The 88,164-nt window shown below is 73.5% G+C and carries 80 protein-coding genes, 3 pseudogenes and 1 riboswitch (1 of these 84 cut by a window edge); of the genes and pseudogenes, 48 read left to right on the top strand and 35 right to left on the bottom strand.

The annotated features are described in order from the left end of the window. Window positions 1-126: 126 nt before the first annotated feature. On the bottom strand, window positions 127-1,575 hold the full coding sequence (locus ACIQE0_RS27755; protein WP_402337193.1) for a glutamate decarboxylase: 1,449 nt from the start codon (window positions 1,573-1,575) through the stop codon (window positions 127-129). Window positions 1,576-1,765: 190 nt separating this feature from the next. Between ACIQE0_RS27755 and ACIQE0_RS27750 the strand changes: the two are divergent. Together ACIQE0_RS27750 and ACIQE0_RS27745 are read left to right on the top strand one after the other, a co-directional pair. Next, window positions 1,766-2,401: pseudogene (locus tag ACIQE0_RS27750) on the top strand (lanthionine synthetase LanC family protein); the annotation flags it as partial. A gap of 418 nt (window positions 2,402-2,819) precedes the next feature. Beyond that, window positions 2,820-3,860, top strand: a complete 1,041-nt coding sequence (locus ACIQE0_RS27745; RefSeq protein WP_402337190.1) for an alcohol dehydrogenase — start codon at window positions 2,820-2,822, stop codon at window positions 3,858-3,860. 12 nt (window positions 3,861-3,872) lie between these two features. Here the strand turns inward: ACIQE0_RS27745 and ACIQE0_RS27740 are convergent, their stop codons facing one another. Continuing rightward, window positions 3,873-4,829, bottom strand: a complete 957-nt coding sequence (locus ACIQE0_RS27740) for a helix-turn-helix domain-containing protein (protein ID WP_402337186.1) — start codon at window positions 4,827-4,829, stop codon at window positions 3,873-3,875. A 239-nt stretch (window positions 4,830-5,068) separates the two neighbouring features. Here ACIQE0_RS27740 and ACIQE0_RS27735 point away from each other — a divergent pair, with 239 nt between their 5' ends. The 6 genes from ACIQE0_RS27735 (at window position 5,069) to ACIQE0_RS27710 (ending at window position 10,897) form a co-directional block, all read left to right on the top strand. Continuing rightward, entirely contained in the window at window positions 5,069-5,383 is a 315-nt protein-coding gene (locus tag ACIQE0_RS27735) for a cupin domain-containing protein (protein WP_384091798.1), read from the top strand. A 530-nt stretch (window positions 5,384-5,913) separates the two neighbouring features. After that, window positions 5,914-6,432: a hypothetical protein gene (locus tag ACIQE0_RS27730; RefSeq protein WP_366330607.1), complete on the top strand. Its 519-nt coding sequence runs from the start codon at window positions 5,914-5,916 to the stop codon at window positions 6,430-6,432. Between the two features lie 96 nt (window positions 6,433-6,528). Next, window positions 6,529-7,374, top strand: coding sequence for a DUF4097 family beta strand repeat-containing protein (locus ACIQE0_RS27725; RefSeq protein WP_402337182.1), 846 nt, complete (start codon window positions 6,529-6,531; stop codon window positions 7,372-7,374). Between the two features lie 116 nt (window positions 7,375-7,490). Continuing rightward, window positions 7,491-8,582 carry an ATP-binding cassette domain-containing protein gene (locus ACIQE0_RS27720; protein ID WP_402337226.1) on the top strand — a complete coding sequence of 364 codons (1,092 nt, stop codon included), beginning with the start codon at window positions 7,491-7,493 and terminating at the stop codon, window positions 8,580-8,582. Beyond that, window positions 8,579-9,376: an ABC transporter permease gene (locus ACIQE0_RS27715; RefSeq protein ID WP_366330544.1), complete on the top strand. Its 798-nt coding sequence runs from the start codon at window positions 8,579-8,581 to the stop codon at window positions 9,374-9,376. The genes ACIQE0_RS27720 and ACIQE0_RS27715 overlap by 4 nt, the downstream gene beginning before the upstream one ends. Before the next feature lie 240 nt (window positions 9,377-9,616). Further along, window positions 9,617-10,897, top strand: coding sequence for a cytochrome P450 (locus ACIQE0_RS27710; protein WP_402337178.1), 1,281 nt, complete (start codon window positions 9,617-9,619; stop codon window positions 10,895-10,897). A gap of 215 nt (window positions 10,898-11,112) precedes the next feature. Here ACIQE0_RS27710 and ACIQE0_RS27705 read toward each other — a convergent pair whose 3' ends face one another. After that, entirely contained in the window at window positions 11,113-11,460 is a 348-nt protein-coding gene (locus ACIQE0_RS27705) for a VOC family protein (RefSeq protein ID WP_366330546.1), read from the bottom strand. Between the two features lie 162 nt (window positions 11,461-11,622). Next, window positions 11,623-13,035 (bottom strand): DUF5685 family protein, encoded by a 1,413-nt coding sequence (locus ACIQE0_RS27700; protein ID WP_402337174.1) that lies wholly within the window; start codon window positions 13,033-13,035, stop codon window positions 11,623-11,625. Between the two features lie 427 nt (window positions 13,036-13,462). Between ACIQE0_RS27700 and ACIQE0_RS27695 the strand changes: the two genes are divergently transcribed. Beyond that, a complete protein-coding gene (locus ACIQE0_RS27695) occupies window positions 13,463-13,885 on the top strand; it encodes a hypothetical protein (RefSeq protein ID WP_402337171.1) in 423 nt (140 codons plus the stop codon). 7 nt (window positions 13,886-13,892) lie between these two features. On the opposite strand, the gene ACIQE0_RS27690 is transcribed toward ACIQE0_RS27695, so the two are convergent. Both ACIQE0_RS27690 and ACIQE0_RS27685 read right to left on the bottom strand, forming a co-directional pair. Next, on the bottom strand, window positions 13,893-14,759 hold the full coding sequence (locus ACIQE0_RS27690; protein WP_402337168.1) for a bifunctional 5,10-methylenetetrahydrofolate dehydrogenase/5,10-methenyltetrahydrofolate cyclohydrolase: 867 nt from the start codon (window positions 14,757-14,759) through the stop codon (window positions 13,893-13,895). Between the two features lie 27 nt (window positions 14,760-14,786). Then, a riboswitch (ZMP/ZTP riboswitch) is annotated at window positions 14,787-14,874 on the bottom strand. A gap of 65 nt (window positions 14,875-14,939) precedes the next feature. Next, a complete protein-coding gene (locus tag ACIQE0_RS27685) occupies window positions 14,940-15,917 on the bottom strand; it encodes a hypothetical protein (RefSeq protein WP_402337165.1) in 978 nt (325 codons plus the stop codon). Between the two features lie 175 nt (window positions 15,918-16,092). On the opposite strand from ACIQE0_RS27685, the gene ACIQE0_RS27680 reads away from it, so the two are divergent. After that, window positions 16,093-16,491, top strand: a complete 399-nt coding sequence (locus tag ACIQE0_RS27680; RefSeq protein ID WP_402337162.1) for a hypothetical protein — start codon at window positions 16,093-16,095, stop codon at window positions 16,489-16,491. 88 nt (window positions 16,492-16,579) lie between these two features. On the opposite strand, the gene ACIQE0_RS27675 is transcribed toward ACIQE0_RS27680, so the two are convergent. Continuing rightward, window positions 16,580-17,089, bottom strand: a complete 510-nt coding sequence (locus tag ACIQE0_RS27675; RefSeq protein WP_402337160.1) for a hypothetical protein — start codon at window positions 17,087-17,089, stop codon at window positions 16,580-16,582. Between the two features lie 154 nt (window positions 17,090-17,243). Continuing rightward, window positions 17,244-17,858 (bottom strand): TetR family transcriptional regulator, encoded by a 615-nt coding sequence (locus ACIQE0_RS27670; protein ID WP_366330553.1) that lies wholly within the window; start codon window positions 17,856-17,858, stop codon window positions 17,244-17,246. A gap of 144 nt (window positions 17,859-18,002) precedes the next feature. On the opposite strand from ACIQE0_RS27670, the gene ACIQE0_RS27665 reads away from it, so the two are divergent. From ACIQE0_RS27665 to ACIQE0_RS27630, 8 genes are all read left to right on the top strand, one after another. Further along, window positions 18,003-19,193: a cytochrome P450 gene (locus ACIQE0_RS27665; protein WP_366330554.1), complete on the top strand. Its 1,191-nt coding sequence runs from the start codon at window positions 18,003-18,005 to the stop codon at window positions 19,191-19,193. Window positions 19,194-19,198: 5 nt separating this feature from the next. Further along, entirely contained in the window at window positions 19,199-19,417 is a 219-nt protein-coding gene (locus tag ACIQE0_RS27660) for a ferredoxin (protein WP_402337155.1), read from the top strand. A 582-nt stretch (window positions 19,418-19,999) separates the two neighbouring features. Then, a complete protein-coding gene (locus ACIQE0_RS27655; protein WP_402337152.1) occupies window positions 20,000-20,875 on the top strand; it encodes an FAD binding domain-containing protein in 876 nt (291 codons plus the stop codon). Further along, the gene (locus tag ACIQE0_RS27650) at window positions 20,872-23,277 is read left to right on the top strand and encodes a xanthine dehydrogenase family protein molybdopterin-binding subunit (protein WP_402337149.1); all 2,406 of its coding nucleotides are present in this window, start codon (window positions 20,872-20,874) and stop codon (window positions 23,275-23,277) included. The genes ACIQE0_RS27655 and ACIQE0_RS27650 overlap by 4 nt, the downstream gene beginning before the upstream one ends. After that, window positions 23,274-23,948, top strand: coding sequence for a (2Fe-2S)-binding protein (locus ACIQE0_RS27645; protein WP_402337146.1), 675 nt, complete (start codon window positions 23,274-23,276; stop codon window positions 23,946-23,948). The genes ACIQE0_RS27650 and ACIQE0_RS27645 overlap by 4 nt, the downstream gene beginning before the upstream one ends. Continuing rightward, window positions 23,948-24,670 carry an SRPBCC family protein gene (locus tag ACIQE0_RS27640; RefSeq protein ID WP_402337144.1) on the top strand — a complete coding sequence of 241 codons (723 nt, stop codon included), beginning with the start codon at window positions 23,948-23,950 and terminating at the stop codon, window positions 24,668-24,670. Before ACIQE0_RS27645 ends, ACIQE0_RS27640 begins: the two co-directional genes overlap by 1 nt. A gap of 350 nt (window positions 24,671-25,020) precedes the next feature. Then, window positions 25,021-25,527: a MarR family transcriptional regulator gene (locus ACIQE0_RS27635; RefSeq protein ID WP_366330559.1), complete on the top strand. Its 507-nt coding sequence runs from the start codon at window positions 25,021-25,023 to the stop codon at window positions 25,525-25,527. A 186-nt stretch (window positions 25,528-25,713) separates the two neighbouring features. Then, window positions 25,714-26,490, top strand: a complete 777-nt coding sequence (locus ACIQE0_RS27630) for a PE-PGRS family protein (RefSeq protein WP_402337141.1) — start codon at window positions 25,714-25,716, stop codon at window positions 26,488-26,490. A 243-nt stretch (window positions 26,491-26,733) separates the two neighbouring features. On the opposite strand, the gene ACIQE0_RS27625 is transcribed toward ACIQE0_RS27630, so the two are convergent. After that, on the bottom strand, window positions 26,734-27,000 hold the full coding sequence (locus tag ACIQE0_RS27625; protein ID WP_402337138.1) for a zf-HC2 domain-containing protein: 267 nt from the start codon (window positions 26,998-27,000) through the stop codon (window positions 26,734-26,736). Window positions 27,001-27,049: 49 nt separating this feature from the next. Between ACIQE0_RS27625 and ACIQE0_RS27620 the strand changes: the two genes are divergently transcribed. Continuing rightward, window positions 27,050-27,757, top strand: a complete 708-nt coding sequence (locus ACIQE0_RS27620; RefSeq protein ID WP_402337135.1) for a sigma-70 family RNA polymerase sigma factor — start codon at window positions 27,050-27,052, stop codon at window positions 27,755-27,757. 100 nt (window positions 27,758-27,857) lie between these two features. Here ACIQE0_RS27620 and ACIQE0_RS27615 read toward each other — a convergent pair whose 3' ends face one another. Genes ACIQE0_RS27615 through ACIQE0_RS27605 form a run of 3 tightly spaced genes read right to left on the bottom strand, consistent with a single transcriptional unit; the run spans window position 27,858 to window position 31,488 of the window. Then, the gene (locus tag ACIQE0_RS27615; RefSeq protein WP_402337132.1) at window positions 27,858-28,358 is read right to left on the bottom strand and encodes a copper chaperone PCu(A)C; all 501 of its coding nucleotides are present in this window, start codon (window positions 28,356-28,358) and stop codon (window positions 27,858-27,860) included. Then, a complete protein-coding gene (locus tag ACIQE0_RS27610; RefSeq protein WP_402337130.1) occupies window positions 28,355-31,078 on the bottom strand; it encodes a heavy metal translocating P-type ATPase in 2,724 nt (907 codons plus the stop codon). Before ACIQE0_RS27610 ends, ACIQE0_RS27615 begins: the two co-directional genes overlap by 4 nt. Beyond that, window positions 31,075-31,488, bottom strand: a complete 414-nt coding sequence (locus ACIQE0_RS27605) for a hypothetical protein (RefSeq protein WP_402337127.1) — start codon at window positions 31,486-31,488, stop codon at window positions 31,075-31,077. The genes ACIQE0_RS27610 and ACIQE0_RS27605 overlap by 4 nt, the downstream gene beginning before the upstream one ends. Before the next feature lie 268 nt (window positions 31,489-31,756). Between ACIQE0_RS27605 and ACIQE0_RS27600 the strand changes: the two genes are divergently transcribed. The 4 genes from ACIQE0_RS27600 to ACIQE0_RS27585 all read left to right on the top strand — a co-directional run bounded on the left by ACIQE0_RS27600 (window position 31,757) and on the right by ACIQE0_RS27585 (window position 38,129). Next, window positions 31,757-33,148 (top strand): MFS transporter, encoded by a 1,392-nt coding sequence (locus ACIQE0_RS27600; protein WP_402337124.1) that lies wholly within the window; start codon window positions 31,757-31,759, stop codon window positions 33,146-33,148. A gap of 271 nt (window positions 33,149-33,419) precedes the next feature. Further along, entirely contained in the window at window positions 33,420-35,318 is a 1,899-nt protein-coding gene (asnB, locus tag ACIQE0_RS27595; protein ID WP_402337121.1) for an asparagine synthase (glutamine-hydrolyzing), read from the top strand. A gap of 172 nt (window positions 35,319-35,490) precedes the next feature. Further along, entirely contained in the window at window positions 35,491-36,996 is a 1,506-nt protein-coding gene (locus ACIQE0_RS27590) for a cytochrome P450 (protein ID WP_402337118.1), read from the top strand. Beyond that, a complete protein-coding gene (locus ACIQE0_RS27585; protein ID WP_402337115.1) occupies window positions 36,990-38,129 on the top strand; it encodes an L-tyrosine/L-tryptophan isonitrile synthase family protein in 1,140 nt (379 codons plus the stop codon). The genes ACIQE0_RS27590 and ACIQE0_RS27585 overlap by 7 nt, the downstream gene beginning before the upstream one ends. Before the next feature lie 150 nt (window positions 38,130-38,279). On the opposite strand, the gene ACIQE0_RS27580 is transcribed toward ACIQE0_RS27585, so the two are convergent. The 8 genes from ACIQE0_RS27580 to ACIQE0_RS27545 form a co-directional block, all read right to left on the bottom strand. Further along, on the bottom strand, window positions 38,280-39,056 hold the full coding sequence (locus tag ACIQE0_RS27580; protein ID WP_402337113.1) for an ABC transporter ATP-binding protein: 777 nt from the start codon (window positions 39,054-39,056) through the stop codon (window positions 38,280-38,282). After that, the gene (locus ACIQE0_RS27575) at window positions 39,053-40,099 is read right to left on the bottom strand and encodes an iron ABC transporter permease (RefSeq protein WP_366330571.1); all 1,047 of its coding nucleotides are present in this window, start codon (window positions 40,097-40,099) and stop codon (window positions 39,053-39,055) included. The genes ACIQE0_RS27580 and ACIQE0_RS27575 overlap by 4 nt, the downstream gene beginning before the upstream one ends. A 77-nt stretch (window positions 40,100-40,176) precedes the next feature. Next, a complete protein-coding gene (locus tag ACIQE0_RS27570) occupies window positions 40,177-41,256 on the bottom strand; it encodes an ABC transporter substrate-binding protein (RefSeq protein ID WP_402337110.1) in 1,080 nt (359 codons plus the stop codon). A 166-nt stretch (window positions 41,257-41,422) separates the two neighbouring features. Then, window positions 41,423-41,884, bottom strand: a complete 462-nt coding sequence (locus tag ACIQE0_RS27565) for a cyclic nucleotide-binding domain-containing protein (RefSeq protein ID WP_366330573.1) — start codon at window positions 41,882-41,884, stop codon at window positions 41,423-41,425. Between the two features lie 100 nt (window positions 41,885-41,984). Beyond that, window positions 41,985-44,855, bottom strand: coding sequence for an NHLP bacteriocin export ABC transporter permease/ATPase subunit (locus ACIQE0_RS27560; protein ID WP_402337223.1), 2,871 nt, complete (start codon window positions 44,853-44,855; stop codon window positions 41,985-41,987). Window positions 44,856-44,865: 10 nt separating this feature from the next. After that, window positions 44,866-47,145, bottom strand: a complete 2,280-nt coding sequence (locus ACIQE0_RS27555) for an NHLP family bacteriocin export ABC transporter peptidase/permease/ATPase subunit (protein ID WP_402337106.1) — start codon at window positions 47,143-47,145, stop codon at window positions 44,866-44,868. Beyond that, entirely contained in the window at window positions 47,142-47,948 is an 807-nt protein-coding gene (locus ACIQE0_RS27550; protein WP_402337103.1) for an HlyD family efflux transporter periplasmic adaptor subunit, read from the bottom strand. Before ACIQE0_RS27550 ends, ACIQE0_RS27555 begins: the two co-directional genes overlap by 4 nt. Before the next feature lie 314 nt (window positions 47,949-48,262). Continuing rightward, a complete protein-coding gene (locus tag ACIQE0_RS27545) occupies window positions 48,263-48,478 on the bottom strand; it encodes a type A2 lantipeptide (protein WP_402337100.1) in 216 nt (71 codons plus the stop codon). A gap of 674 nt (window positions 48,479-49,152) precedes the next feature. Between ACIQE0_RS27545 and ACIQE0_RS27540 the strand changes: the two genes are divergently transcribed. Further along, the gene (locus tag ACIQE0_RS27540; protein WP_402337097.1) at window positions 49,153-50,193 is read left to right on the top strand and encodes a PHP domain-containing protein; all 1,041 of its coding nucleotides are present in this window, start codon (window positions 49,153-49,155) and stop codon (window positions 50,191-50,193) included. A gap of 129 nt (window positions 50,194-50,322) precedes the next feature. On the opposite strand, the gene ACIQE0_RS27535 is transcribed toward ACIQE0_RS27540, so the two are convergent. Then, the gene (locus ACIQE0_RS27535; RefSeq protein ID WP_402337095.1) at window positions 50,323-51,114 is read right to left on the bottom strand and encodes a VOC family protein; all 792 of its coding nucleotides are present in this window, start codon (window positions 51,112-51,114) and stop codon (window positions 50,323-50,325) included. Between the two features lie 225 nt (window positions 51,115-51,339). On the opposite strand from ACIQE0_RS27535, the gene ACIQE0_RS27530 reads away from it, so the two are divergent. The 4 genes and pseudogenes from ACIQE0_RS27530 to murJ all read left to right on the top strand — a co-directional run bounded on the left by ACIQE0_RS27530 (window position 51,340) and on the right by murJ (window position 56,885). Further along, the gene (locus ACIQE0_RS27530) at window positions 51,340-53,754 is read left to right on the top strand and encodes a SpoIIE family protein phosphatase (protein ID WP_402337092.1); all 2,415 of its coding nucleotides are present in this window, start codon (window positions 51,340-51,342) and stop codon (window positions 53,752-53,754) included. Between the two features lie 100 nt (window positions 53,755-53,854). Next, window positions 53,855-54,046 carry a hypothetical protein gene (locus ACIQE0_RS27525; protein WP_366330580.1) on the top strand — a complete coding sequence of 64 codons (192 nt, stop codon included), beginning with the start codon at window positions 53,855-53,857 and terminating at the stop codon, window positions 54,044-54,046. A gap of 142 nt (window positions 54,047-54,188) precedes the next feature. Beyond that, window positions 54,189-54,647: pseudogene (locus tag ACIQE0_RS27520) on the top strand (DinB family protein). A 432-nt stretch (window positions 54,648-55,079) separates the two neighbouring features. Further along, the gene (murJ, locus tag ACIQE0_RS27515) at window positions 55,080-56,885 is read left to right on the top strand and encodes a murein biosynthesis integral membrane protein MurJ (RefSeq protein WP_402337088.1); all 1,806 of its coding nucleotides are present in this window, start codon (window positions 55,080-55,082) and stop codon (window positions 56,883-56,885) included. Between the two features lie 136 nt (window positions 56,886-57,021). Here the strand turns inward: murJ and ACIQE0_RS27510 are convergent, their stop codons facing one another. Further along, window positions 57,022-57,480, bottom strand: a complete 459-nt coding sequence (locus tag ACIQE0_RS27510; protein ID WP_402337085.1) for an Lrp/AsnC family transcriptional regulator — start codon at window positions 57,478-57,480, stop codon at window positions 57,022-57,024. Window positions 57,481-57,659: 179 nt separating this feature from the next. On the opposite strand from ACIQE0_RS27510, the gene ACIQE0_RS27505 reads away from it, so the two are divergent. Together ACIQE0_RS27505 and ACIQE0_RS27500 are read left to right on the top strand one after the other, a co-directional pair. After that, a complete protein-coding gene (locus ACIQE0_RS27505; RefSeq protein ID WP_402337220.1) occupies window positions 57,660-58,304 on the top strand; it encodes an AzlC family ABC transporter permease in 645 nt (214 codons plus the stop codon). Beyond that, a complete protein-coding gene (locus tag ACIQE0_RS27500) occupies window positions 58,297-58,626 on the top strand; it encodes a branched-chain amino acid transporter permease (protein ID WP_402337082.1) in 330 nt (109 codons plus the stop codon). The genes ACIQE0_RS27505 and ACIQE0_RS27500 overlap by 8 nt, the downstream gene beginning before the upstream one ends. A 246-nt stretch (window positions 58,627-58,872) precedes the next feature. On the opposite strand, the gene ACIQE0_RS27495 is transcribed toward ACIQE0_RS27500, so the two are convergent. After that, entirely contained in the window at window positions 58,873-59,556 is a 684-nt protein-coding gene (locus ACIQE0_RS27495) for a nitroreductase (protein WP_402337217.1), read from the bottom strand. Between the two features lie 300 nt (window positions 59,557-59,856). Between ACIQE0_RS27495 and ACIQE0_RS27490 the strand changes: the two genes are divergently transcribed. The 3 genes from ACIQE0_RS27490 to ACIQE0_RS27480 all read left to right on the top strand — a co-directional run bounded on the left by ACIQE0_RS27490 (window position 59,857) and on the right by ACIQE0_RS27480 (window position 61,244). Beyond that, window positions 59,857-60,486, top strand: a complete 630-nt coding sequence (locus tag ACIQE0_RS27490) for a TetR family transcriptional regulator (protein WP_384091403.1) — start codon at window positions 59,857-59,859, stop codon at window positions 60,484-60,486. A gap of 150 nt (window positions 60,487-60,636) precedes the next feature. Next, entirely contained in the window at window positions 60,637-60,999 is a 363-nt protein-coding gene (locus ACIQE0_RS27485; RefSeq protein ID WP_402337079.1) for a hypothetical protein, read from the top strand. Window positions 61,000-61,076: 77 nt separating this feature from the next. Next, window positions 61,077-61,244: a hypothetical protein gene (locus ACIQE0_RS27480; protein WP_366330586.1), complete on the top strand. Its 168-nt coding sequence runs from the start codon at window positions 61,077-61,079 to the stop codon at window positions 61,242-61,244. 169 nt (window positions 61,245-61,413) lie between these two features. Here ACIQE0_RS27480 and ACIQE0_RS27475 read toward each other — a convergent pair whose 3' ends face one another. From ACIQE0_RS27475 to ACIQE0_RS27455, 5 genes and pseudogenes are all read right to left on the bottom strand, one after another. Next, window positions 61,414-62,301: a GNAT family N-acetyltransferase gene (locus ACIQE0_RS27475; protein ID WP_402337076.1), complete on the bottom strand. Its 888-nt coding sequence runs from the start codon at window positions 62,299-62,301 to the stop codon at window positions 61,414-61,416. Between the two features lie 33 nt (window positions 62,302-62,334). Further along, the gene (locus ACIQE0_RS27470; RefSeq protein WP_366330588.1) at window positions 62,335-63,786 is read right to left on the bottom strand and encodes an amino acid permease; all 1,452 of its coding nucleotides are present in this window, start codon (window positions 63,784-63,786) and stop codon (window positions 62,335-62,337) included. Window positions 63,787-63,943: 157 nt separating this feature from the next. Next, complete coding sequence (locus ACIQE0_RS27465; RefSeq protein ID WP_402337073.1) at window positions 63,944-64,900, bottom strand: hypothetical protein; 957 nt, start codon at window positions 64,898-64,900, stop codon at window positions 63,944-63,946. Between the two features lie 219 nt (window positions 64,901-65,119). Then, window positions 65,120-66,031, bottom strand: a complete 912-nt coding sequence (locus ACIQE0_RS27460; RefSeq protein ID WP_402337070.1) for an MFS transporter — start codon at window positions 66,029-66,031, stop codon at window positions 65,120-65,122. Window positions 66,032-66,125: 94 nt separating this feature from the next. Further along, window positions 66,126-66,392 (bottom strand): annotated as a pseudogene (locus ACIQE0_RS27455) (MFS transporter); the annotation flags it as partial. A gap of 181 nt (window positions 66,393-66,573) precedes the next feature. Here ACIQE0_RS27455 and ACIQE0_RS27450 point away from each other — a divergent pair. Further along, complete coding sequence (locus ACIQE0_RS27450) at window positions 66,574-67,119, top strand: CGNR zinc finger domain-containing protein (protein WP_402337067.1); 546 nt, start codon at window positions 66,574-66,576, stop codon at window positions 67,117-67,119. A gap of 405 nt (window positions 67,120-67,524) precedes the next feature. Then, complete coding sequence (locus tag ACIQE0_RS27445) at window positions 67,525-68,073, top strand: winged helix-turn-helix domain-containing protein (protein WP_402337064.1); 549 nt, start codon at window positions 67,525-67,527, stop codon at window positions 68,071-68,073. A 58-nt stretch (window positions 68,074-68,131) separates the two neighbouring features. Here the strand turns inward: ACIQE0_RS27445 and ACIQE0_RS27440 are convergent, their stop codons facing one another. Continuing rightward, a complete protein-coding gene (locus ACIQE0_RS27440; RefSeq protein WP_402337061.1) occupies window positions 68,132-69,865 on the bottom strand; it encodes an enoyl-CoA hydratase-related protein in 1,734 nt (577 codons plus the stop codon). Between the two features lie 362 nt (window positions 69,866-70,227). Between ACIQE0_RS27440 and ACIQE0_RS27435 the strand changes: the two genes are divergently transcribed. The 7 genes from ACIQE0_RS27435 to ACIQE0_RS27405 all read left to right on the top strand — a co-directional run bounded on the left by ACIQE0_RS27435 (window position 70,228) and on the right by ACIQE0_RS27405 (window position 76,374). Further along, window positions 70,228-70,392, top strand: coding sequence for a hypothetical protein (locus tag ACIQE0_RS27435; protein WP_366330593.1), 165 nt, complete (start codon window positions 70,228-70,230; stop codon window positions 70,390-70,392). A 121-nt stretch (window positions 70,393-70,513) separates the two neighbouring features. Next, the gene (locus ACIQE0_RS27430; protein ID WP_402337058.1) at window positions 70,514-71,755 is read left to right on the top strand and encodes a hypothetical protein; all 1,242 of its coding nucleotides are present in this window, start codon (window positions 70,514-70,516) and stop codon (window positions 71,753-71,755) included. Beyond that, on the top strand, window positions 71,752-72,300 hold the full coding sequence (locus tag ACIQE0_RS27425) for a hypothetical protein (RefSeq protein WP_402337055.1): 549 nt from the start codon (window positions 71,752-71,754) through the stop codon (window positions 72,298-72,300). Before ACIQE0_RS27430 ends, ACIQE0_RS27425 begins: the two co-directional genes overlap by 4 nt. Beyond that, on the top strand, window positions 72,297-73,523 hold the full coding sequence (locus tag ACIQE0_RS27420) for an MFS transporter (RefSeq protein WP_402337052.1): 1,227 nt from the start codon (window positions 72,297-72,299) through the stop codon (window positions 73,521-73,523). Before ACIQE0_RS27425 ends, ACIQE0_RS27420 begins: the two co-directional genes overlap by 4 nt. Window positions 73,524-73,793: 270 nt before the next feature. Beyond that, entirely contained in the window at window positions 73,794-74,207 is a 414-nt protein-coding gene (locus ACIQE0_RS27415) for a hypothetical protein (RefSeq protein ID WP_366335501.1), read from the top strand. A gap of 93 nt (window positions 74,208-74,300) precedes the next feature. After that, entirely contained in the window at window positions 74,301-74,903 is a 603-nt protein-coding gene (locus ACIQE0_RS27410; RefSeq protein ID WP_366335499.1) for a carbonic anhydrase, read from the top strand. 16 nt (window positions 74,904-74,919) lie between these two features. Continuing rightward, complete coding sequence (locus ACIQE0_RS27405) at window positions 74,920-76,374, top strand: SulP family inorganic anion transporter (RefSeq protein WP_402337048.1); 1,455 nt, start codon at window positions 74,920-74,922, stop codon at window positions 76,372-76,374. A gap of 145 nt (window positions 76,375-76,519) precedes the next feature. On the opposite strand, the gene ACIQE0_RS27400 is transcribed toward ACIQE0_RS27405, so the two are convergent. From ACIQE0_RS27400 to ACIQE0_RS27380, 5 genes are all read right to left on the bottom strand, one after another. Next, window positions 76,520-78,553 (bottom strand): ABC transporter permease, encoded by a 2,034-nt coding sequence (locus ACIQE0_RS27400; RefSeq protein WP_402337045.1) that lies wholly within the window; start codon window positions 78,551-78,553, stop codon window positions 76,520-76,522. Between the two features lie 103 nt (window positions 78,554-78,656). Further along, window positions 78,657-79,445 (bottom strand): molybdate ABC transporter substrate-binding protein, encoded by a 789-nt coding sequence (gene modA, locus ACIQE0_RS27395; RefSeq protein WP_366335491.1) that lies wholly within the window; start codon window positions 79,443-79,445, stop codon window positions 78,657-78,659. 138 nt (window positions 79,446-79,583) lie between these two features. Continuing rightward, window positions 79,584-79,979, bottom strand: a complete 396-nt coding sequence (locus ACIQE0_RS27390) for a molybdopterin-binding protein (protein WP_384091447.1) — start codon at window positions 79,977-79,979, stop codon at window positions 79,584-79,586. A gap of 108 nt (window positions 79,980-80,087) precedes the next feature. Next, entirely contained in the window at window positions 80,088-80,600 is a 513-nt protein-coding gene (locus ACIQE0_RS27385; protein ID WP_402337041.1) for a molybdopterin-dependent oxidoreductase, read from the bottom strand. Between the two features lie 170 nt (window positions 80,601-80,770). Next, window positions 80,771-81,178 (bottom strand): TOBE domain-containing protein, encoded by a 408-nt coding sequence (locus tag ACIQE0_RS27380; protein WP_366335485.1) that lies wholly within the window; start codon window positions 81,176-81,178, stop codon window positions 80,771-80,773. A 338-nt stretch (window positions 81,179-81,516) separates the two neighbouring features. On the opposite strand from ACIQE0_RS27380, the gene ACIQE0_RS27375 reads away from it, so the two are divergent. From ACIQE0_RS27375 to ACIQE0_RS27350, 6 genes are all read left to right on the top strand, one after another. Next, window positions 81,517-82,290, top strand: coding sequence for a GNAT family N-acetyltransferase (locus ACIQE0_RS27375; RefSeq protein WP_402337213.1), 774 nt, complete (start codon window positions 81,517-81,519; stop codon window positions 82,288-82,290). Window positions 82,291-82,468: 178 nt separating this feature from the next. Further along, entirely contained in the window at window positions 82,469-82,654 is a 186-nt protein-coding gene (locus ACIQE0_RS27370; RefSeq protein ID WP_366335483.1) for a hypothetical protein, read from the top strand. An 11-nt stretch (window positions 82,655-82,665) separates the two neighbouring features. Further along, window positions 82,666-83,367, top strand: coding sequence for a hypothetical protein (locus tag ACIQE0_RS27365; protein WP_366335482.1), 702 nt, complete (start codon window positions 82,666-82,668; stop codon window positions 83,365-83,367). Beyond that, window positions 83,364-84,347: a DUF6895 family protein gene (locus ACIQE0_RS27360; RefSeq protein WP_366335480.1), complete on the top strand. Its 984-nt coding sequence runs from the start codon at window positions 83,364-83,366 to the stop codon at window positions 84,345-84,347. Before ACIQE0_RS27365 ends, ACIQE0_RS27360 begins: the two co-directional genes overlap by 4 nt. After that, window positions 84,344-85,288: a DUF6895 family protein gene (locus tag ACIQE0_RS27355; protein WP_402337036.1), complete on the top strand. Its 945-nt coding sequence runs from the start codon at window positions 84,344-84,346 to the stop codon at window positions 85,286-85,288. Before ACIQE0_RS27360 ends, ACIQE0_RS27355 begins: the two co-directional genes overlap by 4 nt. After that, complete coding sequence (locus ACIQE0_RS27350) at window positions 85,288-86,325, top strand: serine hydrolase domain-containing protein (protein WP_402337033.1); 1,038 nt, start codon at window positions 85,288-85,290, stop codon at window positions 86,323-86,325. The genes ACIQE0_RS27355 and ACIQE0_RS27350 overlap by 1 nt, the downstream gene beginning before the upstream one ends. 22 nt (window positions 86,326-86,347) lie before the next feature. Here ACIQE0_RS27350 and ACIQE0_RS27345 read toward each other — a convergent pair whose 3' ends face one another. Beyond that, a protein-coding gene (locus tag ACIQE0_RS27345) for an NB-ARC domain-containing protein (RefSeq protein WP_366335474.1) crosses the window boundary here: on the bottom strand, window positions 86,348-88,164 show its 3' portion. It continues 214 nt past the right edge of the window; 1,817 of the gene's 2,031 nt are visible here — the last part of the coding sequence; its start codon lies off the right edge, out of view; the stop codon is at window positions 86,348-86,350.

Here is an 88,164-nt window from a genome sequence, read left to right as displayed (position 1 = left end):
CCCACCCCCTACATATACACTCCGCCAACCACTCTTCCCATCCCCGCCGGACTCCCTTTTTGGCCCCGGCCGGCCGGCGGGGGGCGCCGGGGGCGGGGCGGGGCCCGCCGGCGGGACCGGAGGGGATCAGCCGCGGGCCGTCTGCTCCGGGATGGCCGGGCGGGCGGACCGCTTCGGCTCCGCGCCGTGCGCGAAGCCGCCGGCGTCGTCGGCGGAGCGGTGCGGTCCCTGCTGGGCCTGGAGGCGCGGCAGGACCCGGCGGAGGTCTTCGAGGAACAGGTCGCCGAGGTCGTGGCCGAAGCCGTTGCGCACCACGACGCGCAGGGCGGCGAGGTCGGTGCGGTTGGCCGGGAAGGTGTAGGCGGGCACCTGCCAGCCGCGTTCGCGGAGCGCTGCGGAGACGTCGAAAACGGTGAAGTTGGTGACGTCGTCACTGATCCGGAAGGCGAAGACCGGGAGTTGGCTGCCGTCGGTGAGGAGGGTGAACGGACCCATCTCGGCGATCTCGGCGGACATCCGGGTGGCGACGTCCCGGCTGGTCTGCTGGACGGTGCGGTAGCCCTCGAAGCCCAGGCGCAGGAAGTTGTAGTACTGCGCGATGACCTGGGCGCCGGGCCGGGAGAAGTTCAGCGCGAAGGTCGGCATGTCGCCGCCGAGGTAGTTGACGTGGAAGATCAGGTCCTCGGGGAGGGCCTCCGCGTCCCGCCACAGGGCCCAGCCGACGCCGGGCATGACCAGGCCGTACTTGTGGCCGGAGGTGTTGATGGAGGCGACCCGCGGGAGCCGGAAGTCCCAGAGCAGGTCGGGGTCGAGGAACGGCGCGATCATCGCGCCGGAGGCGCCGTCGACATGCACCGGTACGTCGATGCCGGTGCGCTCCTGGAGGGCGTCGAGGGCCGCGGCGATCTCGGCGACCGGCTCGTAGGCGCCGTCGAAGGTGGAGCCGAGGACGGCGACGACACCGATGGTGTTCTCGTCGCAGAGTTCGACGGCCTCCTCCGGGGAGAGGATGAAGCGGTCGCCCTCCATGGGGACGTAGCGCGGCTCGACCTCGAAGTAGTTGGCGAACTTCTCCCAGCAGATCTGGACGTTGATGCCCATCACCATGTTGGGACGCTCGGTGGACTTGCCCTCGGCGCGCCGGCGCTGCTGCCAGCGGCGCTTGAGGGCCAGCCCGGCGAGCATCGCCGCCTCACTGGAGCCGGTGGTCGAACAGCCCACCGCCGCATGGGAGTCGGGGGCGTGCCACAGGTCGGCGAGCATGTGCACACAGCGCGCCTCGATCTCGGCGGTCTGCGGGTACTCGTCCTTGTCGATCATGTTCTTCTCGGCACACTCGGCCATCAGCCGCTGGGCCTGCGGCTCCGCCCACGTGCTGACGAACGTGGCGAGGTTCAGCCGGGCGTTGCCGTCCAGCATCAGTTCGTCGTGGACGATCTGGTACGCGGTGTCCGGCTCCATCCCGTCGGCCGGCAGCTCGTACCGGGGGACGTGGAGCGGTTCCCGGCTGAAGACCGGGTTGACGGTGAGCTTGGGGCTGGTGTAGCGGTGTTGGTGCGGGCGCTTGAGTGGCATGGAGCATGTCCTTCTCTGGTACGTACCGGACCTTTCGGCGGACGGTCCGGTCGGCCCTCCCGCCCGGCCGGGCCGCTCCGCGCGGCGGCCAGGGTAACGGCTGCGTCTGTGCGGGGAGCGGCGGTTGCGTCATCGCGCCGCGCCGGGCGGCTGCTTCCGGACGGGCCAGCGGGACGCCATCGCCTCCCTGGCCGGGCTGTTGACGCACTGGGCAGTACGGGACGCACACGGGGTGTACTGGCCGGGCCACCTCGGCCTCGCCCAGTGGCTGGCCGGCCCCGCGTCCTACGACGAGCCGGCCGGCTGGCCCTCCTGGTGCTACGGCGCACCGGGCGTCTCCCGCGCCCTCCAGCTGGCGGGACGCGCGCTGGACCGGCCGGACTGGACCGTCCTGGCCGCGGAGTCGGTCGAGCGCCTGCTGACGCTCCCCTTGGAACGCTGGGGCATCACGGACCACGCCCTCTGCCACGGCTGGGCCGGTGCCCTGCACCAACTCGGCCGCCTGGCCGAGGACTTCGCGACGGAGCACCCACCGCACACCCCGTCCGCCGCTGGAGCCACCGAACGCGCGAGACTCACCGACCGCACCGAACTCACCGAACTCACCGACCGCATCGGGCACCGGCGGGACGCGGTGGCCGCCCGCCTCCTGGACGCCTTCGATCCGGACGCGCCGTTCGGCTACCGCTTCACCATGACCCGCGTACCGTTCGCCAGCGACGTCTCCGGCTACCTGGACGGCGCCTCGGGCGTCGCCCTGGCCCTGGACGCCTATGCCACCGGGGGTGCCACCACGGACTGGGACATGCCACTGCTGCTGGCCTGAGCCCCCAGGGCACCCGGCCCACTCCCGCACCCACCGTAACGGGCGCGCCACGCACCCGACATGAACGCGAGCGTGGGCCGGCCCCGCACCCCCGGTGACGGGCGCACCACCGATCGGCGCCGCCCGCCCCTCCCCGTCCGCACACCGCCCGCTCGACGCGCGTGATCGGCCCGGAGCTGGTGTGCTGGGAAGAGGAGGCCGTTGCACCAGCAGAGTCGGCAGGCGGCCCAGCCGACGCACGCGGCAGGCACGAAGAAGGCCGGGGCGCCGGGGCGTGGACCCGGCGCGAGGAAGAGCCGGAGCGCGGCGCGACAGGACGCGACGGCGCGGGTCCGGCGTATGCGGACCGCCACGCGACGCGACCGCACCGCACAGGGCGCGACCGCACCGGCACCGGGGCATGTGGGAGAGCGATCTGATGAACACCTACCAAGTCGCGCAGGTCGGCGCCGCCGACGCGCCCTTCGAGATCGTCGAGCGGGAGGTCCCGCGGCCGGGTCCGGGACATGTCCGGATCGACGTGGACGCCTGCGGGATCTGTCACAGCGATGCGATGTTCGTCGGCGGCGCGCTGCCGGGCGTGCGGTTCCCGCTGGTCACCGGCCATGAGATCGCCGGGCGGATCGCGGAGGTCGGCGAGTACACGGACAGCCGCTGGCGGATCGGCGACCGGGTCGCGGTGGGCTGGTTCGGCGGCAGCTGCCATAACTGCACGCCCTGCCGGGAGGGCGACTTCGTCGTCTGCGATCAGCTGAAGGTGCCCGGCTGGGCCTACGACGGGGGGTTCGGCGAGACGGTGGTCGCGCCGGCCGACGCGCTGGCGCGGATCCCCGACCGGCTCGCCGCGGCGGACGCCGGCCCGATGGCCTGCGCGGGGGTGACCACGTACAACGGGCTGCGGCGCAGCGTGGCCCGGCCGGGCGATCTGGTCGCCGTACTGGGCCTCGGCGGCCTGGGGCACCTGGGCGTGCAGTTCGCCGCCGCGATGGGCTTCGAGACGGTGGCGATCGCCCGCGGCGCCGACAAGGCCGACTTCGCCAAGCAGCTCGGGGCGCACCACTACATCGACAGCACCGCGGGCACTCCCGTCGCGGAGGCACTCCAGTCCCTCGGCGGCGCCCGGGCGGTGCTGGCCACGGCCGCCAACTCCGCCGCCATCTCCGCGACCGTGGACGGTCTGACGCACCGCGGCGAACTGGTGGTCATCGGTGCGGACACCGAACCGCTGGACATCAACCCGACCCAGCTGCTGATGCGGGCCCGGGTCGTGCGCGGCCACGCCTCGGGCACCGCCCAGGACATCCAGGACACCATGGCGTTCAGCGTCCTCCAGGGCATCCGCCCGATGATCGAGACGATGCCGCTGGAACACGTCAACGAGGCCTACGGCAGGATGCTCTCCGGGACGGCGCGGTTCCGGATGGTGCTCACGCACACCGAGGCCGGCCGCACCCGCTGACCCGCACCGCCCTCACGCCCCCGCGCGAAACGCCCGGCGGTACGCCCCCGGTGTCGTGCCCAGCGCGCGGAGGAACCGTCGGCGGAGGTTGGTGGCCGAGGAGAGGCCGACGCGGCGGGCGAGGGCGTCCAAGGGGAGGTCGGTGGACTCCAGCAGTTCCCGGGCGGCGGCGATCCGTTGGGCGAGCAGCCACTGCCCGGGGCTCACGCCGAGCTGGTCGGCGAACCGGCGGGCGAGCGTACGGGCCGACAGGCCCTGCTGCGCGGCCAGTTCGTCGACGGTGAGGGGTTCGTCGAGGCGTGCGGTCGCCCATTCCAGGAGGAGCGCCAACGAGCCGTCCATCTGGACGGGGTGCGGTGGCGCCGCGAACTGGAGCTGGCCGCCCTCCCGATGCGGCGGCATGACCATGCTCCGGGCGACCTGTGCGGCGTAGCCGGCCCCGTGGTCGGTGCGGACGAGGTGCAGGCACAGGTCGATGCCGGCCCCGGCGCCCGCGCTGGTGGCGAGGTCGCCGTGGTCCACGTAGAGCACGTCCGGGTCCACCTCGACCGTCGGGAAAAGATCGGCCAGTTGGCCCGCACGCGCCCAGTGGGTGGTTGCCCGCCGCCCGTCCAGCAACCCGGCGTGCGCCAGCGCGAAGGCGCCGGAGCAGATGCTGACCAACCGCGCACCGCGCTCGTGCGCCCGGCGCAGTGCGCGCACGACGGCCGGTGAGGGCGCCACCTCGGGCGGCAGCCACCCGGGGATGACGACGGTGTCCGCCCGATCGAGCGCGGTCAGTCCGTCCGTCACGAGCATGTCGTATCCGGCGAGCGTGGCCACCGGGCCCGGCTGCTCCGTGCACACCCCGAAGGCGTACCGGACCGCGACCTCCGCCCGCTCGATCCCGAAGACCTCGGCCGCACAGCCCAGTTCGAAGGTCGACTGGGGCGGGCGGACGAGCGCCACGACGCGGTGCACGGCAGCCATGACAGAAAAGTACCGCAGGATGTCATTCCTGACACTCGGCTGGTCAACACCCCTGCGCGAGGCTGTCCCCGATGACGACGCGAGGGGCGTCCCCGCAGGAGACGTCCGCGCAAGAGACGTCCTTACGAGAGACGAGAACAGCCGAGATGGCGACGACCGATATGGCGGCAGCCGGGAAGACGAGGCCCGAAGTGACGACCACCAGCGAGACCGCACCCGCCGGAAACGCCGGGAACCAGATGGCCGGCTACGTATGGGCCGCCGTGGCGGACGCACCGGTGCGCGAGGTGTTCCCCGGGATCCGGCAGCGCCCACTGTGGAGCGGCGAGAACGGCGCCAGCGCCCAGGTCCTGGAGATGGACCCGGGGTCGCACTGGGAGGGCATAGACGTGCACGAGCCGGGCCCGGAGGAGGTGTTCGTCGTCTCCGGAGTCTTCAACGACGGCGAACGGGACTATCCGGCCGGCTCGTTCATCCACGCCCCCGCCGGTTCCTCGCACGTCCCGCAGTCGACGACCGGCTGCACACTGTTCGTCTTCTACCCGGAGGGGTAGGGGCCGGCGCCGGCACCGCCCCATCCCGCTCCTCCAGGAGACCTGCCCCCGCAACGCCTCCGGGCGGGCCACCCACGACGCCCACGCCCACAGCCGACCAACCGCACAGCGTCCGCGCCGCCGCCCGAGCCACCGCTCAGGCGGCGGCGTCGCGCTGGCGGCGCCTTCCGGGGGCGCCCCGGCACACCAGAAGGCCGCCGCTGACCGACGTCGAGCAGCGGCAGGGCACGAGGCGGCGGCCGGGCACGAGACGGCGGCCGGACGCCCCCCGGCGGCACCATGTGGCACCACATGGCATCACGTGGCACCAGACGGCACAGCTTGGCACCATCCGGCACCACCCGACGCCACGCGGCGCCATCCGACACCGCCCCGCACCCCCAAGGCTCGCCAGGCACACCCGAGACCGCGCCAACAAAGGCCGCCCTCTTCGCTTTTCACCAGCCCAGAGCGCCCACACCCACCCCCCGCGCCACCCATGGCACCACTAGGGCTTGCACATGGCACCACAATGGTGCCACTATGTGGTCATGGACCTCACGCCGTATGTCGACACCCTCCGCCGCGAACTTGCGGTGGCCGCCGAAGCCGGCGGGGAAGATGCCCGCGAGCTGGCCGAGCGGCTCACCGCCCCTCTGGAGTCGGCAACCCGTCTGACCATGCTCAATGTGCTCTCCGCCGCGATGGACGAGATCACCCGCGAGCTCGCCCCCGGCTCGGTCGACGTACGGCTGCGCGGACTCGACCCCGACTTCGTGGTGACACCACCGCCCGCCGGCGGCGGCCCCGCGGAACCGGCCGTCGCGCCCGCCGAACCGCTCACGACCCCGGCGCCGGCCGAGGGCGACGAGGGCGGCACTGCCCGCGTCAATCTGCGCCTGCCGGCCCACCTCAAGGCCCGCGCCGAAGAGGCCGCGAGCCGCGAGGGCCTGTCGGTCAACGCCTGGCTGGTGCGGGCCGTGTCGGCCGCGGTCGGCGGCGGTACGCAGCCGCGCCCCGCGGAGAAGACCCGCACCTTCGGACAGGGCTACACGGGCTGGGTGCGCTGACCGCACCCGCGCCCGCCCCACCTCACTCACACCACTTCACCCACACCACGTCCCACCAGCAGGGACGCCCACGAGACCCAGAAGGACGGCACAGCCATGCCTACTTTCCCCACCACCGAACCGATCTCGACCACCGCTCGGGTGGAGGCCGGCTCCATCCAGTTCATCGCGAGCGACCGCCCCGACACCGTCGTCGAGGTCCGGCCCCGCAACCCGAAGAAGGACCAGGACGTGCGGGACGCCGAGCAGACCGAGGTCACCTACACCGGCGGCACCCTGACCATCCGGACGCCCAAGCAGCGCTACCTCCTCGGGCGCACCGGCACCGTCGACGTCACGGTCGAACTGCCCACCGGCTCAACGGTCGACATGACCGGCGCCTGGGCCCAGGTGTTCGGCGAGGGCCGGCTCGGCGAGGTCCGGGCGAAGGTCTCGGCCGGCGACGTCCGCCTCGACGCCACCGGACCGCTGCAACTGACCGCCTCCCACGGCTCGATCACCGTGGACCGGGTCGAGGGCATCGCCGAGATCACCACCAGCTCCGGCAGCGTGCGCGTGGGCCTCGTCGACGGCCCCGCCGTCCTGAAGAACTCGCACGGCACCACGACCGTCGGCGCCGTGACCGGGGAGCTGCGGGTGAGCGGCGCCCATGGCGACATCGACATCACGCGCGCCGAGAGCTCGGTCACCGCGACCACCGCCCACGGCACCCTGCGCGTCGCCGAAGTCGCCAACGGAGAGGTCCAGTTGGAGACCTCCTACGGCGCCATCGAGGTCGGCGTCCGCGAGGGCACCGCCGCCTGGCTCGACATCAACTCCGACGGCGGGCAGATCCGCAACGCGCTCGCCGCCTCCGAGGCCCCGGAGCGGAGCGAGGACACCGTCAAGATCCGCGCCCGGACCCGCCACGGCAACATCGACGTGCGCCGCGCCCGCGCCTGAGCGCCGCCCCCGCCGACTCACCTGCTCGCCAACTACCGCAGAAGAAGCATGCACTTCACCAGCACCACACTCATCCGCAGCAACATCCCACGAACGGACACGCCGTTATGGCCCGTATGACCGCGGCGCCCGCCGCCGCGCCCGCACCCCCGGCCACCCGTCCCCGCCCCGCGGCGATCTCGGCCACCGGACTGACCAAGTCCTACGGCGACAAGGTGGTCCTCGACGGAATCGACCTGGACATCCCCGAGGGCACGATCTTCGCCCTGCTCGGGCCCAACGGTGCCGGCAAGACCACCACCGTCCACATCCTCTCCACCCTCCTGACCGCGTCCGCCGGCCACGTACACGTGGCAGGCCACGACGTGGCCCGCGACCCTGACGCCGTGCGCACCGCGATCGGCGTGACCGGCCAGTTCGCGGCGCTGGACAACCTCCTCAACGCCCGGGAGAACCTCCTCCTGATGGCGGATCTGCACCACCTCGACCGCCGGGAGGGCCGCCGGCGGGCCGCCGAACTGCTGCGCCGCTTCGACCTCGCCGACGCGGCCACCGCCCCCGTCGCCACCTTCTCCGGCGGCATGCGCCGCAAGCTCGACCTCGCGATGACCCTGGTCGGCAATCCGCGCATCATCTTCCTCGACGAACCGACCACCGGTCTCGATCCGCGCAGCCGACGGACGATGTGGGAGATCATCCGCCGCCTGGTCGCCGATGACGGCGTCACCATCTTCCTGACCACGCAGTATCTGGAAGAGGCCGACCAACTCGCCGACCGCATCGCCGTCCTGGACCAGGGACGACTGGTCGCGGAGGGCACGGCGGACGCGCTCAAGCGCCGCATACCCGGCGGGCATCTCCGCCTCCAGTTCGCGGACCCGCAGGCGCTGGAATCGGCGGCCGCCCTCTTCGACGCCGGCGCGGCGGACCGCGACGCGCTCACCCTCCAGATCCCCGGCGACGGCAGCATCCCCACCGTGCGCAGCGTCCTCGACACCCTGGACGCCGCCTCACTCACGGCGGAGGCCCTCACCGTGCACACCCCCGACCTCGACGACGTCTTCCTCGCCCTCACCGGCCGGCAGCAACAGCACGGACAGCAGTCACCGCAGACGTCCCAGCCACCACCGACGCCCCAGTCGTCTCAGTCGTCTCAGTCTTCTCATTCGTCCCAATCGACCAACGCCCGTACGGAGAAGCCCCGATGAGCGCCCCTTCGTACGCGCTGCGCGACTCGATGACGATGCTGCGGCGCAACCTCAAGCACGCACAGCGCTATCCGTCCATGACGATCTCGGTCGTCGCCATGCCGATCCTGATGCTGCTGCTGTTCGTCTACGTCTTCGGCGGCGCGCTCGGCCACGGCATCAACCTGCCCGGGGCGGCCAACGGCCGTGACGGCTACGTCAATTACGTCGCCCCGGGAATCATCCTGATGGCGGCGACATCCGGCGCCATCGCCACCGCGGTCTCGGTCTGCACCGATATGACCGAGGGCATCATCAACCGCTTCCGCACCATGGCGATCTCCCGCGGCTCGGTGCTCACGGGGCATGTGGTCGGGAGCGTCCTCCAGACCATGGCCAGCCTCGCCCTGGTCATCGGGGTCGCACTGGCGGTGGGCTTCCGCCCGCACGCCACCGTGCTCGGCTGGGTCGCCGCGACCGCCCTGCTCGCCCTCCTCGCCTTCGCCCTCACCTGGCTGGCGGCCGCGATGGGACTGGTCGCCAAGACCGTCGAATCGGCGAGCAACGCACCGATGCCGTTCACCCTCCTGCCCTTCCTGGGCAGCGCGTTCGTCCCGCCGGAGTCCATGCCGGCCGGAATCCGCTGGTTCGCCGAGTACCAGCCCTTCACCCCGATCAACGAGACCCTGCGGGGCCTGCTGATGGGCACCCCCGTCGGCGACAGCGCCATGGCGGCCCTCGCCTGGTGCGTCGGCCTCGCCCTGGTCGGCTACCTCTGGGCGCGCACGGCCTTCCGCCGCAACGTCAAGCGCTAGCGCTGACCCCGGCGGCACCACCGCCCCCACCGCGGCCACGGCCCGACCGACACCGGCCCTCACGTCCCGCCGCGACCCCATCCGGTACGGCGCAACACCTGCCGCACCAGCCCCACTTCGCTCCACCAATACACACGGACAACCCCACCGCTGCCCTCACCGCAGCGCACACCACCACACACCCCACCATCATCACCATACGCAACTACACCGCCACCTAACGCAACGGAGGGCACCATCATGTCGACCGACCCCACGACACCATCAACCCCACCCACCCCGTCAACGCCCTCAACGCCCCCGCCCCTCCAACCCGTTCGCCCCGAGCCCGAGCCGCTCACCGAGCTCCCGCTCACCCGCCCCACGGGATGCCCCTTCGACCCGCCCGCCGAACTGGCGGAACTGCGCGAGGAGCAGCCGCTCCGCCGGATGCGCTACCCCGACGGCCACCTCGGCTGGCTGGCCACCGGCCACTCCGTGGCCCGCGCGGTGGCCGCCGACCCCCGCTTCAGCTCACGCTACGAGCTGATGCACCTCCCGTTCCCCGGCACGGAGAACGTCACCCTGCCGCCGGCCCCGATCGGCGACCTCACCGGCATCGACCCGCCCGAGCACACCCGCTACCGGCGGCTCCTCATGGGGAAGTTCACCGTCCGCCGGATGCGCCAACTGACCGCACGCGCAGAGCAGATCACCGCCGAACACCTCGACGCGATGGAGCGCCACGGCCCGCCGGTGGACCTGGTGACGGCGTTCGCCCACCCCCTCCCCGCGCTGATGATCTGTGAGCTGCTCGGAGTGCCCTATGCCGAACGCGCGCTCTTCCAGCACCACGTCACGGCGGCGACCAGCACGGAGGGGACGGTGGAGGAGCAGTACGCCGCCCTGGCCGCACTCCAGGAGTTCATCCGGGGACTGGTACTCGCCAAGCGCGCGCACCCCACCGACGACCTGCTCGGCGATCTGACCGGCAGCGACCTCACCGACGAGGAACTGGCCGGCGTGGGCAGCTTCCTCCTGGCCGCGGGCCTGGACACCACCTCGAACATGATCGCGCTCGGCACCTTCGCCCTGCTGACCCACCCGGAGCAGGCCGCCGCCCTGCTCGCCGATCCCGGCCTCGCCGACCAGGCGGTGGAGGAGCTGTTGCGCTATCTCACCATCGCCCACACCGGGATGCGCGCGGCATTGGAAGACATCGAGCTGGACGGACAGTTGATCAAGGCCGGGGAGTCGGTCACCGTCGCACTGCACGCCGCCAACCGCGACCCGGACCGCTTCCCCGACCCCGACACCCTGGACCTGCGCCGCAAGGCCACCGGCCACCTGGCCTTCGGCCACGGCATCCACCAGTGCCTGGGCCAGCAACTGGCCCGCGTCCAGATGCGGGTGGCCTTCCCGGCCCTGCTCACCCGCCTCCCGACGCTGCGCCTGGCCATACCGCCGGCGGAGGTGCCGCTGCGCAAGGACCCGACCATGCACGGGGTGCAGTGCCTCCCCGTCACCTGGGACGCGACATAGCCCGCGTCCCGTCCGGCCCCCGGGGTGGGCCCAGCCGCCGCATGCGGAGGGGCCCACCCCACCAACGCGTCAGCGCCCGCCCCCGGCCCAGCCCCCGCGAAGCACGTCCTCCGTGACTCAACACCACAGGCAGCAGATCTCACGAAAATAAAATGCCGTGCGCCCGCCCGCCTGGAGTTGCCACCCCGTACCTTCCCCGCCCGCAAGGAGCGCCGTCAGCGGTGACCCAGCACATTGACCACCCGGCCGTTGGGATCGCGGACGAAGAACCGCCGCACCCCCCACTCCTCGTCCTGAAGGGGATGAAGGATCTCCGCACCGCTGTCCCGCATGACCGCATAGGCCGCGTCCACATCGTCCACCTCGACACTCATGTCAGGGGTGACCGGGGCGGTCTTGTCGCCGGCCATGAAGCTGACCTGCGCCGCCGGAGCGGACGGGGCGGCCAGCGTCACGATCCAGCCGTGGTTCATGACCTCCTCGAAACCCAGCAGGCCATAGAAGTCACGGCTCTCCTGCACGGCCTCTGACTGGACGTTGGGCACGACACGACGAACGACCATCGACGACTCCAGGTGAGAACAGACGAGTCTCCAGAACTCCCCAGAAGTACTACGCCACATCCGCCACCGCACACACTTTCCCACCCCTCCCGCCACCACATGCGTCAGACGTGGCGGTGAGTGCCGACTCAGCGGCGTCCGCACAGGCGGTACGGCGTTCGCTCAGCAGTCACAGCAATCGCAGCCGTCGCAACACTTGCAGCAGTCGCCGCAGTTGGAGGCGGGGCTGCAGCACGTGTTGCAGCAGTCGCATGCCTGGCAGCAGCCCTCGCGCTTCTTGCCCGACCACGGTCCCTCGAACTCCGAGGCACAGCACACCTTGCAGGTGCAGCACAGCCCGACGGCGAGCGCACAGCCCGCCCAGAAGCCGCGCGGCGTCCTCGGCCCCTGCGGAGGGTGCGGCTGCTGCCAACCGTCACCGCCGCCCGAGCCCCCCGACCCGCCGCCGTAGCCACCAGGCGGGACGGGTCCACCGCCGGACGGGGTCTGCGGGACGTTCAGCTGCTGACCGCCGGCGTAGGGTCCGCCGACCGGCGGCTGACCGTACTGGGGAGACCAGCCGCCACCGGCCCCGTTGGGCGCGCCCCCGTTCCCGTACGGGTTCCCGTACGGATGCGCGGCGGGGTTGCCCTGCGGATTCCCGTAGGGGTCCTGGGTGTACGGGTTGCCGCCCTGGCCGTCGTAGGAGCCGAGCGCGCCTTGCCCCTGGTGGGAGCAGGAGGAGGTGCCGAAGGCGCGGTCCACCGAGCGCCGCAGTTCGTGCACCAGCAGCACATGCACCAGGGCGGAGTCGGTGAACTCCACGTCGCGCAGGGCGAGTCGGATGCCGTGCAGCGCGTCGTTGCACAGGCGGCGGGCCTCGCCCAGGCCGGCGCCGGTGGCGGTGATCGGGTTCCAGGCGCCTTCGGCGGCGTCCGCGGCCCGGTCCTCCACGGCGTCGAGGAGGTGCGCGAGCCGGCCGAAGAGCCGGCCGGCCTCGGCCAGCGGCGCGGCGTTGCCGGGCCGGCCGGCCAGCACCGCGGTGTGCGCGAAGGCCGCGGCGGTGGCGGTCTCGGTCGGTTCGGTGATCACCGTCAGGGGCGTGCCGGGCCCGGCCGACTCCTCGATGCCCACCTGGCGGTCGACCGCGTCGACGAGGACGGCGGTGTCGAAGCCGAGCTTGGCGCCGGTGCGTGCGCCGGCCCGGTCCCAGCCCGCCGCGACCCGGCGCGCCGCGGCGGCCATCGGACGGCGCCGCAGCACCCCGTTCCCGTCCGCGACATGGTCGCGGATCTTCGCCGAGGCGAGGACGAGGGAGACCGACGCCGCGAGCCGCGCGCCCTCTCCCCGGGCGACCGAGGCGGTGCGCATACCGCGCAGCGGGCAGGGTCCTGCGGTACGGCGCCGGAGGTCAGCCCGGCCGGACTGGGCGTCGGTCAGCACCGACACGATCAGCCCGTCGTAGTTGGTGACCACCCGGGCGAACTGGCCGTGGTCGGCGCGCAGCGCGAGGCAGAGGCCGCACAGATGGGCCATCCACTCCGTTTTGAGCCCTTGGGACAGGCGGTGCGAACAGGGCCTGACGATTCCGAACATGTAAGAGCAATCCCCCCGTTAGACATGAGCATGGTCCGGCAGCAGCGGCCTGGAATGCTACCCATTGGGCCCGTGACCAGCGCTCACGTCCAGCGCGCCGGGCAACGCTCGATCCATGCGATGGACGGACCGTCGCCCCGACGGTCGTCCCCTACGCCGCACCCGCACCATCCGTGCGGCCACGCGACAGGCTCCGGACCGATGCACGCCTCTCCGCCGTGCCCTTTTACAGCAACTCCATTGCAGGGATGAGGAGTTGGAAATCAGGCAATCAGGAGCCGGAGCGTCCGCCGCCTTCATTCACCCGTTCTGCTGATACCGCCGCCTGAATCCCCGGTGGGAGCATGACCGCGCCGCGGTGCGTGCGGCCGGTCGCGACCGGGGGTCGCCAGTCAACCCGCAGTCTTTTCCCGGATTTTGGAGAGTCATGAAGACGATGAGCTATCTGGCCGTGGTGGGTGCCGTGAGTGCGGCACTGGGTGCGGCGCCGGCCTCCCCCGCGGCACCGGCCTCCCCGGTCCCGCCCTCCGCGGCCCGCAGCGTCGTGCTCACGGTCAGGGACAACGGCCGGGCCCTCACCGTGCACACCGGGGACGTGGTCGAGGTCCGGCTCACCGGCGAACGCCGTCCCGGTATCACCTTCAGGTGGAGCGTCCCGGTGTCCAGCGCCCCCGCCGTGCTCAGACGGACGGCGGGGGGCACGACACCGACCGGCGGCGCCACCGGGCGTTTCGTGGCGGCCAGGCGAGGCGTCGCCGAGCTCACCTCGCAGCGGACCTGTCACGCCTCCCCCGGCCACGTCTGCCCGCATGTGGTGCTGCCCTGGAAGGTCAGGGTCAAGGTGGCGTGACCGTCCGTCAGGCCGTCACCAGCTGCCGGGTCGCCGCGTCCACGGTCTGGGTGAGGAGGGTGGCGATGGTCATCGGGCCGACGCCGCCGGGCACCGGGGTGATCAGGCTCGCGACCGCGGCGGCCGACTCGAAGTCGACGTCGCCGACGTTGCCGGGGTGGTAGCCGGCGTCGATGACGACGGCCCCGGGCTTGATCTGGTCGCCGTGCAGGAAACGGGCCCGGCCCACCGCGGCGACCAGGACGTCCGCCTCCCTGGTGTGGGCGGCGAGGTCGGCGGTGCGGGAGTGGCAGTAGGTGACGGTGGCGTTGCGGCCGAGCAGCAGCATGCCCACCGGCCTGCCGAGGATGGCGCTGCGGCCGACGACCACGGCGTGCTTGCCGGCCAGGTCGACGCCGTGGTGGTCCAGCAGGCGGAGGATGCCGCCGGGCGTGCAGGAGGCGAAGCCGTCCATGCCCAGGCCCATCGCGGCGAAGGAGTGGGCGGTGACGCCGTCGACGTCCTTCTCGGGCGCGACGGCCTCGAAGGCGGCGCGCTCGTCGATGTGCGGGCCGACCGGGTGCTGGAGCAGGATGCCGTGCACACCGGGGTCGGCGGAGAGCGCACCGATGGTGTCGACCAGCGCGGCAGTGGTCGTGTCGGCGGGGAGCGCGACATGCCGCGACTGGATGCCGGCCTTGGCGCAGCGGTTGCGCTTCATCCGGACGTAGGTCACCGAGGCCGGGTCGTCGCCCACGAGAACGGTGGCCAGGCAGGGGGCCTGGCCGGTGCGCGCGGTGAGTTCCGCGGCGCGGGCGGCGGCCTCCTCGACCATGCGGCGGGCGAGGGCGCTGCCGTCCATCAGGCGGGCGGTGGGGGACGTGGTCTGCGACATGGCGCCTCCTGAGCGTCGTACGTCGTACGGATTCGCCCAGGCGCACGGCATTGGCCGGTCAGGCCGAGCCGCTTCCCGGTGGTACTCCACCCAAGCGCCAGTCACGGCTCGCGCCCCACTGTAGGCGATGCCTGGGAGCGGACGGGCACGGGTGTTCGCGGGTGGTGCGGGCCGCGCCGGTCAGGGGGACTGCCGGCCGGGACTGAAGCGGTGCGGTGCGCTGGCGGCCTCCCACTGGCTGAGGATGCCGTCCCAGTCGTGCTGGGCGACGGTCACGGCGCTCGGGTCCCAGGCGGGGCCGGCGAACGTCCCCGGTGGGGACGGCCAGGAGGCGGCGGCGTCCACCGGGGACCAGGAGGCGTAGCCGTCCTGGGCGGGCACCCAGGGGGAGGGGTGGACGGGCGACGCCCAGGAGGTGCGCGGCTCGTACGGGGGCTGGGGCGGGGGTTCGGAGGGGGTGCCTTGGGGGTCGGTCATCCTGCGGTGGCGGCCGATGCGGTCCGTGGACGTGGGGCGGGCGGTGTGGGACTCGGTGGCGAGCTGGTGCGCCCGGGCGGCCAAGATGCTGACGTCCAGGCCCAGTTCGGTGGCGAGCGCGGTCAGGTCGGCGCCGGTGTGGTGACTGTGCACCAGGACCGCGTCCAGCGCGGGTGACCAGGCCTGTTCGGGGACGGGCGAGGAGAGGGGGGTGTGCGGCGGGGCGGGGCGAGGGGGGACGCGGGTGGCGGTCTCGGGCGGGGGTGCCGGGGCGGCGGAGGGCGCGGCGGCGGCAGCGGCCCGGGAGGTGCCGGATCCGGCCGGCGCGCCGGTACCTGTGGACGACGGGGTCGGGCGGGGCGGTTCGGTGTACCCCGGGGCGTCGGCGCGGTGGGCGGCGCGGCGGTCCCTGGCCGACTGGTCGAGCAGGCTCTTGGCCGCCGCCCGGGCGTCCTCCTTGCCGACCGTACGGCGGGCCAGGCGCACCTCGCGGGCGTCGAGCCCGAGCAGATCGGCGACCACCTCGTCGCTGCCGACCGTCACCGCGAAGGCGGCCAGCGTCCGCGAGCGGCGGACCTCGGCCTCGTCGAGGAGTCCTTGCGTCCGGCGGACCTCGTCATCGCTGATGCAAAACGCCTGCGCGAGGACCGCATGGCGCTCCCACAACTCCCTCGGTTCCATGTCAGCGACAACGTTTTTTGGCCGAAGTTGGCCCGGTTCTCCATGAGAGATCACTGTAAGAGGTGATATTCCCAGCACCTCACGCAGCGCTTTGGGATGTTATGAGAGGGAGCGCCGGGGGGCGACAGGGGGCGTGCGCAGTGACCAACCGATGGGACGAATCGTTTCTACGGCCATGAGTGCTCCGTCATCCGTCACCGTCGCCGGCCACGGCCGGACCGCGTTCATCCCCCGCCCCCCGGTGGAGCGGCCCACTCCCCCCAGGTCGGAGGCGGTGCCCGCACCGCCGCGGATCAACGCCGAAGTCGTCCGGCAGACACCCGTGTACGCGGGGCTGGTGAGGATCTGGACGGAGCGGTGCGCGACGGTGCCCGGCGTCGCCGATCCGGAGTGGCAGCGACTGGTGTCCTACCGGGCGCTGATGGAGGAGACCGAGATCGCGCTCACCGCGCTGCGGCCGCACCGGGCCCCGGACGTGCTACCGCAGCGGCGCCACCTGGCTGTCCCGCCCGGCGGATACGGCAGGGAACTGGCGTCGGCGCACGGGGCGTTGAGACCGGTGCCCCGACCCTGACGATCCGGTGGGGGCGCGAGCCCCTGCATGCCTGTGGGCCCGGGTACCGGACCCGGGCCCACCTGACGTGGCGATGCGGCGCAACGGTTCAGAGGATCCCGAGGAGGCGCCCGAGACCGATGAGGCCGCCCCGGTCCGGGCCGGGGCCACGGCGGCGGAAGTCGTCGCAGCGGCGGAAGTCGTCACCACGGCGACCGAAGTCGTCACGGCGCCCGAAGTCGTCGCAGCGGCGGAAGTCGTCACAGCGCCCGAAGTCGTCGCCACGGCGGCCGAAGTCGTCACGGCGCCCGAAGTCGTCGCAGCGGCGGAAGTCGTCACAGCGGCCGAAGATGTCGTCACGGCGGCCGAAGTCGTCGCAGCGGCCGAAACCGTCGTCGTGGCGGCCGTGTGCCTGCCGGGCCTGGCGCCCGTTGCGGCCCTCGTGGCCGCGGCCGTTGTCGTGCTGGCGGCCGTGCGAGGTGTGCTGGCACCGGCTTTGCATGGCGCACTGCGCGGTCTGGGAGCTGCCGGGGGCCGCGGTCGCGGTGCCTGCTACCGGGACCACCAGGGCCGCGGCGAGGCCGGCCACCGCGAGCCCGCGAGGAATCGAACGAAGCATTGTTCCACCTTTGCTCGACTATGCAGAATCGATACAATCTTCTGCAAACGCGACAATAAGTCGGTCATCCCACCCCAGGTGGCGACCCGCCGGAGCGTCACCAGAACGCACCACGGGCCGGGACACACCCCGCGCGATGGCGGACAGCGGGGCGTCATTCGGCCTTCGGCAGCCCCTCCATGAGAGCGCCCAGGGCCTGCCCCACAAGCTGGACGACGGTGTCCGGATCGGCGCTGGCCAGCGGTTCCTTGCCGACCACCACCCGCATCAGGCCGATGCCCAGCAGCCAGGACAGCGCCAGGTCGCCGCGCAGTGCGCCGTCGCCGGCCCGGGAGAGGGTGGCGAGCACCTCGGCGTACTCGTCCCCGAGCCCCCGCAGCGCCTCGGCGATCTCGTCGCTCCCGCCGATGGAGCGGAGGCAGACCTTCAGCGAGCGGTCGGCGTCCGGACCGCCGCCGTCGGCGAGCATCCCGCGCAGCGCGACCTCGAACAGCCGCTCCGCCGGTGTGGTGCGCAGCTGCTCGTGGCCGCCGCGCGCCATCACCTCGCCGAGCAGGGCTTTTTTTGAGCCGAAGTAGCGGAACAGCAGGGCTTGGTTGACGCCGGCCCGGGAGGCGATGTCGCGCACCGTCGCGCGTTCGTAGCCGCGCTCGGCGAAGAGTTCCGAGGCGGCGTCGAGCAGCAGCTGCCGGGTGCCCTGGGCGTCCCGGCGGTGTTCGCCGGCGCACGGCACGGTCTCGCCCGTTTCCTCCTGCGTTGGCTCCCCCATCGGTGCTCCCCTTTCCGTCCGTCCGTCAATTGGCCGCCGCGGCCCGCCATAACGGGTCAACTCAACTGTCGCAAGCAGGCGTTGACCGCTCCGAGTATGCGTCCTACGGTTATGTAAGCAGGTGCTTACACGAGGGAGGTCACGATGACCACAGCCGACACAGCACCACTTTCCTACCCCTTCAACATCGCCGAGAGCCTTGATCTCTCGACGGAGTACGAACGGGCCCGCAACCACCCGGGCCTGCTGAAGGTCCAACTGGCCTACGGCGAGCCGGCCTGGCTCGTCACGCGGTACACCGAGGCCCGGTTCGTCCTCGGCGACCAGCGGTTCAGCCGGGCCGAAAGCGACCGGCGCGACGAGCCCCGGCAGTCCGAGGGGAGCCGCAACGGCGGCATCCTGAGCATGGACCCGCCCGACCACACCCGGCTGCGGACCCTGGTGGCGAAGGCGTTCACGGTCCGCCAGGTGGAGAAACTCCGGCCGCAGGTCAAGGAGTTGACCCGGGAACTGCTCGACGAGCTGGAGGCGGCCGGACCGCCGGTGGACCTCGTCGACCGGTACGCCCTGCCCATCCCGGTGGCCGTCATCTGCCGGCTGCTCGGGGTGCCGGCCGAGGACCGCCCGCAGTTCCGGGTGTGGAGCGACGCCGCGCTCTCGACGAGTTCGCTGACCGCCGAGGAGTTCGACGCCAATCGCGAGGAACTGCGCGCGTACATGCGCACGTTGATCGACCGGCACCGGCAGGAGCCGCAGGACGACCTGATGACCGCGCTGATCGACGCGCGGGACGTCGGCGACCGGCTCTCCGAGCTCGAACTGGTCGATCTGTGCGTGGGCATACTCGTCGCCGGGCACGAGACCACCGCCACCCAGATCCCCAACTTCGTGCTGGCGCTGCTGGACCACCCCGACCAGCTGGCCCTGCTGCGGGAGCAGCCCGAGCTGATCGGGGGCGCCGTGGAGGAGCTGCTGCGGTTCGTCCCGTTGGGCAGTGGTGCCGGCCAGGCGCGGTACGCCATGGAGGACATCGAGGTCGGCGGCACCCTGGTGCGGGCCGGCGAGCCGGTACTGGTCGCGATGGGCGCGGCCAACCTCGACGCACTGCGGTTCGACGCGCCGGGGAAGCTGGACATCCGCCGCACCGGCAACCAGCACCTCGGCTTCGGCCACGGCGTCCACCACTGCCTGGGCGCGCCGCTGGCCCGGCTGGAGCTCCAGGAGGCGCTTTCGGCGCTGATCACCCGGTTCCCGGGACTGCGGGTCGCCGGGGACGTGGAGTGGAAGACCCAGATGCTGGTGCGCGGCCCACGGGTCCTGCCGGTGGGGTGGTGAGCGCGGTGGCGTGGTCAGTGGAGATCGATCCGGGGCTGTGCATCGCCTCCGGCTCCTGCCCGGCGATCGCACCGGAGCTGTTCGTCCTGGAGGGGGCGCACGCCCGAGCCGTGCACGAGGAGATCGCGGAGGACGAGCGGGCGCTGAATGCGGCCGATGTGTGTCCGGCGATGGCGATCACGGTGCGGGACGGCTCCGGCGAGGTGATCGGCCCCCGGCCGTAGGCGAGCGGGAGCAGTGGGCGGGGCGCGGCCGGACGGCCGCGCCCCGTTGCGTGCGCCCAGGGGCCGGTGCGGGCCGCGCGCCGCCGACGTGACAGCGAATCGGCCATCCGGTCGGCCACTCGGCGCGCGCCTCTTGCCAAGCCAAGATCGTACGTGTTCGGATTATCTCTGCGGGATGCCAAACCATCGCATCACCGCAGATCAGAGCATGTCCGCACGGCCCGAGGCGAGGGCCGCAGCGCCCCGCCCGGTGCGGGGAGGCCGCTCTCCCCCGCCTGGTTCCGCGCCGGACACCGACCACCCAGCCCCCGACTCGTGCTCCGGAGGGTCCTCGTGTGCGATCTGCCGTGCCACGCACGCGCAACTGCGCCGCCTCGACGGCGAGTCGGACCGCTCCCACGACCGGCTGTGGCGCCCGCGCAACGACCCCGACCAGGTCGCGTCCTCCTGCCCGTTCGCCCGCCGAGCGCATCGGCGCTCCCGTAAGCCCTCCCCCGGCGCCCACGGGAACGCACGCCGCCGTCCCCCGGCACCGGCCACACCCCTCCCCCGGAACCGCCGAACGACCCGAACAGGACCCCCATGAAACCCGCCCCCTTCCGCTACCACCGGGCCCGCGACGTCCACGGCACCACCGCGTTACTGGCCGAGCTGGGCGACGACGCGAAGATCATCGCCGGCGGCCAGAGCCTGGTCCCGATGATGAACTTCCGCCTGGCCCGGCCGAGTCACCTGGTCGACATCGGCGCCCTGCGCCACCTCGACCACCTGGGGACCACCCCCGACGGCGCCCTGCACATCGGCGCGCTGACCACCCACCACACCGTCGAGACGGCACCCGAGGACGTCCTGGGGCCCGGGTTCGCGGTGCTGCGCCGGGCCATGGGGTGGATCGGCCATCTGCCGATCCGGACCCGGGGCACGGTCGGCGGCAGCCTCGCACACGCCGACGCCACCGCCGAATGGTGCCTGCTCGCCCGCACCCTCGGCGCCGAACTGCACGCCACCGGCCCGCGCGGCGCCCGGCGACTGCCCGCCGCCGACTTCTTCCTCGGCCCGTACACCAGCCTCCTGGAACCCGACGAACTGCTCACCGAGATCGTCTTCCCGCGGCCCGCGCCGCACGCCGCGCTCACCGAATTCGCCGAGCGGAAGGGGGACTTCGCCCTCGTCTCGGCGGTGGTGGACCTCGACGTCGAGGACGGGCGGGTGCACGGGGGCCGGGTGGGGCTCGGCGGGGTGGCACCGGTGCCGGTGCGGGTCCCGGAGGCGGAGGCGGTGCTGGCCGGCGGCGGCTCCTTCGCCGACTGCGCGGCCGCGGCCGCCGCGGCCGCCGATCCACCGGACGGCGCGGGCGGCAGCGCGGCCTACCGCCGGCAGCTCGTCCGGACGCTGGTCGAGCGGGCGGGCGCGGAGGCATGGGCCACGACGGGGGCAAGGGAGGAGAGGTCCCGATGAGGCAGCGGGAAACCGGACCGCAGGACGGGGGCGCGCAGGGCGGCGGGAGGCTGATCGGACGGTCGGTACCGCGCCGGGAGGACCCCCGGCTGCTGACCGGACGCGGCCGGTTCGTCGACGACATCGCGCTGCCGGGCATGCTGCACGCACAGTTCGTCCGCAGCACGGTCGCACACGGCGAGATCACCGCGATCGACCTGAGCGCGGTGCGGGCGGTACCGGGCGTGGTCGCCGCCTACACCGCTGACGACCTCCGGCTCGGCGACATCACCGCCGAACTGGCCCGCCCGCGTGCGGAGTTCGTCCCCACCCCGATGCCGGTACTGGCCCGCGACCGGGTGCGCTACGTCGGCGAGCCGGTGGCGCTCGTCGTCGCCCGGGACGCCTACGCCGCCGAGGACGGCATCGAGGCCGCCCGGATCGGCTACACCGTCCATCCACCGGTCACCGGCGAGGAGACGGCCCTGGCCGACGGCGCACCGCTGGTCCACGCGGACGCACCGCGCAACACCCTGGTGGACGTGGCACCGTTCGCCACCGACGGCATCGACGAGGTGTTCACCGCCGCCGACCACGTGGTCGGGGTCGACGTCCGCACCGGACGGCAGAACGCCCTCCCGTTGGAGACCCGCGGCGCGGTGGCCCACTGGGACGACCGGGAGGAGCAGCTGGTCCTCCACACCTGCAGCCAGGTCCCGCACCTGGTACGCACGGTGGCGTCCCGGTGCCTGGGGCTGGACGAGCGGGCGGTGCGGGTGGTGGTGCCCGACATGGGCGGCGGCTTCGGGCTGAAGTGCGTGGTGGGGCGGGAGGAGATCGCCGCCGCGGCCGCCGCGCTCCGGCTGCGGCGCCCGGTGAAGTGGATCGAGGACCGCAAGGACGCACTGACCGCGTCCTTCCTGGCCCGCGAGCAGCACTACACCGCACGCGCCGCGTTCGACGCGACGGGCCGGATCCTGGCGCTGGACGCGGACGTGGTCTGCGACACCGGCGCCTACTCCTGCTATCCGTTCACCGCCGGCATCGAACCGCTGATGGCCGCGGCCGAGATGCCGGGCGTCTACAAGGTGCCCGCCTACCGGGTCCGCGGCCGGGCGATCGCCACCAACAAGGCCCCCACCGCCCCCTACCGCGGGGTCAGCCGCCCCCAGTACGTCATGGTCATGGAGCGGCTGTTCGAGCGCGCCGCCCGGGAACTGGACCTCGACCCGGTGGAGATCCGCCGCCGCAACCTGATCACCGAGTTCCCCTACACCGGCGTCAACGGCATCACCTACGACCCCGGCTCCTACCGGGAGTCGCTGGACCTGTGCGAGCGGACGCTGCGCGCCGAGGGCTGGTACGAACGCGCCCACGCCGCCCGCGCCGAGGGCCGGTACCTGGGCATCGGCTACTCCTGCTTCAGCGAGCGCACCGGCTACGGCTCCGCCGCGTTCGCCCAACGCAAGATGACGCTGGTGCCCGGCTTCGACCTCTCCGAGGTGCGGATGGACCCCAGCGGCGCGGTGACCGTCACCACCGGGACGATGAGCCACGGCCAGAGCCACGAGACGACCATGGCCCAGATCGTCGCCGACGAACTCGGCCTGGAACTGGCGAAGGTGAAGCTCCACCAGGGCGACACGGACCGGGTCCCGTACGGATGGGGGACCTTCGCCAGCCGGTCGATCGCGATCGGCGGCAGCGCCGTGCGGCTGGCCGCCGGCCGGCTCGGCGACAAGCTGCGCACGCTCGCGGCGGCACGCTGGGACATTCCCGTGGAGGAGACCGCCCTCGGCCACGGCGAGGTCCACCGCCGCGACGCCCCCACCACCGCCCTCCCCTACCGGGACCTCGCCGAACTGGCCTACCACCGGGCCCACTTGCTCCCGAAGGGCATCGAGCCCGGACTCACCGCCACGGCCGCCTTCGACGTCTCCAACGACGGCACCTTCTCCAACGCCACCCACGGCACCGTCGTCGAACTCCACACCGACACCGGCCAGGTGGAGATCCTCCGCTACGTCTGCGTCGAGGACTGCGGGGTGGCCATCAACCCGCGGGTGGTGGAGGGCCAGTGCCGGGGCGGAATCGCCCAGGGCATCGCCGGGGCGCTCTTCGAGCAGGTGACCTACGACGCCCAGGGCGAGCCCTCCGCAACCAGCTTCATGGACTACAAGGTGCCCACCGCCCACGAGATCCCGGACGTGGCCGTCCACCATCTTCAGACGCCGTGCGCCTTCACCGAGACCGGCGCCAAGGGCACGGGCGAGGGCGGCACGATCGGAGCGCCCGCGGCGGTGCTCAACGCCGTCAACGACGCCCTGCGCCCCACCGGCACCGAACTGGACGACATCCCGATCACCCCCGAGACGGTGCACCGCGCGCTGCACCCCCGGCACTACCAGGAGAGCGCCCGATGACCCCACGTCCTCAACTGCCCGGTGCCACACCCTCGGACGCCGCCGCCCCGCCCGACACCTCACCGCTGGACGCGCGCGAGCTCCAACTGATGGTCCTCGACGTGAACGGGGTCCGGCACGAGGTGATCACCGAACCGCGCCGCACCCTCGTCGACGTCCTCCGCCACGAGCTGCGGCTGACCGGCACCCACGTCGGCTGCGAACACGGCATCTGCGGCGCCTGCACGGTCCTGCTCGACGACCGCCCGGCACGGGCCTGCCTGGTTTTCGCGGCGCAGGCGGAAGGGGCGCGGATCCGGACGGTCGAATCGTTGGGGGCGGGCTGCGGGGGGCCGGCGGGCGACGCCGATGACGGTGGCGGCTGTGGTTCCGGCGCTGGTTCCCCTTCCGATCCCGGACCCGACGGCAAACTCAGCGATCTGCAACGTGCGTTCCGGGAGCATCACGCGCTCCAGTGCGGGTTCTGCACCCCCGGGTTCCTGATGCTCGCCGAGGGGTTCCTCGCCGAACGGCCGGACCCGGACCGCGACGAGATCCGCGAGGTGGTGGCCGCCAACCTGTGCCGGTGCACCGGCTACCAGCCCATCGTCGAGGCGATCGAGACGTGCGCGGCACAACGGCGGCGCGCCACGCGCACCGCCGCCCGTCCGGACTCCGGGAAGGAGAAGTGATGCAGCTCAGCAACACGGTGCCGGTGAACGCGGCGCCGGACGCGGTCTTCGCACTGGTCAACGACGTGGAACGGGTGGCGTCCTGTATGCCGGGGGCGGTGCTCGACGGCCGGGACGGCGAGGCGTGGCAGGGCCGGGTCCGGGTGAAGGTCGGGCCGATCACCGCCGCGTACACGGGAACGGTGCGGTTCCTGGAGACCGACGCCGACCGCCGGCGGCTACGGGTGCAGGCCCGCGGGGCGGACGCCCACGGCAACGGGGACGCGGAGGCGGAGGTGACGTTGACCGTCGCCGAGGCGCCGGAGGGAGCGCGGCTGGAGCTGGTTACGGACCTGGTGATCCGGGGCAAGCTGGCCCAGTTCGGGAAGGGCGCGATCGGGACGGTCTCGACCCGGATCCTGGAGCAGTTCGCCCGGAATCTGGGCGGGCTGCTGGAAGGGGAACGCAGCGGCGGGGCGGTCGCGGCAGGGGCCTCGTCACCGTCCCCGCACACGTCCGCGGCGCCGGGCCCCTCCACGACTTCCACGCAGCCGGACGAACTCGACGGGCTGTCGGTGCTCGCCGGGCCCACCGTCGGGCCGGTGCTGGCCAAGTACGGGCCGCTGGCCGCCGCGTTCGCCGTCGGGGTGTTCGAGGGCTGGCTGGTGGGGCGGCTCACCGGGATGCGGCGGGAGCTCAAGACCTTGCGGCAGCTCAACGCACCGCGGCGGGGGCGCACATGAGCCGGTGTCCGGCGGGACCGGCGGGTGGCTGAGCGGCCGGCCTCGTTCTCGACCTCCTCCCTCTGCCCCACCTGCGTTTCCGTCTTCCTCCGGAAGGATCACGCCATGTTGCCGCCTCGGCGGTCGGGCCCCGCCGCCCGGTCCGTTCTCCAGTCCGCCCTGGCGGACGGGGCCGACCTGCCCGCCACCAGCCGGTGAGGGCGCTCGGGGCCGCCCCGGTCGCCCGTCCTGGACTACGGGGGCGGCGGACCCGCCCGGGCGGCCCTGCGGGCGGCACCGCGGTCCCTGCCGGCCCGAGCGTGGCGACGGTCCGTGAACACCACCACTGCGCACCGTGATTGAGTTGCCCCATGGCTGACGAGACGACATCCATCGCCCCCAGAGACCCCGCGGCACCCCCGACCCCCGGGGCGGCAACCCCGCACGCCGTGACGGCCGCGCCCGGCTATCAGGTGCGCCGGCTCTACCAGGCGTATCTGTCCGTGTGGATGCGCGCGGTCGATCCGACGCTCACCGGGCCGCAGTTCGCGGTGCTGACCGCGGTGGACACCACACCGGGCCGCGACCAGCGGTCGATGGCCTCCGCGGTGTCGCTGGACACCTCCACCATGGCGGACGTCGCCCGGCGGCTGGAGGGCCGCGGCCTGATAGTCCGCCGCACCGACGCCACCGACGGGCGCCGGAAGCTGCTGTTCCTGACCGAGGAGGGCGAGCGGACACTGGGCGAGGCGCGCGAGCGGAGCCGGCGGCTGGACGAGCGGCTGCTGGCGCCGTTCGAGGGCGCGCAGCCGCCCGATGTGATGGAGCTGTTGACGTCCCTGGCCGACTACTGGGAGAGCCTGGCCGAGGATTCCTGATGCCGTGGGGCGGCGAGGCCCCCTGACCGGGCACCGGTCCGACGTGCGGGCGCCTCCCCCCGAATCTGCGCCTGCGTCAGCACCTCGCCCTGGGCGACCCGCACACGGCATCTCCTGGAGCGTTGTGCGCCTGTCGCGCCCCTCCCCGTTCCCTTCCGCGGGCGAGGTGCGACGATGGGGCCTGTCATGGATGCGGGGCACGTTCTCAGGGGGCTGCGCGCCGCGGTTTTCGCGGCGGTCTGCGTGCTCCTGGCTGCGCTGGGGCACGCGGTGATGTCGGATACCGCGGTGCCCGGCTGGACGCTGCTCGCGGCCGGACTGGCGACCACGGCCGGGGCCTGGTGCTTCGCCGCGCGCGAACGCGGGCCCGTACTGGTGGGGTTGCTGACCGTCGGCACCCAGGCCGCGCTGCACAGTGCGTTCTCCCTGGGGCAGGCGGTCGCCGGCGCCGGCATGGACCAGGCCGCGCTCACCCGTGAGTGGGCGCGTACCTGGCTCTGCGGCGCCGAAGGGCTGTCGCTCGCCGACATCGACGCGGCGCGCGCCCTGTCCCCGATGGGGCGGATGGGCCCGTCGGCCGATCCGGGCGCGATGGGAATGCCCGGCACCGGCCACCCGGCGCATGCCGCGCTGTCCTCCATGGGCCACTCGCCCACGGACCTGCACATGGGCGCGGGCATGGGCATGCACGGCAGCGCCGGCGGCATGCTCGCGGCGCACCTGCTCGTCGCCCTGCTCAGTGCGTGGTGGCTGTGGGGCGGGGAGCGGGCGGCGTTCCGGCTGCTGCGGAGCGTGTCCGCCTGGTTGTTCGCGCCCCTGCTGCTGGTGCTGCGGGCCGTGCTGCCCGACGCCCGCCCCGTCCCGCGCCCGGCCCGGCAGGAGCCGCGGTGCGCGGTGCGGCAACTGCTGCTCGCGCACGCCATGTCCCTGCGGGGTCCCCCGCGTGAGCCGGCTGTCGTCTGACAGCACGGTCGAACTCCCGAGCCGGATCACCCGAGGAACGTGCGGGGCTGCTGCCCCGCGCCCGGTGTCCCGGCTTCGACTTCACCGGTCGTCGGCGCTGTCGCGCAGGTGACCGGATCACGCGAAGGACTCCAGAGGACTCCCATGATGAATCCTGTCCGAACGCCGGCGGTGGCACCGCTGCCCGCGCCCGCTCCCCGTCTGCGGGAGGTCCGCGGCGGGCGCCCGGCACTCCCCGGTGACTCAGCCCGCTCGTCGTCCCGGCCGGAGGCGGGCCAGCAGCGCCTCGACGGACGCCGGGCCGCCGTCGCCCGCGGGCGCGGCCGCCTCGTCGTCGTGCGCGGCGGCGCGGCCGACGGCCGCGGTGAGCGCGCGGGCGCGGGCGTCCCATCGGCGACAGTCCTGGCATCCCGCCAGGTGGTCGTCGAGACGGTGGGCGGTGAGCCCCGGGGGCAACGCCTCGCCGTCGAGACGGGCCGAGAGTGCCGTACGGATGCGCGAGCAGAGCATGCCCCCATCCTCCCCGAATTGGTCCGGACCGGCGAGGGGCGGTTTCGGCATGCGTGACGACGAGACGGTGACGGGCTGGGCGCTGGCCGCCCGGGACGGTGACGAGCGGGCCGTCGAGCAGTTCGTCAGGGCCACCCAGCTCGATGTGCGGCGCTATGTGGCGCACCTCAGCGGGGAGCCCCAGGCGACCGACGACCTGGTGCAGGACACCTATGTGCGGGCGCTGCGCAGTCTGCCGCGGTTCGAGGGCCGGTCGTCGGCGCGGACCTGGCTGCTGACGATCGCCCGACGGGTGGTGGCGGACCGGATCCGCACCCACGCGGTACGGCCGCGGCTGTCGGCGACCGACGACTGGCAGTCCGCCGCCGAGCGGGTCCAGCCGCGCGGTGTGCCGGGCTTCGAAGAGGGCATCGCGCTCGCCGAGTTGCTGACGGCGCTGACGGCCCAGCGGCGGGAGGCGTTCGTGCTGACGCAGCTGCTCGGGCTGCCGTACGCGGCGGCGGCCGGGGTGATGGGCTGTCCGGTGGGGACGGTGCGCTCCCGGGTGGCCCGCGCCCGGGAGACGTTGATCGGAATGCTCACCGAGGCGGAGGCCGGGGCCGGGGACACCATGCCTGCCGTGGCCCGGGCCGAGGGCACCGGACAGCGGCGGGCCGAGCGGCGCGTGCCGGCGGACGCGGCCCCCCGCGGCGTACCGCGCCAGAGAGCGGTGCCGGACGAGCAGCGGCCGCACCGGCTCACCGCCGCCGTGGCCTGACGGGTCGGGTGCGGCGGGCCGTTGGGGCTCGTGGTCGGGCGGTCCCCGTCCACGAGCCCCGACGGATCCGACTGCCCCGCCCGGCCTGCCCCCTCTCGACTCACCTCGCCTCGTCCGCCCCCTCCGTCCTTTCCTGGCCGGGGCGTACGGCTCGGGCGTGGACGGTCAGGGGCGGGCTGTCGCGGAAGTGGAGGGTGAAGGTGAGGCGGTCCCCGGGGGCGAGCCGGGGCGGGGGGCTGATCATGATGTCGAGAGTGGTGGGCGTCATGACCAGGGAGCCGCGGGCCGGGACGGTGGCGCCCTGAACCATGGCCATGGACCGGGCGTTGCGCCCGACGGCGACGTCGCGGCTGAGCATGGCGCGGTGACCGGGCGGGCCGGTGACGGCGGTGAGGACGTCGTCCGCGGTACCGGTGTTGCGGAGGGTGAAGAAGGCTGCGGTGGCGTCGTGCCCTGCGGGGATCAGGACGCGGCCCTCGGTGGCGGTCAGCCGGGCGGGGGTGCCCGCGTTCCCGGTGGTGGTCCAGGCGGTGAGGGTGCCCAGGGTCGCCAGGCAGGAGACGACGGGCACCGCGACGGCGGCGAGGCTGGAGCGGTTCATACGGAGTCCCAAGTACCGCTTTTGCGCGGTGCGTTGTCAGTGCCGTGCGGTGAAATGGCGTTGTGGCGTGCCGAGTGGGGGCCGCGGCGGGCCGTGCGGCCGGCGGCGGGTGGCTGCCAGGCGCGCAGCCGCAGGCTGTTGCCGACGACGAGAAGGGAGCTGGCGGACATGGCGGCCGCCGCGAGCATCGGATTGAGCAGTCCGACGGCCGCGAGCGGCACGGTGACGAGGTTGTACCCGAACGCCCAGAGGAGGTTGGTCCGGATGGTGTTGAGGGTGCGGCGCGCGAGGCGCACCGCATCGGCGATGGCCTGGAGGTCCTCGCGGACGAGGGTGACATCGGCGGCGCCGATCGCGGCGTCGGTGCCGCTGCCCATGGCGATACCGAGGTCGGCCAGGGCGAGCGCCGCCGCGTCGTTGACCCCGTCGCCGACGACGGCGACCCGGCCGCCCTGCTCCTTCAGGGTCGTGACCAGCGCGGCCTTGTCGTGGGGGCGCGCCTCGGCGTGGACCTCGGTGATGGCGAGTTGCGCCGCGATCGCGTGGGCGGTGGCCGCGCGGTCGCCGGTGGCCAGCACCGGCCGCAGGCCCAGGCGGCGCAGGTGGTCGACGGCGCGGTATCCGTCGGGCCGGAGGGCGTCGCCGAGGGTGAGGACGGCCTCCGGGGTGTCGTCGACGGTGACCAGGACCGCGGTGCGGCCGGCGGCCTCGGCGGCCCGGACCGCGTCCGGCAGCGGATCGGGAAGACGGGTGAGGTCGTCGGGCGGCCGGACGACGCTCACCATGTGTCCGTCGATCGTGCCGCGGACGCCGAATCCGGGCGTGGCGGTGAAGTCGCGTACGGCGGCGGCCGGTTCGAGCGGCCGGTCGGGGCCGTGGTCGCGGGCGTATGCGAGGACGGCGCGGGCCACGGGGTGCTCGGAGCCCTGCTCCACGGTGGCGGCGAGCCACAGCACCTCGTCCGGGGCGCGCCCGTCGGCGCGGGGCGTGAGGTGGCTGACGGTCATCCGCCCCGTGGTGAGGGTGCCGGTCTTGTCGAGGACGACGGTGTCGATGCGGCGCAGCCGCTCCAGCGCCGCCGGGCCGCTGACGAGGATGCCGAGTTGGGCGCCGCGGCCGGTGGCGGCCAGCAGCGCGGTCGGGGTCGCCAGGCCCAGGGCGCACGGACAGGCGACGACGAGCACGGCGACCGCGGCGGTGACGGCGGCCTGCGGGTCGGCGCCCGCGCCGAGCCAGAAGCCCAGGACGGTGACCGCGATGGTCAGCACGGCGGGCACGAAGACCGCGGCCACCGCGTCCGCGAGCCGCTGCGCCTGGGTCTTGCCGGTCTGGGCGTCCTCCACAAGCCGGGTGATCCGGGCCAGTTGGGTGTCGCCGCCCACGGCGTCGGCCCGCACCTCCAGCAGCCCGCCGGAGTTGACCGCGCCACCGACCACCGCCGAGCCCGGTCCGACCTCGACGGGGTGGCTCTCACCGCTGATCAGGGAGAGGTCCAGGGCCGAGTTGCCGGAGACGACGGTGCCGTCGGTGGCGACCCGTTCCCCGGGCCGGACCAGGAACCGGTCGCCGACCCCCAACATGCCGATGGGGACGAGGCGTTCGGAGCCGTCCGACCCGCGCACCGAGACCTCCTTGGCGGCGAGTTCCGCCAGGGAGCGGAGCGCGGCGCCGGTGCCGCGCCGGGCCCGGGCCTCCATCCGCCGCCCGGCCAGTACGAACAGCGGGACGCCGACGGCGGCTTCCAGATAGAGGTGAGCGGTACCGTCGCCGGCCGTGGGCAGCAGGCTGAACGGCATCGTCATCCCGGGCGTGCCGGCGCCGCCGAGGAAGAGCGCGTAGGTGGACCAGCCGAACGACGCGGCGACGCCGAGGGACACCAGGGTGTCCATGGTCGCGGCGCCGTGCCGGAGGCCGCGCAGCGCACGGAGGTGGAAGGGAGCCGAGCCCCATACGGCGACGGGGGCGGCCAGCATGAAGCAGAGCCACTGCCAGTTGCGGAACTGCCAGCCGGGCACCATCGACAGGACCAGAACGGGGAGGGAGAGGAGGGCGGTCACGAGCAGCCGCTGACGCTCGGCGCGGGCGTCGGCGCGAGCGGCGGCATTGCCGTCGGCGTGACGGTCACTGCTGTCGCGGTCGGCATCGCGAGAGGCGACGGCACGGCGGGCGGCAGCACCGCGGTCGGCGTTGCGGCGGTCGACAGCACTGCGGCCGAGGTCGCTGCGATCGGCGTCAGGGGCGCCGTCGCGGCGGGCATCGCCGGCATCGTCCCGGGCGCGGTCGGTCGTGTCGTGGGCCGCGTCGCCGTGGGGACCGCGCGGGTCGTGGTCGCGGGCGGAGGGGTCGTCCTGGCCGATCCCGGTGGCCGATCCGGCCGCCGTGTCCGGGCGGGCGGCGGTCGCGGTGGGTTCGGGGAGGCGGGCGGTGAATCCGGCGGCCTCGACGGTGGCGATCAGCGCGTCGGCGGAGACCGATGCGGGGTGGCTGATCCGGGCCCGCTCGGTGGCCAGGTTCACCGAGGCGGTGACACCGTCCAGCCGGCCCAGTTTCCGCTCCACCCGCCCCACGCACGCGGCGCAGGTCATCCCGCCGATGGCGAGGGTGGTGGTGTGGACGGGATCTGCCGCCGAGGTCGCGGTGGTGGACGGCGAAGAGGCGGGGGCCGCGGCAGGGGTGGTGCCGGGAGGCGTGGCGTGGGGCCGCGGGTGGTGGGGGGTCATCGCCGTGCTTCTCCTGCCGTGCGGACGGGTGCGGGGAGGGCCGCGGCTGCCGTGATCGCCGTCGGCGGCACCGCTCTCGGGACGCCCGGCGCGCTCGCGCCACGCATCCCCTGCATCCCCGGCATGCCCGGCATCCCGCCGGGGCCTCCCCCGCCGGAGGGCTCGCTGGAGCCGGGGCGCGAGCGGTCGGCGGGGTGGAGGCCGGGGGCCACCGGTCCGACGGCGCTGCCCACCGCGTACGAGAGGCCGCACAGCAGCGCCAGGAGCGCGACGAAGCCGAGCACCGAGGGGGCCGGCAGCAGGCGCCGGAAAGGGAGGGGGCGAGCCGCGGGACTGCCGCGCCGGGCACGGTCGGCCGGGGAAGCGGACGGGGAGGCAGGTGGGGAAGCGGCGAGTTCGGGGGTGGTCACCGCGTCATCGTGGCAGCTCGGAATGGGGGCGAACGGACGATCAGAGGCCGTTCGGCGCGTGAGGTTTGTCCCGTCCGCGGGGCGGAACTCGGCACCGTCGCGGGACGACTAACTGGGTTTGCCCGCGCCCCACTTCGGTGCCGTCGAGGTGCCGAATCCACCGCGCCCGGGAATTTCCCCCGTTCCGGCGGGAACTGGGACCCTCTCGCGCCCGACCTCTCAGACGCCGTGCCGAACCGGCCCGGTGTGTCGAGGAGAGGACAGTCCGATGCCACGGGACCTGGCAGGCGCGAAGGAGGAGCGGTGGGGGCTGGTGGCCGTCGCCGGGATCTGCTCGTTCCTGGCCATGTTCGACATGAGCGTGGTGACGGTGGCGGTGCCCGACATCGCGTCCGGCTTCGGCGTCCCGGTGCACCTCGCCCAGTGGGCCGTGCTGGGCTACCAACTCCCGGTGGTCGCCCTGCTGCTGCCTGCCGGGCGCTGGCTCGACCGGGCGCCGCTGCGGCCGGTGGCGCTCGGCGCCCTGGCCGGCTTCGGCCTGTGCGGTGCGGTGGCCGCCGCCGCGCCGGTGGCGGCGGTGCTGATCGGGGCGCGGCTGCTCCAAGGGGCGTGCGGGGCCGTGCTGTTCGTGCTGATGCCGCTGCTGGCGGTCCGTGCCGTACGGCCGGAGATGCGCGGCCGGGCGATGAGCGTGCCGGCCACGCTCGGGCCGCTCGGGGCCGTCACCGGACCGGCGTTGGGCGGGGTGCTGCTGGACCACTGGGGCTGGCGCGCCGTCCTGTTGGTGAAGTTGCCGCTGTGTGCGCTCGCCTGGTGGGTGGCCCACCGCGGACTCCCCTCCGCCGGACGACCGACCGCGCCCGGACGGGCCGAGCGCCGGGACGCCGCACTGACCGGTACGGCAGTCGGGGCCCTGCTGCTCGGGCTGACGTTCACTGAGGGGTGGGTCGGACCGGTGCTCTGCGGGATCGCGCTGGTGACGGGGGTGGTGTGGGCACGGACTGACGGCGGGCGCGGCGTGCGCGAAGCGCTGCGGACGGCCCGGACGGGTGGCGTCCACGGTGCCGTGCTGGCCCTCGCGGCGGCCTTCGCGGCGGTGCACTTCCTGTTGGCGGTGTACCTCCAACGGGCGGAAGGCGTCTCGGCGTCGGCCACCGGGCTGGCGCTGCTCGGCTTCCCCGCCGCGATGGCGGTGGCGGGCCCGGTGGGCGGGCGGCTCGCCGACCGCTACGGGGCACGGCCGGTGGCGGTGGCCGGAGCGGCGCTGGTCGCCATGGGATTCGGCCTGCTCGCCACGGCCGGGGCCTGGCCGCCCCTCCAGGTCGGCTGGCGAATGGCGGTGGCGGGACTCGGGATGGGGCTGTACGGCGGCCCGGCACAGCTGATGGTCCTCGAAGCGGTGGGGCCGGAGCGGATGGCCACCGCCGGTTCGACCGTACAACTCGCCCGCAGCGCCGGTTTCGCGCTGGGTCCGGCGGCGGCCACCGCACTGGGGAGCCTGGGCGGTGGAGCGCGCACCGGGCCGGTGCTGGCCACGGCGGCCGCGCTGCTGGCCGCGGCGCTCCTGCTCCGCGGGACGGTACGACGCGGAACGGTACGACGCGGAACGGTCCGGCGCGGCGCGGCATCGGCGAACGGTGGCTCAACTCCGCCTTCGTAGCCGTCCGTTACCTGCGTGACACTCCGGCAGCCCCGGCATACGAACGGGCTCCCCTACCCGACGCCACCGCACGGACCCCGGCGGCGACCTTCACCGCCACGGACATCGACGACGCCTCCTACGCCCGGCTCTCGTCCAAGTGCCCTCACAGTCCCGCCCCATCCGGCACCTCCGCCGATCCCCAACACCCCTTCCCCGCAAGACCCCACAAGACCCCACAAGACCCCACCAACCCAGCATCTCCCCACCCGCCTCCACAGAAAGGCTTCCCATGTGCGGCATCACCGGCTGGATCTCGTTCGGCGAGGAACCCGGGCACCGGCCTCACCTCATCGACCGGATGACCGCCGCCCTCGCCCCTCGCGGGCCCGACGGTTCGGGCCTCTGGATCGGCCCGCACGCCGCCCTCGGGCACCGGCGGCTCGCCGTGCTCGACATCGAGGGTGGGGCGCAGCCGATGACGGCCCGCCCCGGCGGCCCACCGCGCACCGCCAGGACCCCCACACCCACTTCGCACCCCAACTCCGACCCCACCGACATCGTCCTCAGCTACAGCGGCGAGGTCTACAACCACCACGAGCTGCGCGAGGAACTACAGGCCGCCGGGCATGACTTCGCCACGCGCAGCGACACCGAAGTGGTGCTGCGCGGCTACCAGGAATGGGGCGCGGGAATCGCCGAGCGGCTGGTGGGCATGTACGCGTTCGCCGTGTGGGACGCGGGTGCGCGCCGGCTGCTGCTGGTGCGGGACCGGATGGGCGTCAAGCCGCTGTACTACGCCCGGACACCCGACGGCGGCCTGGTCTTCGGCTCCGAGCCCAAGGCACTGTTCGCACACCCCGACTGCGCCCCGCGGGTGGACGCGCAGGGGCTCAGGGAGGCCTACGGCCTGGTGTTCGGGACGGGGGCGACGCTGTGGGCGGGGGTGCGGGAGGTGCCGCCCGGCGGCCTGGTGGTGTTCGACCGCGACGGGCTGACCGAGCGGCTCTACTGGCAGTTGACCGCCCGCCCGCACGAGGACGGCGACCTCGCCACCACCACCGCCGAGATCCGCCGGCGCCTGGAACACGCGGTCCGCTCCCAACTGGAGGCGGACGTACCGCGGTGCAGCCTGCTCTCCGGCGGCCTGGACTCGACGGTCGTCACGGCACTGCTCGCGGACGAACTCCGGCTCCGCGAGGGCCCGGCGGCGCGACTGCGCTCGTACGCCGTCGACTACAGCGACCAGGCCGAGCGCTTCACCGGCGATGTGCTGCGCACCGGGCACGACGCGCCGTACGCCGTCGAGGCGGGCGCGTTCATCGGCACCGAGCACCGGACCGTCGTACTGGACCCGCAGTCGCTGCTGGACCCCGGGCACCGCGCGGCCGTGGTCGCCGCCCGCGACTCGCCCATCGGCGTCGGCGACATGGACACCTCCCTCTATCTGCTCTTCGGCCGGATCAAGGAGCACTCGACGGTGGCGCTGTCGGGCGAGGCCGCGGACGAGGTGTTCGGCGGCTACCCGTGGTTCCACGATCCGGCGGCGCTGGCCGCGCCCACGTTCCCGTGGCTGCGGGTCACCAGCGACCAGGCGGCGATGCCGCTCCACCCGGATCTGGCCGGGGAGTTGCGCATCGGGGAGTTCCAGCGCGACACCTATCGCACCGCGCTGGCCGCCGTGCCGCGCCTCGACGGGGAGAGCGCGGCGCAGCGCCGGCAGCGCGAGATGCAGCATCTGTCGCTGACCCGCTGGCTGCGCCAGCTCCTGCACCGCAAGGACCGGCTCAGCATGGCGCAGGGCCTGGAGGTGCGGGTGCCGTACTGCGACCACCGGCTGGTCGAGTACGCCTTCAACACGCCCTGGGAGCTGCACGGTCACGACGGCCGGGAGAAGAGCCTGCTGCGTGCGGCGGGCGCCGGGCTGGCCCCGCGGTCCGTGTTGTGGCGCGCCAAGAACCACTATCCGGCCACCCACCACCCCGACTACAACCGCGGTCTCCAGCGGCTCGCCCACGAGGCGCTGGACGGGGCCGACGGGCGGGTGCGCGACCTGGTCGACGCGCGGGTCGTCACCTCCGTCCTGAAGACCGCGCCGGAGCAACTGGAGTGGGGCCACCGGCTGCGGCTGGAGCGGGTGGTGGACCTCGCGCTGTGGCTCGACCGGTACCGGCCGGAGATCACGGTGTGAGCCGGAGCCGAGGCCGGAGCGTGAGCCGGAGCCCCAACCGGCTGTCCGTACGCCGTGGGCCCTGCCCTCCCCCCATCCGCAGCCCCGTCCCACCACCTCGCAGAGCCCCCTGCGAGGCCCACCGAAGCCATAGAAGCCCTGAGCAGTCCCAAGAAGCCCTGAGGAGCCCCTGATGAACCCCATCGAGCCCCCGAGCGCCGCCGACTCCCCAAGCCCCCTCGCCCCGCCGAGCACCAACAGCGACAACAGCACCACCAACACCGGCAATCCAGCCGACGCGATCCCGACGGAGCCAGTGGAGCTCTACGGCACCGACTACAAACGCGACCCCTACCCCCTCTACGCCGCGTTGCGGGACCGCGGGCCCGTACACCGCGTCCGCTTCCCCAGTGGGGTGTGCGCCTGGCTCGTCACCGGGTACGACGCGGCGCAACAGGCGCTGACCGACCCGCGGCTGGGCAAGCACCACTCGCGCGGCAACGCGGCCTGGCGGGCGCGCGCCTCGATCATGCCGGAGCCGCAGCACTCCCAGCTCCAGGTGCATCTGCTGCACCAGGATCCGCCGCGGCACACCGCGATGCGCCGGATGATCACCGACGCGTTCGCGCCGCAGCGGGTCGAGGCGCTCCGTCCGCGCTTCCAGGAGAGGGCGGACGCGCTGGTGGACCGGTTCGCCGACGCCGGTCGGGCCGACCTGGTCGCGGAGTTCGCCGCGCACTTCCCGTTCCGGGTGCTGGCCGAAGTGATCGGTCTGCCGGAGGAGTTCGCGGTCCGCTTCGACCGCGACTGGGGGAAGGTGGTGCAGCCCGTCGGGCCCGCGGACCCGGCCCGTCCGGCGTACGAGGCACGGCTGCGCGGGCTCCAGCAGTACATCGCCGATCTGGTCGTGCACAAGCGGCGCGCATCGGGGGCGGACCTGCTGTCCCGTCTGGTGGCCGGTCGTGACGCGGGCGAACTGACCCAGGAGGAACTGGACTCGATGATCTTCCAGTTGCTGGTCGCCGGCCAGGAGCCGGTCACCAACCAGATCACCACGGCCCTGGTCACCCTGCTGCGCCACCCCGCGCACCTCGCCGCGCTGGCCGCCCGCCCCGAGCTGCTGCCCCGTGCCGTCGAGGAACTGCTGCGGCACGACGCCGCGTTCGAGCTGACGACCTGGCGGTTCTTCGCCGAGGACAGCGAGCTGCACGGGACCCGCATCCCGGCCGGTGACTCGGTGATCGTCTCGCTGTGCGCGGCCAACCGCGATCCCCGGCGCTTCGCCGACGCCGACGCCCTCGACTTCGACCGCTCGCCCAACCCCCACCTCGCCTTCGGCCACGGCATCCACTTCTGCCCGGGGGCCGCACTGGCCCGCGCCGAGTTGCAGATCGCGCTGGGCACCCTGCTCCGCCGGCTGCCCGACCTCCGGCCGGCCGTCCCGGAGGAGGAACTGTCGTGGATCCCGGCCGTACTGGCCCGCGGGGTGAACCACCTCCCGGTGACCTACGCACCGCACGCCTCGCACGAATCGCACGCATCGCATGAATCGCACGCATCGCACGCATCGCACACACCGGAGGGGGCGGGCGCCCACGGGCGAAGCAGCGCACCAATAGGCGCCGCCCCACAACCCGCGGCCCCCGGCTGCCCGATGACGGCGGCCCGCACCACCGGCACCCCGGGTGCAGCATGCTGACCCCGGACACCATCGAGGCCGAGAGCGAGGCCGAGTTCGAAGTCGAGTTCGATGTCGAGATGAAGGCCGGTATCACGGCCGACATCACGGCCGACACCGAGACCACCAGCAGGACCAGCAGAACCCCCGAGACCATCAGGACCCCCTGCACCGACCCCACCGATCACCCCATCCCCATCCCCATCCCCACCCCCGACACCCGCGCCACCTGCGAGGCGATCCTCCGCGTCCTCCTCCCCTACCGGCGCACCCTGGACGACACCCACGGGGACACCCCGGACGCCTTCCCCGCCCAGCTGCGCCAGTTGGCCCCGTGGGTGGCGGCGGGCCGGCCGGTCCCGTTCACCCTGCCGGGCTTCCCCTGCAAGTCGCCCCACCCCGCGAAGGTGCTCGGCCCGCTGCCCGACGAGGGCGAGCGGCTGGCGCTGCGCTTCCTGGACCGGCTGTGCGCCCGCGTCGCGGCCGTGTACCCGCCCGGCGCCCGGATGGTGATCTGCTCGGACGGGCATGTCTTCAGCGACCTCATCCGGGTGCCGGACGCCACCGTCGACGCCTACGGGGACGCGCTGCGGGCGCTGCTCCGGGACGAGGGGCTGGCATCTCGGCTCAGCGCCTTCGACCTCCGCGCGGCGTACGGGGACCTGCCGTACGACGCCAAACGGGCCCGGGTGGAGGCGGAGCACGCGCCGTCGCTGGAGGCGCTGCGGGCCGAGACGCGGGCCGACGAGACCGCCCGGCGGCTCTACCTGGGGATCACCCGGTTCCTCTTCGAGGACACCGACCTGTCCACCTACCCCGGCACCCGTTCGGCGTTGCAGCGGGAGTGCCGGGCCCGCGCGTACGAGGTGATCCGGCGGAGCCGGGCCTGGGGGGAGCTGATCACCGGGTACCACCCGGGGGCGGTGCGGCTGTCGATCCATCCGCAGCCGCGGGGGTCGGCCAAGTTCGGGATCCGGCTGCTGGACGCGCCGGACGCGTGGATGACGCCCTGGCACGCGTGCGTACTGGAACATCCCGACGGGCGCCGGGAGTTGCTGCGGCGGGCGGACGCCGAGCGGCGGGGCCGCCTGGTCCTGCGGCAGGGGCGGCCGAGCCACTTCGCGGCGACGGCCGCGGGTCCGGCGGCGGATTGAGCGACGCCGGGCCCCTGGGTCCCGTCCGCTCGGGCAGGACCGCCCGGACGGCTCCTGGCACCGGCACCGCCGAGCCGGCGTCCCGGTGCCGCCGGGCCCGTGGCCGCGCCCAAGCCTGGGCTACCGGCCCGGCCCCCGAAGCGCGCCCCCTCACACGTGCGGCTCCCGGTGATCGAAGGCGATCAACGGATCGCCCGTCAGCGGGTGTTCGGTCACCGCGGCACGCACACCGAAGACCTCCGCCAGCAGCTCCGGCGTCAGCACGGCCCGGGGCGGGCCGGAGGCCACCAGCCGGCCGTCGTGCAGGACGTGCAGCCGGTCGCAGAGGGACGCCGCGGCGTTCAGGTCGTGCAGCGAGATCAGGGTGGTCCGGGCCCGGTCCCGCAGGAGGGCCAGCAGCTCGACCTGGTGGCGGACGTCGAGGTGGTTGGTGGGCTCGTCCAGCACCAGCACGTCGGGGTCCTGGGCGAACGCCCGGGCCAGCAGGACGCGTTGCCGCTCGCCGCCCGAGAGCGCGGCGAACCGCCGGGCGCCCGCACCGGACATGCCGACGGCGGTGAGCGCACCGGCCACCGCCGTCCGGTCGGCGTCGTCCTCGCCCGCGAAGGCCCGTTTGTAGGGCGTTCGCCCCATTGCCACCACCTCGCGCACGGTCAACTCGAAGTCGGTGGCGCGCTCCTGCGGCAGTGCCGCGACATGGCGGGCGGTCTGCCCGGGGGACAGGGCGGCGAGGTCGGTGCCGTCGAGCAGGACCCGGCCGGCGGTGGGGCGCAGGTGGCGGTAGACGGTCCGCAGCACGGTGGACTTGCCGCTGCCGTTGGGGCCGACCAGCCCGACGATCTCCCCTGCGGCCGCCACGAGATGGACCCCGGCGACCACGTCCCGCCCGGAGTAGCTGACCCGCAGTTCCTCGATGTCGATCCTCATCGTTCCGCCCCCAGCCGCCGGTCCAGGACGAACAGCAGGGCCGGCGCGCCGATCATGGCGGTGACCACGCCGACCGGAAGTTCCTGGCCGTCCAGGGCCGTTCGGCAGACCACGTCGACGACGACCAGCAGCAGCGCCCCGGTGAGGGCCGCCAGCGGCAGCAGCCGGCGGTGGTCGCCGCCGACGACCAGCCGGCACAGATGCGGCACCATCAGGCCGACGAAGGCGATGGCGCCGGAGACCGCGACCAGGACGCCGGTCAACAGGCTGGTCACCACGAACAGTTCGCGGCGCAGCCGGGTGACGTCCACGCCGAGCCCGGCCGCCGTCTCGTCGCCCATCAGCAGGGCGTTCATCGCGCGGGCGCGGGCCTGGAGCACCAGCAGTCCGGCCGCGACCGCGAGCACCGGCAGCCACAGCGCGCCCCACGTGGCTCCGCTGAGGCTGCCCATCAGCCAGAACAGCACCCCGCGGGTCTGCTGTTCGTCGCCGGCCTGGAGGACGAGGTAGCTGGTGAAGCCGGACAGGAACTGCCCGATGCCCACGCCCGCCAGCACCAGCCGCAGCGGCGAGAAGCCGCCGCCGCGACGCGCCATCGCCCACACCAGCGCGAAGGCGGCGAGCGCGCCGGCGAACGCGGCCGCCGACAGCCCGAGCCCCAGCGCCCCGCCGGCGCCGGCACCCAGCACGATCGCGGCGACCGCGCCGAGCGAGGCGCCGTTGGAGATACCGAGTAGGTACGGGTCCGCGAGCGGATTGCGCACCAGGGCCTGGGTCGCGGTGCCGACCAGCCCGAGGCCGGCGCCGACGACGGCGGCCAACAGGGCCCGGGGGACGCGGAGTTGCCACACGATCAGTTCGTCCGTGCCGGGCCGCGGCGGGGCCCCGCCGAGCCGGCGCAGGACCACGGACCAGACGTGTCCGGGCGCCAGGTCCGTGGCGCCCAGGGACACCGCCGCGGTCAGGGCCGCGACCAGCGCCAGGGCCAGGACGACGGCGAGCGGCCCGGAGCGCGGGGAGTGCGCCCGCCTCCCCTCCGGCACGGGTTCCCGCTCCCCTGCCGGAACGGGCACCCGTCCCCCCACGGGGACGGGTGCCTGCTTCCCCGCTGCCGGGCCCACTACCGGGCCGCCTTGAACCGTGCCGGGTACAGGGCGTGCGCGATCTGCTCGACGGTGTCGGCGTTGCGGGTGCCGGCGATGGTGGTGGGCTCCGAGCCGATCCGCAGGAACCTGCCGTCGCGGACGGCCGCCAGGCCCTTGGTGGCGGGGAAGGACTCAAGGAACCGGGCGGCCTGGTCGAACGCCGCCGCGTTGGCCGCCGCGTCGCCGCGGTCGCGGACGCCCAGCTGGATCCAGTCGGGGTTCTTGGCGACCACGTCCTCCCAGGAGACCGGCTTGAAGTCGCCGTCGCAGTCGCCGAAGACGTTGCGGGCGCCGGCCTGGGTGATGACGGCGTTGGCGACCTGCTTGCGGCAGACGGCCATCGGCTGCTTGGTGCCGGCGTCGAAGTCGAAGAAGAAGTAGCGGGGGCGCTGCGCGTCGGGGACGTCCGCGACGGCTTTGTGGACGGCCGCGACCTTGGCGCGCATTCCGGCGACGAGTTCCCGGGCCCGCTGCGCGGTGCCGGTGACGGCGCCGAGCCGGGTCAGGTCGCCCTCGACGCCGGACAGGTCGCGCTGCGGCGCCTTCGCCATCGGGGCGCAGGCGGTGGAGGCCAGATAGACATGGCGGATGCCCGCCGCCTTGAACTCCTCGTCCGTCGGGGCGTCCCCCGCACCGCCCATGCCCCCCATGCCGCCCATCGCGGCGAAGGTGTCGATGTAGAGGTCGGCGCCGGAGCCCAGCAGCTTCTCCTTCGGGATGACGGCCGTGCCCAGGACCGGCACCTTGGCGGCCCGGGCGCCGAGGTCGCCCGGCAGCGTCCCCTTGCCGGGCGGGAATCCGGTGCCCACGACCCGGTCGCCGGCGCCGAGCCGCAGCAGCATCTCCAGGGCGGCGGCGTTGCTGGTGACGATCTTCCGGGGCGGGGCGGTGAACGTGGTCTCGACGCCCTTGCAGTCGGCGACCCGTACGGGAAAGCCGCCGTGGCCCGGAGGGCCGCCGTCCGCTGCCGCACCGCTGTCCCCGCTGCCTGAACCGCACGCCGTGGCGGTCAGCGCGACGACCGCCGCGAGTCCGCACCACTTTCCTGGGCGCATGGGCCTTCTCCCCTACCACTGTGACACTGCGGCCGGTCCGCCGGCCGCGGGCCACCCTCGTGACCCGGCACAGGTAGTCGGGGACGCACCGCCTCCGGTTCCCGCCGGCGGCACCGAACTTCACAAGAAGCGGACCAGGACGCTCCACAGGCCGCCCCGCCCCCGCTCAGAGGTCCTTCTCCTCGCTCCCCTCGGGCCCGTAGAGCGCCAGGAGCCGGGTGCGGGTGCGCTGGAGGCGTTCGGCGACGGTCTCGGCGACGTAGTGGTAGACGGCGCGGCCCAGGACGGCGTCGTCCTCGCAGAGGGTGCGGACCGCGGGCGCGTCGAACTGGAGGGCCTCGACGGGGCCGACGGTCTCCGCGCCGAGATGCCAGAGGTAGGGCGGGAACAGCCAGGACCAGCCGAGGAGTTCGTCCCGGCCGAGGGTTTCGACGACGGCCGCGCGGCGGCCGGGGACGTGCTGGTCGAGCGTGATCCGGCCGGAACGGATGATCCAGAACCGATCGGCCCGGTGCCCCTCCTCGAAGACGCGGGTGCCGCGGGGCAGCGACACCTCCCGGGCGATCTCGGACAGCATGTGGCGCCGGTCGGCAGGCATCGCGTCGAACAGGTGCTGCACCGTGGGCATCTCATCCTCCATCTACCGCGCTACGACGTTTGGCACGATATGCGGCATCGGAGGGGGAATCCGGGAATGGCCGGTCCGACGGCGGGCGGCGGGGCCGCCGTCAGGCCATCTGACGGCGTACCAGGTCGTGCAGCCGGCCGCCGGTGTCGGCGAGGAGCTCGGCCGGGGTGCCCTGCTCGACGATCCGGCCGTCGGCCATGACCAGGACCCGGTCGGCGTCCAGCACCGTGGAGAGGCGGTGCGCGATGACCACGCGGCTGGCGTTCAGCGCGCGGGTGCTGTCGATGACGATCCGCTGGGTCTCGTTGTCGAGGGCGCTGGTGGCCTCGTCGAAGAAGAGGATGCGGGGACGGCGGACCAGCGCCTGGGCGATCATCAGCCGCTGCCGCTGGCCGCCGGAGACAGCACCCCCGCCGGCAATCATGGTGTGCAGGCCCATCGGCATCCGCCGGATGTCCTCGGCCAGTCCGGCCCGTTCGGCGGCCTCCCAGACCTCTTCCTGGGTGAACGACTCGGCCCCGCTGATGCAGTCGAGGATCGAGCCGGTCAGCGGCTGGGCGTTCTGGAGGACCACCCCGCACTGGCGGCGGACGGCGGCCTGGTCGAGCGCGGCGAGGTCCTGGCCGTCGTACAGGACGCTGCCGGAGGTCGGCCGGTCGAAGCCGATGAGCAGCCGCAGCAGCGTCGACTTGCCGCAGCCGCTCGGGCCCACGATCGCCACGAACTCGCCGGGCCGCACCTGGAGGGAGACGTCGTCGAGGACCAGCGGGCCGTCCTCGCGGTAGCGGAAGGAGAGCCGGCGGGTCTCGACGGCGCCGGAGAGCGCCCCGGGCGGGGAGCTGCCCCCGCGGACCTCGGGCGCCTCGTCCAGCACCGGTTTGATCTGCTCGAACATCGGGAGCGCCGCGGCGGCCTGGACGACCGCGCCGGAGATCTGGGTGACCGAGGTGAGCAGCATGGTCACCGCGGTGTTGAAGGTCAGGAAGGAGCCGGCGGACAGGGTGCCGCGGGCCGGGCCGGCGAGCAGCATGAACAGCGCCAGGGAGCAGAGCGGGAGATAGACGGCGTTGAGGACGGTGGTGAGGTTCTTGATCCGGCCGGCCTTCTGCTGGAGTTCCCGGGAGCGGGCGAACTCCCGCGCCCAGGCCGCGTAGGCGAAGGACTCCGCCGCCGCGACCCGCAGCTTGGGCAGACCGCGCAGGGTCTGGAACGCCTGGTTGTTGAGCTTGTTGCCCAGGACGATCAGACGGCGCTGCCAGCGCAGCTCCCACAGTCCCAGGACGAGGAAGACCGCGCCGATGACGAGCAGCCCGGCGAGCGCGGCGAGCGCCAGCGGGACGCTGTAGAGGAGCAGCAGCACGAGGTTGACCGCGCCGACCGTGGTGGCCTGGACGGCGACCGGTCCGACGCCCGCCAGGACCCGGCGGACGGCACTGATCCCCATGGCGGCGCTGGCCAGTTCGCCCGTGGAGCGGGTGGCGAAGAACCGGGTGGGCAGCCGCAACAGCCGGTCCCAGACGGCGGGCTGGAGGGTCGCCTCGATCCGGCCCTCGACGCGCAGCACGGTGAGGTTCTGCAACAGGGTGAAGGCGGCCGCGACGACGCTTGCGACGATGACGGCCAGCGCGACCTGGACGATCGGATTGCGCTGGGCGGCCGGTACGTAGACACCGAGGACCTGGCCGGTGGCGATCGGGACGAGGGCGCCGAGGGCGACCGTGACCAGTCCGGCCAGGGCCAGGTTGCGCAGGTCCGTGCGGGTGCCGCGGAGGCTGAAGCGCATCAGCCGCCACAGCGTGAGCCGGCGTTCGGGCAGCGGCCGGTAGAACATCACCGCCTGCGGCTCGAACTCGCCGGCGTTGTCCTTGCCGACCCGGACCCGCGTCCCGGAGGCCGGGTTGACCGCCTCGTAGCCACCGCGCCGCCACAGCAGCGCCACCGGCGCGCCGGACGCGGCGCGGTGGCCGACCAGGGGACCTGCGTCGGTGCGCCACCAGCGCCCGTCGAGGCGGACGGCGCGGGTGCGGATCCGGGAGGCGAGGGCGATCCGCTCCACCGGGCTGACCCGGTCGCCGGCCGCGGCGCCCTTGGGCGGTTCGGTGAGGGTGATCCCGGCGGCCGCGGCGACCTGCCGGCAGGCCGCGAAGGTCAGATCGTCCCCGGCCCGGTCCCGCCCCGCGCGGGCGGCGCGGTCCCCGCCGATGGCGGCCAGCAGCGCCTGGTCGGCGCGCTCACGGACGGTCTCGCCGGCCTTGATACCGGCCGCCGCGCGGGCCTCGTGGGCGCGTTCGGCCTGCTCGATCCAGCCGTCGACGGCGGACAGCAGCCGGTACTGCTGATTGACCATCCGCTGCCACAGCGCCCCGTCGAGAAGCAGGTCGGCGGCGGCCTCGGCACTGTAGGAGGCGCCGTACTGGACGCTGCCGGGCGGCACCGGCATCCACAGGACGTCGTCGTCGGCCACCGCCTCCTCGGCGGGCCGACCGTCCAGCGGCGCCTCGCACAGCACGCCCAGCCCGCGGGCGGTGCCGAGCGCGAAGGCGTGCTCCAGGGGCGTGGCGGCCGGCGTGCCGTAGGCGTCGTCGTACCCGTACGAGCCGGGTCCGCCCTGGTCCGGGCGGGGCAGTTCGCGCAGCGCGATCCGGCGCAGGCCGCAGTGCGGCGAGGGGCGGCCGACGAGGGTGTGCTGGGGGCCCTGGACGGGGCCGAGCAGCAGGGTGCCGGCTTCGAGGCGGCCGAGGAAGTGCCAGTGGCCCTCCTGGGCGGCGTCGACCGCGAACAGGTCGAGGGTGCCGTCGGTGACCAGCCACAGGACGTGCGGGCCTTCGAGGGGGACGTTGCGCAGTCCGGCACCGTCGACGGGGGTGCCCAGGCCGCCCAGGGCGTGCGTGACGGCGTCGGCGGCGCCCGGGGCTGCGTCCGGGTCCGCGGGCGGCGACGCCGCGGATCCCGCGTCGGGGGACGGGTGCATGGAGGACACGTCAGTGCTCCTTGACCAGCTGGGCGTAGGCGCCCCCGGCGGCTGTCAACTCCTGGTGCCGGCCGCGTTCGACGACCGCGCCGTGGTCGAGCACCACGATCTCGTCGCTGTCGCGGACGGTGCTCAGCCGGTGGGCGATGATGACGCAGGCGCAGCCGCGGCGCCGCAGATTGTCCATGATGACCGCCTCGGTTCCGGCGTCCAGGGCGCTGGTGACCTCGTCCAGGACGAGGATGCTGGGGCGCCGGACCAGCGCCCGGGCGATCTCCAGGCGCTGCCGCTGGCCGCCGGAGAAGTTGCGGCCGTCCTGCTCGACGCGGCTGTGGATGCCGTCGGGGCGGCAGGCGATGACGTCGTCGTAGAGGGCGGCGTCCTGGAGGGCGGCGATCACCGCGTCGTCCGGGATGGAGGGGTCCCACAGGGCGACGTTGTCCCGGACGGTGCCCTCGAAGAGGAAGACGTCCTGGTCGACGAAGGAGACCGAGGCGGCCAGCACGCTGCGCGGGATGTCCGAAAGGCGCTGCCCGTCGATCCGGATGGTGCCCTCCCACGGGGCGTAGAGGCCCGAGATCAGCCGGGAGACGGTGGACTTGCCGCTGCCCGAGCCGCCGACCAGGGCGACCTGCTGACCGGGGCCGACGGACAGCGAGAAGCCGGTCAGCAGCGGTGCGTCGAGCGGGCTGTAGCCGAAGGTGATCTCGTCGAGGGCGACATGGCCCTTGAGGCGGCGGGTGCCGGCGGTCGCGTCCGGGCGGACGGAGTGGGTGTCGGCGGGGAAGCTCTCGACGTCCTTGAGGCGGGCGACGTCGGCGGCGAAGTCCTGGATCCGGCCGGCGACGCCGTTGAGCCGGGTGATCGGGGCGGTGAAGCGGGTCACCAGGGCCTGGAAGGCGACCAACAGGCCGATGGAGAGGTGTCCTTCGACGGCGCGCAGGCCGCCGATCCACAGGATCAGCGCGCTGTTGAGGGTGGCGAGGGTGGGGGCGACGACCGCCAGCCAGGCACTGGGGACGCCGAGCCGCTGCTGCTCCTCCAGGGTGGTGGCGTGCTGCCCGGCCCAGCGGCGGAAGTAGCCGTTCTCGCCGCCGGTGGCCTTCATGGTCTCGATGAGCGTCAGGCCGGTGTAGGAGGTGTTGGTGAGGCGGGCGGTGTCGGCGCGCAGCTTCTGGGTGCCGGTGGCGCGCAGTCGGATCACGATCCGCATCGCGACGACGTTGAGCAGGGCGATCAGCACGCCGATGACGGTGAGTTGGGGGTCGTAGGTCCACAGCAGGACCGCGTAGAGGACGACCACCACGCCGTCGACGGCGGCCGCGGCCAGATCGCGGGCGAGGGTCTCGGCGACCGCGTCGTTGGACTGCAGGCGCTGGACGAGGTCGGCGGGCGAGCGCTGGGCGAAGAAGGTGACCGGCAGCCGCAGCAGATGGCGCAGGAAGCGGGCGCTGCTGAGGGTGGAGGAGATGATCCGGCCGTGCAGCAGATTGGCCTGCTGGAGACCGGTGAGGACGGCGCCGAGCACCACCATCGCGGCCATCGCCGCGAACAGCGGCCCCAGCAGCGAGGTTTGATTGCCTATCAGGAACATGTCGATGTACGTGCGGCTGAGCGCCGGCACCGCGGCGCCGACCCCGACCAGCAGCAGACTGGCGAGCAGCGCGGCCAGCAGGGTGCCGGTGGTGCCGCGCAGCCGGTCCGGCAGCGCGCGCAGGACGCTGGGCCGCCGCCCGCCCTTGCGGAACGCCTCGCCCGGCTCGAAGACCAGCGCGACGCCGGTGAAGCTGGTGTCGAAGTCCTCCACGGGCACGAACCGGCGCCCCTTGTCGGGGTCGTTGAGGTGGACGCCGCGGCGGCCGAACCGGCGGCCCATGCCGTCGTAGACGACGTAGTGGTTGAACTCCCAGAAGAGGATGGCCGGCGCCTGGACCTCGGCGAGCGCGGCCGGTTCCATCTGCATGCCCTTGGCCGTCAGGCCGTAACTGCGGGCGGCCTTGAGGAGGTTGCTGGCACGCGAGCCGTCACGGGAGACGCCGCAGGCGATCCGCAGTTCCTCCAGCGGCACATGCCGGCCGTGGTGGGCGAGCACCATCGCCAGGGAGGCGGCGCCGCATTCGACGGCCTCCATCTGGAGGACGGTGGGGGTGCGGACCGGCTTCTTCGGCTTGGCGGCGGGGGCCGGCGCCCGGCGGCGGCGCGCGGGCGGTGCGCCCTCGGGGCGGTGGCGTCCGCGCCCGGCCGGCGGGAGGTGCTGCGGGGGCGCCGCGGAGGCGTCGGGGGCGGTCACGAGAGCAGCCAATCGATCGGGTGCTGCGCGGCCAGATGGACGGCGGCGGTGGCCTGGGTCATCGAGTCCAGGGCGAACGGCGGGCCCCCGGTGGTGGACCAGGCGTAGCCGGAGGCGGTGTGCGCGGGGTCGAGCGTGACCCGCACCGCGACCGGCTGGCCGGCGCGGGAGAACTGCTCGCCGAGCTGGGCGCTGCCGAGGAACGCGGCGATCCGCTGGCGGGGTTGGGCGGTGCGGCCGACGGCGGCGATGCGACCGCGCAGCACGCCGTACCGCTGGGTGGGGGCGGAGGCGACGGCGAGGTCGACGGGAGTCCCGGCCGAGAGCGTGGCGGCGCTCTCGGCCGGGACGTACAAGGTGGCCGTCAGTGGCTCGCGCGGGCCGGTGGTCCTCTCCACGGAGGCGAGGTCGGCGCCGGTGGTGACGACCGCGCCGATGCTGGCGACCAGCCCGGTCAGCCGGCCGGCGGCGAGCGCGCGGACGACGGTGGTGGTGCCGCGCTCGGTGCGTATGCGGACCAGCGGGGCACCGGGGGCGACCTGCCCGCCCTCCTCGGCGAGGACCGCGGTCACCTGACCGGCGACCGGGCTCTGGAGGACGTAACTGCCGTGGCCGTGGGTGAGGATGCCGGGGGCGCTGAGGGTGGCGGAGACCGTACCGGTGACCGCCCAGACCGTCGCGGCGATCATGACGAGGACGGTGACGGCAAGCACCAACCAGCCCTGGGGGCGGGCGAAGCGCACCGGAAGGTCGAGTTCCTCGGGCGATTGCAGCTTGGAAAGGGCCTGTTGGCGGAACTGCACGACGCTCTTCCCTCAACTGCGGTGGCTGGTAAGGGGGGACGGTAGCACTCCGCCGGTGCGCGGGAGGGGCGAATCCGGGGTCCCGTCATCACGCTCCCGTCGGCTGCCGAAGGGCGGGACGGGCGGTGTCCGGTGCGGGCTGACGGGAGCCTGCCGTGCGGACCTGGTGGCGGACAGCCGGGTGCCCCGGGGCCCGGCCGGAACCGGGATGTCCGGGGCACTCGGCACGGCAGATCGACAGGGAGGGGGCGCCGACTGCCGCTGCCCTCGATCGATGCCGACGGTGCCGCCTGGCGGCACGGTGTCGGCGCCGGTCAGAGGCCGTTGGTCAGGTTGCCCGCGACACCCGTGGCGTCGAGGCCGGTGGCCTGGTGGACCGTGCCGGTGGCGGTCTGGAGGGCGCCCGCGGCCGGGGAGACGGAACCGGCGGCGGCGGTGACGGCGTTCACGACCTCGCCGACGAGGCCACCGGAGACGTTGTCCAGGTCGGCGTCGGAGATTTCCTGGGTCTGAATCTGGGCGTTGTTCATGGGTTTTCCTTTCGGAGCAATATCAAGAAAAAACCGCGGACGGGCCGTTCGACGGCCGCCCCGGACGCGGCCACGGTAGTCCGGGGCCCGATATCGGGAAACCCCGGCGAGCGCCGCGGTGCGATGGATCAAAGCACGCGGGCGGCTTTCCCTGCTAATCGGATCAGCGGTGATCCGGACGCGATCACTCCATGGAATTACCGGAGGTGTACGCGCATCCATGACATGGGCCAGGCATCTTCACAACTCTCTCGGTTTCCTTTTCGCCGCACCGTCGTTGCGGCACACCCAGAAAAAGGGCAATACGGAACCCCGGCGCCGCCCACCTCGCCCGCGGCACCCCACAAAACCCCGGACCGTGGACCGGCTGCGCATTCGGTGTGCAGATTTCCTGAAGGCCGACCGACTTCACGCCCGGCCGGCACGCCACGACACCGAACACACCACCGCATGTTTCCCCGACCCGACCCCGATGCGCCACGACTTTTCCCGAACATGACGGCCTGCGACTTCCCTGACGGCAATGACCGGAATCATCACCACTATCGACCCGTCATTCCGATGGAAACCGATCGGCCACCCGGAGAACGGACATATTCGCATAACTGCGGTAGGGCCCACGCGACGCCCCCACCGCGGTGGCAGCCGGCCCCCGCCCGGTGCACGGTGGGGAGATGGATCCCGTGGCGGCGCTGGACCGGATCGCGTTCCTGCTGGAACGGCAGGGGGCGGTGACCTACCGCGTCCGGGCGTTCCGCACCGCGGCCTCGGTGATCGACCGACTGCCCGCGGACGACCTGCACGAGCGCGCCGCACACGGGACGTTGGGCCGCCTCGAAGGACTGGGCCCCAAGACCACCCGGGTCATCGAGGAGGCCCTGGCCGGACACCACCCCGCCTACCTCGCGCGGCTGGAGGACGAGGCCGGCGGCCCCCTGGTCGAGGACGGAGGGGGCCGGGCACTGCGACGGGCGCTGCGCGGGGACTGCCATCTGCATTCGGACTGGTCCGACGGCGGCAGCCCCGTCGAGACGATGGCCAGGACCGCCCGCGACCTCGGCCACGACTGGTGCGCGCTGACCGACCACTCCCCCCGGCTCACCGTGGCCCGCGGCCTGACCGCCGAACGCCTGCGGAGACAACTGGACATGGTCGCGGAGGTCAACGCGGAACTGGCACCGTTCCGCCTGCTGACCGGCATCGAATGCGACATCCTGGCCGACGGCTCCCTCGACCAGGAACCGGAGTTGCTGGACCGGCTCGACCTCGTGGTCGCCTCGGTCCACTCCGCACTCCGGATGGACAAGGCCCCGATGACCCGGCGGATGCTGGCCGCCGTACGCAACCCACTGGTCGACGTCCTCGGCCACTGCACCGGCCGGCAGCTCACCGGAAGGCTCCGCCCGGAATCGGCCTTCGACGCCGCGGAGGTCTTCGCGGCCTGCGCCGCACACCGCACCGCGGTCGAGATCAACTGCCGCCCGGACCGCCTGGACCCACCGCGCCGCCTGCTGCGCCAGGCACACGACGCCGGCGCCCTCTTCGCCGTCGACAGCGACGCCCACGCACCCGGCCAACTCGACTGGCAGATCTACGGCTGCGCCCGCGCCGAGGAGTGCGGCATCCCGGCCGGCCGGGTCATCACCACCTGGACCGCCCGCCAACTCACCACCTGGACACGGACCGGCCGCACCCCGCGCCGGGCCGACGCCTGACCGCACCGACAGCAGACAGCAGACAGCAGACAGCAGACAGCACGCCAACTCACCCCAGGGACCGTTCAGTTCCGCGAAAGCGGCCCCGCGCCCCGACCCGACGTCAGGCTCAGCCGACCGACGTCAGGATCAGACCGGCGGCCCCGGTGCCGTCACCGTGAACAGCCCGCCCTCCAGGTCCCGCACCATCGCCTGGCTGCCCTTCCCGTCCCAGGTCGCGGTCACCGGGGTGATGGTCCCGCCGGCCGCCACCGCCGCCTCGATCGCCCGCTCCACGTCGTCCACCCGGAAGTGCACATGCCACTGCGGCCGCACCCGCGGGTCCGGAGCGGACTCCACCGCACCGCCGCGCAGCGCCGCCACCACATGCGACCCGTCGTGCACGATCACCTGGTCGTGCTCGTACGTCACCCGGCACCCACCGGGCCGCTCCGACTCCCAGTCGAAGACCTGGGCGTAGAAGATGGCGGCGGCGAACGCGTCCCTGGTCCGCAGTTCCACGATCGCCGGCGCGTGGCCCGTACCGACCGACCAGGCCAGCGTCTGCCCCTCCCAGAAGCCGAAGGTGGCACCGTCCTGGTCCCCGGCGAGCGCGGCCCGGCCGGGGCCGAGCTTGAGCGGACCGACGGCGACCGTGGCCCCGCGCTCGCGGATCCGGCCGGCGGTGTCGTCGGCGTCCTCCACCGCGAAGTACGCCGTCCAGGCCACCGCCACCTGGAAACTCTGCGCCAGCGCGCCGAGCCCGGCGACCGGCTCCCCGTCGTGCAGCGCGACCGCGAACTCCTCGCCGAGATTGGCCGGTCGGAACCGCCAGCCGAGCACGGCTCCGTAGAAGTTCTCCGCGGCCCGCAGATCGCGGGTCATCAGGCTCACCCAGCAGGGCGCACCGCGCACCGGCGCGGTCGGGCGTGCGGACGGCATGGCATCTGCCTCCTGTGCTCGGGCCGGTCCGACAGGTGAACGGGGATCAGCCCGCCCGGGTCGGCAGGGATCGCGGCCGGGTCCTCGGCGCCCTCTCCCACTGTGCCAGCGACCGCCCGTCACCGCACCAAGGGGAGCTCCCGCCCTGCTCCGGGCGCGGGGCCGGTTGTGCCGGTGCTGACCGGGCTCGATGCTGGAGGTACGGAACCGGGCTGGGTTGATGCCATGAACGCATGGACGACGGCGACGAACGCCGACTTCCGTGGTCCCCTCGACGTCACCAGGGCGGCCACGGCGGTGCTCGATGCCCGGGGGCTGGTGATCGGTTGGAGCCCGGCGGCCCGGAAACTGCTCGGGTACCCACCGGAGGACATCGTCGGCCGGCCGGTCGACACGTTCCTCCCGGACGCGGACCGGCCCGCGGCGGACGGCCCGCGGACGGCCGGGGAGCCGGCCGCCATCGAGACGCGGACCGCCCTGCACGCCGACGGGCACCGGCTGCCGGTGGCCGTCACGAGGTGCCCGCTGGCCGACGCCCCGCCGGGTGCCGAAACCGCGCCCGCCCAGGTGCTCGTGGCGACCGCGCTGGGCGATCTGCAGGCGTGGGAGTCGCGGCAGGCGATGCTGCACGGGCTGGCCACGCAGTCGCCGGTGGGCCTGGCCCTCTACGACAGCACGCTCCGCCTGACGTGGTTCAACACCGCCTACGGGCGGGAGATCGGGCTGCCGCTGCGGCAGTTGATCGGCAAGCGGGCGGACGAGCTCTATCCGGGCATGTTCGTGACGGAGGGGTACCCCACGGGCCTGGACACGGTGATGCGCCAGGTGCTGGCGACCGGTGAGCCGTTCCTCGATCTGCACTTCGTCGGCGAACGGCCCACCGACCCGGGCATCGAGCACGTCTGGTCCTGCTCGTACTACCGGCTGCAGGCCCCGGACGGGCGGGTGCTGGGGGTCTGCGAGGACTCCTTCGACATCACCGACCGCTACCGGGCGCAGCGCCGGTTGAACCTCCTGGTGGAGGCCGGCCGGCGGATCGGCACCTCCCTGGACATGGTCGGCACCGCCCGCGAGGTCACCGAGGTCGCGGTACCGGACTTCGCGGCCTCGGTCACCGTCGACCTGCTCCGGTCGGTGCTGGCGGGCGCCGACGCCGAGCCGGGCGGGAGCGGGCTGCCCGACCTCGTCCGGGTCGCCGCACGCTCGTGGTACGACCCGCCGGACCGGCCGCCGCACCCGCCGTACCCGATCTCCTACGAGCGGGGCACGCCCCAGTACCGGAGCCTGTCCTCGGGCGGGATGATCCGCGTGGACCGGACGATGGTGAAACCGCTGCGGGCCGGCGGCGCCCTGATGGGGCTGGTCACCTTCGACCGCGGGGACGCCCCGGGGGTCTTCGACGGCGGCGAGATCGACCTGGCCGCCGAGCTGGTCGCCCGGGCCGCCGTCTCGATGGACAACGCCCGCCGGTTCACCCGCGAGCACGCCGCGGCCCTGACCCTCCAGCGCAACCTGCTCCCCCAGCACCTGCCCCCGCAGTCCGCGGTGGAGACGGCCCACCGGTATCTGCCCAGCGACGACCGGGCCGGAGTGGGCGGCGACTGGTTCGACGTGATCGGACTGTCCGGCACCCGGGTCGGGCTGGTGGTCGGGGACGTCGTCGGGCACGGCCTCCAGGCCGCGGCCACCATGGGGCGGCTCCGGACGACGGTACGGGCGCTGGCGCGACTGGACCTGGCGCCCGACGAACTGCTGAGCCGGCTGGACGACCTGGTGGGGCAGACCCCCGAGGAGCGCGCGGCCGGCGCCGTCGCCGCGCCCGGCCCGGACGATATGACCGCCGGGGTGACCTGCCTGTACGCGGTGTACGACCCGGTGTCGCGGCACTGCACGATGGCCCGGGCCGGGCATCCGCCGCCGGCGATCGTGGACCTCGCGGGCGAGGTGACCTTCCCCGACCTGCCGGCCGGCCCGCCCCTGGGGCTGGGCGGCCTGCCGTTCGAGTCCTGGGAGACCGAGCTGCCCGCGGGCAGCCTGCTGGCCCTGTTCACCGACGGGCTGGTCCAGGATCGCGACCGGGACGTCGAGGCCGGGCTGGCGACCCTGGGCGAGGTCCTGCGGGAGCACCGGCGGCCACTGGAGGAGCTGTGCGACCGGGCGCTGGACGCCCTGCTGCCGCAGGGCGCGGCACCCGACGACGCGGCGCTGCTGCTGGTGCGGACCCGGGAGCTGGACGCCCGGCAGGTGGCCGCCTGGGAGCTGCCCGCCGAGCCGGCCGCGGTGGCCACCGCCCGCGAGCTGGCCACCCGGCAGCTCGCCGAGTGGGGCCTGGCGGAGCTGTCCTACGCGACCGAGCTGGTGGTCAGCGAGCTGGTCACCAACGCCGTGCGGCACGCCTCGGGACCGGTGCACCTGCGGCTGCTGCGGGATCTGGCACTGGTCACGGAGGTCTCCGACACCGCCCACACCTCCCCGCACCTGCGGCACAGCACCTACGAGGACGAGGGCGGGCGGGGACTGTTCATCGTCGCGCAGCTGGTGCAGCGCTGGGGGACGCGCTACACGCCGTACGGCAAGACGATCTGGGCGGAGCAGGCGTTTCCGCCGCACTATCCGGGGGCGCCGCGGCCGGTGAGCTGAAACGGGCGGCCCCGCGTACGCCGTGCGGGTCTACGGGGCCGGTCCCATGATGGAACCAGCGAGGTCCCGGCACTCGGCGGGCGCGGACAGAGGAGGACCTGTGACGACCAATGGCAGTAAGAGCCCGGCCGCGCGGCGGCCGGAGGAGCTGTACACCGGTAGCGAGCGGCCCTTCGACGCGGAGGACCTGGTCCGAGCGTCCGGGCGGGAGCCCACCCCGCAGAGCCTGGAATGGGCCCAGCGCCTGATCGAGGAGAAGGGGCGGGCCGCCCTCGAACGCTACCTGCCCTAGCGGCGGCCTCCGGCACACACCAGTCCGGCCCGGGTGCGGCGGCTCCCGGGCCGCGACGTACGGTGCGCGGCCCCACCCGCTACCCTCTGCGCGCGTGACGATCGACCGGATAGATCCGCCCCGGCGTGCCGGTGAGCGGGAGATGCTGCGCTCCTCTCTCGACTTCCACCGCGCCACCCTCGCCATGAAGGTCCAGGGCCTGACCGACGCGCAGTTGCGGCAGCGCGCCACGCCACCGTCGACGCTCTCCCTGCTCGGCCTGGTCCGGCACATGGCCGAGGTGGAACGCACCTGGTTCCGCCGGACGCTCGCCGGCGAGGACGTTCCCCTGGTCTGGTCCGAAACCCTCGACTTCCAGGCCGCGTTCGACGTCTCCACCGCAAGCGGCGCCTCGGCCTTCGACGCCTGGCAAGCGGAGGTGGCGCACTCCCGGCGCATCGAGTAGGCGGCCGCTTCCCTCGACGTCACCGTCTACCAGCCGCGTTGGGACGAGGACGTCTCGCTCCGCCTGATCATGCTGCACATGATCCACGAGTACGCCCGCCACAACGACCACGCCGACCTGCTCCGCGAGGGCGTCGACGGCTCCGTCGGCGCCTGAGGGCACCCCGCCCGCCTGTCCAACGGCCGCTGTCCGCACGGGACTTGTCACCCGTCGGAGCAGCGGCCGCCAACGACAAGAGGTCCCCTTCCCACTCGGGAAGGGGACCTCGTCCGGAGCGCCCGGCAGGCCTTGCACCTGCATTTCCCACCGGTTGGTGGACGTCTTTCCTTGGACCACAGACGCGCGACTCCCGCCCGCAGGACCGGAGTTCGTCATTGATCATACAGGAACGCGGGACCCTCCCGACGCCGCGGACCGGGACCGCCCCAACTGGCCCTCGTCCGGGCCCGCACGGCAGACTTCCAGCCGATCATGACGGAAAGTCCCCCTGTACGGCGTCCCGTGACGGGCCGGCCCGAACGGGGTGCGATCGTGTCATGTCGACATGTGGCAGGCCGCCGGGGCCTGTGGTGACGAGGAGGAACAGGCATGGCTGCGCCAACCGAACGGCCCGACGGACGGGGCGGAGTGGGCGGCCCGCTGCCGGACGACACCCTGCCGCTGCGCCTGCCCACCCCGCTCGCCCCCGCGCCCGTACCGCCCGGCGGCGAGCAGCACCCCTCCCCGCCCCCCGCGGAGACCGAACCGGAACCGAAGGGCAGCGCCTCCCGGGTGGGCAGATCCAGCGCCCTGATGGCGGCCGGCACCATGGTGTCCCGGATCACGGGGTTTCTGCGCACCCTCGTCATGGCGGCCGCGATCGGCGTCGGCACGCTCAACGACTCCTACCAGGTCGCCAACACCCTGCCCACGATGATCTTCATGCTGGTCAGCGGCGGAGCGCTGAACGCCGTGTTCGTGCCCCAGTTGGTGCGCGCCATGAAGAACGACGAGGACGGCGGCGAGGCGTACGCCAACCGGCTGCTCACCCTGGTCGCCGTGCTCCTGGCCGGCGCCACCACGGTCTGCGTCCTGGCCGCTCCGCTGCTGGTGCGCATGATGTCGCCGGACATCGCCGACGATCCCGCACGCATGGCCCTGACCGTCACCTTCGCCCGGTACTGCCTGCCGGTCATGTTCTTCATGGGCGTCCATGTCGTGCTGGGGCAGATCCTCAACGCCCGCAGCCGGTTCGGCGCGATGATGTGGACCCCCGTCCTCAACAACGTCGTCACCATCGCCACCTTCGCCGCCTTCATCTGGGCCTTCGGCGGCTTCACCGACTCCGGCGTCAGCGCGAGGACCATCACCCCCGAAGGGATCCGGCTGCTCGGCCTGGGCACCTTTCTCGGCCTGACCGTCCAGGCACTGGCGATGCTGCCGTACCTGCGCGACGCCGGCGTCCGGCTCCGCCCGCGCTTCGACTTCCGCGGACACGGCCTGGGCAAGGCCGCCAAACTCGCCAAGTGGACGCTGCTGTTCGTGCTCGCCAACCAGGCCGGCCTGACCGTCGTCACCCAGCTCGCCACCAAGGCGGGCGCCGCCGCCGAACGGTCCGGCCACACCGGCGCCGGCATCACCGCCTACAACTTCGCCCTCCAGATATGGCAGATGCCGCAGGCCATCATCACCGTCTCGGTGATGACCGCCGTGCTGCCCCGCATCGCCCGCGCGGCCCACGAGAACGACAACGCCGCCGTCCGCGACGACCTCTCCTACGGCCTGCGGACCTCCGCGGTCGCCATCGTGCCCTGCGCCTTCGCCTTCCTGGCCCTGGGCGTGCCGATGGCCGGCCTGCTCTACGCCGGCTCCGGCGCCGAGGGCGCACGGGGCATCGGCCATGCGCTGATGGCCTTCGGCCTGGGCCTGATCCCCTTCTCCGCGCAGTACGTCGTCCTGCGCGGCTTCTACGCCTACGAGGACACCCGCACGCCCTTCTACAACACCGTCGTCGTCGCCTTCGTCAACGCCGCCGCCTCCGGGGTGTGTTTCGCCCTCCTCCCCGCGCAGTGGGCGGTCACCGGCATGGCCGCCTCCTACGGGCTGGGCTTCGCCGTCGGCATCGCCGTCGCCTGGCGCCGGCTGCGCAAGCGCCTGGGCGGCGATCTCGACGGCCGCCGCATCCTGCGCACCTACCTCAGGCTGGGCGCCGCCGCCGCACCGGCCGCGCTCGCCGCCGGCGTGCTGGCCACCGCGCTGCTCCGCATGCTGGGCAGCGGCGCCCTGCCGTCCCTGGCCGCGCTGCTCGCCGGCACCGTCGTCCTGTTCGGCGTCTTCCTCCTCCTCGCCCGCCTCTTCCGGATCCCCGAACTCGACGCCATGCTCGGGATGGTCCGCGGCCGCCTGGGCCGCTGAACTCCCCGGGTCCGGGCCGCTTCCGGGCCCGGGCCCGGGCCCCGGACCGGCCGCACGCCGCGCCCTCGCGCGGGCCCCAACCGCCGCCCCCTCAGGCCGACTTCGCCACGGCCGCACCGCCCGTCCGGCGGTGCGCTCAGGCGTCGGCCTTGATCTTCTTCATCGTCAGATGGGATTCCACCCGCAGGACGCCGCGCAGGCCCGTGAGCTTGCGGGTGAGGAACGCCTCGTAGGCGGCGTGATCGGCGACCGCGACGCGCAGGAAGTAGTCCGGGCGACCGAAGAAGCGCCGCAGTTCGACGACTTCCTCATAGGACGCCACCGTGTCCTCGAACTCCTCGACCGTCTTGCGGTCGGTCGCATACACCTCGACGTCCACCAGGACCTCCAGGCCGCGGCCGACCGTCGCGGGGTCGATCACGGCCCGGTAGCCGGCGATGACCCCGGCGTCCTCCAGGCGCTTGACCCGCCGCAGGCAGGGCGGCGGAGTCAGACCGACCCGCTTGGCCAGCTCGACGTTGGTCAGCCGCCCGTCCTGCCGCAGCAGAAACAAAATTTCGCGATCGATGGCATCCAGGTCGATTCCATTACCCATAGGGCGATCATAGGGGCACGATCAGCAACCAAATAAGATCGAATTCGACCTAAAATTGCGACATGGCAATACCCCCGGCCACCGTCGACGGTCCCCTCCGGACCGCCCCTCCCCCCGTCCCCACCTCCCCGGTCCGGACACCCTCCCCCTTCCGGGCCGCCGCCCGGGACTCCACCTCCGTGGGCCTGGCGCTCGTCCCGCTCGGCCTCGCCTTCGGCGTCCTCGTCACCCACTCCGGCCTCGCCTGGTGGTGGGCCGCGGCCTTCACCACCTTCATCTACGCCGGATCGTTCGAGTTCCTGCTCATCGGCCTGGTCACCACCGTCGCCCCGCTGGCGACGGTCGCCCTGACCGCCTTCCTGGTCAACATCCGGCACGTCTTCTACACGCTGTCCTTCCCCCTGCACCGCGTAGAGGGCCGGCTCGCCAAGACGTACAGCACCTTCGCCCTCACCGACGAGACCTACGCCCTGACCACCGGCGAACAGGCCCGCTCCTGGCCCGGCGCCCGCATCCTCTGGCTCCAGTTCCTCCTCCACCTGTACTGGGCGGGCGGCGCCACGGCCGGAGCCCTGCTGGGCTCCCTCATCCCCGACGAGGTGCGCGGCCTGGACTTCTCCCTGACCGCGCTGTTCACGGTGCTGGCCCTCGACGCCCTGCGCGACCGGCGCGGCGACCTGGCCACACCCGGCCTCGCGCTCCTCAGCGCCCTGGTCGCCCGCGTCACCTTCCCCGGCCAGCTGCTCCCGGTCGCCTTCGCCCTGTTCACCGCCGGGCTCCTGGTCCGGCACGCCCTCGCCGGCAGGAAGCCCGCCCATGCCTGACACCCGCTATCTGATCGCCGCGGTCGCCGTCTCCGCCGCGATCACCTGGGGCCTGCGCGCCCTGCCCTTCGCCGCCCTCGCCCCGCTGCGCGCGAGCAGGACCGTCCAGTACCTCAGCAGCCGCATGCCGGCCGGCGTCATGCTGATCCTGGTCGTCTACTGCCTGCGCGACCTGCCGCTGGCCCAACCGCGCGCACTCGCCCCGCTGGTGGCCCTGGCCGTCACCATCGGCCTGCACCTGTGGCGCCGCAACGCCCTGCTGAGCATCCTCGCCGGCACCGCCGTCCACGTGATCCTGGCCAGTACGGTCTTCGCGCCCTGAAGTCGCCCGCACCGCCCACCGGTTCGGGCCGCCGGCGCCCCACCGCCGACGGCCCGAACCGGGCGGCCCCCGACAGCCCGTGGCCCCATACGGAAAGAAGGCCCCTCCCCCGTCACCGTACGAGGAAGGGACCTTCTCAAGAGCGCCCGGCAGGCCTTGCACCTGCATTTCCCACCGGTTGGTGGACGTCTTTCCTTGGACCACAGACGCGCGACTCCCGCCCGCAGGACCGGAGTTCGTCAATGATCATACACCTCGGCCGCCCTCGTCACCGACGAAGGTGACCGTCTCCGCGAGCGGAGCCCGGTCGGTGCGGACCGACGCCGCACCGAGGTCCTCGAAACCGATCGACAGCCCGCAGAACAGGACCAGCCCGTCCGCAGGCGAGACGATCTCGGCGACCGTCCTGCGGTACATCGACCAGGCCACCTGCGGGCAGCTGTGCAGCCCCTCGGCGCGGAGCAGCAGCATCACGGTCTGGAGGTACATGCCGAGGTCGGCCCACTGGGTCGGGCCCATGGCGCGGTCGAGGTAGCAGAACAGCGCGGCGGGGGCACCGAAGCACTCCCAGTTCCTGGCCACGGCCCGCCGGCGCGCCTCGGCGTCCTCCCGTGCGATGCCGAACGCCGCGTACCGCTGCTCGGCTGCCGCGAACCGGCGCTCCCGGTACGGCGACCTCAGCTCGGCGGGGTACATCTCGTACTCCCGCTCATCGCCGGGATCGCCCGCGGCGACGCGCTCGGCGGTGCGCTTCTTCAGCTCGGCCAGCGGCGCCCCCGTCACCACATAGCTGTGCCAGGGCTGGAGGTTGGCGCCGGAGGGCGACCGGCCCGCCGCCGTCAGCACCCGCGTCAGCACCTGCCGCGGCACGGGCTCGCCGGTGAAGCCGCGCACCGCTCGCCGACTCCGCACCGCCTCGTAGACGTCCACGTCCAACTCCCCTCCATAGAGCCTCACTTCACCATGTGACGCGTGAGGCGCCGCGGTGCTCACCGTATGACGGGCGAGGAGACGGAGGGAAACGGTTTCGCCCGCGGGGCGCATGTGCCGGGCGGCGCCGCCCCCTCCGGCGGCGAGACCCGAGCGACGGGCCGGGACCGGCCCAACGGCCGTACGGATGCGGCCCATTGACCGGCACGGGCACCGGGCGCACCTCACGACACCCCACACCCAAAAACTTGCCGATCCGGCATCTTTTCCTCTCCGGCATGTTTTGCTACGGTCGTCGTCATGAGCCAGGGAGCCGAGGACCGCATCGGACTGCGGGAGCGCAAGAAGCGCGCGACACGGGTCGCGCTGAGTCAGGCCACCATCCGGCTGTGCATCGAGCACGGGTGGGGCAAGGTGACGGTGGAGGACATCGCCACCGCGGCCGACGTGTCCGTCCGCACGTTCCGCAACTACTTCTCCAGCAAGGCCGAGGCCATCGCCGCCGGCCACCTGGAGCGCATGCTGCGGATCGCCGACGAACTCCGCGCCCGGCCGGCCGCCGAGCCCCTGTGGGACTCCCTCACCCACGCCGTACTGGCCCAGTTCGCCCCGGCGGACGCACCGGATCGCCAGGCGGCGCACGACCGGCGGTGGAGCGAGGGACTGCGGCTGATGCTGGCCGAACCCGCGCTCCAGGGCGAGGTCGTCAAGGCGAACGCGGCCGCACAAGACGCGTTGGCCGAGGCGGTCGCCGCGCGCACCGGCACCGATGCGGCGCACGACGTGTATCCGAAGCTGGTCGCCGCGGTGGTCAGCGCGGGCAGCGCGGTGGCGGTGGAGCACTGCCTGAAGGCGGAGTCCCCCAGCCCCCTCGCCCCGGTACTGACCGAGGTGTTCGAGCGGCTCGCCGCCGGGCTCCCCGTCCCGTAACCCTCGCGGACACATCCGCCCAACCCATCGAATCCACCCGCGTGTCAAGATGTCACGGCGCTGCGCGAGCTGTTCACCGAACTCCTCGGCCACCGGGACACCGTCCAGCACCTGGCCGAGCTCACCGCCGGCAGCGACGTCCGCTACGACATGGGCCTCCCCCGGTCCCACCCGGCGGTCGGCGCCTTCGCCCCCGAACTGACCCTGCACACTGCCACCGGGACGGTCCGGCTGGCCGAACTCGCCAGGACCGCACGGCCGCTGCTGATCGACCTGACCGAAGACGCCGCGGCCGCCGAGGCGTTGGCGGACCGGCCCGACCGGATCGACATCGTCACCGCCCGCCCCGGGCCCGATACGGACTCCACCGCCACCGCGCTGCTGCTCCGCCCGGACTCCTACGTCGCGTGGGCAACGGACGCTCCCCGCCCGGACGCCGCCGCACTCGACGACCTCCAGGCGGCCGCCCGACGCTGGTTCGGCTCCACACGCCCCAGAAGCACTCCAGAGTGATATCAAGGGCAGAGGTTGCCAGTATCATCCAAAAGCGGTAATAGCCCTAGACCATCCCACCGCATATGATCTGCGGCATGGCGACCGCATGCGTCCCAGACGCCACCGCCGAGGTCAATCGCGCGATACGCGAATTCATGGCCGCCCGTACCGGTCGGCCGCTCTGGCCCGAGGAACAGGAACAGTACGAGCAACTGCTCACCGCCTGGACGGAGTCCGTGCGCGCACGGCCCTGCTCGATCTGATGGTCGAGGCTCCGCCCCTGGACGGCAGCGCTGGGAGGCGGTCCACCACGCCACACCTCATACGTCTGACCCGTCCCGCCGGCCAACACATCAGCGCCGCCCCGACCACCACGCCCCCGAGGAGGGGTGGTCAGGGCGGCGCTCGGACGTCTGGGCCGCGGCGGGCCGGTCAGCCCAGTTCGAGGCTGGTGACGCCGAAGGTGTGCGCGGCCGCGACGGGCGGGACCGGGCCGGTGTACATGCGGACGGTGTGCGAGCCGACCGTCAGTCCGCGGCCGGTGGCCAGGGCGTGCGCGGAGGTGTGGGGTTCGGGGACGTCGAGGGTGACCTCCTCGGCCGGGCCGAGGTGGGCGGTGAGGGCGTCGAAGAGGGCTTCGGCGGATTGCGGGGTGTCGGCGAAGAGCGGGCCGATGCGGTGGCCGGAGTGGCCCGGCCGGAGCACGCCGTATCCGACGACCTCGCCGTCGCGGAGGTGGACCCGGGCGGTGTGACCGGGGGCGGTCAGCCACCGGGTGACGAAGTCCCGGCGATCGGCGGGGAAGCAGCGGCGGTCGTACGCGGCGATCGCGTCGTGGTGGGCGGCGGTCACCGGGTGGGTGTCCGGGGAGGGCGCGGCACCGGGGGTGGGGCGGCCGGTGTAGCGGAGGGTGTCGTGGGCGGGGGTGAAGCCCGCCCGTCGGTAGGTGGCCTGTTGGGCGGGGACCGCGTCCAGGCCGACGGTCCGGGCCCCGGCGTGCGGGAAGGCGGCCCGCCAGGTGGCCAGGCCCAGGCCCTGGCCGCGCAGTTCCGGGGCGACGAGGTAGTAGCCCAGGAAGGCGTAGTCGTCGGAGTAGTTGACGATCGAGAGCGAGGAGACGGTGCGGTCACCGCGGCGGCCGAGGAAGAAGCCGCCGGGGTCGGTGGGGTGGAAGCGGGTGATGTCGCCGTTGCCGGGGTTCCAGCCCTCGTCGGCGGTCCAGCCGACGACCTCGTGCCAGAGGTCCAACGGGCCGGCCGTGACGGCGAGTTCGCCGTCGGGCGCGGTCGCGGTCGCGACGGTGCGGGTGGTCGGTCGCATCGGGGGTGCGTCCCTTCTGGTGGTGGGCGTCGGTCAGATCAGGTCCATCGCCGCGACCTCGTCGGGGCTGCCGTAGCTGACCGGCCCCTGGAAGCGGCGGCGGGCGGTGGCGAACCACCAGACCGTGGCGATCACCAGGACCACCGCGAGCGCGATCGGCGCGTAGTTGAAGGACTCCGGGGTGACCGGGTACTGCTGCGGCAGCATGAACAGGACGTTGCTGACGACGATCCAGAGCACCGCGAGCGCGGCGACCGGCTTGCCGTAGCGGCCGAGGTTCCACGGACCGGTCTGGAAGTCGTCGAGCCGGAGCCGGAGGAAGATGGGCACGCCGTAGGAGAGGAAGAGGCCCACGACGTTGATGCTGACGACGGCGGTGAAGGCGGTGTGCGACCACCAGCCGGGGATCACCAGGACCAGCGAGCAGACGGCCGCGAGCCAGACGGCCTTGACCGGGGTGCGGGTGCGGTCGGAGACCGAGTGCCACCAACGGGAGCCGGGCATCGCGCCGTCCCGGGAGAAGGCGAAGATCTGCCGGGTGTTGCTGGTCATGTTGGCGAGCCCGCAGAAGAGCATGGCGCCGATGACGATCAGCAGCAGGAACTTCGCGGTCTGCACGCCGAGCGCGTCGATGAGGATCTGCACCGGCGGGGCGTCGGCCTGCGCGGCGTGGCCGTAGTCGCGGATGGCGTACACCAGGGCGAGCATGAGGATCAGGCCGGTGATCGCGGAGCAGCTGATCGCCCGCATGATGCCGCGCGGGGCGTTGACGGTCGCCTGCACCGTCTCCTCGGACATGTGGAAGCTGCCGTCGAAGCCGGTGAAGGTCCAGCTGGTGACGAGCAGGCCGAGCAGGCCGCCGTAGACGGCGTTGGTGAAGCCGGTGTTGTTGGCGAAGTGGGTGACGAACGACGGCGGTTGGTGGTGCGCGGGAATGAAGGTCAGGGTGGCGACGATGACCACCATGCCGATCAGCAGCCACCACACCGAGATCCGGTTGACCACCGCGACCAGCCGCACGGTGTAGGTGTTCGCAAGGGCCTGCACCACCAGGATGGCCGCGGTGATGCCGACCGTCTGGGGCGTGGTGGGCTGGTAGGACGGCCACTGCATGGCGATGAACGCCTGGATGAAGGTGGCCGCGGCGAAGTTGGTGGCGGCGGTGCCGCCGACCTGCCCGACGAAGTTGAGCCAGCCGGTGTACCAGGACCAGGCGCCCTTGTGGCGCTTGGCGAGTTTGCCGGCGGAGAAGTAGAGCGCACCGCTGGTCGGGTACGCGGAGGCGATCTCGCCCATGGCGGCGCCGACGAACAGCACCATGACGGAGACCCCGATCCAGCCGAAGATCAGGATCCGGGGGCCGCCGGCGTTCAGCCCGAAGCCGAAGGACGAGAAGATGCCGGAGATGATGTTGATGATGGTGAAGGAAATGGCGAAGTTGTCGAAAGCGCGGAATCTACGGGTGAGTTTCCGCGGATAACCCATAGCATGCAAGGTCGCGTCGTCATCGAGAGCGGCTCGGTCCGCGCCTGGCTGGATTTTCGAGCGGATTTTGACACGGGCGGGGGAGGACGTACGCTCGGGCACTACCGCAACCTTTCTGTTGGTGGGGGCAACGTTCGGCGGGGTATTCGATGGTGCGTCACAGTGCGTGCGGAACGGGAAGTCCGCACGCTCTCCGGGCTTTGGTCAACTGCTCCTCGGGTTCACCGAAGGAACTCCAGGGCATCCGGGAGGCATAAGGCCCCATGGCGGTGAGCACCTCGCGGGCCTCGAATTCACACGACGCCATGAAGAGCGCATGCGCGAGATAGGCCAGATCCACGACCGGGGTGAAGCGGTATCCCGCCACGGTCGGGAACCAGCCGCGGTAGATGCCCGTGGCGGTGGTGGTCCACTGCGGCTGCTCCCAGGTGCGATCGGCCAGCGGCGCCGTCGGGTTGTAGTCCTCGACCAGTGCCACCAGGGGCAGCAGCCGGAGCGGCGAGGAGGCCGCGGCGCGCTGGCTCAGGAAGGCGGCGACGTCCCAGCTCGCGCTGGACGAACCGCCGTGCCGGGGGAAGAAGAAGGACAGAAAGCGGTGGTGGGCCTCCCGGTGCCAGGGGTCGAGCCGAAGGATGTGCGCAAAGAGGTACCAAGGGCCGGTGGGCGCGGTCAACAGCCCCTGGGGAGCGGGGTCCTGGGGACGGTCGAGCCGGGTGAGGGCGAGCTGCGCGACCCAGGGCGTGGGGTCCTCGGGCGCCAGCTTCGCGGCCCGCTCGCAGGCGGTGCGCGCGATCCGGTCCAGGGCGCCGGCCCGCCGGTCGCCGGCATCGGCCATGCGCAGCGCCCGGAGCATCGCCACCCGCGCCCACAACAGGGCGGCCTCCGGCCCCGGTTCCTCGGCGAGCCAGCGTTCGGCCAGGTCGGTGCCGGCGGCTTCGGAGGCCAGGACCAGCGACCGGTGGGCCCGCACCTCGAAATCCCCGCGGGTCTCCCGCAGGACCTCGTGGGCGCTCAGGTAGCGCCCGGCCCGGACATCGATACACGCTCGCGCCAGCGCCCGGTCATCGGCTGCTGGACTCCATACGTACTGCCCCTCGAATGAGCCGGCCGGCATGTTCCCCTCCCGGTGCACGCGGGGGTCCTGCGGCGCCCGCGCATTCCGTCCACGCCGAATTCGGCTGGACCGCCGCCGCTGGTCAGTCGGTGGCGGGGCACACCCTACTCATTTCCTCCTCATTTCGAAAACAGTCGTCTGGAATATCTGGTTCCGCACCTTTTCGTCAGGAGAAGTTTGAAACGCTGACAACCGTGTCAGCGCTATTGATTGGCATATTCACTCCCGTCCGCAGACCAGCCACGCCACCGCCCCTCCGAAGGCCGCGACCGCGCCCGCCACGAGGAACACCGCGTCCAGGCCCGCCGCGTAGGCCCCGGCCGGCGCCCCGACGCCGGTACCGGGCACACAGCGGTGGAACACCGTGCCCAGCAGGGCGATTCCCCAGGCCAGGCCGAGTTGGCGGGCGCTGTTGGCCGCCGCGGTGGCCACCCCGCTGTGGGCCGGCTCCGCCGAGGCCATCGCGAGTGCCGGCAGGACCGGCGAGACCAGTCCGGCCCCGACGCCGGTGACGAGCAGACCGGGCAGCAACACCGGCCAGCACGCGCCGGGTTCGAGCAGGAGCAGCAGCAGATCGCCGGCGGCCACCAGGAGCGTGCCGCCGCCGACGCTCCACCGGGCGGGCATCCGGTGCAGCGTCCCGCCGGCCAGCGCGGAGGTGGCGAAGAAGGCCGCCGGCTGGACGGTGATGACCAGGGAGGTGGCGAACGAGCCGAGCCCGGCGCCGTTTTGGAGCCAGAGGGAGAGCACTGGAAGGAAGGCGAACGCGCCGAGGTAGTAGGCGCCGGAGGCGAGCAGCAGCCCGTTGAAGGCCGGGGTGCGGAACAGGCCGAGCGGCACCATCGGCCGGTCGGCGGCGCGCTCCACGACGGCGAAGGCGAGCAGCATCACCGCCCCGAACCCGAAGCCCAGCAGGGTCGATCCGGCACCCCAACCGGCCTCGCCGCCGCGGATGAAGCCGAAGGTGACGCCGGTCGCGGCGAGGCTGAAGGTGGCGATTCCCGGCCAATCGATCCGGGCGGCACCGCGGGCGTGGTCGGCCGGCACCTTGGTGGCCAGCCACAGGGCCACCGCGCAGACCGGCAGCGCACCGTAGAAGATCCCTTGCCAGGACAGCAGTTGGGTCAGCATCCCGCCGGCGACGTTGCCGACACCGGCGGCCGCGCCCGGCGACCGCGCCCCAGACGGCGAACGCGCGAGCCCGGTCCCGTCCGGTGTAGGCCAGGCCGATCAGCGGGACGAGGGTGGCGAACATCGCGGCGCCGGCGATGCCCTGCACCACGCGGGCGGCGATGAGGAGTTGGACGTTTCCGGCCAGTGCGCAGGCGAGGGTGGCGGCGGTGAAGACGGCCAGGCCCAGGACGTACAGGCGCTTGCGTCCCAGCACGTCGCCGAGCGAGCCCATGCCCAGCAACAGCCCGGCCAGGGCGAGGGTGTAGACGTCGATGACCCCCTGCAGGGCACCGAAACCGGCGTGCAGCTCCCCGGCCATCCGCGGCAGCGCCACCGTCACGATCGTCGCGTAGACCAGCAGCAGGAAGGTGCCCAGACAGGCCGCCACGAGGGGCAGCCATCTCCCGTGTACCGACGGGGAGTTGTGGGGCAGGGCGGAGGTGCGGGGCGGCCGGCCGGCCAGGTGTGCGTCCATCCGCCCACCCTGATGTAATGGTCGTATGCAGGTGAACCCTTACGGGGAGGACCCGGTCCGGTTTGTCGTCGACCTCACCAACGCCCCTCCGACCAGCGCAGACGAACTGGCCGAGCGCGCCGCGGCGGCCGGGATGGCCCTGGACCGGCCGGTGACGGAGGACGATCTGTCGGAGGTGCTGGACTTCCTGGTGCGCTGGGCCGAGGTCGTCGACGCCCCCACCGACGCCCGGCGGGCGGAGTTGCTCAACGCCCTGCTCGCGGACGCCGCCGGCCACCCCCGGCTCACCGACCACGCCGACGGCGGCTGGCACATCCACTACCGCGAGGACGACCGGAGCCTGGGCGGAGTGCTGCGGGCGGTGGCCGGCGTCGGCACGGCACTACACCTGACCGGATTGGGCATGCACCGGTTGGGCCGTTGCGCACTCGCGGAATGCGACAACGCCTTCGCCGACTTCAGCCGCGCGGGACGGCAGCGGTACTGCTGCCCCCTGTGCGCCAACCGCGACGCGGTACGGCGGCACCGCGCCCGGCGCGAGAAATCCCGGCACGCAGGCGAGGAACGGTAAGGGAATAGCACCCGAGAACCTTTTCACCGGCGCCGATGAAGCACGACTTCCGGCCGCCGCCCCCCTCGGGAGTTCCCGATTCGGGAAATCGGCTCAAGAGCATCCGTCACGAACGGAAGCTACTATCCGGAAGCGCGTGATCACATGTAGCGTTCGCTGCCACCGGTGCAGTGACGGTTCTTCACGTCACGGCCGAGTACGGGCAACGGGCGTGAACGCGCTCCCCCACGGGGAGGGGAGGGCGCTTGCCCCGCTGGGCGCACCCGCATCACGCGTGCCGGTGCGTCGGCCCCGCTCCGCACCGGACCGCGCAGCGACCGCGGGGCAGCAATACCGCGCGCCGCACGGCGAACACCGCGATGCCTGTCCGAACACGCCTGCTTTGCAAGAGGAATGGGCCAGATCATGTTTGTGAACGCGTCGACGACCCCCCTTGCGTTGCTACCGGACGCCGATTTCGGCCGGCCTGCCGAAGCCGACACCGGCGGCGGACCGCCCCTGGCGGTCGACCGGCTCCCCGATGGCAAGTGGCAGCTCACCCTGCACGATCTGGAGCCGGTGTCGGTGCACCGCCCGGCCTCCGACGAGGTGCACATCATCCTCGCCCCGCCCTGCGCGACCCGGCCCGCGGCGGCCGCCGACCCCCGGCAGACGGCCGGGGTGTTCACCCCGGACCCGATCCGGATCGACACCGCGGCCCGCACCGTCTGCATCGACGGCCGGCAACTCGACGTCCCGCGCCTGGAGTTCGACCTGCTGGCCCACCTGGTACTGCATCCGCGGCGGGCCTTCACCCGGCAGCAGCTGATGGCCGCCGTCTGGCCCGACTGCCGGTCCAGCGCCCGCACGGTGGACGTGCACATCGCCCGGCTGCGGCGGCGGCTGGGCCCGGGCCGGCGGACGTTGATCAGCACCGTCTTCGGCGTCGGGTACAAGTACCTGCCGACGGCCTGAGTCCGGCCGGGGCACGGCCGGGCGGCACGGGACGGGGGCCGCCCGGCCGCCGGCCCGTTCAGTCGGGTGCGCCCGCCGCGTCGCCCGCCTGCGCGGCGCCGGCGTTCAGATGCGCCGGGGTGCCGGTCGCCGGCTCCTTGCGGACGAAGGCACGGCGCAGCGCGTGGTACGGCGTGTCCGGGTCGAAGAACGTCTTGTGCATCCGGGCGAGTTCGTCCGCGCGGTAGGCGGCGAGCGGCCGCCGCGCCTCGTCGCGCTCGCGGCGTTCCTTCTTGGCGGCGATCCTGGACTGGACGCCGGGGGACGCGGCCAGCCGGCGGGCGAGCCGTCCGACGCGGTCGCCGAACTCCCCCGCGGCACAGGCCACGATCCGGTCGACCAGGCCGAGCCGCTGCGCCCGGGCCGCGGTGATCGGCAGCGCCCGGGACATCAGGTGCGCGGCGGTCTCCGGGCCGACCCGGCGGGGCAGGGTGTACGTCCAGTATTCCGAGCCGTGCAGGCCCATGAGCCGGTAGTGGGGGTTGAGGACCGCGGCCGCGCGGCACCAGACCTCGTCGGCGGCGAGCGCGAGCATCGCCCCGCCGGCCGCCGCGTTTCCGCCGAGGGCGGTGACCACCAGCCGGTCGGTGGTGGTCAGCACGGCGTGCACGAGGTCGTCGATGGCGTTGATGTTGGCCCAGGATTCCGCGGCGGGGTCGGCGGCGGCCTCGATGACGTTGAGGTGGATGCCGTTGGAGAAGAAGTCCCGCTGTCCGCCGAGGACCAGGACGGAGGTGGGCCGGCTGCGGGCGTACGCGTAGGCGGTGAGCAGCCGGCGGCACTGGTCGGTGCTCATCGCGCCGCCGGGGAAGGAGAAGCGGAGGAATCCGGCCGGTCCGTCCTCGTGGTAGCGGATGTCCGTCCAGGTGCGGCCGGTGCCCTCGGCCTCCAGAGGTGCCGGGATCTCGGGGAGCGGGGGGAGCCGGTCGCCGAGGGCCAGGGTGGCGGGCAGCTTGACGGCGGCGGGGCCGCCCGGGGCGCGGGCCGGGCGGAGTTCGGGGATCCAGACGGCACCGTCGGCGGTGGCCCGGCAGAGGGCGCCGTGGCGGGTGGCGAGCAGGTCGCCGGGGTGTCCGGTGAGGGTGTCCTCGGGGTGGCCGCCGTGCAGGAACCAGGTACCGCCGAGGAGTTGGTCCCGTACGCCGGGGCGGGAGTCGGCGGCGCGGAGGGTGCGCAGGACGGTCTCGGTGGGGTCGGCGGCCCAGTCGATGCGGCGGTCGTCCTGGCGCAGCCGCGGCCGGGGGCGGCCGGGGAGGCCGGCGGCGGGCAGGGTGTGCTGCGGCTGCGGGCGGTGGGTGCCGGAGGCGAAGCGGTCCACGGCGGTCAGCAGGGCGGCGATCGCGGCGTCGGCGATCTCGTTGCGGTACAGGTCGCTCTTGCCGACCTCCGGGACCGGGCACTCCGCGGTCGCCCAGATGTCGCCGGCGTCCATCGCCTCGTTGGCCTGGAGGACGGTGACGCCCCACCGCTCGGCCCCCAGGTGCACGGCCCAGTCCACCGAGGAGGGCCCGCGGTCGCCGAGCGGGCCGGGGTGGACGATCAGCGTGGGCCAGGCGGACCAGACCTCGCGGGGGACGGCCGTGGTGAGCATCGGCGCGACGATCAGGTCGGGGGCGTGCCGGGGCACGAGGGCGGCCAGCGGGGTGGCGCGGGTGACGAGTTCGACGCCGAGGTGGTGGCCGCGGTCGGCGAGTTCGGCGTGGGCGCGCTGCGTGAGGCTGTTGAAGGCGCCGGCGAGGAGCAGGATGCGCACAACGGGCTCCCTGGGGTGGCTGGGACCGGTGGACGGTGGCGATCGTCCCTTCGCCCCCGGCGGCCGGGCGGCGGACCCGCTGGTCAGGTCACCCGAACGCGTCCGGGCAGGGACCGCCGGGCGGCGGAGGCGGGTGCGGACGACGCTCGCCGGAGAGGTGACTGGCCGTCAGGACTGCGGCTGCCTGTCCGTCCGGCGGGATCCCGCCAAAGTTGGCGCGCCGGACCGCGTTCCACACGGTGCCGCATTGCCGTTCATTGACATTGACTTGGCGATTCTTTTACTTTCGATGCGTCGGCATCCGCGCAGGTCAACACCGCTGCCGGCAACCACACTTCGCTTCCCACACCTTGGAGGTCCCCATGGATCAGCTCATCAAGAAGATGGCCCAGGACGACGTCTGGCAGAGCTGGGTGGCCGCCAACTCCGGCGGACAGGACCCGCGGACGGCCAAGAGCGGCTGCATCAGCGCCGCCCCCAAGGCCGGCTGCATCAGCGCCATGCCCAAGAGCGGCTGTATCTCCTGACGCCCCGCTGACAGCCCCGGCGGGTCGGCGGCGGCCCACTCCCCCGCCGCCGACCCGCCGCGGGCACCGCGCACCCACGTAAGGGGCGGCCCCCGCCCGCGCAACACACCCGAGGGATTCCATGGAAGGCCAGCCGACCGCCGAGGTCATCGAGCAGATCCGCGACATCCCGATCTACCGCGAGGCACTGGCCAAGGGCCACTTCCCGGTGCTCGACAAACCGGAGATCGCCCGCGGCTTCCCGGACAACTGGATGACTCCCCACCTGGCCGCCGCGCTGGAGTCCGGCCAGGCCGAGTTCGTGCTCTCCACGGGCACCAACCACGCCCGGATGCAGCTCATCCGGCCCCCGTACTTCCTGCTGCGCTCCTACTACCAACTGTGGAGCGAGCACCCCGACCTCGCCGCCACCTGGGCAGCGGGATGCCGCCGGGTCTCCCTGACGACCGTCCTGGCCACCGAGCACGTCGCCCGGGTGAACGCCGCCAAGCGCGGCACCGCACCCGACCCCCTGCCCGGCCCCGACGACCGCCGGCTCGACGACCGCACCAGCTATCTGAACCTGCGGCTGGACCCGGCACTGTGGAGCCGCGACGACGTGGTCCGGATGCTCGACGAGATCCGCGCCGCCCAACAGACCCACCCCCAGGGCTGGTACCACCTCGACTGCTCCGGCTACCACCTCGCCCACCTGGTGCGGAAGGTCGGCGAATGGGGACTGTGGGACGACTTCCCGCCGCCCGCCAGCATCATCCACGCCTACGAGTACACCCCGGTGAACGTACGGCGCTTCCTCTACCAGCACTTCGCCTGCCCCCTCATCGACCTCTTCGGCAGCACCGAACTCGGCTACCTCTACTCCAGCGACCGCCGTGGCAACTACCGGCCCCACCTGGAGCGGACGAGCATCGAACTCCATCCGGTCACCCCGGGCAGCACCCTCTACCACCTCGTCGTCTCCAGTCTGCGCAACCCCTACATGCCGCTGATCCGGTACCGCTCGGGCGACTGCGTCAGGACCACCGACGGCACCCCCGATCCCGAGCGGATCACCCAGTTCTGCGGCCGCGAGAAGGAGTTGCTGGCCACCCGGAACGGACCGATCGCCCAGGGCGACCTCGACCGGTGCGTCGCCGAGGCGACCGCGCAGATCTTCGTCCACCAACTGCGCCTGGCGGGCACCACCGAGGCACGACTGGCCTACACCACCTTCAACGGCGCGCCCCTGAGGCCGGCGGAGGGCACCGCGCTGGAGCGCGGCCTCGCCGAACTCACCGGCCGGCGCTGCCGACTCGACCACCGCCCGCACATCCCCATCGGCCGGTCCGGGAAGTACTCCTGGCTCGCCAGAGGAGAAGCATGACCCACCGGACCGCGCCGCACCCCGCGGCCACCGCCGCCGCACCCTCCCGGCGCGTCTCGGCCGAGGACCTCCACGACCTCCTCGGCCGCCCGCTGCACGCCGAAGTGCTCGCCCACTTCGTCCAACAGACCGGCGCATCCGAGGAGTTCGTGGCACGCCAGACCACCGAGTGCCTGCGCTACCTCTACCTCGTCTCGCGCCACCGCGACCGCCTCGCCGGACTGTTCCTGCCCGTCGAGCAGGACATCGACGAGATCTGGCACTACCTCATCCTCCAGACCCGCGAATACCGCGCCCTGTGCGAGGAACGGCTCCCCGGCCGGTACTTCATCGAACACCGCAGCATCGGCTACGAGGCGTACCAGCAGGAGCCGGGGCGCGAGCAGGCACTGGACGAGGCGCTGCGCTGGATCCCCCTGTACTGCCGGGAGTTCGGCCCCTTCGACGAGGGAGCACTGCCGCACTGGACCATCATCCGCTTCCTGCACCAGCGGATGGGGCTCTCCCTCGCGGAGATCTCGGCGCTGGAGGCGCGGGCCACGTGAGCGTCACCGCACCGCGGCGGCCGCTGGCCGTCCTGGTGTTCGCACAGGTGCTCGGCGGCGCGGGCCTGGCCGCCGGCATCACGGTCGGCGCCCTGCTGGCCGAGGACATGCTCGGCTCGACCGGACTCGCCGGGGTGCCCAGCGCCCTGTTCACCGGCGGCGCGGCCCTGGGCGCCGTGGGCATCGGCCGGCTCTCCCAACGCCTGGGCCGCCGCGCCGGACTCCTGCTCGGCTACGGGACCGGCGCGCTCGGCAGCCTGGGCGTGGTCGCCGCCGCCGCACTGCACAGCCTCCTGGTGCTCTTCCCCGCACTGCTGATCTACGGGGCGGGTACGGCAACGAACCTGATGGCCCGGTACGCCGGCGCCGAACTGGTCCCGCCGGAGCGGCGCGGACGCGCGGTGAGCACCGTGCTGTTCGCCACCACGCTCGGCGCGGTGGCCGGGCCCAACCTGGTGACGGTCACCGGCGACGCGGCCGTGGCCTGGGGCGTGCCCCGGCTCGCCGGCCCGTTCCTGCTGGCCGCCGCGGCGTTCGGGGCGGCCGCCGCCGTCCTGGCCGTTCCGCAGGGGGCAGTGGGGAGGCCGGAACGGGGCGCGGCTGCCGGAAACACCGAGACCGGTGACCGGAGCGGTCCCGGCGTGCAGCCCCTGCGGCCGCGCGGTCTGGCCGCCGGCACCGCCATCATGATCCTCACCCAGCTGGCGATGATCGCGCTGATGACCATGACCCCGGTGCATCTGCGCGCACACGGCCACGGCACACAGGCGGCCGGACTGGTGATCGCCCTGCACGTCGGGGCGATGTTCCTGCCCTCGCCGCTCACCGGGGCGCTGGTCGACCGGATCGGGCCGTACCGGGTGGCCGCGGCCTCCGGCGGCACCCTGCTCGCCGCCGGCCTGCTGGCCGCCCTCGCCCCGTCGCACTCGGTGCCCGCGCTCGCCGTGGCACTGGTACTGCTCGGCGTCGGGTGGAACTTCGGACTGGTCAGCGGCACCGCCCTGGTCACCGACGCGCTGCCGCCCGACCGCCGGGCCGCCACCCAGGGACTGGTCGACGTCGGCATCGCGCTCGCCGGCGCGACCGGCGGAGCCGCCTCAGGGCCGGTACTCGCCGCCGGCGGATTCCCCGTACTGGCGCTGGCCTGTGGGGTGTTGGCGCTGGCGGTGGTCCCCGTGGCGGTGCTGGCCGCGCGGGGTGCCGGTGACGCCCGGCGCCCCTGAGGCTGACCGATATCACTGAAATGAGCCTCAACATGCCGCAACATGGCGTCATTTCGCGTTTTCATTCGGGAAACCTGGGTGCTGCACTATGAAAGCGCGTTCCAGGAGAACGCGGCCGGCGCTCCGCGCACGCGCCCCGGAACCGCGCCCCGACGACCAGTACCGCGCCCGCCCTCGGCCCACCGCGCCGACGGCGCGCGGCGGCCCCACCCTGCCCCACCACCAGACGACCGAACGGCCCCGACGACGCGGGCGATGCGGAGGACGACGATGCGGAAGGACACCGGCATACCGGGGCGACGCCCCCGGATACCGGCCCTGTGCCGTCTGCCGCTGACCGCCCTCGCCCTCGTCCTGGCATTCCTGCTGGGCACGGCGCCACCGGCGGGCGCGGCCCGGCCCGCGCCACCGGCCGCCGCCTCCGGCACCACCAGCGCACCGGCCGCCGCCAACTCCTCCTCCGAGGAGGAGAAGCACTCCAAGCGCGAGCCCGAGCGCGGCGGCCTGCGGCGACTGGCCCCGGGCGCGGAGGGAATTCCGGCCACCCGACGGCCGCTGCCGCCGTGCCGGAGCGCCGCGGCCGACGCCGGGACCGAACCGCCACGGATTCCCGCCACGACCGCAGCACCCGAGACCGCGGAACCGCCCGAACTCCCCGTCCTCCACTGCGTCTTCCGCTGCTGACCGGCCCGGCGGGCCGCCCCGCGCACGCCTGCCACGTCCGCGCCGTCCTCGCCATCCGCACGGTGGCCACACCCTTCAGCAGGAGACCTCCACGTGGAGACCTTCATCCAACACGCCCGGGGCCTCACCGCCCGTATCGCCACACACCGCGACGAGCAGGAGACCTACGGCCGGCTCGCGGCCGGCCAGTCCCCCCTCGCCCTGTTCATCACCTGCTCCGACTCCCGGGTCGTCCCGTCCCTGATCACCGGGGCCCGGCCCGGCGAACTCTTCGAGCTCCGCACGGCCGGCAACGCCGTGCCCGTCTACCAGGAAGGCATGGCGGCCACCGCGGAGGCCGCCACCATCGAATACGCGCTGCGGGTGCTGGAGGTCGCCGACGTCATCGTCTGCGGCCACTCGCACTGCGGCGCCGTCGGCGCCCGGGCCCGCGGCGAGGACCTGACCGGCGCCCCCGCCGTCCGCGACTGGCTGACCCGGCAACTCTCCGACGAACTCCCCGGCGACGAGGGACCGGCCGTCACCGCCGCCGTACAGCGCCATGTGCGCGAACAGGTCGACCGCCTGCGCGCCTACCCCTGCGTACGGGAGCGGCTGGAGACCGGCGAGGTGCGGCTGCACGGCTGGTTCTACGAGGTGCACACCGGATCGGTCTCCGTCCACCAGCCGGCCGCCGACGCGTTCCTCCCCCTGTGAAGGCGGGCCGTACGTGATGAAGCGATTCCCTTTCCTGCGGGCGGACTTCACCGCCTCGCTCGTGGTGTTCCTGGTCGCCGTCCCGCTGTGCGTGGGAGTGGCGGTGGCCTCCGGCGTACCGGCCGAACTGGGGCTGGTCACCGGCATCGTCGGCGGGCTGGTCACCGGGCTGCTGCCCGGCAGCAGCCTCCAGGTCAGCGGCCCCGCCGCCGGACTGACGGTGCTGGTCTTCGAAGCGGTCAAGGAGTACGGCCTGGGCGTCCTGGGCGCACTGGTACTGGCCGCGGGGCTGCTCCAACTGGGCATGGGCGCCCTGAAGTTGGGCCGCTGGTTCCGGGCGATCTCGGTGGCCGTGGTACAGGGCATGCTGGCGGGCATCGGGCTGGTCCTGATCGCCGGGCAGCTCTACACCCTGGCGGACGCCAAGGCACCGGGCGGCGGCCTGGCCAACATCGGTGCGCTGCCCAAGCTGGTGCTGGCCACCGCGCAGTCCGGCCCCGCGCTCGCCGCGTTCGCGGTCGGCGCCGGCACCATCGCCGTCCTGGCACTGTGGCCCCGCTGGCGGCCCGCGGCACGGGTCCTGCCGGCCCCGCTGGCGGCGGTCGCCCTGGCCACCACCGCGGTCTGGGCACTGGACCTGCCCGTCGCCCGGGTCCGCGTCAGCGGCCTGCTGGACGCGATCCAGCCACCGGGCCTGGCCGACATCGGCCGGCTGACCGAACTGGGCGTCCTGGGCACGGTGTTGGCGTTCACCCTGATCGCGTCCGCGGAGTCGCTGTTCAGCGCGGCGGCGGTGGACCGGCTGCACGACGGACAGCGGACCGACTACGACAAGGAGCTGATGGCCCAGGGCGCCGGGAACACGGTGTGCGGGCTGCTCGGCGCGCTGCCGATGACCGCGGTGATCGTGCGCAGCGCCGCCAACGTCCAGGCGGGGGGCCGCACCAAGGCGTCCCGCGTGCTGCACGGCGCCTGGCTGCTGCTGTTCGCCGCGGCGTTCCCGGCGGCGCTGGGCGTGGTGCCGGTCGCGGCACTGGCCGGCATCCTGGTGCACGCGGGCTGGAAGCTGATCCCCCTGCGGGAGCTGCGGCCGCTGTGGCGGGCGCACCGCGGGGAGACCGTGGTGCTGTGCGTCACCGCGCTCGCCATCGTGACGGTGAACATGTTCGAGGGGGTGCTGATCGGCCTGCTGCTGGCCGTGGCCAAGACCGCCTGGGAAACCTCCCAGACCCATCTGGAGGTGCACATCCCCAACGTCGCCGGCCCGGTCCGGGTCCGGGCCGTGGGCAACGCCACCTTCCTTCGACTGCCCAAGCTGCTCGACCAGTTGGAGGCGCTGCCCGCCGACCGGGACGTGGAACTCGACCTGAGCGGACTGCGCCATGTCGACCACGCCTGCCAGGCAGCGCTGGAGAACTGGGCCGAACAGCACCGCCGCAGCCGGAGCCGGGCGGTCGAACCGGTCTCCTGATCCGGGACCGCCCCGGCCTCGGACGGCACAGCCGCCCACCGGAGCGGAACCCCAACCGATGCCTCGCTGACGGCCGATGACGCGGCGGAGCCGGAACGATCCCACCGGCTCCGCCGTCCACCGCGGCACACACCGGACGCCCGCGTCAGATCGTCACCAGTGTCACCTCGGTCGCCTTGACGCTGGTCCAGACCGCGGTGCCGTCCGCGAGCCCCAGTTCCAGGGCGGCGGCGGGGGTGATCTCGGCGACGAGATCGGGGGCCTCGGGCGAGGTCACCAGGACCCGCAGCCGGCTGCCCGCCGCGGTGATCTCGCGTACGGTGCCGGCCCAGACGTTGCGCGGACTGCCCGCGGGCTTCTCGACGTGCACCGACACCGCCTCGGGGGCGATCACCGCGAGCGCCTGGGCGCCGTCGGGCAACGGATCGGCCGCGACCGCATGGCCGCCTCCGGTCAGCGCGAGTCCGTCACCGGAGGCGATACCGGGCCAGGCGTTGCGACCGAGCATCCGGGCCACCCAGGGAGAGCGCGGATGCCGGGCGACCTCGGCGGGCGGCGCGTCCTGAAGGGCGCGACCGCCGTCGAGGACCAGCACGCGGTCCGCGAGCGAGACCGCTTCGACGGGGTCATGGGTGACGATCAGGCAGACCCCGCCGAAACCCGCGAGGTGACCGCGCAGGGTGTGCCGGACATGCGCACGGGTGGTCTGGTCGAGCGCGGCCAGCGGCTCGTCGAGCAGCAGCAGGCGCGGCCGGGCGGCCAGCGCCCGGGCCAGCGCGACGCGCTGGGCCTGGCCACCGGAGAGCTGCGCGGGCCGGCGGTGGGCGAGGGCACCGACCCCGAGCCGGTCGAGCCACTGCTGCGCGGCACGCCGGGCCCGCGCACGCGGGACGCCCTGGGCGCGCAGCCCGTAGGCGGTGTTGGCCAGCGCCGACAGATGCGGGAAGAGCGCACCGTCCTGGGGGACCCAGGCGACGCCCCGGCGGTGCGGGGGCAGCGCGGTGACATCGGTCTCCCCCAGCCGCAGCGCGGCCCGGGCGCGCGGGGTGAGCCCCAGCAGGGCCCGCAGCAGCGTGGTCTTGCCGGCGCCGTTGGGCCCGACGACGGCGACGGTGGTGCCGGGATCGGCCCGGAGGGTGAGCTCGGTGAAGCCGGTGACCTCGGCGTCCAGCGGCCAGCGCTCCTGGGGGGACGCGTCCGGCACGGGTGCCTCGCAGTGCCCGGCAGCGGGATCGAGCGGGGCAGGGACCAGACCCGCCGCCCCGTCCTCGGCACCGTCGGCCGCCCCGCCCGCGGAGCGTCGGAAGCGGGCCACGCCCGACCGACCGGCACCCCCGGAACGCTCCGCCGGCCCGCCCATCCAGCGCCCGCGCAGACACACCAGGACGGCCATCGCGATGGCGAGCAGCAGCAGGGAGACGGAGGTGGCGGCCTCCGGGGAGTCCTGGAGCAGCAGATAGACCTGGAGCGGCAGGGTCTGGGTGGTGCCCGGGAGGTTGCCGGCGAAGGTGATGGTCGCGCCGAACTCGCCGAGCGCACGGGCCCAGGTCAGCGCGGCACCGGCGGCCAGGCCGGGGGCGACCATGGGCAGGGTGACGGTCCGGAAGACCCGTACCGGCGAGGCACCGAGGGAGGCCGCGGTCTCCTCGTAACGGGGACGGAGCCCGGCCAGGGTCCCCTCCAGGCTGATGACCAGGAACGGCATCGCCACGAAGGTGGCCGCCACCACCGCGCCCGAGGTGTGGAACGGCAGCACGATGCCGAAGGTGTCCTCCAGCCAGGGGCCGAGCAGCCCCCGGCGACCGAAGCCGAGCAGCAGGGCCACCCCGCCGACGGTCGGCGGCAGCACCATCGGCAGCAGCACCAGCGAGCGCACCAGCACCTTGCCGGGGAAGTCGACCCGGGCCAGCAGCCAGGCCAGCGGGACCCCGAGCAGCAGCGACAGGCCGAGCGCCCAGCACGACACCAGCAGCGACAGCCGCAGCGCCTCAAGCACGCCGGGGCTGGTCAGATGGGTGCCCAGCGCCCCCCAACTGGTCCGGCCGAGAACGCCGACCAGCGGCAGCAGCAGGAAGGCGACGGCGAGCAGCGCGGGGACGGCCAGCGCGACGGGGGTGCGGGCACCGGGCGCGCGGCGCCGGGCGGCGCGCACCGGGGCAGGGGTGCGAAGGCGGCTCATCGGGAGTCCTGGGATCGGGGCGGGAGGCGGGGCCGGGCGACCGGCGGACGGCGGGGCGCGGGACCGCCCGCTCCTCCGAGCCGGGCGGCCCCGCCCCGCACGGTCACGGCTTCTGGAAGCCTGCCGCCTGCAGCATCCGCTGCGCCTCCGGGGTGCTCAGCCACGTGACGAACTCCGCGGCCGCGGCGGCGTGTTCGGAGGACTTCAAGGTGGCCGCCGGGTAGGAGGCGACGGCGTTCTGCGCATCGGGGATGTCGATGGCGTCGACCTTGGCGGGCGCGGTGGCGGCATCCGTCTTGTAGACGATGCCGGCGTCCGCCTCGCCCAGTTCCACCTTGCTGAGGACGGCCCGGACGTTGGGCTCCTGCGAGACCGGCTTGACGGTCAACTGCTGGGCGTCCAGCACCTTCTTGCTGTACCGGCCGACGGGCACCTCGGGGGCGGCCAGCACCACCTTGAGCTTGCTGTCGGCGAGGTCCTTGAGCGCGCCGACCTTCTTCGGGTTGCCCTTGCCGGTGGCGATGACCAGGCGGTTCTTGGCGATGACGGTGGGGGCTCCGGTGTCGGCCCGCAGCCCGTCCATCGTCTTGGTGTCGGCGGTGACCAGGGCATCGGCCGGAGCGCCCTGCTTGACCTGGGCGGCCAGCTCCTGCGAGCCCGCGAAGGAGAACGCGACCTTGGTGCCGGGGTGCTCCTTCTCGTAGGCGGCGCCGGCCTTCTTGAAGACGTCGGTGAGCGAGGCGGCGGCGAGCACCGTGAGCTTCGTGGTGCCGCCGGCGCCGGCCTCCTTGGCGCCCTCGCCGCTGCCGCCGGAGCAGGCGGCGAGCGGGATGAGCAGGGCGGCGGTGACGACCGCGGCGGCGGCGCGGCGCCCGGTGACGAAGGGGGACATGGGGCGGGACTCCTTAGGACGCGGGCGAGGCACTCGCCCGGACGGTCGGGGACGTAAGCCGCGCCGTGGACGGCGACGCCGCTGGGCGGGCGGCCGGCCCGCGGGGGACGAGCGGGCGGACCGCCGGGGCCGCGGGGTTCAGCTGCGGTCGATGTACACGTTGGTGGACTTCACCCGCGCGACGGCCTGCATACCGACCTCCAGGCCGAGTTCCTCCACCGCCTCGCGGGTGAGCAGGGACACCAGGCGATGCGGGCCGGCCTGGATCTCGACCTGGGCGGCCACGTCGCCGACCTTGACGGCGGTGACGATGCCGGGGAAGGCGTTGCGCACGGAGGTGTAGGAGTCGTCCTCCTCGCCGCCGGCGGACTGGCCCACCTCGATCGAGAAGGCGGCCAGATCACGGCCGTCGATGAGGCGGCGGCCGCTCTCGTCGCGGTGGGTCGTGACCCTGCCCGCGTCCGCCCAGCGGCGGGCGGTGTCCGGGCTCACGCCCAGGAGCCGCGCCGCCTGGCCAATGGTGTAGGACTGCATGTGCGACACGATATGAGGCATCACCTCGCATTTACAATCCTTATGGCGCTCAGCTATGGCAGATGCGAGGACCGGAAGGGGCGAGGCGTTCCGAGCGCCGGCCTGCGGCTACCGCTCCCCCGGCACCGGGCAGGTGCCCACCCAGATACCGGTGATCGCGCTGATGTAGCGGGCACCGCAGCGGTCGGACGGCACCACCAGCTGGCTGCCCGCGGTGTCCAGCGGCCGCCCGTCCAGGGCCGCGGCCAGCAGGATCGGGGCATCGCCGAAGTCGGCGTCGATCTCCGCCCAGGACAGCACGGCATGGTGGCCGTCGCCGCCGGTGACGGCCACCAGGAAACGGGAGCGGTCCTTCCGCCGCCGGGCGTCGAAGGCCGGCCCGGCCGCGACCAGGACGTCGCGCAGCAGCGGACCGTCGAAGGTGTGCTGCTGCGGCCCGTTGGTGGCGCAGTCGAAGACCACCGGGGCGTGCCGCTGCGGCCAGCGCTCCCGCAGGTCGGCGACGGTCAGCGCGAGCGGGCGGTGGAGCCGGCCGCTGACTCGGAAGGGCCGGGCGGCGGGGGCGTCGTCCGGTGCGCTGCGGACGGCGGCGGGGCGGGACGGCGGGCTGAGTCGGCTCATCGGTGTCCCCCAGGAGACGATCCGCGCGGCGGCTGCCTCCCTCTGATGCCCCAGCGGTCGCGGCCTCAATCACATCTGCCACCCCATGAAGCCGGTTCGCCTGGCGGAAGTGAGGCGAACAGCGGAACAGGCCAGCACATCCATGCGGTCACCCAGCGGAGACGAGGGGGTCAGCCGCGCCCGTCCCACCGATCCACGTGCACATGGGTGGACTTGATGCGGGCGGTGGCCTCGACGCCGACCTCGATGCCCAGCTCCTCGACGGCCTCCCGGCTGACCACCGACACCACCCGGTGCGGCCCCGACTGGATCTCGACCTGCGCGACCACGTCGTCGAGGGTGACCGCGGTGACGATCCCGGCGAAGGCGTTGCGGACCGAGGTGCGGACCTCGCCGGGCACCGGATGCACCCCCGCGGCCCGCTCCTTGGCGAACGCGGCCAGCCCCGCCCCGTCGATCACGCGGTTGCCGGCCCCGTCCCGGTCCATCCGCAACTGCCCGCCGTCGGCCCACCGGCGAACGGTCTCCGAACTCACACCCAGCAGTCGCGCTGTCTGACCAATGCTGTACGAAGGCACCCCCGCACCCTAAGGGACCCGTGGGCGCCCCGGTCACCGGACCGACTCCCGCCCGCGAGGGCGCTCGCACCCCGCACAGGACCACGGCCCCCAGTCGAGAAACGCCCCGCCGACCTCCAACCCCCGCAGGACAACGCCCCGTTGCACCCCATCGACCGGACCACGCAGCCCGCAGCCGAGCAAGAGCAAGACCGAAGGGCCGCAGCGACCGCCCGTCGGCCCCCTGCCGGCCCGGCCCCCGCCCGGCTCCTCCGTACGGGCACACACCCCCTCTGGGCCCCCTCCCCCTTTATCCAGTACCCCGCCCGGCACGAACGTGTTGCACTGGCCCGATGGACATGGATCTCACGACGGTGCTCGCGCACTACGACCGGCAGCTGCGACGCGAGGCGCCGGCCGACCCCGGCACCTCGATGCACCGGGACGCGACGGTGGTACGGCAGACCGGCGGGCCCGACGACTGGAACGGCGTGCTGTGGTCGGCGCTGGACGACGCCACGGCCGACGCGGCCATCGCGGAACAGACCCGGCACTTCGCGGCGCGGGGCCTGCCCTACGAATGGAAGGTCTACACCCACGACCGGCCCGCGGACCTCGGCGACCGGCTGCGGGCGGCCGGGTTCGTCCCCGAGCCGCCGGAGTCCCTGATGGTGGCGCGGACGGACGACCTCGCCACGGAGACCGCACTGCCGGAGGGCGTGCGGTTGGCGACGGTGACCGGCGAGGAGGGGGTGGAGCTCCTGGCGCGGGTCCACGCCGAGGTGTTCGGGACGCCCGCCGCGCACCTGCGGCACCGACTGCTCACCCAACTGGCGCAGAATCCGGACGCACTGGTGATGGTGGTCGCGCTCGCGGGCGAGGTGCCGGTGTCCTCGGCGCGCCTGGAGCTGCCGGCCGGCACGGACTTCGCGGGCCTGTGGGGCGGCGGCACCCTGCCCGCCTGGCGCGGCCGGGGCATCTACCGGGCGCTGGTGGCCCGCCGGGCGCGGCTCGCGGCCGCGCGGGGATTCCGCTACCTCCAGGTGGACGCCACCGATCAGAGCAGCCCGATCCTCACCCGACTGGGCTTCGCGACGTTGAGCACGACCACGCCGTACATCCGCACGCCCTGACCGGCGGAAGATCAACTCTCCTGAGCGGGCGAGGAGTTGTGGGCGCGGCGGCGGACACCCCGTCGGACGGGATCCCGCCGGCACTCCTCGGTGACCGTCCGCTATCGCATGAGTCCGGATTGCGATGGTTTGTTGCGAATGTAAGCCTGGTACCCCATTCGTCGAAGGAGTTGATCGCATGGTTACGGATCGCACAGCGCCGGTCGCGACGGCCGCCCTGGCCGCCGAGGTCGAGGGACTGCTGAACCCCGCCGAGCCCGACGGGGTCTACCGCGACACCCGCGAATGCGGAGGCGGGCTGCTACTGCTCGGCCTGCTGCTGCTCGCACCCCCCACCCCTCGTCCGAAGACCGGCGTTCGCTGAGGGGAATTGCGTTGGCTGAACAGACGCAGGGAGCAGTCCCGCTCAGCGCTGTGATCGCCGATGCCGCAACCGGGGTCGCCCTCGCCCTCCAGGGCGGGGGCGACCCCTATGCGCTCTCCCGGATCCTGCGCCAGGGCGATCCCCTCGCCCCGGCCGCGGTCCGGGTCCTGGGCGCGGACGCGCTCGCGCCGTACGCACTGGAGCACCGGGCGGTGCCGGTGGGCGCGGACGACGAAGCGGTGGTGCGGCAGACGCTGGCGGCCTATCCCCCTGGCGCGGACGCCTCCGAGGTGTCGGCATGGAGCTATCGCGGCCTGGTCGAGGCCACCCACGCCTATCTGCCCTCGGGCGCCCGGCCCTGGCCGCGGCCCCCCGAGACCGGCGCCGAGTGGACCGGCACCGACCCCTGGCCGCGGCTGACCCACCGGATCTCCCAGCTCGCGGCGCTGGCCCTGCCCGGCCTCGCCACCGACCTGGAGCAGCAACTGGCCGCCCGCACCGACGACTTGGCCCGCGGGTTCGTCCGGGCGGTCCGCCGCCGGGACTGGCTCCAGGCCGCCGGGGTCGGACGCTGGCTGGCCCGGCTCCCCGACGTACCGCCGACCCTGGGGCTGGACGCGGGGCTGGCGTTCGTCCGGCAGATGGGCGGCGGCGACCCGCGGGTGGCGCTGCACGTGGTGGCCGCCCAGCGGTTCTTCGGGCGGGGCTGGTGACCGCCGACCGGGGCGACCCGGAACTGCTGGACCATCTGGTCGGGGGCAGCCTGGCCTGGCTGACGGCGCGGCGGGACTGCTTCCGCCTGCCACCGGACGCGACCACCGACGCCGATCCCAACCTCACCCTCAAACCCCTCGGCGAACTGGCCGAGCTGACGCACCTGATCGCCTCCTCCCACCCGCGGCCCGACCTCCGGGCCGCGGCGGAGGGGCTGTTCGTGTTCGCCTGGCGGGAGACCCGCGAAGGGGAACTGTTCGCCGAGCTGATCCGCGGAGAGCCGCACGCCACCTACCCGGTGGAGATCTACGGCGCCTTCGCCCAGGCCGGACTGCGGCACCCGGCCGTCGAGGAACTGGTGCTCACCACCACCGGACTGCGCGGCTGGCGGGTGGCCCGCGAGGACCACACCCGCACGCTCGGGGTGCTCAACGCCGAGCGGCGGATCGGACTGGCCCAACACGCCGCCTTCGACGCCGAGTTCGCCCTGAGCGGCCTGGGGCTGCTGCCGGAGCCCTGGGCGCTGGACCGCAAGGCGGCCTACGGCCTGACGCACGACGTCTTCCACCTCACCGACTGGGGCCGCAACCGCCGCCGACTGTCCCCCGAGGCCGCCGGCTACCTGCGGCTCTGGCTGCCCTCCTGGCTGGAGAACTGGCTGGAGGAACAACTCTGGGACCTGGTGGGCGAGTTGCTGGCCGTCGCGGCCTGCCTGCCCGCGGCCCCCTACGACGCGGCGGCCTGGCAGCGGCTGGCCGCGGCCCGGGCCGCCGACGGCAGCGTGCCCGAGACCGGTGCGGTGCCGCTGCCGGACGACCCGACCGAGGCGTTCCGGGCCTGCTACCACTCCACCCTGGTGACCGCGTTCGCCGGCACCCTCGCCCGTACCGCCGCGTCCCAGGCCGTCCCCGGCCCGCTGGCGGCCCCGGACGCGGCGGCGGCCGGACCGACCCCCTGCGAAAGCGAGGCTGCGCTGTGACCCTGACGGCTGCGTCCCCGGCCCCCCCGGCCTCCCCCGCACTGCTGCATCAGGTCGGCGACCGGGCCCTGGGCTGGCTCGACGCGCACCGCGACTTCTTCCGGCTGACACCCGAGGACCGGGCCACCGGCGGCGCGACCGTCGAACGACTCAAGCCCATCGGCGAGTTGGCATCCAACATGCAGGTGCTCTTCCGGGAGGGCGTGGCCGGGTCCCGGCAGCGCAACCGGGCCGGCGCGCTGCTGGACTTCGCCTGGCGGGAACTGCTCGACGGCGGCAACGTGCTGGCCGCCCTCCAGCACGACGAGCCGCACTCCCCCGTGCCGTTGGAGGTCTACGCGCCGTTCCACGAGCTCGGCCGCCGCCACGTGGGCCTGGAGGCGGCCCTCGCCGTCTGCCGGCGGACCGGGACCTGGACGGCGCTGGAGATGGCACCCAACCGGCGGCTCGGGGTGCTCAACGCCGAACGCCGGCTCGGCCTCACCCCCAGCACCGACTTCGCCACCGCCCTCGCACGCACCTGGCTGGGACAGCTGCCCGAGCCCTGGACCGTGCAACTGCACATCGCCTACGACATCACCCACACCGTCTTCCACCTCACCAACTGGGGCGAGACACCGGAGGGCATCCCACCGGACATCGCCGCCTACCTCACCCGCTACCTGCCGGCCTGGCTGGACGACTGGGCCGACCTCGAACACTGGGACCTGCTCGGCGAACTCCTGGTCGTGGACGCCTGCCTGCCGCGCCCCACCCTCGACGCCCGCCTGTGGGAGCGGTACGCCGCGGCCCAGGCCGAATCCGGGGCGATGCCCATCCAGCACGCGCTGCCCGAGGGCGCACCGGACACGGTCTTCGACCAGCTCCACCACCCCACCCTGGTCGCCGCCTTCGCCTCGGCGATGGCCACCTCCCGCGCGCTGACCACCGGGACCGGCTGATGCCGACCGCACCCGACGAGCCGGCGCTCGCGTACCGGCTGGCGGACGCGCTCACCCTGATCGACGCCCCGGACGTCGTCCTGGCCGTCACCCGGCAGGGCCACCGGACCGTGGTCAGCGGCGGCACCGCGCTGGCACCGCCCACCCCGCGCCCCGCGCTGCGCTACGAACTCGGCTCCCTGTCCAAGACGTTCACCGTGCTGCTGCTGGCCGACCTCGCGGTGAACGGGGAACTCTCCCTGGACGACCCGCTCACCGCCCGCCTCCCCCGCCTGCCGCTGTACCATCCGCGATCGGGCCGGATCACCCTGCGCCACCTGGCCACCCACACCTCGGGGCTGCCCCGGGTCCCGACCGATCTGCTGCTCACCGCGCTGGTCCGCCCGTACGACAACGGCTACGCCCGCTACGACACCGAGCGGCTGCTGCGCACCTTCGCGCGGACCCGGCCCCGGCACCGTCCTGGCACCCGCTGGCACTACTCCAACTTCGGGGTGTCGCTGCTCGATCCGGCCCTCGGCCACACGACCGGGGTCGCCTACCCGGATCTGCTCACCGCCCGGGTACTGAAGCCGCTCGGGCTCACCGGCACCACCCTGGCGCCCGGCGCGACCGGCACCGACGCCATCGGCCACCGGGCCAACGGCAGCACCCCGGTCCGCAGTACCGACATGGGGGCCTTCGCCGCCGCCGGAGCGGTCCGCGCCACCCCCGACGACCTGCTCCGCTACGTGGAGGCACACCTCTTCCCCGAGAGCACCCCGCTGGCCGCCGCCCTGCGCGCGGTGCAGGTCCCGCTGCTCCGACGCGGCTGGCGGCACCGCAACACCCACACCCTGACCTGGTACCAACACCCGGCGCCGCGCGGCCCGTTGCGCTTCCACGTCGGGGCGACCTTCGGCCAGCAGGCGTTCCTCGGATACCACCCGGAGTCCGGGACCGGGGTGGTCGCGCTCGCCACCCGCCGCGGCCGCACCTGCCGGATGATCACCACCGCCTACGAGCTGCTGTACGCGCTGGCCGGCGACGGCGACTGAGGCCGGGACGGGCGCACGGCGCTCACAGCTCCCCGGCGAGGATGCGGGCGAGCAGCACGTCCGGGTTCTGCTCGGTGGCCTGCCCGAAGGTCTCGGCGTACGCCTCGTCGCCGATCGCCGCGCGGGCCCGCCGCTCGCACTGCTCGCGCACCGCGCGGAGTTCGGGGGTGCCGCGCTGCGGGTGGCCCACCGTGCGCCATATGGCCTGGCCGCCCCCGTAGACCTGGGCGGCGACCGCGCCCCTGCCCTGGGCGGCGACCGCGGCGGCCAGCAGGTCCAGGCCGAGCGCGATCCCGAAGTTGTCGTTGATCCGCCGCTTGGCCGCGAGCATGGCGCGGGCGTGGTCCGCGGCCTCCTCGGGCCGGTGCTGGAAGAGGGAGACCAGGCCGAGCTGGTAGTCGGTGTAGGAACGGGACCAGTACTCGCCGCGCTGGACACAGCCGTGGCGCAGCGTGGTGGCCACCTGCCGCGCCTGGTCGAACCGGCCCAGCGCGGTGAGCGCGAAGAGCCGTACCAGATGGCAGCGGAGCTGGCCCGGGGAGCCGAAGGGGTCGTCCGGCGGCGGGCCGAGCACCTGGTCGGCCGCGGTGTGGGCGGTCAGCGGGCGGCCGGCCATCAGGTGGGTGAGGCCGATGAGATAGCCGGCCCCGAGCATCGCGTCCTGGTCGGCGGCCTCCCGGGCGGCGCGGGCGCACTGCCGTCCCAGGGCCTCGGCGGTCTGCAGTTCGCCCTGGAGAAGGACCGCGACGCCGAGCGCCCACAGGGCGCGGGTGTGGGCCGGGCCAGGGTCGTCCCGGGCGGCGAGGGCGCGCTCCAGGTAGTCCCGGGCCTCGTGCAGATGGCCGCAGCAGGTCCAGAAGAAGACGACGGCCGCGCCGAGGTCCTGGGCACGGGCGGGGTCGCTGACCAGGAGGTGGTCCAGGGCGGTGCACAGGTCGACGTACGCCTCGTCGACCCTGCCGTACCAGGCGACCTGGTCGGGGCCGAGCCAGCCGATTTCGGCGCGGCGGCCGAAACCGACGAAGTGCTCGGCGTGCCGGTCGGCGACGGCGGCCGTCTCGTCCAGCTCGGCCAGCCACATCCGGCCGTACTCGCGCAGCGTGTCCAGCATCCGGAAGCGGTTGCCCTCCCGGCTGAGCACGGACTTGGCGGCCAGCCCGTCCAGCGCGGTGCGGACGCCGTCGGCGGTGAGCGGGCCGTCGGCGCAGACCGCGGCCGCGGATTCGGCGTCGAAGGTGCCGCGGAAGACCGAGAGCCGGGCCCACAGCAGCCGCTCCAGCGGTTCGCACAGCTCGTGGCTCCAGCCGATGGCGGTGCGCAGCGTCCGGTGGCGCGGGGTCCAGGGCATGCCGGTGCCGTCCAGCGCGTCGAGGCGGGAGCCGAGCCGTTCGGCGACCTGGGCCAGCGGACGATGCGCCAGTTGGGCGCCGGCCAGCTCCAGGGCCAGCGGGATGCCTTCCAGCCGGCGGCAGATGAGGTCCGCGGCCTCGGCGTTGCCCGGGTCGGTGAGCCGGAGGTCGGGGGCCGCGGTACCGGCCCGCTCGGTGAGCAGCGCCAGCGCGTCGTTGTCACCGGTGCACGGCAGCGGGCCGATCTCGGTGACGCACTCCCCCGCGACGTCCAGCGGCTGGCGGCTGGTGACCAGGACCGTGACGCCGGGGGCGGCCGTCAGCAGGTCGCCCACCACGTCCCGGCAGGCGGCGACGAGGTGTTCGCAGGAGTCCAGCACCAGGAGCAGGTGTTTGTCGACGAGCCAATCGCAGAGCGCGGCCACCGGCATCCGCGCCGAGTGGTCGGCCAGCCCGACCACGTCGCAGACCGTGGCGACCAGCAGCTGAT

The sequence above is a fragment of the Streptomyces sp. NPDC093097 genome (assembly GCF_044754325.1).
Taxonomy (GTDB): Bacteria; Actinomycetota; Actinomycetes; order Streptomycetales; family Streptomycetaceae; genus Streptomyces.
The sequence above is the reverse complement of the archived record's forward strand: the minus strand, read 5'-3'. Positions and strand labels throughout refer to the sequence as shown.

Coding starts and splice junctions, on each gene's coding strand:
- ACIQE0_RS27755 (WP_402337193.1), bottom strand. CDS start 1,575: ATGCCACTCAAGCGCCCGCACCAACACCGCTACACCAGCCCCAAGCTC.
- ACIQE0_RS27745 (WP_402337190.1), top strand. CDS start 2,820: ATGAACACCTACCAAGTCGCGCAGGTCGGCGCCGCCGACGCGCCCTTC.
- ACIQE0_RS27740 (WP_402337186.1), bottom strand. CDS start 4,829: ATGGCTGCCGTGCACCGCGTCGTGGCGCTCGTCCGCCCGCCCCAGTCG.
- ACIQE0_RS27735 (WP_384091798.1), top strand. CDS start 5,069: ATGGCCGGCTACGTATGGGCCGCCGTGGCGGACGCACCGGTGCGCGAG.
- ACIQE0_RS27730 (WP_366330607.1), top strand. CDS start 5,914: ATGGACCTCACGCCGTATGTCGACACCCTCCGCCGCGAACTTGCGGTG.
- ACIQE0_RS27725 (WP_402337182.1), top strand. CDS start 6,529: ATGCCTACTTTCCCCACCACCGAACCGATCTCGACCACCGCTCGGGTG.
- ACIQE0_RS27720 (WP_402337226.1), top strand. CDS start 7,491: ATGACCGCGGCGCCCGCCGCCGCGCCCGCACCCCCGGCCACCCGTCCC.
- ACIQE0_RS27715 (WP_366330544.1), top strand. CDS start 8,579: ATGAGCGCCCCTTCGTACGCGCTGCGCGACTCGATGACGATGCTGCGG.
- ACIQE0_RS27710 (WP_402337178.1), top strand. CDS start 9,617: ATGTCGACCGACCCCACGACACCATCAACCCCACCCACCCCGTCAACG.
- ACIQE0_RS27705 (WP_366330546.1), bottom strand. CDS start 11,460: ATGGTCGTTCGTCGTGTCGTGCCCAACGTCCAGTCAGAGGCCGTGCAG.
- ACIQE0_RS27700 (WP_402337174.1), bottom strand. CDS start 13,035: ATGTTCGGAATCGTCAGGCCCTGTTCGCACCGCCTGTCCCAAGGGCTC.
- ACIQE0_RS27695 (WP_402337171.1), top strand. CDS start 13,463: ATGAAGACGATGAGCTATCTGGCCGTGGTGGGTGCCGTGAGTGCGGCA.
- ACIQE0_RS27690 (WP_402337168.1), bottom strand. CDS start 14,759: ATGTCGCAGACCACGTCCCCCACCGCCCGCCTGATGGACGGCAGCGCC.
- ACIQE0_RS27685 (WP_402337165.1), bottom strand. CDS start 15,917: ATGGAACCGAGGGAGTTGTGGGAGCGCCATGCGGTCCTCGCGCAGGCG.
- ACIQE0_RS27680 (WP_402337162.1), top strand. CDS start 16,093: ATGAGTGCTCCGTCATCCGTCACCGTCGCCGGCCACGGCCGGACCGCG.
- ACIQE0_RS27675 (WP_402337160.1), bottom strand. CDS start 17,089: ATGCTTCGTTCGATTCCTCGCGGGCTCGCGGTGGCCGGCCTCGCCGCG.
- ACIQE0_RS27670 (WP_366330553.1), bottom strand. CDS start 17,858: ATGGGGGAGCCAACGCAGGAGGAAACGGGCGAGACCGTGCCGTGCGCC.
- ACIQE0_RS27665 (WP_366330554.1), top strand. CDS start 18,003: ATGACCACAGCCGACACAGCACCACTTTCCTACCCCTTCAACATCGCC.
- ACIQE0_RS27655 (WP_402337152.1), top strand. CDS start 20,000: ATGAAACCCGCCCCCTTCCGCTACCACCGGGCCCGCGACGTCCACGGC.
- ACIQE0_RS27650 (WP_402337149.1), top strand. CDS start 20,872: ATGAGGCAGCGGGAAACCGGACCGCAGGACGGGGGCGCGCAGGGCGGC.
- ACIQE0_RS27645 (WP_402337146.1), top strand. CDS start 23,274: ATGACCCCACGTCCTCAACTGCCCGGTGCCACACCCTCGGACGCCGCC.
- ACIQE0_RS27640 (WP_402337144.1), top strand. CDS start 23,948: ATGCAGCTCAGCAACACGGTGCCGGTGAACGCGGCGCCGGACGCGGTC.
- ACIQE0_RS27635 (WP_366330559.1), top strand. CDS start 25,021: ATGGCTGACGAGACGACATCCATCGCCCCCAGAGACCCCGCGGCACCC.
- ACIQE0_RS27630 (WP_402337141.1), top strand. CDS start 25,714: ATGGATGCGGGGCACGTTCTCAGGGGGCTGCGCGCCGCGGTTTTCGCG.
- ACIQE0_RS27625 (WP_402337138.1), bottom strand. CDS start 27,000: ATGCTCTGCTCGCGCATCCGTACGGCACTCTCGGCCCGTCTCGACGGC.
- ACIQE0_RS27620 (WP_402337135.1), top strand. CDS start 27,050: ATGCGTGACGACGAGACGGTGACGGGCTGGGCGCTGGCCGCCCGGGAC.
- ACIQE0_RS27615 (WP_402337132.1), bottom strand. CDS start 28,358: ATGAACCGCTCCAGCCTCGCCGCCGTCGCGGTGCCCGTCGTCTCCTGC.
- ACIQE0_RS27610 (WP_402337130.1), bottom strand. CDS start 31,078: ATGACCCCCCACCACCCGCGGCCCCACGCCACGCCTCCCGGCACCACC.
- ACIQE0_RS27600 (WP_402337124.1), top strand. CDS start 31,757: ATGCCACGGGACCTGGCAGGCGCGAAGGAGGAGCGGTGGGGGCTGGTG.
- asnB (WP_402337121.1), top strand. CDS start 33,420: ATGTGCGGCATCACCGGCTGGATCTCGTTCGGCGAGGAACCCGGGCAC.
- ACIQE0_RS27590 (WP_402337118.1), top strand. CDS start 35,491: ATGAACCCCATCGAGCCCCCGAGCGCCGCCGACTCCCCAAGCCCCCTC.
- ACIQE0_RS27585 (WP_402337115.1), top strand. CDS start 36,990: ATGCTGACCCCGGACACCATCGAGGCCGAGAGCGAGGCCGAGTTCGAA.
- ACIQE0_RS27580 (WP_402337113.1), bottom strand. CDS start 39,056: ATGAGGATCGACATCGAGGAACTGCGGGTCAGCTACTCCGGGCGGGAC.
- ACIQE0_RS27570 (WP_402337110.1), bottom strand. CDS start 41,256: ATGCGCCCAGGAAAGTGGTGCGGACTCGCGGCGGTCGTCGCGCTGACC.
- ACIQE0_RS27565 (WP_366330573.1), bottom strand. CDS start 41,884: ATGCCCACGGTGCAGCACCTGTTCGACGCGATGCCTGCCGACCGGCGC.
- ACIQE0_RS27560 (WP_402337223.1), bottom strand. CDS start 44,855: ATGCACCCGTCCCCCGACGCGGGATCCGCGGCGTCGCCGCCCGCGGAC.
- ACIQE0_RS27545 (WP_402337100.1), bottom strand. CDS start 48,478: ATGAACAACGCCCAGATTCAGACCCAGGAAATCTCCGACGCCGACCTG.
- ACIQE0_RS27540 (WP_402337097.1), top strand. CDS start 49,153: ATGGATCCCGTGGCGGCGCTGGACCGGATCGCGTTCCTGCTGGAACGG.
- ACIQE0_RS27535 (WP_402337095.1), bottom strand. CDS start 51,114: ATGCCGTCCGCACGCCCGACCGCGCCGGTGCGCGGTGCGCCCTGCTGG.
- ACIQE0_RS27530 (WP_402337092.1), top strand. CDS start 51,340: ATGAACGCATGGACGACGGCGACGAACGCCGACTTCCGTGGTCCCCTC.
- murJ (WP_402337088.1), top strand. CDS start 55,080: ATGGCTGCGCCAACCGAACGGCCCGACGGACGGGGCGGAGTGGGCGGC.
- ACIQE0_RS27510 (WP_402337085.1), bottom strand. CDS start 57,480: ATGGGTAATGGAATCGACCTGGATGCCATCGATCGCGAAATTTTGTTT.
- ACIQE0_RS27500 (WP_402337082.1), top strand. CDS start 58,297: ATGCCTGACACCCGCTATCTGATCGCCGCGGTCGCCGTCTCCGCCGCG.
- ACIQE0_RS27490 (WP_384091403.1), top strand. CDS start 59,857: ATGAGCCAGGGAGCCGAGGACCGCATCGGACTGCGGGAGCGCAAGAAG.
- ACIQE0_RS27485 (WP_402337079.1), top strand. CDS start 60,637: ATGGGCCTCCCCCGGTCCCACCCGGCGGTCGGCGCCTTCGCCCCCGAA.
- ACIQE0_RS27480 (WP_366330586.1), top strand. CDS start 61,077: ATGGCGACCGCATGCGTCCCAGACGCCACCGCCGAGGTCAATCGCGCG.
- ACIQE0_RS27475 (WP_402337076.1), bottom strand. CDS start 62,301: ATGCGACCGACCACCCGCACCGTCGCGACCGCGACCGCGCCCGACGGC.
- ACIQE0_RS27470 (WP_366330588.1), bottom strand. CDS start 63,786: ATGGGTTATCCGCGGAAACTCACCCGTAGATTCCGCGCTTTCGACAAC.
- ACIQE0_RS27465 (WP_402337073.1), bottom strand. CDS start 64,900: ATGCCGGCCGGCTCATTCGAGGGGCAGTACGTATGGAGTCCAGCAGCC.
- ACIQE0_RS27460 (WP_402337070.1), bottom strand. CDS start 66,031: ATGCTGACCCAACTGCTGTCCTGGCAAGGGATCTTCTACGGTGCGCTG.
- ACIQE0_RS27450 (WP_402337067.1), top strand. CDS start 66,574: ATGCAGGTGAACCCTTACGGGGAGGACCCGGTCCGGTTTGTCGTCGAC.
- ACIQE0_RS27445 (WP_402337064.1), top strand. CDS start 67,525: ATGTTTGTGAACGCGTCGACGACCCCCCTTGCGTTGCTACCGGACGCC.
- ACIQE0_RS27435 (WP_366330593.1), top strand. CDS start 70,228: ATGGATCAGCTCATCAAGAAGATGGCCCAGGACGACGTCTGGCAGAGC.
- ACIQE0_RS27430 (WP_402337058.1), top strand. CDS start 70,514: ATGGAAGGCCAGCCGACCGCCGAGGTCATCGAGCAGATCCGCGACATC.
- ACIQE0_RS27425 (WP_402337055.1), top strand. CDS start 71,752: ATGACCCACCGGACCGCGCCGCACCCCGCGGCCACCGCCGCCGCACCC.
- ACIQE0_RS27415 (WP_366335501.1), top strand. CDS start 73,794: ATGCGGAAGGACACCGGCATACCGGGGCGACGCCCCCGGATACCGGCC.
- ACIQE0_RS27405 (WP_402337048.1), top strand. CDS start 74,920: ATGAAGCGATTCCCTTTCCTGCGGGCGGACTTCACCGCCTCGCTCGTG.
- ACIQE0_RS27400 (WP_402337045.1), bottom strand. CDS start 78,553: ATGAGCCGCCTTCGCACCCCTGCCCCGGTGCGCGCCGCCCGGCGCCGC.
- modA (WP_366335491.1), bottom strand. CDS start 79,445: ATGTCCCCCTTCGTCACCGGGCGCCGCGCCGCCGCCGCGGTCGTCACC.
- ACIQE0_RS27390 (WP_384091447.1), bottom strand. CDS start 79,979: ATGCAGTCCTACACCATTGGCCAGGCGGCGCGGCTCCTGGGCGTGAGC.
- ACIQE0_RS27385 (WP_402337041.1), bottom strand. CDS start 80,600: ATGAGCCGACTCAGCCCGCCGTCCCGCCCCGCCGCCGTCCGCAGCGCA.
- ACIQE0_RS27375 (WP_402337213.1), top strand. CDS start 81,517: ATGGATCTCACGACGGTGCTCGCGCACTACGACCGGCAGCTGCGACGC.
- ACIQE0_RS27370 (WP_366335483.1), top strand. CDS start 82,469: ATGGTTACGGATCGCACAGCGCCGGTCGCGACGGCCGCCCTGGCCGCC.
- ACIQE0_RS27350 (WP_402337033.1), top strand. CDS start 85,288: ATGCCGACCGCACCCGACGAGCCGGCGCTCGCGTACCGGCTGGCGGAC.